The sequence below is a fragment of the Haloarchaeobius sp. HME9146 genome, from assembly GCF_025399835.1.
Taxonomy (GTDB): domain Archaea; phylum Halobacteriota; class Halobacteria; order Halobacteriales; family Natrialbaceae; genus Haloarchaeobius.
Genome location: NZ_JAODVR010000002.1, coordinates 513,819 through 627,931 on the forward strand (window position 1 = coordinate 513,819; position 114,113 = coordinate 627,931).

Annotated in this window: 103 protein-coding genes and 3 tRNA genes (1 of these 106 only partly in view); 67 read left to right on the top strand and 39 right to left on the bottom strand. The window is 64.7% G+C overall.

The window, feature by feature from the left end:
* Positions 1 to 43 precede the first annotated feature (43 nt).
* The 10 genes from N6C22_RS20180 (at position 44) to N6C22_RS20225 (ending at position 9,720) form a co-directional block, all read left to right on the top strand.
* Positions 44 to 547, top strand: coding sequence for a hypothetical protein (locus N6C22_RS20180; protein WP_261653012.1), 504 nt, complete (start codon positions 44 to 46; stop codon positions 545 to 547).
* A 428-nt stretch (positions 548 to 975) separates the two neighbouring features.
* On the top strand, positions 976 to 1,470 hold the full coding sequence (locus N6C22_RS20185; protein WP_261653013.1) for a hypothetical protein: 495 nt from the start codon (positions 976 to 978) through the stop codon (positions 1,468 to 1,470).
* 329 nt (positions 1,471 to 1,799) lie between these two features.
* The gene (locus N6C22_RS20190; RefSeq protein ID WP_261653014.1) at positions 1,800 to 2,360 is read left to right on the top strand and encodes a hypothetical protein; all 561 of its coding nucleotides are present in this window, start codon (positions 1,800 to 1,802) and stop codon (positions 2,358 to 2,360) included.
* A 287-nt stretch (positions 2,361 to 2,647) separates the two neighbouring features.
* Entirely contained in the window at positions 2,648 to 3,088 is a 441-nt protein-coding gene (locus N6C22_RS20195; RefSeq protein ID WP_261653015.1) for a hypothetical protein, read from the top strand.
* A gap of 229 nt (positions 3,089 to 3,317) precedes the next feature.
* Complete coding sequence (locus N6C22_RS20200; protein WP_261653016.1) at positions 3,318 to 3,725, top strand: hypothetical protein; 408 nt, start codon at positions 3,318 to 3,320, stop codon at positions 3,723 to 3,725.
* 337 nt (positions 3,726 to 4,062) lie between these two features.
* Positions 4,063 to 4,686, top strand: coding sequence for a hypothetical protein (locus tag N6C22_RS20205; protein ID WP_261653017.1), 624 nt, complete (start codon positions 4,063 to 4,065; stop codon positions 4,684 to 4,686).
* A 772-nt stretch (positions 4,687 to 5,458) separates the two neighbouring features.
* Positions 5,459 to 6,016 (top strand): hypothetical protein, encoded by a 558-nt coding sequence (locus N6C22_RS20210; RefSeq protein WP_261653018.1) that lies wholly within the window; start codon positions 5,459 to 5,461, stop codon positions 6,014 to 6,016.
* 190 nt (positions 6,017 to 6,206) lie between these two features.
* The gene (locus N6C22_RS20215) at positions 6,207 to 6,950 is read left to right on the top strand and encodes a DUF192 domain-containing protein (protein ID WP_261653019.1); all 744 of its coding nucleotides are present in this window, start codon (positions 6,207 to 6,209) and stop codon (positions 6,948 to 6,950) included.
* A 77-nt stretch (positions 6,951 to 7,027) separates the two neighbouring features.
* The gene (gene rdfA, locus N6C22_RS20220; protein ID WP_261653020.1) at positions 7,028 to 7,657 is read left to right on the top strand and encodes a rod-determining factor RdfA; all 630 of its coding nucleotides are present in this window, start codon (positions 7,028 to 7,030) and stop codon (positions 7,655 to 7,657) included.
* A 113-nt stretch (positions 7,658 to 7,770) separates the two neighbouring features.
* Positions 7,771 to 9,720 (top strand): archaea-specific SMC-related protein, encoded by a 1,950-nt coding sequence (locus N6C22_RS20225; protein ID WP_261653021.1) that lies wholly within the window; start codon positions 7,771 to 7,773, stop codon positions 9,718 to 9,720.
* Positions 9,721 to 9,760: 40 nt separating this feature from the next.
* On the opposite strand, the gene N6C22_RS20230 is transcribed toward N6C22_RS20225, so the two are convergent.
* Positions 9,761 to 9,946, bottom strand: a complete 186-nt coding sequence (locus tag N6C22_RS20230) for a hypothetical protein (RefSeq protein WP_261653022.1) — start codon at positions 9,944 to 9,946, stop codon at positions 9,761 to 9,763.
* Positions 9,947 to 10,343: 397 nt separating this feature from the next.
* Here N6C22_RS20230 and N6C22_RS20235 point away from each other — a divergent pair, with 397 nt between their 5' ends.
* Positions 10,344 to 11,303, top strand: coding sequence for a transcription initiation factor IIB family protein (locus N6C22_RS20235; protein WP_261653023.1), 960 nt, complete (start codon positions 10,344 to 10,346; stop codon positions 11,301 to 11,303).
* A gap of 639 nt (positions 11,304 to 11,942) precedes the next feature.
* On the opposite strand, the gene N6C22_RS20240 is transcribed toward N6C22_RS20235, so the two are convergent.
* A complete protein-coding gene (locus N6C22_RS20240) occupies positions 11,943 to 12,851 on the bottom strand; it encodes a DUF63 family protein (RefSeq protein ID WP_261653024.1) in 909 nt (302 codons plus the stop codon).
* 666 nt (positions 12,852 to 13,517) lie between these two features.
* On the opposite strand from N6C22_RS20240, the gene N6C22_RS20245 reads away from it, so the two are divergent.
* The 12 genes from N6C22_RS20245 (at position 13,518) to N6C22_RS20300 (ending at position 26,805) form a co-directional block, all read left to right on the top strand.
* Positions 13,518 to 13,796 carry a hypothetical protein gene (locus N6C22_RS20245; RefSeq protein WP_261653025.1) on the top strand — a complete coding sequence of 93 codons (279 nt, stop codon included), beginning with the start codon at positions 13,518 to 13,520 and terminating at the stop codon, positions 13,794 to 13,796.
* 170 nt (positions 13,797 to 13,966) lie between these two features.
* Positions 13,967 to 14,776, top strand: a complete 810-nt coding sequence (locus N6C22_RS20250; RefSeq protein WP_261653026.1) for a hypothetical protein — start codon at positions 13,967 to 13,969, stop codon at positions 14,774 to 14,776.
* Positions 14,777 to 15,030: 254 nt separating this feature from the next.
* Complete coding sequence (locus tag N6C22_RS20255) at positions 15,031 to 15,807, top strand: hypothetical protein (RefSeq protein ID WP_261653027.1); 777 nt, start codon at positions 15,031 to 15,033, stop codon at positions 15,805 to 15,807.
* A gap of 173 nt (positions 15,808 to 15,980) precedes the next feature.
* Positions 15,981 to 16,781, top strand: a complete 801-nt coding sequence (locus tag N6C22_RS20260; RefSeq protein WP_261653028.1) for a hypothetical protein — start codon at positions 15,981 to 15,983, stop codon at positions 16,779 to 16,781.
* A gap of 386 nt (positions 16,782 to 17,167) precedes the next feature.
* On the top strand, positions 17,168 to 17,947 hold the full coding sequence (locus N6C22_RS20265; protein ID WP_261653029.1) for a hypothetical protein: 780 nt from the start codon (positions 17,168 to 17,170) through the stop codon (positions 17,945 to 17,947).
* Positions 17,948 to 18,228: 281 nt separating this feature from the next.
* Entirely contained in the window at positions 18,229 to 19,008 is a 780-nt protein-coding gene (locus tag N6C22_RS20270; protein WP_261653030.1) for a hypothetical protein, read from the top strand.
* Positions 19,009 to 19,271: 263 nt separating this feature from the next.
* Entirely contained in the window at positions 19,272 to 20,024 is a 753-nt protein-coding gene (locus tag N6C22_RS20275; protein ID WP_261653031.1) for a hypothetical protein, read from the top strand.
* Positions 20,025 to 20,492: 468 nt separating this feature from the next.
* Positions 20,493 to 21,221 carry a hypothetical protein gene (locus tag N6C22_RS20280; protein ID WP_261653032.1) on the top strand — a complete coding sequence of 243 codons (729 nt, stop codon included), beginning with the start codon at positions 20,493 to 20,495 and terminating at the stop codon, positions 21,219 to 21,221.
* 136 nt (positions 21,222 to 21,357) lie between these two features.
* Entirely contained in the window at positions 21,358 to 22,065 is a 708-nt protein-coding gene (locus N6C22_RS20285; RefSeq protein WP_261653033.1) for a hypothetical protein, read from the top strand.
* A gap of 159 nt (positions 22,066 to 22,224) precedes the next feature.
* The gene (locus N6C22_RS20290) at positions 22,225 to 23,001 is read left to right on the top strand and encodes a hypothetical protein (RefSeq protein WP_261653034.1); all 777 of its coding nucleotides are present in this window, start codon (positions 22,225 to 22,227) and stop codon (positions 22,999 to 23,001) included.
* A gap of 154 nt (positions 23,002 to 23,155) precedes the next feature.
* Entirely contained in the window at positions 23,156 to 26,140 is a 2,985-nt protein-coding gene (locus N6C22_RS20295) for a PAS domain S-box protein (RefSeq protein WP_261653035.1), read from the top strand.
* A gap of 299 nt (positions 26,141 to 26,439) precedes the next feature.
* Positions 26,440 to 26,805, top strand: coding sequence for a helix-turn-helix domain-containing protein (locus tag N6C22_RS20300; protein ID WP_261653036.1), 366 nt, complete (start codon positions 26,440 to 26,442; stop codon positions 26,803 to 26,805).
* A 191-nt stretch (positions 26,806 to 26,996) separates the two neighbouring features.
* On the opposite strand, the gene N6C22_RS20305 is transcribed toward N6C22_RS20300, so the two are convergent.
* Positions 26,997 to 27,383, bottom strand: coding sequence for a helix-turn-helix domain-containing protein (locus N6C22_RS20305; RefSeq protein WP_261653037.1), 387 nt, complete (start codon positions 27,381 to 27,383; stop codon positions 26,997 to 26,999).
* Positions 27,384 to 27,620: 237 nt separating this feature from the next.
* Between N6C22_RS20305 and N6C22_RS20310 the strand changes: the two genes are divergently transcribed.
* The 3 genes from N6C22_RS20310 to N6C22_RS20320 are packed head-to-tail and all read left to right on the top strand — an operon-like array spanning position 27,621 to position 30,591.
* Positions 27,621 to 28,532 carry a hypothetical protein gene (locus N6C22_RS20310; protein ID WP_261653038.1) on the top strand — a complete coding sequence of 304 codons (912 nt, stop codon included), beginning with the start codon at positions 27,621 to 27,623 and terminating at the stop codon, positions 28,530 to 28,532.
* Positions 28,507 to 29,415: a hypothetical protein gene (locus N6C22_RS20315; RefSeq protein WP_261653039.1), complete on the top strand. Its 909-nt coding sequence runs from the start codon at positions 28,507 to 28,509 to the stop codon at positions 29,413 to 29,415. Before N6C22_RS20310 ends, N6C22_RS20315 begins: the two co-directional genes overlap by 26 nt.
* A gap of 48 nt (positions 29,416 to 29,463) precedes the next feature.
* The gene (locus tag N6C22_RS20320) at positions 29,464 to 30,591 is read left to right on the top strand and encodes a DUF63 family protein (RefSeq protein ID WP_261653040.1); all 1,128 of its coding nucleotides are present in this window, start codon (positions 29,464 to 29,466) and stop codon (positions 30,589 to 30,591) included.
* Between the two features lie 919 nt (positions 30,592 to 31,510).
* Here N6C22_RS20320 and N6C22_RS20325 read toward each other — a convergent pair.
* Positions 31,511 to 32,017: a hypothetical protein gene (locus N6C22_RS20325; protein WP_261653041.1), complete on the bottom strand. Its 507-nt coding sequence runs from the start codon at positions 32,015 to 32,017 to the stop codon at positions 31,511 to 31,513.
* A 505-nt stretch (positions 32,018 to 32,522) separates the two neighbouring features.
* Complete coding sequence (locus N6C22_RS20330) at positions 32,523 to 34,778, bottom strand: S8 family serine peptidase (protein WP_261653042.1); 2,256 nt, start codon at positions 34,776 to 34,778, stop codon at positions 32,523 to 32,525.
* A gap of 540 nt (positions 34,779 to 35,318) precedes the next feature.
* Here N6C22_RS20330 and N6C22_RS20335 point away from each other — a divergent pair.
* Together N6C22_RS20335 and N6C22_RS20340 are read left to right on the top strand one after the other, a co-directional pair.
* Entirely contained in the window at positions 35,319 to 35,630 is a 312-nt protein-coding gene (locus tag N6C22_RS20335) for a PadR family transcriptional regulator (RefSeq protein WP_261653043.1), read from the top strand.
* A gap of 667 nt (positions 35,631 to 36,297) precedes the next feature.
* Entirely contained in the window at positions 36,298 to 36,591 is a 294-nt protein-coding gene (locus N6C22_RS20340; RefSeq protein ID WP_261653044.1) for a PadR family transcriptional regulator, read from the top strand.
* A gap of 214 nt (positions 36,592 to 36,805) precedes the next feature.
* Here the strand turns inward: N6C22_RS20340 and N6C22_RS20345 are convergent, their stop codons facing one another.
* The 4 genes from N6C22_RS20345 to N6C22_RS20360 all read right to left on the bottom strand — a co-directional run bounded on the left by N6C22_RS20345 (position 36,806) and on the right by N6C22_RS20360 (position 42,490).
* The gene (locus N6C22_RS20345) at positions 36,806 to 39,265 is read right to left on the bottom strand and encodes a DEAD/DEAH box helicase (RefSeq protein ID WP_261653045.1); all 2,460 of its coding nucleotides are present in this window, start codon (positions 39,263 to 39,265) and stop codon (positions 36,806 to 36,808) included.
* 152 nt (positions 39,266 to 39,417) lie between these two features.
* Entirely contained in the window at positions 39,418 to 40,854 is a 1,437-nt protein-coding gene (locus tag N6C22_RS20350) for a ribonuclease H-like domain-containing protein (protein WP_261653046.1), read from the bottom strand.
* A gap of 12 nt (positions 40,855 to 40,866) precedes the next feature.
* Positions 40,867 to 41,583, bottom strand: coding sequence for a class I SAM-dependent methyltransferase (locus N6C22_RS20355; protein WP_261653047.1), 717 nt, complete (start codon positions 41,581 to 41,583; stop codon positions 40,867 to 40,869).
* A 97-nt stretch (positions 41,584 to 41,680) separates the two neighbouring features.
* A complete protein-coding gene (locus N6C22_RS20360) occupies positions 41,681 to 42,490 on the bottom strand; it encodes a DICT sensory domain-containing protein (RefSeq protein WP_261653048.1) in 810 nt (269 codons plus the stop codon).
* 1,555 nt (positions 42,491 to 44,045) lie between these two features.
* Here N6C22_RS20360 and N6C22_RS20365 point away from each other — a divergent pair.
* Positions 44,046 to 45,248: a Cdc6/Cdc18 family protein gene (locus N6C22_RS20365; protein ID WP_261653049.1), complete on the top strand. Its 1,203-nt coding sequence runs from the start codon at positions 44,046 to 44,048 to the stop codon at positions 45,246 to 45,248.
* A 605-nt stretch (positions 45,249 to 45,853) separates the two neighbouring features.
* A complete protein-coding gene (locus tag N6C22_RS20370; RefSeq protein WP_261653050.1) occupies positions 45,854 to 46,657 on the top strand; it encodes a hypothetical protein in 804 nt (267 codons plus the stop codon).
* 140 nt (positions 46,658 to 46,797) lie between these two features.
* Here the strand turns inward: N6C22_RS20370 and N6C22_RS20375 are convergent, their stop codons facing one another.
* Positions 46,798 to 47,736: a hypothetical protein gene (locus tag N6C22_RS20375; RefSeq protein WP_261653051.1), complete on the bottom strand. Its 939-nt coding sequence runs from the start codon at positions 47,734 to 47,736 to the stop codon at positions 46,798 to 46,800.
* A gap of 89 nt (positions 47,737 to 47,825) precedes the next feature.
* Here N6C22_RS20375 and N6C22_RS20380 point away from each other — a divergent pair, with 89 nt between their 5' ends.
* The gene (locus N6C22_RS20380; RefSeq protein WP_261653052.1) at positions 47,826 to 48,695 is read left to right on the top strand and encodes a universal stress protein; all 870 of its coding nucleotides are present in this window, start codon (positions 47,826 to 47,828) and stop codon (positions 48,693 to 48,695) included.
* Positions 48,696 to 48,766: 71 nt separating this feature from the next.
* Here N6C22_RS20380 and N6C22_RS20385 read toward each other — a convergent pair whose 3' ends face one another.
* Positions 48,767 to 50,599: a PINc/VapC family ATPase gene (locus tag N6C22_RS20385; RefSeq protein ID WP_261653053.1), complete on the bottom strand. Its 1,833-nt coding sequence runs from the start codon at positions 50,597 to 50,599 to the stop codon at positions 48,767 to 48,769.
* Between the two features lie 117 nt (positions 50,600 to 50,716).
* On the opposite strand from N6C22_RS20385, the gene N6C22_RS20390 reads away from it, so the two are divergent.
* Positions 50,717 to 51,004: a hypothetical protein gene (locus tag N6C22_RS20390; RefSeq protein WP_261653054.1), complete on the top strand. Its 288-nt coding sequence runs from the start codon at positions 50,717 to 50,719 to the stop codon at positions 51,002 to 51,004.
* Positions 51,005 to 51,187: 183 nt separating this feature from the next.
* Here the strand turns inward: N6C22_RS20390 and N6C22_RS20395 are convergent, their stop codons facing one another.
* Together N6C22_RS20395 and N6C22_RS20400 are read right to left on the bottom strand one after the other, a co-directional pair.
* On the bottom strand, positions 51,188 to 51,547 hold the full coding sequence (locus N6C22_RS20395; protein WP_261653055.1) for a helix-turn-helix domain-containing protein: 360 nt from the start codon (positions 51,545 to 51,547) through the stop codon (positions 51,188 to 51,190).
* A 32-nt stretch (positions 51,548 to 51,579) separates the two neighbouring features.
* Positions 51,580 to 52,101, bottom strand: a complete 522-nt coding sequence (locus N6C22_RS20400; protein WP_261653056.1) for a redoxin domain-containing protein — start codon at positions 52,099 to 52,101, stop codon at positions 51,580 to 51,582.
* A gap of 234 nt (positions 52,102 to 52,335) precedes the next feature.
* On the opposite strand from N6C22_RS20400, the gene N6C22_RS20405 reads away from it, so the two are divergent.
* Both N6C22_RS20405 and N6C22_RS20410 read left to right on the top strand, forming a co-directional pair.
* Positions 52,336 to 53,037, top strand: coding sequence for a DUF4013 domain-containing protein (locus N6C22_RS20405; protein ID WP_261653057.1), 702 nt, complete (start codon positions 52,336 to 52,338; stop codon positions 53,035 to 53,037).
* A 116-nt stretch (positions 53,038 to 53,153) separates the two neighbouring features.
* Positions 53,154 to 53,543 carry a hypothetical protein gene (locus N6C22_RS20410; protein ID WP_261653058.1) on the top strand — a complete coding sequence of 130 codons (390 nt, stop codon included), beginning with the start codon at positions 53,154 to 53,156 and terminating at the stop codon, positions 53,541 to 53,543.
* Between the two features lie 192 nt (positions 53,544 to 53,735).
* Here the strand turns inward: N6C22_RS20410 and N6C22_RS20415 are convergent, their stop codons facing one another.
* Complete coding sequence (locus N6C22_RS20415; RefSeq protein WP_261653059.1) at positions 53,736 to 54,395, bottom strand: cob(I)yrinic acid a,c-diamide adenosyltransferase; 660 nt, start codon at positions 54,393 to 54,395, stop codon at positions 53,736 to 53,738.
* A gap of 87 nt (positions 54,396 to 54,482) precedes the next feature.
* Between N6C22_RS20415 and N6C22_RS20420 the strand changes: the two genes are divergently transcribed.
* Together N6C22_RS20420 and N6C22_RS20425 are read left to right on the top strand one after the other, a co-directional pair.
* Positions 54,483 to 54,884, top strand: coding sequence for a hypothetical protein (locus tag N6C22_RS20420; protein ID WP_261653060.1), 402 nt, complete (start codon positions 54,483 to 54,485; stop codon positions 54,882 to 54,884).
* Positions 54,885 to 55,086: 202 nt separating this feature from the next.
* Positions 55,087 to 56,001: an EamA family transporter gene (locus N6C22_RS20425; RefSeq protein WP_261653061.1), complete on the top strand. Its 915-nt coding sequence runs from the start codon at positions 55,087 to 55,089 to the stop codon at positions 55,999 to 56,001.
* A 26-nt stretch (positions 56,002 to 56,027) separates the two neighbouring features.
* Here the strand turns inward: N6C22_RS20425 and N6C22_RS20430 are convergent, their stop codons facing one another.
* Positions 56,028 to 56,819, bottom strand: a complete 792-nt coding sequence (locus tag N6C22_RS20430; RefSeq protein ID WP_261653062.1) for an MOSC domain-containing protein — start codon at positions 56,817 to 56,819, stop codon at positions 56,028 to 56,030.
* Between the two features lie 139 nt (positions 56,820 to 56,958).
* Here N6C22_RS20430 and N6C22_RS20435 point away from each other — a divergent pair, with 139 nt between their 5' ends.
* Positions 56,959 to 57,804, top strand: coding sequence for an alpha/beta fold hydrolase (locus N6C22_RS20435; RefSeq protein ID WP_261653063.1), 846 nt, complete (start codon positions 56,959 to 56,961; stop codon positions 57,802 to 57,804).
* A 22-nt stretch (positions 57,805 to 57,826) separates the two neighbouring features.
* Here the strand turns inward: N6C22_RS20435 and N6C22_RS20440 are convergent, their stop codons facing one another.
* Positions 57,827 to 58,966: a PAS domain-containing sensor histidine kinase gene (locus N6C22_RS20440; RefSeq protein ID WP_261653064.1), complete on the bottom strand. Its 1,140-nt coding sequence runs from the start codon at positions 58,964 to 58,966 to the stop codon at positions 57,827 to 57,829.
* A gap of 220 nt (positions 58,967 to 59,186) precedes the next feature.
* Between N6C22_RS20440 and N6C22_RS20445 the strand changes: the two genes are divergently transcribed.
* Together N6C22_RS20445 and N6C22_RS20450 are read left to right on the top strand one after the other, a co-directional pair.
* The gene (locus N6C22_RS20445; protein ID WP_261653065.1) at positions 59,187 to 59,891 is read left to right on the top strand and encodes a YqjF family protein; all 705 of its coding nucleotides are present in this window, start codon (positions 59,187 to 59,189) and stop codon (positions 59,889 to 59,891) included.
* A 2-nt stretch (positions 59,892 to 59,893) separates the two neighbouring features.
* The gene (locus N6C22_RS20450) at positions 59,894 to 60,355 is read left to right on the top strand and encodes a thiol-disulfide oxidoreductase DCC family protein (protein WP_261653066.1); all 462 of its coding nucleotides are present in this window, start codon (positions 59,894 to 59,896) and stop codon (positions 60,353 to 60,355) included.
* Between the two features lie 12 nt (positions 60,356 to 60,367).
* On the opposite strand, the gene N6C22_RS20455 is transcribed toward N6C22_RS20450, so the two are convergent.
* Together N6C22_RS20455 and N6C22_RS20460 are read right to left on the bottom strand one after the other, a co-directional pair.
* A complete protein-coding gene (locus tag N6C22_RS20455; RefSeq protein ID WP_261653067.1) occupies positions 60,368 to 60,631 on the bottom strand; it encodes a hypothetical protein in 264 nt (87 codons plus the stop codon).
* Positions 60,632 to 60,737: 106 nt separating this feature from the next.
* Positions 60,738 to 61,280: a DUF1917 domain-containing protein gene (locus tag N6C22_RS20460; RefSeq protein WP_261653068.1), complete on the bottom strand. Its 543-nt coding sequence runs from the start codon at positions 61,278 to 61,280 to the stop codon at positions 60,738 to 60,740.
* Between the two features lie 259 nt (positions 61,281 to 61,539).
* Between N6C22_RS20460 and N6C22_RS20465 the strand changes: the two genes are divergently transcribed.
* The 6 genes from N6C22_RS20465 (at position 61,540) to N6C22_RS20490 (ending at position 66,601) form a co-directional block, all read left to right on the top strand.
* The gene (locus N6C22_RS20465; protein WP_261653069.1) at positions 61,540 to 62,355 is read left to right on the top strand and encodes a MarR family transcriptional regulator; all 816 of its coding nucleotides are present in this window, start codon (positions 61,540 to 61,542) and stop codon (positions 62,353 to 62,355) included.
* Positions 62,356 to 63,040: 685 nt separating this feature from the next.
* A tRNA-Asp gene (locus tag N6C22_RS20470) sits at positions 63,041 to 63,116 on the top strand.
* Between the two features lie 231 nt (positions 63,117 to 63,347).
* Positions 63,348 to 63,421 (top strand) — tRNA-Glu (locus N6C22_RS20475).
* Between the two features lie 3 nt (positions 63,422 to 63,424).
* Positions 63,425 to 63,742, top strand: a complete 318-nt coding sequence (locus N6C22_RS20480) for a hypothetical protein (protein WP_261653070.1) — start codon at positions 63,425 to 63,427, stop codon at positions 63,740 to 63,742.
* 890 nt (positions 63,743 to 64,632) lie between these two features.
* Positions 64,633 to 64,703: transfer RNA gene (locus N6C22_RS20485), tRNA-Val, on the top strand.
* A gap of 428 nt (positions 64,704 to 65,131) precedes the next feature.
* Positions 65,132 to 66,601 (top strand): TROVE domain-containing protein, encoded by a 1,470-nt coding sequence (locus tag N6C22_RS20490; RefSeq protein ID WP_261653071.1) that lies wholly within the window; start codon positions 65,132 to 65,134, stop codon positions 66,599 to 66,601.
* Positions 66,602 to 66,774: 173 nt separating this feature from the next.
* Here N6C22_RS20490 and N6C22_RS20495 read toward each other — a convergent pair whose 3' ends face one another.
* The 3 genes from N6C22_RS20495 to N6C22_RS20505 all read right to left on the bottom strand — a co-directional run bounded on the left by N6C22_RS20495 (position 66,775) and on the right by N6C22_RS20505 (position 69,938).
* A complete protein-coding gene (locus N6C22_RS20495) occupies positions 66,775 to 67,596 on the bottom strand; it encodes an IclR family transcriptional regulator (protein WP_261653072.1) in 822 nt (273 codons plus the stop codon).
* A gap of 248 nt (positions 67,597 to 67,844) precedes the next feature.
* Positions 67,845 to 69,092, bottom strand: a complete 1,248-nt coding sequence (locus N6C22_RS20500; protein ID WP_261653073.1) for a Zn-dependent hydrolase — start codon at positions 69,090 to 69,092, stop codon at positions 67,845 to 67,847.
* Between the two features lie 75 nt (positions 69,093 to 69,167).
* On the bottom strand, positions 69,168 to 69,938 hold the full coding sequence (locus N6C22_RS20505) for a type 1 glutamine amidotransferase (protein ID WP_261653074.1): 771 nt from the start codon (positions 69,936 to 69,938) through the stop codon (positions 69,168 to 69,170).
* A gap of 214 nt (positions 69,939 to 70,152) precedes the next feature.
* Between N6C22_RS20505 and N6C22_RS20510 the strand changes: the two genes are divergently transcribed.
* The 7 genes from N6C22_RS20510 (at position 70,153) to N6C22_RS20540 (ending at position 78,988) form a co-directional block, all read left to right on the top strand.
* Positions 70,153 to 71,820 carry an ABC transporter substrate-binding protein gene (locus N6C22_RS20510; RefSeq protein WP_261653075.1) on the top strand — a complete coding sequence of 556 codons (1,668 nt, stop codon included), beginning with the start codon at positions 70,153 to 70,155 and terminating at the stop codon, positions 71,818 to 71,820.
* Positions 71,821 to 71,826: 6 nt separating this feature from the next.
* On the top strand, positions 71,827 to 72,810 hold the full coding sequence (locus N6C22_RS20515) for an ABC transporter permease (protein WP_261653077.1): 984 nt from the start codon (positions 71,827 to 71,829) through the stop codon (positions 72,808 to 72,810).
* Positions 72,810 to 73,712 (top strand): ABC transporter permease, encoded by a 903-nt coding sequence (locus tag N6C22_RS20520; RefSeq protein WP_261653078.1) that lies wholly within the window; start codon positions 72,810 to 72,812, stop codon positions 73,710 to 73,712. Before N6C22_RS20515 ends, N6C22_RS20520 begins: the two co-directional genes overlap by 1 nt.
* 1 nt (position 73,713) lies before the next feature.
* Positions 73,714 to 75,819, top strand: coding sequence for a dipeptide ABC transporter ATP-binding protein (locus N6C22_RS20525; RefSeq protein WP_261653079.1), 2,106 nt, complete (start codon positions 73,714 to 73,716; stop codon positions 75,817 to 75,819).
* Positions 75,820 to 75,858: 39 nt separating this feature from the next.
* Positions 75,859 to 76,464: a rod-determining factor RdfA gene (gene rdfA / locus N6C22_RS20530; RefSeq protein ID WP_261653080.1), complete on the top strand. Its 606-nt coding sequence runs from the start codon at positions 75,859 to 75,861 to the stop codon at positions 76,462 to 76,464.
* A 48-nt stretch (positions 76,465 to 76,512) separates the two neighbouring features.
* Positions 76,513 to 78,459, top strand: coding sequence for an archaea-specific SMC-related protein (locus N6C22_RS20535; RefSeq protein ID WP_261653081.1), 1,947 nt, complete (start codon positions 76,513 to 76,515; stop codon positions 78,457 to 78,459).
* Between the two features lie 274 nt (positions 78,460 to 78,733).
* On the top strand, positions 78,734 to 78,988 hold the full coding sequence (locus N6C22_RS20540) for an MTH865 family protein (RefSeq protein WP_261653082.1): 255 nt from the start codon (positions 78,734 to 78,736) through the stop codon (positions 78,986 to 78,988).
* Positions 78,989 to 79,098: 110 nt separating this feature from the next.
* On the opposite strand, the gene N6C22_RS20545 is transcribed toward N6C22_RS20540, so the two are convergent.
* Positions 79,099 to 79,488, bottom strand: coding sequence for a nuclear transport factor 2 family protein (locus N6C22_RS20545; protein ID WP_261653083.1), 390 nt, complete (start codon positions 79,486 to 79,488; stop codon positions 79,099 to 79,101).
* 111 nt (positions 79,489 to 79,599) lie between these two features.
* The gene (locus N6C22_RS20550; protein WP_261653084.1) at positions 79,600 to 80,790 is read right to left on the bottom strand and encodes a CBS domain-containing protein; all 1,191 of its coding nucleotides are present in this window, start codon (positions 80,788 to 80,790) and stop codon (positions 79,600 to 79,602) included.
* A 65-nt stretch (positions 80,791 to 80,855) separates the two neighbouring features.
* Here N6C22_RS20550 and N6C22_RS20555 point away from each other — a divergent pair, with 65 nt between their 5' ends.
* The gene (locus N6C22_RS20555) at positions 80,856 to 81,083 is read left to right on the top strand and encodes a hypothetical protein (protein ID WP_261653085.1); all 228 of its coding nucleotides are present in this window, start codon (positions 80,856 to 80,858) and stop codon (positions 81,081 to 81,083) included.
* Between the two features lie 47 nt (positions 81,084 to 81,130).
* Here N6C22_RS20555 and N6C22_RS20560 read toward each other — a convergent pair whose 3' ends face one another.
* The gene (locus N6C22_RS20560; RefSeq protein ID WP_261653086.1) at positions 81,131 to 82,627 is read right to left on the bottom strand and encodes an amidohydrolase family protein; all 1,497 of its coding nucleotides are present in this window, start codon (positions 82,625 to 82,627) and stop codon (positions 81,131 to 81,133) included.
* 223 nt (positions 82,628 to 82,850) lie between these two features.
* The gene (locus N6C22_RS20565; protein WP_261653087.1) at positions 82,851 to 83,513 is read right to left on the bottom strand and encodes an RNA ligase partner protein; all 663 of its coding nucleotides are present in this window, start codon (positions 83,511 to 83,513) and stop codon (positions 82,851 to 82,853) included.
* A gap of 381 nt (positions 83,514 to 83,894) precedes the next feature.
* Here N6C22_RS20565 and N6C22_RS20570 point away from each other — a divergent pair, with 381 nt between their 5' ends.
* From N6C22_RS20570 to N6C22_RS20580, 3 genes are all read left to right on the top strand, one after another.
* Positions 83,895 to 85,718, top strand: coding sequence for an amidohydrolase family protein (locus N6C22_RS20570; RefSeq protein WP_261653088.1), 1,824 nt, complete (start codon positions 83,895 to 83,897; stop codon positions 85,716 to 85,718).
* Between the two features lie 224 nt (positions 85,719 to 85,942).
* Positions 85,943 to 87,052 (top strand): RNA ligase, encoded by a 1,110-nt coding sequence (locus N6C22_RS20575; protein ID WP_261653089.1) that lies wholly within the window; start codon positions 85,943 to 85,945, stop codon positions 87,050 to 87,052.
* 141 nt (positions 87,053 to 87,193) lie between these two features.
* On the top strand, positions 87,194 to 87,622 hold the full coding sequence (locus N6C22_RS20580) for a DoxX family membrane protein (protein WP_261653090.1): 429 nt from the start codon (positions 87,194 to 87,196) through the stop codon (positions 87,620 to 87,622).
* Between the two features lie 5 nt (positions 87,623 to 87,627).
* Here the strand turns inward: N6C22_RS20580 and N6C22_RS20585 are convergent, their stop codons facing one another.
* Together N6C22_RS20585 and N6C22_RS20590 are read right to left on the bottom strand one after the other, a co-directional pair.
* Complete coding sequence (locus tag N6C22_RS20585; RefSeq protein ID WP_261653091.1) at positions 87,628 to 88,680, bottom strand: CapA family protein; 1,053 nt, start codon at positions 88,678 to 88,680, stop codon at positions 87,628 to 87,630.
* Positions 88,677 to 88,988, bottom strand: a complete 312-nt coding sequence (locus tag N6C22_RS20590) for a DUF5802 family protein (protein WP_261653092.1) — start codon at positions 88,986 to 88,988, stop codon at positions 88,677 to 88,679. Before N6C22_RS20590 ends, N6C22_RS20585 begins: the two co-directional genes overlap by 4 nt.
* A gap of 91 nt (positions 88,989 to 89,079) precedes the next feature.
* On the opposite strand from N6C22_RS20590, the gene N6C22_RS20595 reads away from it, so the two are divergent.
* The 4 genes from N6C22_RS20595 (at position 89,080) to N6C22_RS20610 (ending at position 92,182) form a co-directional block, all read left to right on the top strand.
* A complete protein-coding gene (locus N6C22_RS20595; RefSeq protein ID WP_261653093.1) occupies positions 89,080 to 89,946 on the top strand; it encodes an MBL fold metallo-hydrolase in 867 nt (288 codons plus the stop codon).
* A gap of 314 nt (positions 89,947 to 90,260) precedes the next feature.
* Positions 90,261 to 91,208 carry a bifunctional oligoribonuclease/PAP phosphatase NrnA gene (locus tag N6C22_RS20600; protein ID WP_261653094.1) on the top strand — a complete coding sequence of 316 codons (948 nt, stop codon included), beginning with the start codon at positions 90,261 to 90,263 and terminating at the stop codon, positions 91,206 to 91,208.
* 81 nt (positions 91,209 to 91,289) lie between these two features.
* Positions 91,290 to 91,724: a universal stress protein gene (locus N6C22_RS20605; RefSeq protein ID WP_261653095.1), complete on the top strand. Its 435-nt coding sequence runs from the start codon at positions 91,290 to 91,292 to the stop codon at positions 91,722 to 91,724.
* Positions 91,724 to 92,182: a pyridoxamine 5'-phosphate oxidase family protein gene (locus tag N6C22_RS20610; RefSeq protein ID WP_261653096.1), complete on the top strand. Its 459-nt coding sequence runs from the start codon at positions 91,724 to 91,726 to the stop codon at positions 92,180 to 92,182. Before N6C22_RS20605 ends, N6C22_RS20610 begins: the two co-directional genes overlap by 1 nt.
* A gap of 489 nt (positions 92,183 to 92,671) precedes the next feature.
* On the opposite strand, the gene N6C22_RS20615 is transcribed toward N6C22_RS20610, so the two are convergent.
* The 5 genes from N6C22_RS20615 to N6C22_RS21250 all read right to left on the bottom strand — a co-directional run bounded on the left by N6C22_RS20615 (position 92,672) and on the right by N6C22_RS21250 (position 97,872).
* A complete protein-coding gene (locus tag N6C22_RS20615; protein ID WP_261653097.1) occupies positions 92,672 to 93,079 on the bottom strand; it encodes a universal stress protein in 408 nt (135 codons plus the stop codon).
* Positions 93,080 to 93,144: 65 nt separating this feature from the next.
* A complete protein-coding gene (locus N6C22_RS20620; RefSeq protein ID WP_261653098.1) occupies positions 93,145 to 94,674 on the bottom strand; it encodes a hypothetical protein in 1,530 nt (509 codons plus the stop codon).
* A complete protein-coding gene (locus N6C22_RS20625; protein WP_261653099.1) occupies positions 94,671 to 96,017 on the bottom strand; it encodes a DUF58 domain-containing protein in 1,347 nt (448 codons plus the stop codon). Before N6C22_RS20625 ends, N6C22_RS20620 begins: the two co-directional genes overlap by 4 nt.
* Positions 96,014 to 96,700, bottom strand: a complete 687-nt coding sequence (locus N6C22_RS20630) for a hypothetical protein (RefSeq protein WP_261653100.1) — start codon at positions 96,698 to 96,700, stop codon at positions 96,014 to 96,016. Before N6C22_RS20630 ends, N6C22_RS20625 begins: the two co-directional genes overlap by 4 nt.
* A complete protein-coding gene (locus N6C22_RS21250; RefSeq protein WP_261653101.1) occupies positions 96,697 to 97,872 on the bottom strand; it encodes a DUF4129 domain-containing protein in 1,176 nt (391 codons plus the stop codon). Before N6C22_RS21250 ends, N6C22_RS20630 begins: the two co-directional genes overlap by 4 nt.
* Before the next feature lie 269 nt (positions 97,873 to 98,141).
* Here N6C22_RS21250 and N6C22_RS20640 point away from each other — a divergent pair, with 269 nt between their 5' ends.
* Positions 98,142 to 99,185 carry a M48 family metalloprotease gene (locus N6C22_RS20640; protein WP_261653102.1) on the top strand — a complete coding sequence of 348 codons (1,044 nt, stop codon included), beginning with the start codon at positions 98,142 to 98,144 and terminating at the stop codon, positions 99,183 to 99,185.
* A gap of 99 nt (positions 99,186 to 99,284) precedes the next feature.
* Positions 99,285 to 99,536, top strand: coding sequence for a hypothetical protein (locus tag N6C22_RS20645; RefSeq protein WP_261653103.1), 252 nt, complete (start codon positions 99,285 to 99,287; stop codon positions 99,534 to 99,536).
* 52 nt (positions 99,537 to 99,588) lie between these two features.
* On the opposite strand, the gene N6C22_RS20650 is transcribed toward N6C22_RS20645, so the two are convergent.
* On the bottom strand, positions 99,589 to 102,258 hold the full coding sequence (locus N6C22_RS20650) for a PAS domain S-box protein (RefSeq protein ID WP_261653104.1): 2,670 nt from the start codon (positions 102,256 to 102,258) through the stop codon (positions 99,589 to 99,591).
* A gap of 235 nt (positions 102,259 to 102,493) precedes the next feature.
* On the opposite strand from N6C22_RS20650, the gene N6C22_RS20655 reads away from it, so the two are divergent.
* The gene (locus N6C22_RS20655) at positions 102,494 to 102,928 is read left to right on the top strand and encodes a MaoC/PaaZ C-terminal domain-containing protein (RefSeq protein ID WP_261653105.1); all 435 of its coding nucleotides are present in this window, start codon (positions 102,494 to 102,496) and stop codon (positions 102,926 to 102,928) included.
* Between the two features lie 18 nt (positions 102,929 to 102,946).
* On the opposite strand, the gene N6C22_RS20660 is transcribed toward N6C22_RS20655, so the two are convergent.
* From N6C22_RS20660 to N6C22_RS20680, 5 genes are all read right to left on the bottom strand, one after another.
* Positions 102,947 to 103,723 carry an SDR family NAD(P)-dependent oxidoreductase gene (locus tag N6C22_RS20660; RefSeq protein WP_261653106.1) on the bottom strand — a complete coding sequence of 259 codons (777 nt, stop codon included), beginning with the start codon at positions 103,721 to 103,723 and terminating at the stop codon, positions 102,947 to 102,949.
* 49 nt (positions 103,724 to 103,772) lie between these two features.
* Entirely contained in the window at positions 103,773 to 104,711 is a 939-nt protein-coding gene (locus N6C22_RS20665) for a helix-turn-helix domain-containing protein (RefSeq protein WP_261653107.1), read from the bottom strand.
* 130 nt (positions 104,712 to 104,841) lie between these two features.
* Positions 104,842 to 105,792 (bottom strand): helix-turn-helix domain-containing protein, encoded by a 951-nt coding sequence (locus tag N6C22_RS20670; protein ID WP_261653108.1) that lies wholly within the window; start codon positions 105,790 to 105,792, stop codon positions 104,842 to 104,844.
* 119 nt (positions 105,793 to 105,911) lie between these two features.
* Entirely contained in the window at positions 105,912 to 106,736 is an 825-nt protein-coding gene (locus tag N6C22_RS20675; RefSeq protein WP_261653109.1) for a cyclopropane-fatty-acyl-phospholipid synthase family protein, read from the bottom strand.
* 205 nt (positions 106,737 to 106,941) lie between these two features.
* The gene (locus N6C22_RS20680) at positions 106,942 to 109,119 is read right to left on the bottom strand and encodes a nuclease-related domain-containing DEAD/DEAH box helicase (protein ID WP_261653111.1); all 2,178 of its coding nucleotides are present in this window, start codon (positions 109,117 to 109,119) and stop codon (positions 106,942 to 106,944) included.
* A gap of 148 nt (positions 109,120 to 109,267) precedes the next feature.
* On the opposite strand from N6C22_RS20680, the gene N6C22_RS20685 reads away from it, so the two are divergent.
* From N6C22_RS20685 to N6C22_RS20695, 3 genes are all read left to right on the top strand, one after another.
* Entirely contained in the window at positions 109,268 to 109,858 is a 591-nt protein-coding gene (locus N6C22_RS20685) for a hypothetical protein (protein ID WP_261653112.1), read from the top strand.
* Between the two features lie 82 nt (positions 109,859 to 109,940).
* Positions 109,941 to 110,765, top strand: a complete 825-nt coding sequence (locus N6C22_RS20690) for an alpha/beta hydrolase (RefSeq protein WP_261653113.1) — start codon at positions 109,941 to 109,943, stop codon at positions 110,763 to 110,765.
* 2 nt (positions 110,766 to 110,767) lie between these two features.
* Positions 110,768 to 111,484: a 5-formyltetrahydrofolate cyclo-ligase gene (locus N6C22_RS20695; protein ID WP_261653166.1), complete on the top strand. Its 717-nt coding sequence runs from the start codon at positions 110,768 to 110,770 to the stop codon at positions 111,482 to 111,484.
* 205 nt (positions 111,485 to 111,689) lie between these two features.
* Here the strand turns inward: N6C22_RS20695 and hutH are convergent, their stop codons facing one another.
* The gene (gene hutH / locus N6C22_RS20700; protein ID WP_261653114.1) at positions 111,690 to 113,258 is read right to left on the bottom strand and encodes a histidine ammonia-lyase; all 1,569 of its coding nucleotides are present in this window, start codon (positions 113,256 to 113,258) and stop codon (positions 111,690 to 111,692) included.
* 151 nt (positions 113,259 to 113,409) lie between these two features.
* Here hutH and N6C22_RS20705 point away from each other — a divergent pair, with 151 nt between their 5' ends.
* On the top strand, positions 113,410 to 114,113 hold the 5' portion of the coding sequence (locus N6C22_RS20705) for an ArsR family transcriptional regulator (protein ID WP_261653115.1). The gene runs 223 nt beyond the window's last position; 704 of the gene's 927 nt are visible here — the first part of the coding sequence; the start codon lies at positions 113,410 to 113,412; its stop codon lies beyond the right edge, outside the window.

Consider the following 114,113-nt stretch of genomic DNA (forward strand, 5'->3'; position numbering starts at 1 on the left):
GCGGGGGTTGAACTCCAAAATGACTCAAGATAACACTCGAGGAATGTATCGACGAAAGCTGCTGAAGACCGTCGGTGTCGGCCTCGTTGCTGTCGGTGTCGGAAGCCAGGCTGTTTCTGCGAACCAGGGCGCATCGCCGAGCGTCAAGGGTGGCCTCGGTGAGGAACAGTGGTACGGCCGTCGCGGCTACTACGGTGGCCGCTTCCGGTTCCGCCGCCGTGGCTACTACGATCGCCGGTTCCGTGGCCGCCGCTTCTACGGCCGCCGCTTCGGCTACCGCGGCCGCATCGGCTACTACGGTGTCGACCCCTGTGGCGTCGACCCGTGTGCTGTTGACCCGTGTGCGGACATCGACCCGTGCGCAGACCCCTGCGCCGACGTCGACCCGTGTGCGGACGTCGACCCGTGTGCAGATCCCTGCGCCGACGTCGACCCGTGCGCTGACCCGTGCGCCGGCGGGCTTGGCGGGCTCTACACCCGCCCTGTCCCGTACCGCGGGCGCTTCCGCTACCGCCGCCGCCGGTACGGCCGGCGCACTCTCTACTGAAATCGCCGTGTAAACTGTCGAAATATCGACTAGAGCAACTCTAGTCGAGGGTGATTATTTTTCGCTCGTCTGAACTTGACCGCCACCGAGCGACTGCAACCACAGAACTCGTTGGACGGTAGTCGGAACCGCTCATCCTGGTGAGAGCGTCGATCTCTCGGAGCGTGCCGAGGGGCTCACCCACATCCTTCACGACCAACTCCCACCAGAACGGGCAGTTCGTTCGTCAGTTGCGTACCCGCCGGGACATTCCGAGCCGGTTCGGGCGTGACGCCGCCGAGATTCCGGGACGGAGAGATGATTCCCCGCTGGTCGTTTCGGCTGGTAGTATCGGTACGTTGTGCAACTTCGTGGTGTCCGGGTAACCAGATTGTCAGCTAACCAATATATCTCAAAAGCCCATCTGTGAGGGTGAGGTTCGAACAACAATGACCAACCAAGATTCTCACGGAATGTTCCGCCGCAAGCTCCTGAAGACCATCGGTGTCGGCCTCGTGGCCGTCGGTGTCGGTAGCCAGGCAGTCTCCGCGGCCCAGGGTGGAAAGAGCGACGGCTCCGAGATCCTCCGGCCGTACTGGAGCCGGCGCGGATACCGTGGCTACTACGGCGGCTACCGCGGCTACGGCTACCGCGGCCGCTTCGGCTACTACGGCGTGAACCCCTGTGGCGTCGATCCCTGTGCCGACCCGTGTGCGGACATCGACCCGTGCGCCGACCCGTGTGCGGACATCGATCCCTGTGCTGACCCGTGTGCAAACGTCGACCCGTGCGCCGATCCCTGCGCTGACGTCGACCCCTGTGCGGTCGACCCCTGTGCTGACCCGTGCGCCGGTGGCCTGTACCGCCGGGGCTTCTACGGTCGCGGTCTCTACGGTGGCCGCTTCCGCTACCGCCGCCGGTTCGCTCGCCCCGCACTCTACTAATCTCGTCGCCTGAACGAACGAGCGGCTGGCATCGCCCAGCCGTCGTCTCCGCGTATTTTTCGAGCGACCCGTCACCAGTACAGCGCCGCCGGTGAGCGCTAGCCAGGGAACCTCACGAGGACGTGAGTACCGGGCAGTAGTATCCTCTGGAAGGTCCAGATTCTCTAGTAACTTGGTAGTGTTCTGGTAACGAAAGTATCAGCTGGTGATTATCCCCGGATAGGGCCTAAGACTCGATGTAGATCCAATCATGACGTTACGTTCATCGCCGTCGGGACTTCGACGGCGACTCATCAAGACAGTCGGGTTCGGCCTGCTGAGCCTCGGCAGTGGGACCGCCGCGGCTGCCGGACCCCAGGGAACGCTGCAGCACCAACAGGAGCGAGACCGAGATCGCCGACGCCAGGACGGCGACGGTCGACGAGGTCGTCGCAGTGACGGCCGCCGTGGCCAGGGTGGCGACGACGGGCGACGGCGCAGACGCCGGCGTTACGACGATGGCGATGGCCGACGCCGGAGACGCCGCCGCGACGACAGTGACGACGGGAGACGCCGCAGACGAAGACGCCGCCGCGACGATGATGACGATGGCAGACGCCGTAGACGAAGACGCCGCCGCGACGACGATGACGACGGGAGACGCCGCAGACGCCGCCGCCGCGATGATGATGACTACCGCCGCCGCCGCAGACGACGCCGACGTGACGGCGACGACCGGCGGCGGAGACGCAGACACCGCAGACCCCGCTACGGTCACCGGTTCTACTACCGGCGGTACTACCCGCGTCGGCGGTTCACCTACACCTTCATCCCGATGTACGGGTACGACGTCTACTGGGACGACGACTACTTCGACGTGGTGTACGTCGACGGTCGTCCGTGCCGCGTGACGGGTGTCGACTACGACCAGGGCATCATCGAGCTCGAGTACGGCTACTGTGGCTACGTCGGGTTCGACGGCGTCTACTACCGGGTCTGACCGCCGACTCGGTCCTCTTTCTCGTCTGTCGCTGCAGCGAACACCGGTCGGTCTCCGTGCGGTTACGTCCCCGTGGTGAGGACGTTTCAGTGAGAGATTACGTGTGGTCGGACAACTCGGTGGTGTCCCGGTAACCAATTCATCACTTCAGAGATATATTCGAAGCTCGCATAGCTTCTGTTCGAGAGGCTTTCACCCATGAAACGAAATTTCATCGAGGGAACGTCCCGACGAACCGTCCTCAAGACCGTCGGCATCGGGCTGGTGTCGCTCGGTCTCGGAAGCGGCGTCGCCGCAGCGGCCGACCGGTCCGGGCCCAACCAACCGACCGTCCAGTCCGGCGAGCTGCCGACCCAGGCGTCACATCGTCGTCGCTACCGCCGACATGGTCGACGCCGCTATCGTCGCTACGGCCGACGGTACCGCCGGCACGGTCGCCGTCGCTACCGCCGCTACCGCCGCCACGGTTACGGGTGGGCCGGCTATTACCCCGGCTACTACGGTGACGACGTCGAGATCAGGGTGTACGGTGACCCGTACTACTCGGGCTACTACGGCGGCTACGGCCCGGTCTTCGTGGACGACGACGAGTACATCTACTTCGGCCCTGGCGGCTACGTCGAGGTAGACTTCGACTAACCTGGTCGTCTCGACTCCAATTAATCGGGGGACCGAACGCGGGGAGCGCCGACCGAACCGTCCACAGGACTACGTTTCTGGATGGAAACTTCGTGTCGTCGTGCAACTTGGTGGTAGCCGCGTAACCCCGTTACTACCGCGTTATTATCCGGCGATGCCTCCAATTTTTACCTGGAGGGAGTTGAAAATGTATCCCGAAAGCGATCAGGGAGTGTATCGACGAAAGTTGTTGAAGACCGTTGGAATCGGTCTGTTGACGGCCAGTGTCGGTAGCGGGGCCGTCTCCGCAGCCGAGGGTGGCCGACCGAAGAGCCCGGCCGTCGAGCCGGCCGCGGGCCACACCGAAGGTGACCAGTTCCAGCGCGGTGACGGTGGCCGTCGCGGTGGTCGCCGTCGCGGTCGCCGTCGTGGTCGTCGCCGCGGTCGCCGTCGTGGTCGCCGTCGCCGGTTCCGCCGCCGCCGTCGCCGGTTCCGCCGTCGCCGCCGCCGGTTCCGCCGTCGCCGCCGCCGGTTCCGCGATGACGACATCGACATCCGCATCTACGGTGGGTACTACCCGTACTACTACCCGTACTACTACCCATACTACAGCCGGTACTACTACTACGACCCGTACTACGGGTCCTACTGGTACTGAGCTGGGTAGCGGGTGACCGACCAGTCGGCTGGCGGCCACCCAGAACCGGTATCGAGCACGACCACCCGGGAACAGCCACGAGACCGATTTTTTGTTCGTCAGAGTGATGGAACTCGTAGCGCTGCGTTCACCGCCTGCACATCCCCCGTAGGCGTGACTGGACGGGAAGGAACCGTCTCCAGACTCGTGATGCAGCGGTTACGTCATCTCCGATTGCACCTTCCAGCTGGTAAGTCCATTCGGTCGGACAACTTCGTGGTACCCGTGTAACCAGTTTATTAGCTAACATTATATTCCCGGACACTGCCTAGGTACTGGCTGAGAGGGAACTACCACCATGAAACAACATTCCTCGACGCAAAGCACGCGACGTACCCTGCTCAAGACCATCGGCACGGGCCTCCTCACCATCGGGGTGGGTTCCCAGGCGGTCGCCGCGTCCGACGACGGCGGCTACCGTAGCCGCAACTTCCGGCGGAACCGCCGCAACTACAACACCCGCGGTGGCTACCGCCGCAGCAACAGTTACGGTGGCCGTGGCTACAACCGCAACAACAGTTACGGCCACCGCGGCTACGGCCGCAGCAACAGTTACGGCCACCGCAGCGCTCCCAGCCGGAGCTTCAGTTCGGGCCACGGTCCTGCCGGGAGCCAGAGCATCGGCGCATCGAGCCACAACGCCCCGGCCCCGTACTACGGCAGCAACTACGGTCCGTACTACGGCGGCTCGTTCGAGTTCGACCACGGTGAGGTCGAGGTCCGCGGCGACATCCTCGCCGGCGGGTTCGAGTACGAACGTGACGACTACACCGGTGACATCGAGTTCGAGAGCGCCGAGATCGACTTCGAGTACGACTACGCCTACGGCGACATGGAGTTCGAGACCTTCGGTCGCTGTGACGTGATCAAGTTCGAGGTCGAGGGCGACGACCTCGAGGCGGACTTCGGCGCCTGCTACTGAGAAGGGCTAACTGGGTCGACCGGACCCGGGGTACTCCTTGCTGTCTGAACCATAGCCGGTCGTCGATTTTTCTGTGCGTCTGTGTCCAGAGCGACCGCAGTCGGTGGGTCGGTCACTGAAGTAGTGTCTCCCGCGCGAGGACTTCCCTGACGAAACGAGCGTCAGGTGTCGACGTATCCATCCGGAAACTGAGCTATTCATTACCATGGCACACCTATGGGTAACTGAGACGGACGAAATCACACGATAGACAGCACCACCGACTCACGAACGCGGAGAACAGCCGATTCGAGACTGCCCATACGTGCCACACCTGGTCTGGTTGCCCGCGAATCGACCGTTACCGGTCGAGCGGGCGCGAGACGCTACCACCGGCCCAACCGTCGTCACCACCGACGCCGACCTGCCATTCAGTGCCTCGGTGACCGACGACGACCGCGGCCACACAGACCGCGTACGGTCTGCCTTTTCAGTACCCGGATTCCGTGAACCGGTGGTTCGGGACTGCAACACCGCTTCTTCGGCATCACCGCAGCGACCAGCCGAGCTCTCCTCACGATGTCCTGTTCCCCGTCGAGGCGCGGCTCCCCACCGCGCTGGAACCTGCCAAACCACCGGTTTGGCCCATCTGTGACCAGATGTATCGTCGTCTCGTCACTGCGGAACTTCCATTCCATCGGTAAACTTCGGCGTACTGTCGTAACTGGTTGGATAGTAGACGTGTTATCTGTGGAGCCCACCTATGAGTTAGTGAGAAGGAGGAAATCACCCAATGGACAGCACTACCAACTCAGGAACCTCGCGACGCACGCTACTCAAGACCCTCGGCACCGGCCTGCTCACTGCCGGCACCGTGGTGGGCTCCGCTTCAGCCGCCGTCGGTAACACGGCGACCCCGACCGCCGACGTCGGTGGGACGTTCGCCCGCAGCAACTACTATCGTGGTGGCTACTACGGACGTCGGTTCGCCCCGTACCGCAACGCCTTCCGCCTCCGCGTGAACGACTACTGCGGCACCGGGGCGACGTTCGACTTCGACTCGATCGACGCGTGGGCGTCCGGGGACACCGAGGTCGAGTTCGTCGGGCCGTACGGGTCCGCGTACTTCAAGCAGGACTACTACGGTGGCTTCGAGTTCGAGAGCCCCAGCGTCTACATCGACTGTGACTACAACGGCCTCGACGTGCAGCTGCTCGACGGCGGCCCGTGTGCGGTCGCGCACTTCGACATCGACGAGGCGGCCGGCGAACTCGACATCCGATACGTCGACGGCGGCTTCATCAAGGTCGACAGCGTCGACGGCTACTACGGCCGCCGCTACTGGTACTGAGCACAAGTGCGAGGTCATATCGCCGAACTCCCTGACGAGGCGGTCGTCCCGGTCACCCGACGGGCGTAGTCGCTGTAACACTGACCTGACATTCTCCACACCCGTCGGGGGCCCCGTTCGTATTTTCGACGTGATTCCGTGACTGCACAGTTATGGAGAACTTTTCCCCTTGCTGCGTCTCTGTACTGCCATGAACGTGCGAAGCGAGTCCCTGATACTCGTCGCTATCGTCGTCGTACTGGTCGCGGCCGTCGTGCTCCAGGGTGGCGGACAGGCTGCAGTGAACCCCGGAGACAGCCAGGACCCGGTGACAGATCCCGGCGCGAACAGCTCCGGTGACGACATCATCCTCCCACCCATCGGTGACGAGGGGAACGAATCACCCACCAGCTCGGACGACGACTTCGGGCCGGACGTGACACCGCCAGTGGACCCCGGCAGTGACGGCGCTCCGGACGACGGGACCACCGTGCCGCCGACGACGACCCCGCCGACGACGGCGCCGCCGACCACCACGCCGGACACGGGCGGTGAGAGCGAGTTCACCAACGAGGGAACCGCCATCTTCGTCGTGGACGGCTTCACCGTCGGGAGCGCGACCCTCGAGGTCGCCGACACCCCTGCCGAACAGGAAGCGGGCCTGAGCGGACGGACCGCACTGCCCGACCAGGCCGGGATGGCCTTCGTCTTCGACCAGGAGTACCTCGTCTCGATGTGGATGAAGGATACCACGATTCCGCTCGACCTCATCTTCGTGAACGCGGAGAACGTGGTGGTCAACGTCGAGCAGGCGAACCCACAGCCGGGCGTCAGTGACGACCAGCTCGCTCGCTACGAGAGCGACGCACCCGTACTGTACGTCATCGCCGTCAACCAGGGCTACGCGGACGAACTCGGCATCGGTGCCGGGACGACCGTCGAAATGGATATCTGACCACTTCTTCCCAACATATCACCGGTTCTTCACTTTTCGACGGTAGCTTTTAATCCCCAAACCGGATAGGTATCCCTGTGACTTCCCCCAGCGTTTCGTCCAGCGACCACGCTCGCAGCAAGGTTGGTCGCGTCATCGAGTCCTACGGGCTCGATACCCTCGGGGACGACCTCGAACGACTCTGGACCACCGACGGCGACGATCAGTACAGCCTCCGCGAGTTGGCGGACTACTTCAATCTCGAAGTGCTGCAGGCCGCGCTCGAGCGCGAAGGAATCTATCTCTCGGACCCCGAACTCGAGACAAAATACGAGCTGTTGACCGGCGACGAGGTGGGGCCGAGCGCCCGGACACAGGCCGCCCGCAATCTCGAACGCGAGGGCGTCGACGTCGATGGCGTGACGGGCGATTTCGTCTCGCATCAGGCCATCTACCGGTACCTGACGAACTTCCGGGGAGCCTCCCACGAGACGGAGGAACGCGACCCGGTCGAGTCCGCGACACAGGCGATCCAGCGACTCAAGAGCCGGACGACAGCGGTCGCCGATTCGAACCTGGAACGACTGGACGACGGCGGTCATCTGTCGGTCGCGGAGTTCGAGATACTGGTCGACGTGACCGTCCTCTGCACCAACTGCGGCCGGTCATCTGACTTCGGCGAGTTGCTCGAGCACGGTGGCTGTCCCTGCGTCGGTGAAGCCGACTGAACATTTCGTTACAGGCGTAACTCTGTAACGCCGAGGTGTGTGATACCACGCCACATTTCTGTTGGAGAGCGCCGACACCAGAGATATATCGGAGGCCCGTGAAACCTCTAAAAATGAGCGAACGAGACGATACAGCCACGGTCACCGTCCACGCCGAGAACGTCGGCGGTATCGACGAGACCGATGTCGAGTTCTCACCGGGGGTGACGGTACTCTCTGGGCGGAACGCGACGAACCGGACCTCGTTCTTACAGGCGCTGATGGCGGGCCTCGGGAGCGAACGGGCATCACTCAAGGCAGATGCATCAGCCGGGCGGGTAGACCTCACCATCGGAGACGAGACGTACACACGAGAGCTCAGACGGGAGGGAGAGGGAGTCTGGACCGGTGGCGAGCCGTACCTCGCCGATCCGACCCTCGCGGACCTCTATGCCTTCTTGCTGGAGTCGAACGAGGCCCGGCGCGCGGTCGCGCTCGGTGACGACCTCCGGGAACTCATCATGCGACCGGTCGACACAACCGAGATCAAGGCCGAGATTCAGCGTCTGGAGGCCCGGAAACGACAGCTCGACGAACGGCTCGCGGCGACCCAGGACCTGCAGGACGAACGAGCACAGCTCCGACAGCGCCAGGAGGAACTCGACGCCGAGATCGCCGAGAAGCGCGAGGACCTGCATGCGACCGAGGAGACCATCGAGGAGATGGACGCGAGCCTCGCGGAGGCAGGGGCCGAGACGGACGAACTCGATGCCAGGCTCAGCGAACTGAGGGACGCGCGAGGGGAGCTCGAAGACGTCCGCTTCCACCTCGAAACGGAGCGCGAGAGCCTCGCGTCGGTGACCGACCGGCTGGCCGAACTGGAGGCCGAAGAACGCGACGAGACGGCGGGCCTCGACGAGGACCCTGCCGACATCGAGCGCCGCGTCGACTCGTTGCACGACCGGATACAGTCCGTCAACAGCACGATAAACCGGCTGCAGGGCATCGTCGAATTCAACCGAGAGATGCTCGACGGCCAGAACGACGAGGTCGTCGCGGCGCTGGACGAGTACGACGGGACCGACGGCGGGACGCTGACCGACGCGCTGGTACCGGACGAGACCGTCGTCTGCTGGACGTGTGGAAACGAGGCGGACAGGAGCGCCATCTCGGAGACCGTCGAGCAGCTCGAATCGCTCTGTAAGGACAAACTCGAGGAGCGACAGGAACTGGACCGGGAGCGAGCAGAACTCCAGTCGACGCTCGACGAACTGGAGGCACAGCGAGAACAGCGCGAGCAACGGGCGCGAGAGCGGGCACAGCGACAGGCAGAGCAGGGCGAGCACGAGGAACGCATCGAGGACCTGGAGGCCCGGGAGACCGCTCTCCACGACCGTATCGAGGACCTCGAACAGGAGGTCGAAGCCCTCGAAGCGGAGGAGTACGAGGACATCCTCGAACAGCACCGGGAGGCGAACCGGCTCCAGTTCGACGTCGATCGGCTCGTGGACGAACAACAGGAGGTGGCCGACCGAATCGAGGAGATAGACCGCGAGCTCGGCGAACGAGAAGAGCTCGAATCGACGCGCGAGGAGGTCACGGCGGAGCTGACCGACCTCCGGACCCGCATCGACCGGCTCGAATCCCGCGCCGTCTCGGCGTTCAACGAGCATATGGAGACGGTGCTGGAGCTCCTCGGGTACGAGAACCTCGAACGCGTCTGGATAGAACGGGTGGAGCGGACGGAACGAGCGGGCAGACGGAACGTGGAAAAGACCGCCTTCGAGCTTCACGTGGTCCGGGAAACCGCGGACGGCGAGGTGTACGAGGACAGTGTCGAGCACCTGAGCGAATCCGAACGAGAGGTCATCGGACTCGTGTTCGCCCTCGCGGGCTACCTCGTCCACGAGGTCCACGAGACCGTCCCCTTCGTCCTCCTCGATTCCATCGAGGCGATAGACTCCGACCGGATCGCGGCGCTGGTCGAGTACTTCGAGTCCTACACCGACTACCTCGTGGTCGCGTTACTCCCCGAGGACGCCGCCGCGATGGACGAGTCGTACACTCGCGTGACGGAGATATAGCGTCTATCGAAAATCACTGCCGACCGCACCCTACGAGTATTTAAAGGGCGTCTTCAAGTCCGACCGCACACGTCGATTGTATCCACGCCTTGTGGTTCGTCGTGTCGTAGATGATGACCTCTCCCTGCGTCAGGAGCAATGCAGCGTACGGGGGAATCGTCGCCGGCAATCCCGCGTTCGCCTCGAGCTTCGGTGCGTCTTCTCTCTCCTTCTTTGAGTATCTCATGGTCCCCCCTGTGTGTCGCCGTGCGCGTGTCGCTTCGCGCGTATTACTGTATACGGCACGTAGCATGTTAACTGCTAGCTTACAACAATGTTAGCCAGACACCTCCGTCTCCCTTACCACGTTGAAACATACCCCACCGAACCGGAGTTATCCCGCTTCCCCCAGGTGACGAAGTCGAGGTGGGGTACTTCCGAACACGTTAGAAGAACGTTAAGATGCTCTGTCGCCAAAGGGTCGCAAGGGCGGAGAGGCCGTTCAGACGTCCGCCCGGTCGCCTATCGACGCTGCAGTAGCGACAGGTATGGTCGGCCGGTGGTTCGAACGAGCATCGACCGCGCGAGGGGGCAGCGACGTTCCAGTACGGAGCGTCGACCATCCCGATTAGAGCAGATATACTATGACACGAAAGGACAGCATCGGAAGCGACGTCCCGTCGGGTCGCGAGAACGCACCACTCCAGTGTCCGGAATGTGGTGGGTCGCTCCTGAACGACGATACGCATGGTGAGACGGTTTGTATAGACTGCGGTCTCGTGGTCGCGGAAGACGAGATCGACCGCGGCCCGGAGTGGCAGGCGTTCTCCTCTGACGAGGCCGACCAGCGCAGCCGCGTCGGTGCGCCCGTCTCTGTTCTCTGGCACGACAAGGGGTTGTCGACGACCATCGACTGGAAGAACGCAGACAGCAGCGGCGCGCCGCTGAGCCACAACCAGCGTCGACAGATGGAACGCCTCCGCGTGTGGAACCAGCGCTTCACCATGGAGAACTCGAAGAAGCGCAACCTCCGGCAGGCACTCGGTGAGATCGACCGGATGGCGAGCGCGCTCGGGCTCCCGACCGACGTTCGCGAGACCGCCTCTGTCATCTACCGGCGCGCGCTCAAGGAGGACCTGCTCCCGGGCCGGAGCATCGAGTCGATCGCGACGGCGTCGCTCTACATCGCCGCCAGACAGGTCGGCATCCCGCGAACCATCGACGAGGTCATCGAGGTCAGCCGCATCGAGGACAGCGACTTCCGCCGAGCCTACCGGACGCTCGTCCGGGAGCTGAACCTCGTCGTCCAGCTCGCCGACCCGAAGGACTACGTGCGCCGGTACGCGTCCCAGCTCGGCCTCTCCTCGGAGGGCGAACGTATCGCGTACCAGCTGCTCGACAACGCCCAGCAGAAGGGCCTCGACAGTGGCAAGAGCCCAGTGACACTCGCAGCAGCCGCCGTCTACGCCGCGTCCGTGGTGACCTCGGAGGACATCACCCAGCGGGACGTCTCGGAGGTCGCGAACATGAGCACCGTGACCATCAGAACCCGGTACAAAGAGCTCCTGAACGCGACCCCGGAGTATAGCGGCTTCACCCAGTAAGCACCCTCGCCCCCTTCCCCAGCTCTTTCTCGGTCCGTCTGTTTCAGACAGTGGCAACTCCCGTCTCTCCGTGACCCTGGTCGAGTCGTCGACCGCCGTTCGTAGCCGTCTTCGTGGTGAGCAACAAGCACCAACCCCTGGCTCGTCGAGCAGGAGGGGAGTCTCCGTACGTTCACCGTACGAACGCCCCAGTGCGGGTCCTCATCTACGGGAACCGCACTCGGCGGAACAGCCACCGACCAGTGCGGTCCTGACCCATCGCCCAGGAGCGTTCGTGTGTGCGGCGAGACGCTGCAGCAGGGGAAGACCAGCCTGCCATATCCCTCGAGGGTCGCGGAGGCTCACGGCGGCGGTGTGGCGGGCTCACACGGTGAAGGGCCCGAGCTCTGACCGTCGACGAGCAGCGAGGACGAGAGAATCGGGATCGCTGGGACCCTGCCAGAAGCGCTGGAACCGCGTCGGAACCGCCAGGACCGCCGGGACCGCATCAGAACCGACAGGACCGCTCGCGTACTCGCACGGCAGCGACTGGGAAGTTCTGGCGTACTCGCACGGCGAGGTATCGAAGGAATCGATTGGTGGACCGCTCGCAGAGAAACGAATCGAGAGCACCCAGGGAGGAACCGTCCGACGGCCGGCTCAGAGAATCGCGTACAGGAACAGGTTGTGGAGTGCAGGCCCGAAGCCAGCGGTGGCGGCCATCCCGAGGACGATACTCCGGTGTCTCGCGTCGGTGATGGCGTGGCTGAAGACGTAGACGATGCCGAGCGCGATGACGACCTTCACGACCAGGAACAGCCAGGCCATCCCGAGCACGTCGGCCGTTGGCAACGTGGCGGCGAACTTCATGATCTCCCAGGAGAGCGGCGTCTGCTCGGCAAGGCCGAAGATGTCGATACCGATGACGGTCGTGCTCGCGTCGAGCAGGTGGCCGAACACCACCGCGAAGCCGAGCAGGCCGGCGTTGCCGGTGACGCCGGGGTGGAACTGGTCCACGTAGGCCCAGATGATGACCGAGATCGACACCGCGACCAGCACCGCCACGAGCGACCAGAGCGGGTGGACCTCGCGGCCACTCAGGGCGATGGTCGCCCCGGTGATCGGTGCCAGACACAGGATGCCCGTGATGGCGACCGACTCTGCCTGTTCTCTGGGCGAGCGCTGCTCCGGGTTCGCGAGGTACAACCAGAGGTGGCCGCCGAGGACGAACGCCGTCAGGTAGACCAGCGGCGTGGAGAGGAACGGGAGGACCTGTTCGGGCAGGACGACGACCTGGCCGAAGACCGAGAGCGCCGCCGAGACGGCCACCCACGGGAAGAACCCGATAACGAGCTCCTCGGTCGCGTACAGCCCCTTCGCCCGCATGAGGACGAAGATACGTGCCACCGCCAGCACCAGCGCGAGCGTGTGGAACGGGTGCAACAGGACGGGGTCGAACGACCCCACGAGGACGTGGCTCCCCAGCCCGCTGGCGTCGAGGAGAGCGGTGCCTCCCGGTCCCATCGACCGCGGTACGCCCCCGAACGAGAACAGATAGCTTCCTGACATCGTGTGGTTCCTCGGGTCCGTGGCCAGCGTGCTGGAGCGACCTGTAGTCGGTCGACGGGTACGCCGCGCACGGCCACGCGTATTCAGACTATCCTACGTGTCTCAGCTATATGGCGTTCGCCTTACGTCGGCGTAGTCACCTCACCAGCAAGAGGTGTCTGGTTTCAGATAGTCTGTAGACCTCAGACGGTCGGAGCTTCCAATAGAGCGATTAACACGCCTGTAATCGATTGACCCACGGGTTCGCGCGCTTTTAAACACGGGCGTCGCCAACTACCACACGGGGACATCGCATGGAAGGAAACGCCGTCCGACGTCCCCCGGTCGCAAATCGCCTGTCGTCTCGGTGTCCGGTACGCCGTCGTGGCCAGTTCAGTCAGTCGTCAAATGCGTGACGGTCGTGCCGTTCGTACGAGGCAACCGTCCCCGGGAGTTCCGGGGACGTGCCACTCGTCCCACCGGTCGAACGGGTGACACCACCGCGATTCACTCCGATTCTTGCACGGTCTTCAGGCGTCCAGCGAATGCGGTGGTACAGCAGATTCTGCTCGGTTACCACCGCCTCAGTGGCACATAGGTAAGACGAACGTTATGTTCTCCGGACGCGAATATCTCTCTAGCAACGGCGTCGGGACGTGGAGAACCTGCCGCCGTGGGGGAAACAACATGCACGATACGAACAGCATCGCTATCACGGGGTTGAACGAGAAGCAACAGCGAATACTGACCTACCTGTCGACGCAGGCGGGCTACCAGACCTACTTCAAGTCGCGGCTCATCGGGGAAGCAGTCGGCCTGTCGGCGAAGGAGGTCGGCGCGAACCTGGCACAGATTCTGCGGAGTAACCGCGACGTCGGGCTCGACATCGAGAAGTGGGGGTACTCCTCGGGCACGACGTGGAAGGTCACGCCGACCGGTGCGGCGGACGTCCCACAGCGGGCCTGACCCGGTCGAACGTTCTCTCTTCTCTGGCAGTCCGTCCGTACACTGGATAGGCAGTGATATCGATAGACGGCGGACTGGAGGAAACCGAGTCACGTTCGGGAAACGTGATTTACTGACAGTAATTATTCATTATATGTCCGAAACCACCTTGGGTATAGAGTGGAGGAAACATGGCAGACCTTTCCAAGCGACAATATCTGAAGTACGCAGGCGCATCTCTTGCTGCTCTCTCCCTCGGCGTGGGCGGGAAACTCGCAGCTGACGGCACACTCCAGTCGAGTGTGAAGGAGACAACAGAAGTCGCCCCTGCGGCGAAGCCCGGAACCGAAGCCGCCCCTGAACCCATCCTGGGCCCGGCTGGCTACGGTGACATCCTCGACTACGAGCGCGACGACTACGGGAACATCGAGTTCGACTGGGCGTACCTCTCGTTCGAGACCGAGGACGGCGACGTCGACCTCGACGACGTCGGCGTCGACTTCGAGACCGACATCTACAGCGAGCACCTCGAGCTGACCGTCGAGGACAGCGAAGTGTACGTCGACCTCGAGATGAACGACAACGGCGACCAGCTCGAACTGGACATCGCGTTCCGCGACGAGTACATCTCGTTCGAGTTCGACTACGGTGAGGTCGAGTTCGAGTCCGACGGCGGTGGCTACCAGTTCGAGGACGACCGCCGCGACATCGAGTACCGCGGACGCTACCTTGACTTCGAGTACGACGAGGACAGCCAGGAACTCGAGATCAAGGGCGCGATCAAGCTCGAACTCGAGACCGACAACGGGCTGGACTTCGAGTACGCCGACGGCCGCATCGCCATCGACTTCGACACCACGGAGCTCGAGTACGCAGGCGAGGACGTCCTGATGGAGTGGGAATGGCGCGGTGGCAACCACGGCTACGGCAGCCGGCACTCCGAGGACGAGTTCGAGGCACGCCGCATCGGCCCCGGTGGAGCCTGCCACACGCTCTGCTAGAACACCCGCAGCACAGACTGCTGCTCTGACACTCTTTCGACCCCTTTCTTCGAGCACGATTCCAACCGCCGAGCGACGCGGAAACTCTGTACTACTGACGCGCCCGGTGCCGGTTCCATGACGTGGGACCGGGGAGGCTGTACCCCCGAGTAATCGACCTTCGTCCGCGTACCTCCGTCCGCGGAACGACCGTACTGTCCGGTAATTTGATAGTTCATTACCTTCCGGTTCTTCTGTTGCTCTGAGGAATCGATATGGCAGCCCTTTCCAAACGGCAGTATCTGAAGTACGCTGGTGCGTCCCTCGGCGTCGTCTCGCTCGGTGTCGGCGGGACACTCGCAGCAGGGAGCGCGTTCCAGCCGAGCGTGGAGCAACCGACCGCGAACGTCGAAGAGACCAACGAGGTAACGCCCGCGGCGAAACCCGACACCGAGGCGGTACCCGAACCGATCATCGGGCCCAGGGGTGTCGGCGAGATACTCGATTACGAGCGCGACGACTACGGGAACATCGAGTTCGACTGGGAGTTCGTGTCCTTCGAGACCGACGACGGTGACATCGACCTCGACGACGTCGGCGTCGACTTCGAGACAGACCTCGACAGCAGTTTCATCGAGTTGACCGTCGAGGACAGCGAAGTGTTCGTCGACCTGGAGTTCGACCGCGAGGACAACTACTGCGAGATAGAGATCGCGTTCCGCGAGGAGTACATCGATTTCGAGTTCGACGCCGGCGACACCGACTTCAAATCGAGCGGGACCGGCTACCAGTACGAGGAGGACAAGCGCGATATCGAGTACAAGGGCCGCTACCTCGACTTCGAGTACGACGAGGAGAAGGGTGAACTCGAGATAAAGGGTGCCATCAAGCTCGAACTCGAGATAGACAACGGACTGGACTTCGAGTACGCCGACGGCCGCATCTTCATCGACTTCGACACCACGGAGCTCGAGTACAGTGGCGAAGGCGTGGCATTCGAGTGGGAGTGGCGTGACGGTGGCGACGACGAGTTCGAAGCGCGTCGCTTCTGAGTGGCAGTACCTGTACGAGCGTCCGATTCGCGGTCCTGGGTTTTCGCAGTCGGTTCTATGTCACGGTGTGAACCACCGGTTCCAGACCCCGTATCCGACCGGTTACGGAACGACCAAACAGTTATTTGATACTTCATACCAGAAGATGGCTAGTCTCCACTCGAGGCACTGAAATGGCAGACCTTTCCAAACGGCAGTATCTGAAGTATGCAGGCGCGTCCCTCGCCGCCCTCTCGCTGGGCGTCGGTGGCAAGCTCGCCGCGGACGGCTCGTTCGCCCCCGCGGTCGGTGAGACCTCGCGCGTCGCAGCCGGTGCGAACCCGGAAGCGACGCCGATTCTCCGCAGCGCAGGCATCGGTGACATCCTCGACTACGAGCGCAAGGACGACGGAGCCATCGAGTTCGACTGGGGCCTGCTCTCGTTCGAAACCGAGAGCGACGGCTCGTTCGAGATAGAGGACCTCGGCGTCGACATCGAGGCACTCATCGACGGCGGTGACGACCTGGAAGCTCTCGATATGCGCGTCGAGGACACCGAACTGTACTTCGACCTCGAGATCCTCGAGGACCGCGGTATCGACTCCGTCGAGCTGGATTTCGCGTTCCGCGACGAGTGGGTGCAGTTCGAGTTCGACGCTGACGGGCCGAAAGTCGAGTTCGAGTCCGACGGCAGCGGCCACCAGTTCGAGGCCGAAGACGACAGCCGGGACATCGAGTACATGGGCCGCAACATCAAGTTCGAGTTCCAGGAGACCGACGGTGAGAACTGGGAGCTCGAGATCACGGGCGCGATTCGGGCCGACATCGAGTGGAACGAAGACGGCGAACTCGACGTCGACTACATCGACGGTCGCATCGCCGTCGACATCGACGTCGGGTCCCTCGACGTGGAGTACGCGGGCGAGGACGTCATGTTCGAATGGGAGTACGTCGACTACGGCACGGACGACGAGTTCGAAGCCCGTCGTATCTGAACACGTTTCCCGGGGTAGCGACTACCCCGTCCCAACGCAGACAGGCGAAGACCGACCATTCGGACGTAGATATTTTCTCACGCTGAACCGCAGAGCGACAGCAGTGGAGGCGGGGCTGGTCGCTGGTTCTTTCCGGCGCAACTGCACTGTTCTTCGCGACCCGCGAACCCCAGGCCCGACTACCGAGTGGGCCCGACTACCAACTGAGCCAGCCGCCCGGGGAGCCCGAGCTGTCGCCCGGTGACCGGGCTCGGGACGAGAACCACGAGCCGGGAATGCGACGTCGCTCGACTACGCCAGGGGAACTCCCGATGGTAACGAGGCAACGTTTTAGTAATTTGATACTTAATGTCTGAAGCCAGCCTTCGGTAATACGAGGCACTGAAATGGCAGACCTTTCCAAACGGCAGTATCTGAAGTACGCAGGCGCGTCCGCCGCCGCCCTCTCGCTGGGCGTCGGTGGCAAGCTCGCCGCAGACGGGACGCTCCAGTCGAGCGTCAAGGAGACGACTGAAGTCGCTCCTGCCGCAAAGCCCGGCACCGATGCCGCGCCCGAGCCGATCTTCGGCCCGGCCGGAGTCGGTGACATCCTCGACTACGAGCGTGACGACGACGGCAACATCGAGTTCGACTGGGTCTACCTCTCGTTCGAGACCGAGGACGGTGACATCGAACTCGATGACGTCGGTGTCGACCTGGAGACGGAGCTCGGCAAGGAACACCTCGAGTTCACCGTCGAGGACAGCGAGGTCTACGTCGACCTCGAGATGAACGACGACGGCGACCAGCTCGAACTGGACATCGCGTTCCGCAACGAGTACATCTCGTTCGAGTTCGACTACGGCGACGTCGAGTTCGAGTCCGACGGTGCCGGGTACCACTTCGAGGACGACCGCCGCGACGTCGAGTACCGCGGGCGCTTCCTCCGATTCGAGTTCGACGAGGACAGTGGCGAACTCGAGATCAAGGGTGCGATCAACCTCGAGCTGGAAGTCTCGAACGGCCTGGACTTCGAGTACGCAGACGGCCGCATCGCCGTCGACCTCGACGAGACCGAGCTGGAGTACGCCGGCGAAGACGTCCTGATGGAGTGGGAATGGCGCGGCGGCAACCACGGCTACGGCCGGCGGAGCTCGGAAGACGAGTTCGAAGCACGCCGTATCTAACTCCCTCGCACCGGGGCTCGTCCGAAGGGATGGGCCGACAGCGAGTGGTGGCAGCTGTCACCGACGATATTTTTCTGATGTAGCCCGCGAGCGACTGCATCAGTTCGAGACGACCACCGACGAGAGTGAGTCCAGTTCTCCGGGAGCTGCTCCAGCGACCGGTCCAGCCACCGTCCCTGACATGACTGATTCGGGGTGGTTCCCGAACCGTGACGTAAGGACCAGCCAGTAATTTTATGATTAATATTTGATACAGTCTTCTGTATGGTCGAGGCACTGAAATGGCAGACATCAACAAACGACAGTATCTGAAATACGCAGGCGCGTCCCTCGCCGCTCTCTCGCTGGGCGTCGGTGGGAAACTCGCCGCAGATGGCACACTCCAGTCGAGCGTGAAGGAGACGACAGAAGTCACCCCAGCCGCGAATCCCGGCACCGAAGCCGCGCCCGAGCCGATCCTCGGCCCGGCCGGCGTCGGTGACATCCTGGACTACGAGCGCGACGACTACGGCAATATCGAGTTCGACTGGGTCTACCTCTCGTTCGAGACCGAGGACGGTGACATCGACCTCGACGACGTCGGTGTAGACCTCGAGACCCACCTGGACGATGGGGACGCCGAGTTCACCGTCGAGGACAGCGAGGTCTACGTCGACCTCGAGGTGACCGACTTCGGTGAGATGGTGGAACTAGACATCGCGTTCCGTGACGAGTACATCTCCTTCGAGTTCGAGTACGGCGACGTGGAGTTCGAATCCGACGGCGGTGGCTACCACTTCGAGGACGACCGCCGCGACGTCGAGTACCGCGGGCGCTACCTCGACTTCGAGTTCGAAGAGGACAGCCTCGAACTCGAGATCAAGGGCGCGATCAGGCTCGAGCTCGAGATGGAGAACGGGCTGGACTTCGAGTACGCCGACGGCCGCATCGCCGTCGACCTCGACGAGACCGAACTCGAGTACGCCGGCGAAGACGTCCTCTTCGAGTGGGAATGGCGCGGTGGCAACCACGGCTACGGCCAGAAGCACTCGGAAGACGAGTTCGAAGCACGCCGTCTCTAGGCCCCCGGCCACACCAGCTACCTGGACGACCCACGAGACGTCTCCCAGGCACATCGTGACCGTCCAGTAGTCGGGTGTGACGACGAACACGCTCGTCCCACACGCGAGACAGCCAGAGAACGTCGGTACGGCCGGCGACGTGGCCCGGTTCGCAAGCAGTACGTTCCGTTCCTGCGAGGAATCTCCTCGAGGTTACGTGACGACCTTACAGTTATTTGATGCTTAATACCCGAAGCTGACTTTCGTTAGAACGAGGCACTGAAATGGCAGACCTTTCCAAGCGACAGTATCTGAAGTACGCGGGCGCATCTCTGGCAGCACTCTCCCTCGGCGTGGGTGGGAAGCTCGCCGCAGACGGCACGCTCCAGTCGAGCGTGAAGGAGACCACCGAGGTCGCACCCGCTGCGAAGCCCGGCACCGACGCCGCACCCGAACCGATTCTCGGGCCGGCTAGCTACGGTGACATCCTCGACTACGAGCGCGACGACTACGGGAACATCGAGTTCGACTGGGCGTACCTCTCGTTCGAGAGTGACGACGGTGACATCGACCTCGACGACGTCGGCGTCGACTTCGAGACCGACCTCGACAGCGACTTCCTCGAGCTGACCGTCGAGGACAGCGAGGTCTACGTCGACCTCGAGATGGACGACAACGGCCACCACGTCGAGCTGGACATCGCGTTCCGCAACGAGTACATCTCGTTCGAGTACGACGACGGTGACGTCGAGTTCGAATCCGACGGCCAGGGTCACCAGTTCGAGGACGACCGCCGCGACATCGAGTACCGCGGGCGCTTCCTCGACTTCGAATTCGACGAGGACAGTGAAGAACTCGAGATCAAGGGCGCGATCAAGCTCGAGCTCGAGATGGACAACGGCCTCGACTTCGAGTACGCCGACGGCCGCATCGCCATCGACTTCGACACCACGGAGCTCGAGTACGCGGGCGAGGACGTCCTGATGGAGTGGGAGTGGCACAACGGCGACGACGAGTTCGAGGCACGCCGCCTCTAACTCGGATTCCCGACCCCACACCCAACCAAGCCATATCGACTGCTGACACAGCAGACACCGGTTTTTTCGACGATTACCTCCAGAGTGACGACCACAGCCGGGACGTCGCATCGGGCCGACCACATTCCAGCGGTGTCCGACCCACGGCCACGTGAGTGAGCCGAACTCTCCTCACGGTGAGCGAGTAACCCCCTGTTACTGGCACTCCCTCCCGACGAACCCTGCCTCAGCCCCGTGAACGGTCAGCTCCAGTACCGGAGTAACGGCTCCATCCTTTTGAGTCTGCTCGCGGTGAACGCGGCGAACGACGGGACAACACGGGAGTCTGCCGGAAGCCGTCGCGTACCCATCTCGGGACTCGAGCGTACCTCGACCCCCGAGTCGTATCCGGGACGAAACGCACTCACCACCCAGTTATTTGATATTTTATCGCCGCTGCCTCCCTCGTTACGGGGGAGAGACTACGCCATGGGAGGCATCTCCAGACGGGAGTACCTGAAGTACACCGGCATCGGGCTCACCGCACTCACGGCCGTCGTCGGCGGAAAGCTCGCTTCCGACAGCGCGAGAAGCGGAGCCTCCGTGGGTGAAGCGACCCGGTCGGCAGACCTGGCGGAGAGGGCACCGGCGACCCCGTTGGAGAGAGGCGAGAAAGAGAGTGGTCCGGATGTTGTCGCGGTAGCGCAGGAGGACAGCGTGTCCGGGACGCCGCTGGTCACCGGCGGGGTACAACCCGGCACAGCTCTCGAATTCGACCGCGCGGATGACGGAGACGTGGATTTCTGGTGGGGTGGCGTCGAGTTCGAGAGCTCGGACGGCGACCGTGACGTCGAGTTCCTCGTCGACGACGGCGACCTCTACATCGACTTCGAGAGCACGGCGAGCGGGGACGACCTGGAGTTGACCATCCTCTTCGCCGGAGACGGTATCGACCTCGACGTGTACCAGGACGACGAGGTCGAGGTCGCGACCATCGGTGGCCCCCACTCCTTCGAACACGACCGGGGGCGAATCGAGTACGTCGGCCCGCTCCTCCGGGTCGAGTGGGACCCGCGGAGGCGCGAACTGGAGGTCCGTGGTGCCGTCCACCTGGACTGGGACGGCGACGAGTTCGAGTACCGGGGCCGGACCGTCAGGATCGACTGGGAGTCAACGACGCCCGAGCGAACCGGGACGTTCGAGGCTCGCGCGGTGTAGCGTCCCGGGTGTCCGGGGCGACGTACCGTTTCGGTATCTTCACCACCGGGTCGTCCTCTCACCCCTGTAACGAGAGGAGTATTCAGTTATTTGATGCTTAATGTAGAAACCGCGCTTCTCTACTGGCAGGAGGACTATGGCAGACATATCCAAGCGACAGTATCTGAAATACGCCGGGGCCTCGCTGGCGGCGGCGACGTTCACACTGGGTGGGAAACTCGCGAGCAACACACTGGCGGCTGACGCACCCGAGTCGACGGTCACGTCGGCGGCGTCGACCGACACCGGTGGTGACGCGGCCCCCGCAGCCGACCCCCAGCCAGCGAGCCAACCGCTGGTCGGTGCCGCGGCTGGCCCGTACCTCGACTACGAGCGTGAGGACAACGGAGACATCGAGTTCTGGTGGGACGGCATCGAGTTCGAGACCGAGAACAACGACCGCGACATCGAGTTCTCGGCCGCCGAACCCGGCATCTACATCGACTTCGAGACGAAAGACGGCGGCGACCACCTCGACCTGGAGATGGACATCGACGGTGACGTCATCGAGTTCGAGGTCCGTGGCAACCACGACGTGGACTTCACGGCGGTCGCCGACGGTCGGAAGTTCGAGGACGACGGTGACATCGAGTTCTTCGCCTCCCGACTCAAGTTCGAGTGGGAACCCGACAACCACCAGCTGGAGATCCGCGGTGCGGTCTACCTCGACTGGGACGGTGACGAGTTCGACTACCGTGGCCGGAACATCCTGCTCGAGTGGGACGCCAGTACCCACAACAACCCCGCGTTCGGCGAGTACGACGGGCGGAACGGTGAAGGAAAATTCGAAGCCCGGCGCGTGTAACGCCCGCTGACCAGCCTCCACACCTTTGTTTCGTGAACACTCTTGGTAATCGTAGTCGTACCGGGGTGGTAACGATATGACCCAACCTTACGTCCACACCAGACAGTAATTTGATACCTTATAGCCCATACCCGCCTGGTATACAGTGGAGGCAATTCAATGGCAGCTACTTCGAAGCGGCAGTATCTCAAGTACGCGGGCACAGCGCTCGCAGCACTCTCGATGGGCGTCGGCGGGAAACTCGCAGCCGATGGTGCGCTACAGTCGAACGTCGAGAACACGCGCGAGGTGTCCCCGGCCGCGAACCCGGGTGGACAGGCACCGGCCGCGAGCCCGGGTGGGAGTTCGGCTCCCGAGACACCGGCGGCAAGCCCCGGCCCTGCGGCGGCACCGGCGGACCCCGCCGTCGGCGCGGACGAGACGACAGACCCGTATCTCGGTCCGGCCGGAAGCGGCTATCTCCTCGATTACGAGCGTGACGACAACGGTGACGTCGAGTTCGAGTGGGGCGGGCTCATGTTCGAGACCCACGACGGCGACCTCGACGTGGAGTTCGAGGTCAACGACTACGGCATCTACATCGAGTTCGAGACCAAAGACGGCGGCGAGAGCGTCGAGTTGACCGCCGTCGCGGACGGTGACTACATCGACTTCGAGGTCGACCACCTGTACGACGTGGAGTTCGAGGCGGCCTCGGACCTCGGGACCAAGTTCGAGGACGACGGGAACGAGGTCGAGTACCGCGGCCGGCTCGTCGACTTCGAGTGGGACCCAGAGTCGCTGGAACTCGACCTCAAGATCGCCGGCGCACGCCTGGAGTGGAGCGCGAAGGACAACTCCACCCGAGAGCTGGAGTACCGCGGCATCGAGGTCCAGATCGAATGGGAGGGCCTCGGCTACCACAGCGACGGTGACTTCGAGGCTCGACGGCTGTAGGCACGACGCCCCCCTTTCGGTCTGATTCGCTCATTTCTGTGCACCCTTTTTGTCCCTCGGCGTTCTGTGTATTATATAAAAACACGTTGATAACTCAGAATACTACACTTAAGTATCTGAGGAGACTATTGTTACGGGAAGGGGGGGAAGGGGGTTGGAAGAGGAAATCAACAGCGACCGCCCGAGAGAGGAGACTGTTCGTGACACCGACAGGTCCGGGAGTGCCACCGCCTGGCAGGCGCTCACCGAAGCCGGGTTCGGTATCGTCGAAGTAGACGAATCCGGCACCATCGTCGGGGCCACACCATCGGTCGCGGACACCCTTGGCTACACACGCGAGCCGCTGGTCGGACAGTCGTCGACGAACCTGTTCACGGAACGGGACGAGGACGAGGTCCTCGCACTACTCGCGGACCTGGCCGACGACGACACGGTCCGACTGGTTCGTCACCGCCGAAAGAACGGGGAAGAAATCCCCCTACCGGTCACCGTCCACCGCGTCGAAACCGACGAACAGGTGTCGTACGTAGAGCTCGTCCGTGATTTCGAGTGGTTCGAGCCCGGCAACGCCACCCTCGCGCAGGAGGAACCTGCCGAGACCGAGGACGGCCGTGACCAGACCCACGTCGATGTCGAGACGACGACCCCCACGACCGACACCGACGCCACTTCTCCCACCGTCAGCCCCCCACACGCGGCGCGTCCCGGGAGGACGGAAACAGGGGCCGACGACCTGTATCACGAGCTATTCGAGCAGAGTCGCGACGGAATCGTCGTGGTCGACACGCGGTCGAACCGGATCATCGAGGCCAACGAGCGCGCCGCGACGTTGTTCGGCTGCTCCCGGGAGGACCTCGTCGGTGAGGCCGCAAGCCAGGCGTTCGAAACCGGACAGGGCGAGACGACGCTCGCGCGACTCGTCGCCGAGGACGCGAACCGGGACGAGACCGTGGTCTACCGACCGCCCGATGCTGAAGAACGAACCGTATCGATGGAGAGCCTTGAGCTGGACGACCACGACGGCCATGTCGTGGTGTTCCTTCGGGACGTCACCGACCACCGCCAGCACGAGAGCGAACGGGCCCGACGAATCGCCGCGATGGACGCCGCCCTGGAGGGAATCGCGGTCCTGGACGACGACAATTGCTTCACGTACGTGAACAGGGAGTTCGCCGCGCTGCACGGGACGACCGCGTCCTCCCTCGTCGGCAAAGCGTGGTGCGAGTGCTACTCCGAGGAGGAGTGGCGTCGAATCGCGTGGCAGGTACTCCCCGCCGTCGAGCACGAGGGGACCTGGCGCGGCGAAGCGACCGGCGTGCGGACCGACGGGGAGACCTTCCCCCAGTCTCTCTCGCTGAGCAAGGTCGATGGCCGGGGCCTCGTCTGCGTCGTCCACGACATCTCTGAACAGAAACATCACTCTCAGCGGCTCCGCGAGCTCAACGTCGTCACCCACGAACTGGTGACGGCCCACGACGAGGAGGAGATCGCGACCATCGGGTGCGACGCCGTCACCCGGGTCATCGGACTCCCACTGAACGCGATTCGCCTGTACGACCAGGAAGCCAACGGGCTCGTACTCGCCGAAGCCCCGGACACGGTGATGGAGGTCCTCGGGCCGCGCCCCGTGTACGACGTGGCGACGACTCCGGCCGGCCGGGCGTTCCGGACCGCAGAGACCGTCATCACGGTCGTCGACGAAGGCGACCAGTACGGCCGCTATCCCCTGTCGGAGGCCCTGTACGTTCCACTCGGTGACCACGGCGTGCTGAGCGTCGGTACCACCGCACGCCACGGGTTCGAACGGGAGCAGGTCGACCTCGCGGAGTTACTCGGCGCGAACCTGACCGTCGCGTTGACGCGGACGAAACGCGACCGACGGCTCCGGGAGATGCAGGCCGACCTCACCGAGAAACAGGACGTGATGGTCCGCCAGCACGACCAGCAGGAGATACTGCTGGGCATCAGCTCGCTCGTCCAGGAGATAACGGACGCGACCGTCAACTCCAGAAGCCGAGGTGAGATCGAACAGACCGTCTGTGAGAACATCGCCTCCTCGGAGTTGTACCACTTCGCGTGGATCGGCCACTACAGCTTGGGCCGGGGACGAATAGTCCCGCGCGCGGCCGCCGGCCTCGACGAGGGCGTCCTCGACGAGATCGCACAGATCACGCCGACAGAGGCCGAACGAGGTGCCATAGACAAGGCAATCGAGACCGGTGAGCCACAAGTCGTCCGGTCGGTCGACGGTGAACTCGCCCTGCACGAGCCGGTTCGGCGCGCCGCGTTCGAACGCGGGTTCGAGGCAGCCATCGCGGTTCCGCTCACCTACGCCGGTCGGAACTACGGCGGGCTGGTCGTCATCGCGAGCCATCCCGACGCGTTCGGCGAGTTCGAGACGCGGGCGTTCTCGGTCCTCGGCGAACTCGTCGCCTTCGCCATCCGCGCGACGACCGACCGTGAACTCCTGCTCAGTGACTCGATCATCGAGGTCGAGTTCGAGAGCTCCGACCGGACGGCGACACTGGTCGCACTCTCGAAGGAGATCGGCTGTCGGTTGACCCTGGCTGGCATCGTCGCCAGCAACACCAACGGCAGGCGGTACTACTACCTCGTCGAGGACGTGCCCGCATCCACCGCCGTCTCGGCACTGTGGCGATACCCCGGCGTCGAGGACGTCGAGGTCATCAGCGAGCGGGTGGACGAATCGCTCATCGCGGTCGAGCTGTCGAGCGGGTCGCTCGTCCAGTCGCTGGTCGAGTACGGCGTCCGCGTTCGCGAGCAGATGGTCGCCGACGGTCGGACCACGCTGACCGTGGAGGCACCGACCCAGGACGACGTTCGTGACGTGGTCGAACTCCTCGTCGGCGAGTTCCCCGAGACCGACGTCGTCTCCGTCCTCGAACGCGACCGGCCGGTCCGGACGACGAACGAGTGCCGGGACATGCTCCTGGGCGACCTCACCGACCGCCAGCACGCGACCCTGCAGACGGCCTACGTCGAGGGGTACTTCGACTGGCCGCGGCGGAGCACTGCGGAGGAGGTCGCGGCGCGACTCGATATCGCGTCCTCGACGTTCCACCAGCACGTCCGCATCGCCCTCCAGAAGGTACTCCTCTCACTTTTCGAGCAGGAATAGGCGGATTCCACGCGTCACGACCGTGGTCGTGCCGGAACGACCGGGTCGTGACCGTCACACCGGCCGATTATCTAATTCCCTGAGAGCTTCGGCTCGGATTCACCGTGAAAACCCGTTTCACATCGGTTTCCCTCGATTGCGTGAGGCCTCAATCCAAACTATCGGTTTCCACTACCGACTCTTCTAGGTAACACCGCAGGGATTTCTCAGGTTATCAGGAGTATTGTCACGACCGTACCGAGAGGTGTGGGTTCCTAATTCATAGGGATTCAGGGGTTATATGGTAACGAGAGATCGGCATGAACAGGTCATTTGGCGATTACAATTCGATTCGAGATCGTGCTGCCGCGGAGGCAGCTGCAAGAGAGTCCTTCGAGAACGCGAACCCGCTAACAGCGGTCGCGACGCTCCTCGGGCGGAAGTGGCACCTCGTCATCCTCGACGAGTTGCTGGAAGGGGGGCCCCAGGGGTTCAGTGCACTACAGCGACAGATCGGGGGGATCTCGAGCAAGGTGCTGTCCGAGAGCCTGAGCGACCTCGAAGAGAAAGAGCTCATCTCACGCGCGGTCGTCTGTGAGAAGCCGTTCCGGGTCGAGTACTCGCTCACCGAGCGGGGGGAGGCACTCCAGCCCGTCATCACGGCCGCCCGGGAGAGCTCCGTATAGCACCGAGACCGACGAGTCGAGTCAACCCTCGTAACGGGCGTGCGACCACTTTTTCGGAGACCAATGTCTGGCAGTGAGTACCGACTGTCTGTCGTAGGCCGTGTGTCAGGCGACGCTGACGCTGTCGTCGGAACTCCCGGTCAGACTGGCTGTGAAAGTCGAAAAGAAAGAAACCCGCGTGTGTTCGACGATCAGAACTCCGTCAAGTCCTGCTGTTCTTCGGGGAGCATCTCCGGGACGAGGTGTTTGTCTCCCCACTTGGCCATGCTGTCGATGACTGCTTCGAGGTCCTTCCCCCGCTCGGTCAGCGAGTACTCCACCCGGAACGGACGGTCGCTGATGATCCGGCGCTCGACGAGCCCGAGCCGTTCCATCTCGCTCAGGTTCTCCGAGAGCACCTTGCTGGAGACACCGTATATCTCCTCGCGCAAGGCCGAGAACCCCAGTGCTTCGTTCTTCAGCAGTCGGTGCACAATCGCTGGCACCCACTTCTTGCCGAGGACGTTACTGGCTGCGGTTATGGAGCACCAGTCGTCGCTCCGATACCAGAGTTCTGATTTTTTTGTCGTCTCCTCCATACACTAGAGGTCTAGTGCTGATTAGCTAAAAAGCGACCCCCGTGCGCGCGAGTCTTTAGTGATTACTTGACACTCATGGTGTCCTCGGTCGTCTGAGGGTTCGCCCGCATCGTAACCACCTCACTGTAAGCTCAGACCCCTTCGTGTGCGTAGGGACCGCACCGGGGACGCTGGTTATTACCTGCCAGGTAGTTGATTGTTTATTGCCGGCACTGGCCTATTTTCGGATGGTAGAGTATGGAGGAACTTGACCAACTTACGAAGCGTGATTACCTGAAGCTAGCAGGAGCTTCTCTCGGTGCGCTCGCGCTCGCGACTGGTGGCTTGCTCATCTCGAACAACAAGCCAGCTGCGACCGGCGACCCCGGGACGAATCCCGACGTGACCCCGCCCGTCCCGGGCGGTGGGTCCGGCGGTGTTGGCGGCGGCGGTGGCCCTGGCGGCGATGGGGGCTCCGGCGGCGTCGACGGCGGTGGCGGCGGCCCCGGCGGTGATGGGGGCTCCGGCGGCGTCGATGGTGGCGGCGGCGGCCCCGGCGGTGACGGGGGCTCCGGCGGCGTCGACGGTGGCAGCGGCGGCCCCGGTGGCGACGGTGGGTCCGGCGGCGTCGGTGACCCCGGCGACGGTGGGTCCGGCGGCGTCGGTGACCCAGGAGACGGTGGCTCGCCCGGTCACGGTGGCCCCGGCGGCTACGTCTCGGGCGACCTGCTCGACTACGAACGCGACGACAACGGTGACATCGACTTCACCTGGGACGGCCTGGAGTTCGAGACCTCGAACAACGACCGGGACCTCGAGTTCACGGTCGTGACGCCGGACTACTACGTCGACCTCGAAGTCGACGACGCCGGTGACGGCGTCGAACTCACCGTCGAGAGCCGGACCGACTACATGGACCTGGACGTCGACTACGACGACGTCGAGTTCGAGTCCGACGGTGGCGGCTACGAGTTCGAGGACGACCACGGCGAGATCGAGTACCGCGGCGTGTACACCCATCTCGAATGGGACCCGGACAAGCGCGAACTCGAAGTGAAGGGGCTGTTCAAGCTCGACTACGACGGCGACAACCTCGAACTCGAATTCCGTGGTGTCGGCGTCAAACTCGAATGGGAGAGTGAAGGTGACTTCGAAGCCCGGCTCCTCTGAGGAGCGCGGGGAGTCGTTCATCGAGCGGCTCCACCGCGGGCTGATCGGCGATGCGAGTGCCGCCTCGGAAGACCGAGACGAGACAGCGTCGCGGCCGCCCGCGGACGCGCCGGACTCGGACGAGACGGCGACCAGTGCCCCTGACATGGACGGGTCGTCGGACTCCGAGCCGAGCGATGAGAGCGAAGCCGACGGTATCAGCTTCGCCTTCGAGGACGACGCTGCGCCGGAACCGAGCCAGCGCCGGAAGGTCGGTGCGGACGAGGACGACGAGCCGGACGACCCGGACGAAGCCTCCGCTCCTGACGGCGACGACACGTGGCAGCAACTCGCGGAGGACGAGGCCGACCGTGACCACGCCCCCACCGACCCCGTCGGTGCGGTCAGCGACGGTCCGGTGACCGCGTCGACTCGCAGTGCTGTCGCGGCGACCGTCTCCGAGAGCGTCGCCGAGACGCTCGCGGCGGAGTTGACCGCGGGACGCGTCGACGACGGGACGAAGGAGGTGCTCGAATCGCACCTCGGTGTCGGCGTCGACACGGCCGTCAGCGCGCAGATAAAGCGGTTGAACGACCGCATCCTCGCGCTGGAGACGTACGCAGACGTGCTCGAGACGGAACTCGCAGGTTCCGTCGCCGACGAGCAGCTCGCGACCCGCGTCGCCGACATGGACGACCGCGTCGACCGCCTCGAACGCTCGATGCGCGAGGCGATGGTGACCGTCTCCGAGGGCGTCGACCGTGTGGACGGCGAGGTCCGGAGCGTTGACGCGAAAGTCGACGAGACGCGCCGTGCGGTGACCGAACTCCAGGGATGGCAGCGAAAGCTTGCCGACTCGATGGCGACAGCAGCGCGAGTCACACCCGACGAACCGTCGGAGTGACCATCCCATCCGTTCCTTCAGCTCTTTTCCAACCAGCCAGGTGACACTATGCAACAGCTACGACAGCGTATCGACCCGTTTGCGGCATGGATCGCGGCGGCCCTCCTGGGAGTGACAGCACTCTCGGCGACGGCCGTCTATCAGACGACCAGACCGGCGGTGATGGGGTTCCTGTGGCCGAACGTGGTCGGCCCCATCGTCGCCCGCGGCTCGAACTCGGAGTGCGTCGCACTCGTCGACGGGGCGGTGAAGGTCCCGACCGGCCAGTGCGTCGCGCCAGCCGGCGGCTTCGCCGCGGGGCCCGACCTGACGATACTCGGGGCAGCGATGCTCGCGGTCGTCCTCGGGTTCATCGTCGTGGGGGCACTGCTCCTGCTTGAGACACTCGACGCGCGCGAGACGCAGGCGTTCTTCTACGCCGTCGTGCCCTTCATGGCCCTGACCGGCGCGTTGCTGGCACTGGGCCAGGGGGCGAGTCGGCTCCCGAACGGCCCGCTCGACCTGCTCCCGTTCCCGTTCAACCTCGGGCTGGTCACGTCGGTGATCTACCTCTCGACGGTGCTCCTCGCGGTGGTCGCCATCGCGGTGGGGGTGTTCCTCGAACGTCACGGGTACGTCCCGAGCTTCCACCAGTTCGCGGCCAGCGTCGGCGCGGTGGCCCTGGGGGTCGCCCTCATACTCCTGACCGCCCTCGCCCTCGGAACCGACGCGGGGTCCCTCTCGCTCGGGTCGCTCGTCGGGATGGTGTTCGTCCTCGCCGTGACGACCGTCCTTGCGGCGGCCGTCTGGGCGGGACTGGCGCGGAGCATGCCCGACGTGGTGACCGGCATCGGTGCGATGGGGCTCGTCGTGTTCTGGGCGTTCCTGCTCAACGGGGTCGCGACGGTCGTCGCCCTCGACTGGAGCGGGCTGTTCGGCGTCGAGGCCATCGGGTTCACCCCGAACTTCGTGGGACAGATCGTCGTCGCGCTCACCGAGGCCCTGCTGCCGACCGCCCTCGGGACCGCGTGGCCGTACCTGCTCGTCCAGCTCGGCATCGGTATCGTCGTCGCGGCGAGCTTCGAGGAGTCCGAGGTGACGACCACTACGCCCGCCTTGCTCCTGTTGACCGCCGTGGTCGCGTTCGGCCTCGTGACGGGTGTGCAGGTGCTCGTCGCGATGACGTTCGGGCTCTGAACTCCGGGCTGTCGTATCTGGTTTTTCGAGTGCGCGTTCGATAGCTTCAGAGCCGCCGGCACGACGCTGTCGGCTGCGCCGCCGTCCTCGTCGAATGAGACACCGGAGACACCGGCGATTACCGTGTGGTCCCGTATTCCGATCGCCGAGTCGAAGAGTCGAAGCTGTCCCCGTCGGATTAGAGATGGACTCACCGGCACCAGTTTTGCCTGCTGGTAGGCCGGCGGGGACAGCGCCACCGACAGCCTCGTCATGCTGCTACTCTTCGGTGAGGAACCGGGTGGCTACACGGAGCAAGTCGGTCTCGTGATTGACGAGTGGGTATGTGACCCCGATTCAGCCCACGACATCGAATTCCCCTCGGGGCGACCTCGGTTCATCATGTCGCCGTGTGCACTCGCAGTGTGCAACAGTCGTTATCCAGAACTCGTCCCTGTTCTTGTCGATGGAGGGACCGGCGGGCTGGTGGTCCGGTGGACAGGCGAACTGGTAATCTGGTGGTCAGGCGAACTGGTGATCCGGAGGACCGGCGGACTGGAGGTCCGATGGTCAGGTGGACCGGCGTTAGCTGCACTCGACCGTAGAAGTTCGAGCCAGGGGTTCATCGGCCCCGCAGAGGCGATGTCTCCCTCCTCGTCGTCGACACCGGACGGGGTCTCTGTATCACAGCAGCCCTGTCGGTATCACAGCACCCCCGTCGTGAGGACGTCACAGTCGGGGTCAGTCGACACGACGGCGTCCTACCGGGGGTATCGATCGATTGCTTCAGGAACAGTCCGGTCGCGGTTCGTGCCGGTTGCGTGGCCGTAGCCTCCGCAGGGTACAAAAAGAGCTTCAGCGAACCGGCTGAAGCAACGTGGACGCACACGTCGCTGGGTGGAGCGACGCAATCGAGAACGAGGCAGCCAGCAGAAACAGCTCAGACGTCACCGATGAGCTTCGAGGACTCCTCCTCGCGGTTCATGGTGTAGACCAGCATGTACGTCCCGGCCATGACGAGGCCGTAGAGGACGTGGATGGTGAGCCCGGTCACGTCCAGGCTCGGGATGGCGGGGTCGGTGACCATGTTCATGGCGGAGAGCCAGGCGGGCATCGCGAAGCCGGCCGCCAGGAACCACAGCACGATGCCGTAGGTCATCCCGAGCAGGCCCATCGCGAGCGTCGAGACGAGGAATCGCCCCGCGGACGTGAACGTCAGCATGAGGCCGAAGACGACCCCGAACACGACGCTTATCATCAGGTGGACGGCCCACGCAGCCGCGAGCGAGTCCATCCCGACGAGTCCGGCGATGGTCGTCATCGTTCCGGTCGAATACTGCATCAACAGGCCCATCACGAACCCGCCGACCATGCCGGCGGCGACCGACTGTGCGATCGGCAGTTTCCTGTTGCGTAACTCCACCCATGCTGTGCGCTTGGAAGTCATAGATTCTCCTCGGTGGTACTAGTCGTCGCGGAAGTATAACCGGAGCAGTAACTCGCTCGAAAGGAGAGCGGGTTCTGCTTACTGAAGCCCGTGTCTGTGGCCGAGCAAGAGTGCAACGACGTTCGCAGAGAGCATGCCACAGAACAGGACGAAACTCGTCGTCGAGGCGATACCGACGACGATGATGAAGACTAGCACAAAGGGCAACAAGATTGCGAGCCAGAACGCGGCCCACACGAGAACACGCGAAGGCGATAGCCGGTGGTAGGCGCGTTGGCGAACCCCCGGCGAATCGCTTCCTGATACCATCAACGTCTCACCGTACTCGGTCTGAGGGACGCCCCCCAACAACCCCGTGGGACTACCCCTCACACTGAACTATGCGCGGGACTGATTTAACCCGAACCTGTGCTCGACGTATTCCGCTAACGTGTTCGTTACAGAAGTAATGCCGTAACGCGCCGAAACAGCACAAAAAGAGAGAAGGGACGGATTCAGTCGGTCGTTACGCCGACGTCGTGAACTCCATCCGGTTGCTGAAGACCTCGTTGCCGCTGCCGTCGAAGGCGCGGATGACCGACACGTAGGTCGTGCTGGCCTCGAGGCCCCAGATCATCTCGTCGACCTCGCCCGGGCTCGAGCGGGTGTCGGAGTCGTCGACCTCGAAGGTCCCAGCCTTGTCACCCTTGACCCAGAACTGGAACTCGGTGTAGACCTCGTCGACACCGCTGTCGATGCGGGTGACCTCACCGCTCAGTTTGGCCGCGTAGGAGGTCTTCCAGTCGGGCGTGTCGTTGATCGAGACCGCGAACGGTGCGTCGGGTTCCTCGGGTGCGTCACCCGTGGTGAAGGACGCTGCCGCGCCGGTGACCGAGGACGTGCCGTCGTCGGCGTAGGCCTCGAACTCGTAGCCGGTCGCGGCGTCGAGGCCGCTCACGTCGACCGAGAAGCTCCCGGTCGAGGACTTGCTGCCGGCGGAGGCGGACTGCTCGGTGCCCGAGCGGTCGCCCGAGACCCAGTAGTTCACGCCGACGTCGGCGGAGCCGCTCTCGCCGAGGCTCGTGACCTCGCCCGAGAGGGTCGCACCGGAGTCCGAGACGTTGCTCGCGGAGCCGGTCTTGACGCCGAGCGACGGGGAGGTGCCGGTCGTGAACGTGACCTGCGACCCGAAGTCCTTGGCGGTGTCCCAGTCGGGGTTACCGTACGCCTGGACGACGTACGTGGTGTCGGCGCGCAGGTCGCTGATGGAGAGCGAGAACTCGCCCGTCGAGGTCTTCTCGCCGACCTCGCGGCGCTCGAGCGTCGCGTCCTTCATGCCCTCTGCCCACCAGTGGAAGCCGACGTCGGCCTCACTGAACTCACCGAGGCTCTGCAGGTTCCCCGTGAGCGTCGCCGTGTTGTTCCCGATGTCGGAGACGGGTGCCGTGGTGACGCTCAGGGCTCCGGTCGTGGTGAACTCGCGGGCGGAGCCGGTGACCTCCTCGCCGCTGTCGTTGACCGCGTACGCGAGGAACTGGTAGGTGACCTCCTTGCTGAGGCCGGTGACCGTGCTACTGAACGTGCTGGCCGAGGACTTCGAGCCGACCTCGACGGTCTGCTCGGTGCCGCTGCGGTCGCCGGACTGCCAGTACTTGAAGCCGACAGTGGCGGAGTTCGAGCCGCCGAGACCGGTCAGCTCACCGTTAAGGGTCGCCTCGGTCGTACCGAGGTCCGTGACCGAGCTCGTCTCGACCGCGAAGGTCGCGGGCTCGTCGCCGCCACCGCCACCATCGCCGACGGCGGCCTCGACGTCGAGCAGGCCAGCGCCCTGCTCGTTGTCGGCGTGGCCGAGGTCCTCGGCGGTGTCGGTCAGGCGCTTTCGCGTCTCGGACGCGCTGAGGCCCTGGGCACGGAGGAGACCCGCGGCACCGGAGACGTGGGGGGTCGCCATCGACGTGCCGGAGTACTTCTGGTAGCCGCCGCCCTTGACACACGACAGGATGTCGCTGCCGGGCGCACACATCTCGACCTCGGGACCCGTCGAGGAGAAACTCGACATGGAGTCGTCGGAGGCCGTCGAGCCGATGGCCATCGACTCGGGGTAGGCACCGGGGTAGTGCACACAGTCCGTACACGGACCCTCGTTACCTGCGGCGGAGATGATGATGACGTCGCGGTCCTGGGCGTACTGGAGCGCGTCGCGGATGGTCGAGGAGCCGGAGGAGGCACCCAGACTCATCGAGATGACGCCGTAGCCCTGGTCGGCTGCCCACTTGATGCCCTCTGCGACACCACTGGCGGAGCCCGAACCGGAGCCGGACAGAACCTTCACCGCGTGCAGGGTCGCCTGCGTCGAGACACCGACGACACCCTCGCTGTTGTTCACCGCGTTCGCGATGCCGGCACAGTGCGTGCCGTGGCTGTGGTCGTCGTCCCAGTCCTCGACACAGTCGGTGCCGGAACAGTTCTCGACGGCGTAGCCTTTCCCGAGGTTGGGTTCGAGGTCGGGGTGGTCGGCGTCGATACCGGTGTCGAGGATGGCGATGTGCGCACCCTCACCGGTCTGGCCGTTGTTGTGGACGACGTCGGCGTCGACACGGTCGATGCCCCACGGCTTGGTCTGTGCCAGCGCGTGGACGGTGACGTCCTCCTCGACGTATCTGACGTCGTTGTTCCGCTGGAGGCTCTTGACCGCTTCGTCCGAGAAGTTTCCGACGAGGACGTTGCCCTTGTCGGCAAAATCGAGCTCCTTCTCGACCGAATCCGCCTTCTTCTTCGCCACTTCGATTCCGAATAGAGATTTAGTTCCTACAACACGGCGTTTCCGTGTTGTGTTCGCCTCTGCGGCGATAGCTGTACCAATACCTTCGGCGGCAACCACACCGCCGCCTATACTTTGCAGTATCCGTCGTCGCGAGATTCGCTTGCTGCTCATTTTGTGCTTGCACCGGTCACCCAGGGGGAGTCGGGGACCGAGGTGTTTTGTCTCAGCTTGTCACTGAGCTACTCTGGGGTTATCAACCCGGATGTCTTAAGTCTATTTCACAGAAAGTCACATTTTCTGAAATAAGTTGGCCAAAAATCATATGTTACTGGGGAAATCGTGTCGCTTCAGCTAGTGATTTATAGACACCCACACGCGCGCCTATACCATATCGATAGAAGGGGTGTGCATTGGTAACAAGCGACTATTTTCGATAGGTCGGTCGTAACCACGCGTTAGGAACCGGGTGGTCGGCAGGTAATGCGGGTACGATGCTGTTATTCGGTGGTCTGACACTGGGTAGGGTGCTAAATATACTTGTGACTAGTATCGAAGTGGATGCAAGATCTAAGTGGATTCCAGCGAGATCTCCTCTACGTTATCGCCAGTCTCGACCGGCCACACGGTTTGGCCATCAAGCGAGAGCTGGAGCGGTACTACGGCAAGCGCATCAACGAGGGTCGGTTGTATCCGAACCTCGATGTGCTCGTCGAAGAGGACCTCGTCCGGAAAGGACAGAAGGACCGCAGAACGAACTACTACGAGCTGACACGGACGGGAGTCGATGACCTGTTGGCGCGACACACCTGGGAGGAAACCAAACTAAAGAACGTGGCCGAGTTCGAAGGCAAGGAAGCAAAGACACAGTGAACGAGGACGTGTGGCGCGATACGTCGCCGCGCAGAGTCGCATCACCGCAATGAACGACGGAGTCCTGGCAGTGGGCGGCCCGACCACCACCCCTGCCCGGGCTCTATTTCCGCATCCACGGCGTCCCGGCTGTTCCTCGATTCGATAGTCTCGACGAGCGAGTGCCGACCACGAAGAGAGTACGGAACGGGTACTCCCGAGCCCAGGGTTCGTCAATCGTCGACCAAGCAGTTCGCGAGAACCTTCGTGGCGAACTAAATAGAGGACTAAATACCTCAGCATTGCACAGAATTGTTCAATAAACTACAGAGTTCGAAACGAAACTCGGTGTGTAGTTGATTTTGTAACGACGAATGTCGAAGAATCATGCGATTCCCCAGCGGTCCCGAACCGAGTTCTTTTAAACCCCTCGCCCATGACGGTTGTGTAACCGACCGCGCTGCGCCGCACGACGATTTCCCACGAATAGGTGGGGGAAACCGCTGCGGGCATCGATATCTTACCGATTCCCAGATATCCATCCGCGATTACCTCTCCACGGAACTATTCAACTCCAGACAGACAAGAGTTTCCTGAAACCGGTCAACGGAGATTATGATAAAAGCAATCTCTGGAAATTGGCTCAATAATCAAAACACTCATTTCCCCCCGATACTTTTCCCCATTCATGTACGACCTGACTGGATTCCAGCGGGATCTGTTGTACGTCATCGCAGGGCTCGACGAACCACACGGGCTCGCGATCAAGGATGAGCTCGAGAACTACTACGAATCAGAGATTCACCACGGGCGACTCTACCCCAACCTCGACACCCTCGTCGACAAGGGTCTCGTCGAGAAGGGTGAACTCGACCGTCGTACCAACTTCTACACGCTGACGCGCCGCGGTCGCCGCGAGATCGACGCGCGCCAGGAGTGGGAAGCACAGTACCTCGACGAACTCGCACAGGCTGAAGCATAACGTCGTACATCCGGTCCCGCTGCCGACAGACAGCACGAGGGACCCGGTAACTCGCTTCGACTGACGAAGTGCGGCGCGCACGCGTCGCAAGGCACCCCCGGCATTTTTCGGTGAAATCGCGCCCGAGCGCTGCGGCTGTGGAAGTGAGTAGTCGTCTGAGAACCCCACACAGCTCACACTGTGTACACAGTGTAGAATGTCTAGACTGTGCTTGTTAACTCTCTCCAGGCTCGGAGACACGACCGAGTCTGTCGAGAAGTTCGGAGAGTACATCCACCGCCGCGTCGGTGTGCAGGGGGTCGTTATCGCTCCCGCACTGGCTGTCCATCACGCAGGAGGGACAGCCGCGAGTCCCCTTGCAAGAACATCCGTCGATGCGGTTCCGGGTGGTCGTCGCGAGCGTCTCGACCACCTCGTAGATGGCCTTCGAGAATCCGAGCCCGCCGGAGACGCCGTCGTAGATGAACCACGTCGGTTTCCCCGTCTCGGGGTGCTGGCTGACCGAGAGCCCGCCGAGGTCGGACTTGTCCATCCGGAGTTCGAGCGGGGCGAGTTTTATCATCCCGTGCTCCGCGGCGTGAAGGCCACCCATGAATATCTGGTCGATTTCTGAACCGGGCAGGTCGTCGACGGTCTGTGCGTCGCGGTCGGCCTCGGCGTCGTCATCCTCGCCGTCCTCGCCGAAGACGACGCGCTCGACACACGCTTCGCGCATCCCCTGTGGAAGTTCGACCCACATGAGCTGGGTTCGCATCGACAACGGGCCGAGGCCCGTCGGCCGAAGTGGCTGGGTGATCTCCCCGGATTCGATGTCGCGGCGACGGAAGTGGCTGTAGTGGACGTCCACCAGCCCGGTTCCCCAGCAGACCCGCCAGCCGTTGCCGAGGTCGCGCGAGCGCTCTTCCTCGAGGTCGTGGATGTCGATATCCGAGAGCGTCTCCGAGTACTCGTTCGTGTGGACTGACTGGAGTTCGACGTAGGGGTTTGGACGGTCCTCCTCGAAGGCGACGACCTCGTACTCGACGCCCGAGTGGAGCACGAGTGCCCCTTTGTGGAACTCGCGGTAGGCGCGCTCCTTGTCGATTGGCTCCATGTCGATGTCGCCGTCGCGGCGGCGCACGTCGAACTGCGTCCCGCCGGTGTTGTACATCGAGATGTCCATCTGCGGGCGCGGCCCACCGTTGTAGGTGACGCCGTGGTCGAGGTCGCCGACGAGTTCGCCGGCGTCCTTGAACATCTCGACGGCGCGGTCGAGGCGCTCGCCGTCGAACCACTGGCGGTCCCCGGTCGTGAGCGGGAGTTCGTGGGCGGCACACCGGACGTGCTGGGCGTACACCGGGTTGTTCTCGAGGCCGACCACGGCGTCCTCGACGTTGTCGCCCAGCAGGTACGCAGGCTCGTCGAGGATGTACTGGTCGATGGCGTCGGCCCGGGCGACGAGCACGGAGAGTGCGTCGGAATCCCCCCGTCCGGAGCGCCCGAGCTGCTGCCAGAACGACTGCCTGGTTCCCGGGTAGCCGGTCAGAACCGTCGCGTCGACGCTCCCGATGTCGATGCCGAGTTCCAGCGCGTTCGTCGAGATGACCGCGTCGAGGTTCCCGGACTTGAGTTCGTACTCGGTTCCCCGACGGGTCTGCTTGCCGTGGCCGGCGTGGTACGGTTCGACCGAGAGGTAGCCCGACAGCGGATGCTTTCTGGCCGCGTCGACGGCCTGTTTCGCGCCGATTTCGGTCCCCTGGCGCGACCGGGTGAACGTCAGGGTCTGGATGCCGTGCAGGCCGAGGTGGGCCGTGAGCGAGGCAGCCTGATCGCCAGCGCTGGCCCGGGCCTGCTTGTACTCCTCGAGGTCGGCATCTTCTGGTAAGGCATCGGTGTCAAGCGGCGGGTTCCAGAACACGATGTCCCGGCGGCCGTGCGGGCTGCCGTCTTCCGCGACGACCGAGAAGGGCGCGCCGGTGAGTCGCTCTGAGTGCTCGGCCGGATTCCCGATGGTCGCGCTCGTGCAGACGAGTTGCGGGTCGCTGTCGTTGTGATCGAGCACGCGCCGGAGCCGCCTGATGGTCCATGCGACGTGCATCCCGTGGACGCCGGTGTAGGTGTGGGACTCGTCGACGACGAGGAGCGAGCAGTCGGCATAGAAGTCGTGCCAGCGCCGGTGGTGGCCGAGGTAGACGTTCACGCCGGCGAAGTTCGTGATTATCACGTCAGCGTTCTCGCGGATGTGCTTGCGCCGGTCCTGTGGCGTGTCCCCGTCGTACACCGCGACGGTCAGGTCGAGCCCGAGGTCGTCGAACAGGTCCGAGAGCTGCTGTTCCTGGTCGCGAGAGAGCGCCTTGGTCGGATAGACGAGCAGCGCCGTGGAGTCAGGGTCGTCGAGGTAGTTCCGCGCTATCTGCAGGGCGTACACCCACGTCTTCCCGGAAGAGGTCGAGGTCGCCACGCAGACGTTCTCCCCGTCGGCGAGGTGGTCCAGCGCCTCGGCCTGATGAGTGTACGGGTCGAAGGGGAGTTGCCGGGCGAGCTGTGGGCGGAGTACCTCGCCGGCGGAGACGCGCTGGGCCTCCCGGGCGTCCTGCGTCGCGACGTGGACGATCTGGTCGTCGTATCGAGGGAAAGAATCCGCCAGGGTTCGGCCGGTGATGGGCAGGTCGCGCTGTGGCGTGTCGGAGCTCATCGGGGGTGGTTGTCGGGTCTTGGCCGCGCTGTGTCTTCAACGCTCGCACGTCAGGCAGGCAGGACTGCACGCCAGGCAGGACCGCAGGGCAGGCAGGACCGCAGGGCAGGCAGGACTGCACGCCAGGCAATACCGTCGCAGAAACACGACACCTACCAGTCCGAGAGCGACCCCTGGGTCCCGGTGTCGCGCGATTCGGAGCGACCGGTTCCAGCGAGTCGGTTCGCGTCGGTGAGCGCGTCGTAGATGTGCGCGAGTGCCCGGACGTCGTCCTCGCAGTAGGCTTCGAACGAATCCCACTCGGGCGTGACTTCGTCCGGGGACGCGACCCACTCGCGGTAACGCCGGGCGACCGTCGCCCCGGTCAGCCCGGTTTCGTCCCCGGGCCAGTCGAGCGCCCCCGCCACGTCTTCCAGCCGGTTCGTGAGTCCCGGGAGGACCGCGTTCTCGTCTTTGACCGCCCACCGGTACGGGTCGAAGCGGTAGGTGGAGGTCCAGACGTCGCGGTAGCCCGAGCAGTGTTCGACGACCTGGTCGTGGATGGCCCCGAAGTCGAAGTTCCAGCCGTTGTACGCGACGACCGGCCGGCCCCGGGCATTCGCGGCCAGCCAGGACATGAACGCCTCGATGGGTTCGCCCGGAGCCTCGGGGTCGCGCTGGCGGAAGCTCATGTAGTTCCCCGTGGTCGGGTCGAGGACACCGATGAGCCAGATGACGCTCGGGGCGAGCCCGTCAGTCTCCACGTCGATGAACACCGGCTCACCGTCGGGGAGCGATGCGTCGCCGGTTCGCACAACGGAACCCTCGACCATCGCGGTGGCCGTGTCGACGATTTTCCCGGCGACCGAGTGCCCGAACCCATCGAGTTCCGCGAGGTCGTCCGGTGCTGCCGCCGCCACCTCATCGCGGGTTCGATAGCCAGCTCGACGCAGTGCATTGGCCCGGGTCTCCCCGACGCCGGACAGTGCGCGCAGCCCCAGCCGGCTGGTGGAGAGCGTCTTGACCGAGACGGTCCCGTCCGGGTACAGGTCGAGACACGCGACCGCGTCGTCGTCCGCGGTCCCTGCGCCGTGGACCGTCAGGTCCTCTCCTCCTGACCCCGCCCCATCCCACTCTCGTCGGTAGTCGCTAGGGAGTCCTCCAGAGATGTGGGTGTACGAGCCTGAGACTCCGGCCAGGGCGGCTTCGTACGCCTCGCGGCCGTCCAGGGCGGCCGAGAGGGTGGTCGTATCGACCGACACATCGAGCAGGTTGCTCACGACGAAGGTCTCCGTCGTGGGGTCGATGTCGCCTGCGCGTTCGCGCTCCGGAAGCGTCCGGAGCGTCTCGTGGTCGGGGGCGACGAAGAGGTCGACACCGCCGACCACGCAAGGACCCCCCTCGTGGGAGGGGTCACCTGGAATCAACAGCGGCCGGTCGTCAGCCGTGACGACCAGTGCCGCCTGTGCGCGCCGATCCGGCGACTCGCCGGTGAGGAACACCGCATCGGGGTCAAAGTGCTCGAAGGGGTCCCGCAGGGCGTCGTCGGGAGCGTCGGCGACGAATCGTGGCGGGAGTGCGAGCACCCGGGCCGGATCGGCACGCGGCATGTGGGTCAGTCGTCACGCCGTCGGCAAGAGGGTATCGACGGCGGTACGGAGTCGGCTGGAAAGCGAGGCGAATGCACTTTCCGGTTTCTCGCTGGTTGGTCTGCGTACGAACCGGCCACGGACGAACGGTGTTACCAACGGGAGCGAGGAGTCCAGCCGCTCGAACTCGACGGTCTCGAACCGGTCGTCCGCGAGCAGTCGGTCGCCGCTGTCGCGGTCGAGGTGACAGCCCGCGGCGACCCGTTTCCACACCGGCGTCGCGGCCGACTGCAGCGAGCCTTTCGCGCCCGACGCATGGACGTGCTCGAGGATGCGTAACTCACCACCGGGTTTCAGCACGCGCGCCAGTTCGTCGATGCTCGCTTCGAGGTCGCCGACCGTACACAGCACCAGCGAAACGACGGCCACGTCGATGGAGTCGTCCTCGAAGGGCAGCGATTCCGCGCCGGCATCGTAGATGGTCACGTCCAGCCCGCACTCCCTGGCGCGGGATGCGGCTCGCCGGCGCATGTGGCGATCTGGCTCGATGGCGGAGAAGTTCTGTGCAGTGCTCCCGTCGGTCTGTGCCGAGGCGTAGTACGGGAACATCGCTCCCGTCCCGGTTCCGACGTCGAGAACGTGGCCGCGGAGGTCACTCGCCAGCCACTCGCGGTGCGGGGCGAACGACGCCTCCGCTGGCTTCGTCAGTGGGTCGTAGACCGCTGCGAACAGTGGATGGTCGTCGCTCATCTCGGAGTCGAGTGGACCTACGGGCCCGGGGGATAAAACACACCAGCAACCACCAACAACGTCGGCGATGACCGTCGGAGAGTTCGCAATCCGGCTGTTATCCAGCTGATTGGGTATCGTACTGGAATCGCGTCGCGACGTAGTCGGACACGTCGGCCACGCGTTCGGAATCGAACGTCCAGAATCCCTCCCATTCGTTCCGACCCGTCTCGTAACAGACGAGGGCGGTGTTCTCGGTGGGGTCCGTCGGGTGTTCGTAGATGACGAACCACGAGCGGAGGAGTTCTTCGTCCCCCGCCGTACCGTGTGCGTGAATCGAAGACTCGGGCTCGGGCGACCAGTCCGGAACCCCGTAGATGTGGACGTCGAGGGCCGTCGAGGCGAGCTTGTCGTACACGTCACGGGTCCCGCGCTCGTCGTTGATGCGCGAGAGTTTCTGGAACCCGGAGTGGACGGTGCCGGCACCGGCGCGCCAGGCGCGTGCCTCGATGTACCGCGACATCTCGATGAGGAGGAACTTCTGCTTGCGGGTGTCGGGGTACCCGACCACGGAGAACGGGGTGTCGGCGAGCGCGACCAGCGCGTCGGGTGTCTCGATCTCGTCGATGGTCCGCGACCCGGAGATGTACGTATCCGAGTTAACGAACAACACCGCGTTTCCGATGGAATTCAGCGAGGAGAACCCAGTATCGCCGGATTCGACCTGTGCTCCATCGACCTGTTCACCGTCCACGAGGACTCTATCGGAGGTGGGGTCCGTTTCGTCGGTCGACTCCGTGACGCGCACCGGTTGGTCCTCGAAGAGGTCCTCGAGCATATCCTGAACCAGGTCGACCTCGGTCCGGTTCACGACGGTCAGCGTTCGGTCTGTCTCGCCAAGGTCGTGAATGAACTCGAGGAGACTCATGGAACATCCTCTGGAACCGGGGATAATAAGCATTCTCGCTAAGATGAATATCTTTCCAGACACGCAGTCCAAGAGTTCTGTCACGGGGGTACACCTCGTTTCCGGTGAAATCGACCCGAGGTTCGACGGTTGGTGGGCTGCAGGATGGTCGTGGACAGAGACACCACGTTTCCGGTGAATCTCGCGAGATCGAATCACTGGAGTGTAGGGATTATGTCTCGTTCCTGGGACGCTGGGTTCCATAGCACACAGGGTCTCGGTGCACACCGGGTTTCCGGTGAAACTACGGATGGCTCAGTCGCCGCGGCGCACACCGGGTTTCCGGTGAAATTTGCGGATGCTGTCGGGGCGAGACAGACGAATAGATCAAGGCTGACAGACCAGGACGTCGGTCGTCATCGTGTGGGGTGGGGTCGGGAGACATCTGGACTCGGAACCGGAGCTGGCCTCGGAGCTAAATCCGGAGCTGGTGACGAAGCTAAAATCGAAGCGAGGGTCGAAGATGGGGCTGTAGATGTCCTCAGCCCATAACCGGTGCTAGACACGGGAGACAGACACCACGTTTCCGGTGAAACGCGGTGCGAACGAGGCGGCTCGATTGCGATGGTGATACACACCTCGTTTCCGGTGAAACAGGTCACGGAGAAGCTGTCCAGTGGCCTTTTGGAGACGGTCGATTGGGTCGTCCCACAGTTCAATCCCAGTGATGCTGACGTCGGTGGTGGACGACTCGGAGAATGACTGAAAGAGTTGGTGAACGGACGGAGGTATTGACGGGGGTGTGGATGGGGTGGTTTGAATCGGGACACACACACCACGTTTCCGGTGAAACAGTGTTTGAGAGGGGGGTAGGGGCCCTAAGGACGGTTCTACAACTGTCGTTTTTCAGTTAATTTTCTAGGATAGATTTATATAGTATACTATCGAACAGTCCAGTGATTGACTCGCAAACTAGGTAGGTGAGCTATGCTCGCCGAGACGGAGGATGGCGACAATCGAAACGAGGGTTCTACTGCAGTCGGTTAGTCCAGTTGAGCAAGTTCAGTCAAGGAGTTGGAAAGCTAGTCGATCAGTCGGGAGTGTAGTCGACCAGCTGGAAGCTCGGCCGAGTAGCTGAATCGACTCGATGGAACAGTATGAAGCAGCCTTCTCCCGTCTCGTTTCAGGGCTATTCCTCCTACTAAATCTGTTCGCCCCCGTGTCGGACTGTCTCCCTTCTCCCCCGTTTCAGACCGTTCCCTGTTGTCAGAGCGCTCTCTGTTGGTCGACTCACTGGCGAGAGTTCTGTGACAAACGACCGACGACCCATACCCTTTCTCGGGATTTCACCGGAAACGTGGTGTGTGTCTCTGCGCACCGACCCCGACGCCACACCCGGGTAACATCACACAACCACCGTTTCAACTGCACCCCTCCCCACCCTCTCGACCCATTTCACCGGAAACCCGGTGTGTGTGTCTCACCACTCACCACCCACCCTCGACTGGCCCGAATCTCGCGACGGGCATTGGGAAACAGCCAAGTCGTTTCACCGGAAACGTGGTGTCCAAGCAAGATGACGAACGCGGATGACCTATTCGTCCGGGAGGACGCCATATTCGCCAACAAGGAACTCCTCGAGATCAATCACCTGCCGGACGAGGGTCGCATCGTCGGCAGGGACGAGGAGATCTCGAACCTCGCCAACGCGGTCAACCCGGCTATCTTCGGCCAGAGCCCGAGCAACGTGCTCATCTTCGGGAAGACCGGGACTGGGAAGTCGCTGTGTGCCAAGTACGTCTCGAACCGGCTCACCGAGACCGCAGGCGAGGAGGGAGTCAACGCGGAGTACGCCTACGTCGACTGTGCGCAGGATTCGACCGAGACCCAGGCGGTCCAGACTATCGCGAAGTCGCTGAACGACCCCGACGAGACCGACATCACCATCCCCGACAAGGGAATCAGCACCTCGACGTACTACAAGCGACTCTGGGTCATCCTGGACCAGCTCTACGACGTCTCGCTCGTCATCCTCGACGAGATAGACAAACTCGACAACGACGACATCCTCATGCAGCTCTCGCGCGCCGGTGAGGCGGGGAAGATAACCAACTGCAAGATCGGCGTTATCGGCATCAGTAACAAGATCAAGTACAAGGACCGGATGGACGAGCGCGTCAAGTCCAGCCTCTGTGAGCGAGAGTACGTGTTCCCACCGTACGACGCCTCCCAGCTTCGCGAGATAATGAACGCGCGTCGCGACGCGTTCAAGAAAGGCGTTCTCGCCGACGGGGTCATCCCCCGGGCAGCGGCCCTCGCGGCACGCGAACACGGTGACGCGCGCAAGGCCATCGACATGCTCCGGTACGCTGGCGAGATCGCCCAGTCGAAGGGTGCCGAGACCGTTCAGGAGGGGTATGTGACAGAGGCCCGCGAACGCGCGGAGACCGACCGGTTCCGTGAACTCATCCGGGGGTCGACGCCGCACTCGCGGTACACACTCCAGGCGCTGACCGTGCTCTCACTGAACGAACCCGACGAGGGTGGCTTCCGGACCACGCGTATCTACGACATGTACGAGCAGATCTGCCGACAGGCCGGGACTTCTGCACTCTCACTCCGGCGCGTTCGCGACCTGCTGAAGGAGCACGCATTCCTCGACATCATCGAGCAGTCCCGCCACAGCGGGGGTAGTGCGGAGGGCAGCTACACCGAGCATCAGCTACTCGAGGACCCGGAGGTCCTGCGGAAGGTGCTGACCGAGACGGAAGAGGAGTAGTCTCTCGCGAATCTGTTCGTCTTCCGCTCGTCATCGCGGACCTACTTTTCTTCGCCTCCCAGCCGACTTTCGGGGCGTTCTTCGACGGCACGGCAGCCGCCCGACAGTGGTCGTATCCGGCTCCCATCTGGGAGGTTGTTTCACCGGAAACGAGGTGTGCGTGCCGCGGGGGCCCTGGGGCGGACCAGAAGGATACGACTACACGACAAGACGTCCGGGTCGCGTTTCTGCGCGCGCATCTCGCTCTCTTGATTCGAACCGCCGCTCTGGGGTTTCCGTGGCCGTTTCACCGGAAACGAGGTGTGGTTGGGAGGTCTTGTCTTTTCGAGACAGTTTTCGCACAGGCCGCCCCGGATTCCACCGGAAACACGGTGTCTGCGGCCAGCGAGGCCGCAGTCCCGGTTCCACCGGAAACGCGGTGTCTACGAACCAGCGAGGCCACAGTCTCGGTTCCGCCGGAAAATGGTGTGTGCACCAGTCGGTACGGCTTCACACGACGGAATCTCCAGCCCCCCTGGAACCGGGTTCGATTCCACCGGAAACCCGGTGTCCCCCGGCCGCCGTCGACGGGTCTTTGTCGGTGGGTCGCGAGGGTTCCACCGAGCATGGATGCGTCCCAGGAGGTCGAGTGTCCGGTCGAAGCGTGCTCGTACAGCGATGCGCCGGCGCTGGTGGCGACGCACGTCTCCAGCACCCACGACGGGGACCACGACTGGGCGGTCCTCCCCTACGACGGCGCGAGGGAGTTCGTCGAGGCGGACAGGTCGGCGGAAGCCGAGACTGGCGAGGCAGCCGGGTCGAAACGTGAGGGAGTCGGCTCGAAACGTGAGGGAGTCGGCTCGGAACGTGAGGCAATTGATTCGGAAAGCGAGGCGGGCGGGCGAGGTGATGATAGCGGTCCAGCAGGCCACGGTCGTGACGAGGACCCCGTGGAGCTGGACGACGAATTCGTTGCGGTCGCCAGGGCACTGGCGGAACTCCTGGAGCGCCGGGACCTCACGACACTGGATGACGCGAGCGATCGTGACCTCGTCGACCTGTACACGCTCTTCTCGGAACTCGAAGGAGCTGCGGGAACTGCCAGAAAGCAGGTCCGCGATGCCCTCCTTCCGCAGGTCCCTGCGGACGGGACGCTCTCGAGTGAGTGTGGCGAGGTAGCCCGGTCGACCCGAGAACGCCGAACACTCCGGGACGAATCGACCGTGCTGACGGCGCTTGCGACCGCCGGCGTCTCGCCCCAGGAGGTCATGGGGGTCGATTCCGAGAAGGTCGAGGAGGTGGTCGAATCAGCCGACATCGACCCCTCCGAGGTGTTCGATGTGGAGCGGACGACCTACGTCAGGAAGGCCGGCGTGAACGAGGGGGCGCTGGCGCGATTGCTCGATGTCCAGGAAGACGAACGTGAGTAAGCTCCGACGATTCGAGACAGCGAGCACATGAGTGTCTGCGTGAACGAGGTCTCTAGGGGTGCGAAGTGTCTGTGCGAGCGAGAGTACTAGCGGCCGAACGTGTGAGGAAAAGGCGTGTGACAACGGTCCTTGTGCCGCCGTCAGCCGGCTGCGAGTAGTTCGTCGAGCCGGGACTCCAGTTCAGCGATCTCCTCACGGAGCGCGTCTGCCTCCTCGGACTGCAGGACGGCGATTCTATCTTCGATACCCTGTAACCGATTCTGTTTCTTCGCGGATTCCGTGGCGGTCTTCTGGACGTATTCGAGCGTCTCGATGTCGTAGACGTCCTCTTCCTCGACATCGGTCGCCGCGACGACGACGTCGAGCTTGTCAGGAACGACCCCGAGTACCCATTTCCGGGGCACGTCGTGTTTATCCAGTTGGGAGAGGATTCTGTCCTCTCTCTTGAGGGAGCGAGCGTTGCGGCGCACGCGTGTAACCGTCCCGAACGGTCCGTGGAGCCGGTCCTCCGGCCCGATGTGGCCGAGCAGGGTCTCTCCGACCGCCTTCCGGAGGTCGTTCGCCCCGTGTTGGACGTCCGAGAGGAGAACGTAGAGGTCGACGAGGTCGTTGTCCGGAATGGTCTGGAACTCTGCGTCCTCGAAGCGGTCGAGCATATCTGCGAGCAAGAGCGTGTCGTCGTGGACGCGTTCGATGGGGGTCCGGATCTCCCAGCGCGGGCGCAGGAACGGAGTGTCGGTGTGTTCGCCTTCCTCGGACTCGCGGAGGGCGTCGGCCTGCTCGTCGTACACGTATCTGGGGGAGAGGCTCAACACGGCGACGTAGGGTTCGACACCTCGCGGGAGGTCGGCCAATTTGATGGCCGCGTCCTTGGTTCCGAGTCGGTCGTAGAGCACCGAGAACTGGTCCCTGGTGAGGGATTGCCGTTCGTCGGAGTCGAGGAACGACACGAGGAGACGCGCCGATTGGGCGGACTCGACGGTGAACGGCCGCTCCGAGTTCGGTGTCACGAGGACGGTATCCGGGTCGAGGGACTTACAGGTCTCCGAGAGCCGTTGCCATACGTCTGCGAATACCATGAGGGACGTAGGGGGCGAGACGGAAAGAACGTGCTGCTGGTGGGGTTCGACCCGCCAGTTAAGTCGCCCGTCGGAGATGATATCTAGTGATGTTCGACAGTATCCTCATCGGGACTGATGGCGCTGACGGAACGCGGAGCGCGATCGCTCACGGACTGGGTCTGGCTGAAACGTACGGCGCGACCGTCCACGCCCTGTCCGTCGTCGACACCAGCGCCCTCGCGCTCGACGATGACGGATACGACGACGGCCCCGCGACCGACGTCCTTCGACAGCGAAGCAACCGTGCTGTCGAAGCAATCGAGCGGCAGGCGACGGACCGTGGTCTGACTGTCGTCCCCGCCGTAGCCTCGGGCAGGCCAGCCCGACAGATACTCCGGTACGCTGACGAGCACGACGTTGACCTCATCGTGATGGGGACCCGCGGGCGGAAAGGACTCGCGAGACACGTGGTAGGGAGTGTCGCCGAATCCGTCATCAGTCGGTCGACCCACCCCGTCCTGACCTCCAGGGCGACGGTGACGCCGGTCGACCCGGTGTACGACGACATCCTCCTCCCGACGGACGGCAGTACCCAAGCCGCCCGCGTGGCGGAGCACACCTTCGATATCGCGGCGCACTACGATGCCACGGTCCACGTATTCTCGGTCATCGACAGTTCACTCATCCAGTCACAGGAGTTGCTCGCGTCACTCGAATCAGAATCGGAGCACGCGGTCTCGGAGATGAAAGCACGGGCCAAACAGGCCGGTGCGGACGTGGTCACCCGGGTCTGGCGGGGCGAACCAGACCGCTGTATCACGACGTACGCTGAAGAGAAGGATATCGACCTCATCACGATGGGAACACACAACCGACGGGGGCTGGATCGGTTCCTCACGGCGACGGTAACCGAGCGCGTCCTGCGGCGGGCTCCCTGCCCGGTGTTCTCTCTCCGCAGTGAGTCGGACAGGCCCTGACAAGTTCTCACCGGTTCTCGTCCGGTTATTGACCGACTTCCGCCAGGCTCTCGCCGGTTATTGACGGACACTCACCACCGGACGCTGATGTGTCGGCCATCGTCGATGGCGTCCTCAAGGCGCTCCCCCACGTCGCTCCCGCGCGAGACTCGAATCTCGCCCTCACGACCGGGGGTCGCGGTCAGCAGGTAGGTGTCGTCGACGAAGACGCTGGCGGTCTCACCGGTGGGGACCGGCGTCGGGAGGATGACGTGGTGTGGGGTGAACTCGGGCGAGACGGCCGTCTGGCTCTCGCTCTCGTCGGCCTCGACGGCGTCTTTCGGGCCCGGCCACTCCTCGTGGGTCCGAACGTCGATGTCGATGCCGAGGCGGTCCTCGACCGCCCTGATCCGGTCTCCACCGGTACCGATGACGGCGGCGATGTCGCTCGAATCGACGTAGACGACGGCGCGGTCGTCGGACGAGAGGTCGACCACGACGTGGCCACGGGCCATCGACCGTATCTCGCGTTCTATCTCGCGCCTGGCGAGTCGGGAGACACCCGTCTCTGGCTCGGGTTCGCCGGCGACCGGGACCGTGACGACCTGGCGGCTGAACAGGTAGAGCTCGTACGCCAGTGCTTCGGTCTCGAAGTCACGGACCGTGATGACGGGACGGGTGAGGTCCGCCGAGGTCATGCCTTCGGGCAGTTTGACCTCGGTTTCGATGTCGTAGACGGTCTCGATGCGCCCGTCCTCGACGTAGACGACGGTATCGACTATCTGTGGAATCATCCCGAACTCGATTCGGCCGACGAGGCGCTGGAGGGCGTCGATGGCCCGGGAGGCGTGGACGACACCGACCATGCCGACGCCAGCGAGGCGCATGTCCGCGAACACCCGGAAGTCACTGGTCTTCCTGACCTCGTCGAAGACGGTGTAGTCCGGGCGGACCAACAGCAGGGAGTCGGCGGTCTTGTCCATGCGGCCGCCGAGGGCGGTGTACTGCGTGATTCCCGGGCCGACCTGGAGGTCGCGGGGCTTCTCCATCGTCTTCACCACGAAGTCGTTCTCCGCGAGGAACGTCGCGATGGCCTGTGCGAGCGTGGACTTCCCCGCCCCCGGCGAGCCAGCGACAAGGACTCCCCGCTGGCGCTCCAGCAGCCGGGCTTCCAGCTCCTCGGCGTGTTCGTACTCGTCGAGGGAGGTCTGGACCAGCGCGCGAACCGCGGTTATCTCCCAGTCGTCACTGAACGGCGGACGGGCGATGGCGATGCGGTACGGCCCGAACTGGACGATCTGCATCCCCGGCTCGTCAATCTCGACGAACGCGTCGTCGCTGCGGCGAGCGCCATCGAGGATGTCGTGGGCGTACTCTTTGACCGCCTCGACGGCCAGTTCGTCGTCGCCGATGGGGCCGTACTGCATCTCGCCGACGGTGCCGCGTTTGGCCATCGGGCGGACGCCGGCTTTGAGGTGGACGCTCATCGTCTGATCGTCGAAGAACTGGGTGATCGGGAGTGCGAACGTCGGGACGTACGGCTCGACGTACTCGACAGTGATTCCACGGGCCTCGGCGACCCTGGCCTGGACGCGGTCGCTGGTGAACAGGAGCGCGTCGTAGTCGGCCGCGACCTTCCTGATGATCGCGTCGTTCGTTCCGCTGTAACTGCTGCCACGACCGCTCTCAGCCGGTGGCGAATCGACGTACTGGAACTCGATGCGGCCCTGGTCGGCAAGTTCGGCCAGCCGGTCGAGCTCGTCGAGGCCGTCCCAGCCGGTGTCTTTCCCCCGGTTCGCTTGCGATTCGAGCTCGTCGACGACGATGCCGGGAACGAACACGGCGACGTCTGCGAAGGCACCAGTTTCGACGCGGTCTGAGGTTCGACCGTCGACGACCACGCTCGTGTCTGGAACGACGTTCATACTCGTAGATACGTCGTGCGTGAGGATATCCTGCGTGCTAGTGGTCCTATTGGGAGGATTCGACATGCCGGGACTGGCTCGGGACTTTTACCAAGGGGGGGTGTGTAGAGTCGCGGTATGACCGACGACGTTCCGGCCGAAGTCCAGAAGTTAGCCGCGAAGATGGCATCCGAGTACGTGCAGTCCGAGTACGAGATCGCCCGCGCCCTGGCGCAGGCGGGCTCGCCGCTCACGCTCGAGGAACTGGTCGAGGAGACCGGGTACACAGACCGGACCGTGGAGAAACGCCTCGGGACGCTCGAGGACCGACTCGGTGGCGAGCCGCTCATCACTCGTGACGAGGAGGGCAACCCGAAACTGCATCCGATTCTCGCCCAGGCGATCAAGAACGGGGCCGACGAGTAGCGCCGAACAGGGGCCAGGGAAGGCCAGGGAAGGCCACTGCTGGCTGTGGATGGGATAAGCCGTGACAGCGTGTGGCGGCCTCTGACGGGGTGGGCTATGCGACCTCTGCAGGGTGTGGCGGCATCATTCAGGATGAGCTACGCGGCCTCAGGTAACCGCTGACCACCACCGCGGGAGTCCCGGTCAGTCCTCGGGTTCGACCAGGTGTTCGTTCCCCCACTCCGCCATCTCCATGATGATGGCTTCCATCGAGTGGCCACGCTCCGTGAGGGAGTAGTGGACCCGGAACGGTTTCTCACTGATGACCTCGCGCGAGACGAGTGTCTTGTCTTCGAGGTCGTCGAGGCTGTCAGAGAGCACCTTGCTCGAGATACCGTCGACGTCCTCTTTCAGGGCGTTGAACCCGAGCGGGCCGTTGTTCAGGAGTCGGTGGATGATGACGGGATGCCACTTCTTGCCGATGAGCGAGGCCGTCGTCGTGACGGGACACCAGTCCTCGCCGGCACACCAGATCTCGAGTTTCCCTCCGTCGGATTCCTCCATAGCCTCCTATTCGAGTTCGTATCGTAAGTAGGTTACTGGCAGAAACCCGATTCGGCGGCCGGGTTCGAGATCATTCGAGCGCGTCGAGAAGGTCGTCCGGGGGTCGGGCGGTCGGCCGGCATCGACCCCTTGTGCGTGAACGTCGGCTCCAGGAAGTCACTGGTCGCGTCGAGAACCAGTGCGACGGGCATCCGGCCGATGAAGTCGTGCAGCGACCCGAGCGGGCCGAACCGGACGGACTGACCGAATCGGTCCCCGAGGCGTGCGTCTGGGTCGGCGAGAAGCGGATACGGGATGTCGTCGACAAGCCAGTCTTCGGTCCTGTCGGCCGGTTCGGGAAGGACGACCACTACCTCGGCGTTCGCGGCTTCGAACTCGCCGTAGCGGGCTGCAAGGTCTCGTGCCTGCTGGCGACACTTCGGACAGTGGTAGTCCCGCATCAAGATGACGACCAGGGAGTCGACGGCGGGCTGGTCGGCGATCGATTCGAGTGAGAGGCGGTCACCACCCTCACCGGCGTTATGCAGTTCGATGTCGTCCGTTTCGAGACTCATACGACAGGCGAGGAGGACGGGAGACTAACGGGTTCGGGGCTCTGGTGAGGGCAATACACGAATCGCGAAGCTTGAAGTACAACCGACCGGCCGATGCCTCAGAAACAGGTGACTGCGGGCCTGAAACCTCAATATATCGCCGTTGAGAGAGATATACACAGCCGACCTATACTACACGTTGGTCGTCGGTTTCGTGACGGTAACACCGCCACGACCTGGCCAGCGGAGCCCACCATGTTAACAGAGGCACTCACGTACATCCGTCGCACCGAAAACCCGACACGCACCGTCCTCATCGGGACCTTACTCACCATGCTCGGGTTCCTCATCGTCCCGTTGTTCATGGTCCTCGGATTCGCCGTCAGGGTCGTCCGGGCTGCCCAGACGGACGACGAACCACCCATCTGGGACGACTGGAAGGAACTGACCGTCGACGGGGTGAAGATGTTCGCGATAGCGATCGCGTACACGCTGATTCCGATACTGCTCTTACTGGTCGGTGTCGGAACCGCGTCGACCACCATCGACCCGGAGACGGGTGCGGCTACCATCCAGAGTTTCACCGCACTCTCCATCGCGATGCTGACGCTCTCCGCCATCATCTCGGTGGCCGTCGCGTACGTCTTGCCGATCGGAGTCGCCCACTTCGCCGAGACGGGCCGCATCGGTGATGCGTTCGCGTTCGGCCAGTTCAAGTCGGCCGCGACGAACTCGACGTACGCCATCGCGTGGCTGCTCGCCGTCGCGGTGAACATCGTCGGTGGTGCCGTCCTCGGCGCGGTCGCAATCGTTCCGCTGCTGGGCTTCTTCCTGGCCGCGGCGCTCGCGTTCTACCTGAACATTGTCACCTGGTACATCTACGGCCGCGGTATCGGTCTCTCGGAGGGGCTCCCGCAGCGCCCCGAACCAGAGGACATCTCCGGGCCGGCGGTCTGAACTCCCGGTAACCGACGATTTTTCGGAACGAGTGGGTTGCAGGGCTGAGACGGCGCACCGGTATCCGAAAGCGTAGTTACCCCACGATTGAAATACACTCGGCCCGTGGGGTAACTATGGCCGACGACCCGTCCGAACCGCCTGCCGACCGTCCCGAAGCACCGGAACTCCCGGCGTACGTGCTGGACCCACTGGAGAATCAGTCCCCGGAGCGCCTGGAGGCGATTGCGTCCTACGCGAGAGCCCTGGCTGGGTGGAAACGACAGGCGCAGGACAGCGATGCAGCAGAGCGGAGGGAGTCGGAGTCGGTCGACGAGGCGGACGTGGCTGCCCTGGCCGAGCGCGGCGTCTCGACCGACCCGGCCGACTACGACGAGGTCCCGACGCAGGGCGCGTACATCACGGTCAAGGAAACGAAGCCGGGCTACCGGTACTACTACTGGCAGTGGCGAGAGGGCGACAGCTGGAAGAATCGCTACATCTGTCCGGTCGAATCGTCCGAGTGAGCAGGTGAGAGCCAACCGGTCTCGGTTGGCCGTCGGGGACCAGTGTCCACTCGCTGCTCAGTGTCGTACCCGGGCGGAACCCTCCCCCTTCGTGGTGGGTCTGCACCGGGTGCCGGAGTGCCCGGAATCGGGGCACCAGTTGCTACAGCGAATACAGGGTTAATTACTATGCATGATTTCCAATGGTGTCTATCAGTACTCGGTCCCCTTCCGGGCGGACTGGCCGGCCTCGATGGGGTGTTTCACCTTGCGGACGTTGGTCACCAGGTCCGCAGCATCGACGAGCCAGTCGGGGTCCTCGTGGCCACCGGTGAGGACGAGTTCGAGTGAGTCGGGTGCCGAATCGAGGAGGTCGAGAATCGCGTCGGTGTCGATGAGCCCCCGGTTCCCCGCGTACACGATCTCGTCGAGGATGAGCATGTGGACGCCGGTCTCTGGTTCGGCGTCGAGTGGAATCGGCGCGGAGAGGTCGGCAGCTGCGCAGGCGTCGACGATGGTCCGGGCCCGGTCGAGGCCTGCCCGCGCCTGTGCAGCGTGGTCGTCGTCGTCGGAGCCGTCGCGAAAGCCGTGCCAGCCGTAGTGGCCGGTGTTCTCGTAGGAGAAGCCGGGGAGCGCGTCGATTGCGCGGTACTCGCCAGGCCTGTCGTCGATGCTGTCGGCACCGCCTTTCATGAACTGGAGCATGTGGACGCGAAAGCCACGGCCTGCGGCCCGGAGGCCCATCCCCATCGCGGCTGTCGTCTTTCCCTTGCCGTCGCCCCAGAACACCTGGATGAGCCCGAACTCGGTCGGTGCTGCTGGAACGATAGTGTCACCAGTCTCGGTGTCATCGGTGGGTTTCGTGTCGGTCATCTGTCCGGCTATAGGACCCCACCCCTATTCAATGGGCTTTATCAGCGCGGGCGGCAAGTTATATAGATGGGTGTGGTAGTGACTCCCATGCTCGTTCGGAGTGCAGTCGCACCCGGGGGATGGGAGAGCGACCATACGGAGACGGCGAACAGCATGGGAGTAAGATACACCTACGAGGTGGCGGAGGACGCGAAGGTGCAGGTCGAGGTGCTCCGCTGGGAGCACGACGGCACCGAGCGTCACGAGGTCCTCGTGATGACGGTCGAGCAGAACGGCCGGACCCACAAGAACGTGTTCGAGCCGCTCGCCTACGAGGACGGTGAGGAGGCGGCGAAGGCAGCCGAAGCCCTGATGCACGAGATAACCGATGAGGTCGCGGACTACGAGGAGTCCGACGCGTACCTCGGCGAGAAGCCCGACCTCGTCCAACGGATGTCCCAGCTGGTGGCAGACGCGAAACAGTCGAAGCGTCGGCTTCGACCGGCCTGACGGGAGAGCAGCCAGGACGCAGACTGGTCGGATGGTGGCAACGCTGTCTCCGTAACGGCGGCGATACGTGTCTTTTCACCGGGTTTTTGTGGGGCTGCTGGCTGAGTCAACAGTATGTCGTCCGCCCACCTGTTGGCCGCCATCGCCACTTCGAGCGGTAAGTCACCGACCTCCCCGACAGTTCCAGCGCCGGGGGTGGGGAGTGCGTAACGAGCGAAACGGCTTCCTGTTCGCCATCCTCGGGCTGCTCTGGGGGAGTTCGTTCGTCGCCATCGAAGTCGGCCTGCCGTACTTTCCGGCGCTCCACTTCGCGGGGCTGCGCTACGCGGTCGCCGGGCTCATCGTTCTCGGGTACGCCGTCTGGACGACCGACCACTGGTTCCCGCGCTCGCGTGACGACCTCGGTGTCGTCCTGACCGCAGGTGCCCTGATGATCGGTGGGCATCACGCGTTCCTCTACCTCGGCCAGGAGTACGTGCCGGGGGCAGTCGCGGCCGTCGTCATCAGCCTCGGACCCGTCCTGACCGCCCTGTTCGCGACGCTCTTGCTCGGCGACCGGCTCACCGCCCTGTCGGCGCTCGGGTTCGCCTTCGGGCTGGCAGGTGTCGCCCTCGTCGCCCAGCCGAACCCCGACCAGCTCCTGTCTGCGAACGTCGTCGGCGTCGGCATCGTCTTCGTCGCGTCGGCGTGTTTCGCCCTCGGCGCGGTGCTCACCCGCCCGTTCGACGCCCAGCTCCCGCCCCGAAGCCTGCAGGCGTGGGCGATGCTGTTCGGGTCGGGACTCTTGCTCCTGGCCGGTTCGCTCACCGGAGAGTCCCTGGCGGCCATCGAGTGGACGCCGACCGCGGTCTGGAGCCTGGTGTACCTCTCGGTCGTCACTGGCGCGGTCGCCTTCCTCATCTACTTCGAGCTACTGGACCGCCTCGGGCCCACGCAGATAAACCTCATCGGGTACGTCGAGCCCGTCTCGGCGACCACCATCAGCTGGGTGTTCCTCGGCCAGCTAATCGACGGTGTGACCGCTGTCGGCTTTCTCGCCATCTTCGGCGGTTTCGCGCTCATCAAGCGCCACGCGCTCGCCAGAATGCTCGCAGATCGGGTCACTCTCGGTCCCTGAGCGCAGAGAGTGGTTCCCGCGTCGAGTCAGACGGTGGTCACGTCGCCAAGGTCGAGTTCGTCACCGACCGCGACCGTCTCTCCCCACTCTGACTCCGGAATCGAGGTGTTGACCATCAGCCGGAAGAAGTGGTCGAACCACTCGCGGTTCGCCCAGTCGGGCAGGGTCTCCTCGCGCTTCGTGACGAACCGCTCGCGGAAGCCCTCGGTCTCGTCGCCGGTGTCGGGGTCTCGCGTCGGCACGACGCACCGCTGACAGGGGTTGTGCCCACGGAGGGACACCTCGCCGATGGTGAACTCGCGAACCCCGTCACGGTCCGCGTACAGCCGATCCTCCCAGAACGCTTCGCCTGCCTCGACGACGATATTGGGGCGAATCCGGCGGAGCAGTTCCTCCGGCCCAATCTCATCGAACCACTCGGACACGGCCTCGACGGTCTCCCAGGCGATGACGGTCGGGCCGTCGACCGTCGTATCGTCGGGCATCCCACCGCTGGCGTCTCTGACGACGCTGACGGGGTAGTCGAAGAAGTCCGAGAGCCACGCGTTCAGTTCTCCGCGGTCGGCGTCCATGCGGAACTCGGCCCACTCGTCGTCGCCATGCTCGCGGACCCGGAGCGTCCGCGTCTCGTGGTCGTACTCGCTCCGGATCCGATGAATCGCTGGCTCACGCTTCCCGTTGACGAACTCGCGGTCGCCGTCGACGATGGCGTACTCGCGGTCGTGGCGCAACGCGCCGTTGTTGATGTCGACTTCGTCGACCGGATGCGGGTCGAGCGACTTGACGGGGTGGACGAGGAGACGTGAGACGTGGGGCATGAATGGCGGTACGGGAGTGGGTGAATCAAGTGTTGTGGTCCGATTCGCAGCGTGGAGGCCGAATCGGCCTCGGATGCCGATGGCATGCTGCCCGAACCGCAACTCACGTTTATCCCGTCAGAGCACCGATTCATCAAGCATGCCAACAGTCTCCGTCGACGGGCACACCATCCAGTACGTCACCGCGGGGGACGGCCCGCCATTGCTCCTGCTCCACGGCGGAATCATCGACGCCGGCCCGGTGTCGTGGGGCGAGGTCATCGAGCCACTCGCCGACGATTTCACCGTCTACGCGCCGGATCTGCTCGGATACGGCGACAGCGACGTGCCCGACGTGGACTACACCATCGAGTGCCACGTCGAGACGATGGCCGGATTCGTCGACGAACTCGGGCTGGACACGGACGACGACGGAATTCACGTCTGCGGCCTCTCGATGGGCGGCGCGGTCGCGCTCGGCCTCGCGCTGGACACCGCGGTTCCGGTGAAACGGCTGGTACTCGTGGACTGCTTCGGCCTCGGGACGGAGCTGCCCCGCGGGAAGCTCTCGTACGTGCTCTCGCGACTGCCGATTCTGAACAAGATCGCGGTGGAGCTGTTCCGGCGGAGTAGGAAGTTCACCAAGGCCAGCCTCGCGGGGGTGGCCCGCGACCCCGACGCGCTCTCGGCCGAGGCGGTCGACCGGGTGTGGGAGTACGCGAAGAAACCGAACGCATGCGTTGCCTTCCGGGATTTCCGCAAGCACGAGATAACGAAGCAGGGCTATCGGACGAACTTCACGCCCAGACTCGGCGATTTGTCGGTACCAACCCTGTTCGTCCACGGCCAGCACGACGAGGTCGTTCCGGTCGAGTGGGCCCGTCGCGCCGCGGACGCGGCACCAGAGGCCAGACTGACGATACTCGACGAGTGTGCTCACTGGCCACCGAGAGAGGACCCGGAGACGATGGTCCGTCTGCTCCGGGAGTTCTGCCTGGATTCGTAGCGTGGCTCTGCCTCGGCGCTAGCTACCCTGCGGCGCCGACCCCACGGAACTCGAATCGCGCGCCGGGGCTTGCGTCTGCGACGTCGACCGTCCAGCCGTGAGCGTCGGCCACGTTCGAGACGATAGTCAGGCCCAGGCCGGTGTTGTCCGAACCACCCGTGGTGAACCCCGTCTCGAACACCTCCTCCCTCTGTGCTTCGGGGATGCCCGGGCCGTCGTCCTCGACGTAGAACCCGATTCCGTCCGGCAGTACACCGACGCGGATCGTCACGGTCTCGCTCGATTCGCACCCGCAGCCGGTCGCCGCCATGGCCGATTGGCTTCCGTGTTCGACCGCATCACCGGACCGCGCCCGGCTGTTCGTGGTCCCGTGTTCTACACTGTTGCGGAACAGGTTCTCGAACAGGCTGTCGAGGAGGCTCGGGTCGGCCATGAACTGCATCGAATCGTCCACTTCGAGGGTCGCGTCGTCGACCTCGACGTAGCGCCACGCTTTCATCGCCGAGACGTCCAGGTGGACCGGCTCGAGTTCGTCGATGCCGGCCTCCCTCGCGAGGAGGAGGGCGTCGTCGATGATGCGCTGCATGCGCTCCAGACAGGAGCGAAGCCCGGAGACGAATGTGGATGGGGAAGCCCGTCGGTCTTCGAGTTCGTCGAGGTAGCCCACCGCCACGCTGATTGGGTTGCGGAGGTCGTGCGAGAGCACACCCGCGACGGTCTTGAGGTGCGCGTTCGATTCCGATAGTTCGAGTTCGGTCAGTTTGCGGTCGGTCACGTCGAGGTGTTCGACCAGCGCGTACCGGTCCCCCTGTGCGTCCTGGCCCCCCTCGAACTCGTATGCGCGGGCATACAGCAGGAACCACCGCTTCTCGCTCTGCGAGTGGCAGGGGTATTCGAGCGAGAACTCCTCACGGTCGCCCGCGAGGAGCGAACGGAGACCAGCTGCGGTGCTCGCGGCGAACTCGTCGTCGTCCCCGCCGGCGTCACAGACGGCGATGTAGTTCTTCCCGATGGAGGTGGGGTCTTCGTCGATATCGTTCGCCACGCCGAACGAGCGCCAGCGCTCGTTGGTGTAGACGATGGTTCCCGCGGCGTCGAGGATGGCGAACTGTGCAGGAAGGCCCTCCAGAGCGCCTTCGAGCAGCGCTTTTGGAAGGTCCATAGGAGAGGCTACACGCGTCACCGTTATCAACAGTTGGGCGGGTTTATGGAGATGTCTTTCTCGATATGTATACCCGCTGCTCAAAGTCGCTATCTGTCCAAGAGTGCCGGAACGCCCTGGTCGTCGCGCTGGCCAGCGCGGGAGCCACAAGTCCGAGCCTGCTCGGGTGACGGTCGCCGTAATCTCCCTGTTTTTGACGGTGCGCTACCAAGATATTAGCATGGTGGTTCCCCTCGCGATGGGCTGGCGAAATCTCCTGTTCGAGAACTACCCGGTCGACCCGGCCATGCTCGACGCGCATCTCCCCGACGCCTTCGACGTGGACACCTACGACGGGAGGGGCTGGCTCTCCGTCGTCCCGTTCACGAACGTCGACGTCCGGCCGAAGGGGTTGCCCGCGCGATTCGGACTCGACCTCCCGGAACTCAATCTGCGGACCTACGTCACCTGCGACGGCGAACCCGGCGTGTACTTCTTCAGCCTCGACGCACAGGGCGTGCTCGGGGTCCTCGGTGCGCGGGTGTTCCAGCATCTCCCGTACTTCTATGCCCGAATCAGCCTGGAGGGCGAGGACGGCAGGGTCCGGTTCGACAGCCTCCGGCTCCACCCTGGCGACCGCCCGGCCCACTACGCGGCCACCTACGGTCCCAGTGGCGAGGCGTTCCAGTCGACCGAGGACCCACTGGCGCGGTTTCTCGTGGAACGATACCGGCTCTACACGCAGGGCAGGGATGGGTCGGTCAGGTACGCGAACGTCGACCACGAGCCCTGGACGCTCTACCCCGCAGAGGCGACGGTCGAACGCGACACACTGTTCGCGGCGAACGGGTTCGAGCATCCCGACACGGAGCCGGTCCTGTACTACAGCCCCGGCGTGGACGTGACCGCGACTAGGAGCAAGCACTGGGAGACGGGGAGGCCCTGACGATGCCCGATGAGTCGGCGACACCCGATGAGTCGCGCGAGCAGGCGACCACAGAACTGGAGGACATCGACGGGCCCGTACTCCTGTTCGATGGCGTCTGCAACCTCTGCAACGGCGTCGTCCAGTTCATCATCCCGCGTGACCCCGACGGGACCGTCCAGTTCGCACCGCTGCAGTCCGATGCCGGAGCACGGCTTCAGGAACGAGCTGGCCTCCCACCGGACCAGCTGGAGACCGTGGTGCTGGTCGAGGGCGACGAGTACTACACGAAGTCCGCGGCCGTGATTCGCGTGGCAGAACACCTCGGCGGGGTGTACCGGGTGGCCGCGGTCGGGAAACTGGTCCCGCGGTTCGTTCGGGACAGGCTGTACGACTTCGTGGCCGACCACCGGTACGGCTGGTTCGGGAAGAAGGACCAGTGTATGGTGCCGTCGGCGGACGTAAAAGAGCGGTTCCTCGACTGAGCAGCGACACGGTCACTCCCGTTCAAGATCGTCCCTGTCGATGCCGTGGGGCGCTTCGATGTTCTTCCACAGTTCGTCCTGTCGCACCCATGCCCACGCGAACAGCACCACGTTTTCGAGGAGGAAGAGGAGGTAGAGGCGGCCCGAGTTCCAGTTGACGGAGAAGTACCGTCCCAGATACCACTCCGAAATGACCGGGACGCCGAACGCGGGGTGAATCCCTGCGAGTGCTGGACCAAGCACGTACTCGGTGAAAAGGACGACCGAGACGAGCATGACGATGAGTTCGACGGTGTACCTGGCCCGCGTCGAATCGAAACCACGGCCGGATACAAGTTCTCGGCCGCCATCACGTCAGAACCGCCAGCACGAACACGGCCAGTTAGTCGATGTATCTGGCAGGGGCCGAGAGGCCGAACTCCTCGGCAGTGTCGGCCACGATGCCCTTCACCGTGTAGATGTCCGGTTTGTAGTACAGTTCGTGGTCGACACCGTACTCGTCTCGGAGGTGTTCGCGAACCCGGTTCACGTCGTCTCTCGCGAAGTAATTGGGCGTGTAGACGGTCAGGAGGTAGTCGTCGTACATCGGGAGATTCTGGTACCCGAACGTGGTCATGGCCTTGACCGCCCAGATGGTGCCGTCCTCGGCGTCGGCGACGAGTTGGGGCCACAATTCTTCGATTCGCTCTGGGGACCCCGTGACCTGCCACTTCCCGATGAACTTCGTTTCTGCCAGTGCCTCGCGGTCGATCTCCCGGACCGCGTCGTCGTCAGCCGGTGGAAGATCGTCGGCTGTCACTTCCTCTGGGCGAGGGATCTCGTGCTCTGTGAAGTACTGGTCGCCACCGACTCTCGGGTCGTCACTCACGTCCCGACTTCGGAGCCAGTACGTCTCTTCATCTCGGATTTCGAGCGGGGACTGCATATGTCAGGAGACCGGTTCGGGGGATACCAACGCTCGCCATACAGGGTGAAAGTGAAAGTAGTCCTCTTCCCCTTCTCGCGCTCTTCCCCTTCTTCCCCTTCTCGCGCTCTTCCCTTTCTTCCCCTTCTCGCGACCAACCCCCGCTGCCCCCGCGCCGCGCCCGCCCCCAGGAGTCCGGGGTCGCAACACGCGGTGGACTTTCCAACTGCAGACTACCTATGTGCAAAGCTACTTGTGTTCGACCTCCGAAGCCGAAACGATGCCCGAGGACGCCGCCGACACGGACGAACTGAGCGTGCTCCAGAGCAAGCGCAACGCGACACAGTACCAGATACTGTCCCAGATCGCCGAGCGTCAGCCGGCGGTGAGCCAGCAGGAGATCGCCGACGAGATCGGGGTGACGGCCCAGGCCGTCAGCGACTATCTGCAGAACCTCGTCGAGCGCGGGTTCGTGACCAAACACGGTCGCGGGCGCTACGAGGTGACGAAGGAGGGGGTGGACTGGCTCATCTCGCGGACCGAGGACCTGCGCCGGTACGTCGACCACGTCTCCGAGGAGGTCATCGGTCAGGTGGACATCGAGACGGCCATCGCGGCGGGGGACATCGCGGAGGGTGAGTCGGTGTCGCTGACCATGGAGAACGGGGTGATGCATGCATCGCCGGGGGACGATGGGTCGGCGACGGCGGTCGCGGTCACGAGTGCGACCGCGGACGAGGACGTGGGGGTCACCGACTTCGAGGGGGTGCTCGATTACGACCTCGGGACGGTGACCCTGGTCTCGATTCCGCGCATCCAGCGCGGTGGGAGCCGTGAGGTCCCGACCGAGACGCTCGTCGAGCAGGCAGGCGGGCACGATCTGCTGGCCGCAGCTGGGACGGAGGCGCTGGTGGCGTGTCGGCGCGCCGGACAGGAGCCCGACATCCGATTCGGGACTGCCGAGGCGGTGACCGAGGCAGCGACGAAGGGACTCGACGTGTTGCTCGTGGTCGTAACCGAAGAACTCTCACGGCATACCGACCGCCTGCGTGATGGCAACATCGGGTACGAGGTCGTCGACGCAGCCGACCACTGAGCTGTTCGATTCCCACACCTCGCTATCTGTACTCCGTCGTTCAGGTGAGTCCCGGTTCCGATGGCCTGGCCAGAACTCGTGCGTACACGCGGGAATCAATAATCAGGACGAGTGACCTGTCGATTCTGTATTACTCAAAGGAATCGGATAGCTTCAGATACGTAATGGTGGTTATACCGGCACATTTAAGTAATGGCTTCTGGTACTTGGTGATACCTCAATAGCACGGCTTTCCAACCCGTGCAGGGGTAATCGGCATGATTCAAACGAAGACCACCAATCCGGTGCTCGCCATGACTTCCAGTGGCGAGTCCGCCTATGCCAATGGGAAGGGCGATGCCCTCCCTGTCGGCCGCCAGTGCGACACTGGCAATATGGGCGAACGCACCGGGTACGTGGCCTTCTCCGGTCGCCCCGCCGTTCGGTCCGTCTCTGCCGGTGCCGCATAAGGCCGTTTCGTGGCCCTGGGCGTTCTCTCGACCTCAGCTGTCGAGGTGACGCCATGTGCGCCGGTGGGCGGGTTCTCTGGATCGAACGGAATTCGTTCCACGACTCACCATCGGCGGGTCACGACTCTGTTCTGATAGGTACTCGGTAGTGACGGTTCCGTGATGAGTGCCAACAGTCGCGAGTGCTGGCTCGCGTGGCCGCCCCTGTGCCACGCTACCGTCGCTCGTGCACGCTCGCCCAGCTGGTGTAGCCAGGCTGGATCATCGACCCCTGTCGCGGGTCGGACGAGGGTTCGAATCCCTCGCTGGGCGCTGCCCCCTGCGTGGGGGCGCGATGCTCGCTGCCGGGGCACACCGCCTCGTCGCAGAGAGGCATCGCTGTCAGCCGCTGGGGTTCCCCATCGACGATGGGCTCGCGCCCGAGGTGTGGGAATCCCGGGACCTGGTTGGGAGGTGGCTCCCGTCGCCCGGGTCTCGAAGCACGCCCTCACGCGCCCGTACCCTTTCGTCCTCGGTGGCAGCTGACGCTGCGCCGGGGGCGTCGCTCCCGTGGTGTAGCTGGACAATCACACGGCCCTTTCGAGGCCGGGACCCGAGTTCGAATCTCGGCGGGAGCACTTATGGCACAGACTCGTCTCAGCCACGAGACAGCCGTAACGGCACACCTGCGCGTCCGCGTTCCCGACGGCGCACCGGGCGACCTGATGTCCGGCGCTGCGACCGTCATCGCCCGCATCGACGAACTCGACGCGGTCGACGTCGAACGCATCACCGGCATCACGCCGAGCCTCAACGCCATCGAGGTGGACGTCGAGGTGACCGTTACGCTGCTGTCCGAACAACCCGACGACAGTACCGTCCGAGCCGACCTGGAGGAGGGCTTCGGTGTCGAAGCCGTCCACGAGGTCGCAATCGAATCCCAGGCCGTCCCGGCCTGAACCTGGCGTAGCGCGGCCATCCCATAGCCATAGTCATCCCAACTGCCGACGCTGCCATCCCTTGCTGACGCTGGCGTGTTCGCGAGGCGAACACGCCGCTCGCCCGAGTCTCTCGGGCCCCTCCACACGTTCGGGGCGATAGGATAGAACAATTCACTCCACACAGCTATTCACCGCTGTCGGTGCGAGTCGTGGAGTTCCTTCGGCACATTCCATCTGGTCGCTACCCAGAAGACGCAGGTTCGACCCCTGCTCGCCCCTTCGAAGTGTGCGAACGACAGTGAGCGCGATGCAGTGGTGCGAGGAGGTCGAATCAGGGAGCGGTCGAGCGACCGTGGTTCGACCCCTGCTCGCCCCTTCGACCTTGCTAACTACAGGACGCAGGCCAGAAGGCCTGAAACAACCGAACTTTCTACACGGTGTAGACTGTGTACACTGTGTAAAATTTGCACAGCGCCGATAACGCCGCGAGGCCGAGGTACCTGACACGGTCGCGCATCGATTTGCGCGACGGTTGTGGTGGGTTCGACTCCCACTCGTGTCCTCCGGAGTCGAGGCCTGCCCACTCGACTCCCGCCGCGGGCGGTCGTGACGAGACCGGTGCAGGGCTGGTAGCCGCGACATCCCTCCACACGTATTTTCACCGGCAGGCCGGTGCGAGTCGTGGAGTTACTTCGTTTCCAACGGACGTACCGGGTTCGATTCCTGGCGCATCGACGCTCGTCACGGGGGCCCGCGCGCCGGAGCGGTAGCGTCTCCGGACCGATATTCGCCACTGGCGCGAGGTCTGGAGCTACTTCAGTGGTCCAACGTAGGTTCAAATCCTACCCGCTCCGCTCTGCTGCTGGCAACTTTCACCGGAAACGCGGTGTCCGTTCGCCAGCTGCCGTGGGCGCATGGTCCAGCGGGACGACGGCACCCTCACGAGGTGCAGATCGAGGTTCGACTCCTCGTGTGCCTATGCTGGGGTCGTAGTTCGAATGGTAGAACGTCTCCGTGGCACGGAGATGGCTCGCTGTTCGATTCCGCGCGATTCCACTGTCGGGATAGCACGATTGGTCGTGCACTCGGTTGTTAGCCGAGCGGTTCCAGGTTCGAATCCTGGTCTCGACGTGCGACGACCGGCAGCCTCGTACTGTCGGTACCTCCGGCCCAGTCTTCTCGGCAGGTGGAACGTACTCACACACTGCCTGAAGGCTTATGACGAAACCGTCGCTCAGTCGAATTACGGGGCGAGTGGGAGCGATACTTCATCCTGACCCGGCCCGAATGGGCCACGCTCCCGCGGTTTTCCCCGCACTTCCACTTTCCGTACTGGGGTCGCAGTTTCCACCCCGAACGCGCTGGTGGGCGCAGGCCATTGAGGCCACCTTTCCCACCGTGATAGCGATGAAGTTCAACCGCACCAGATCGACCGATGCACAGCGTACGACCAACTTCGAGGGTGCGGAGGCGTACCAGCCGGAGAGCCCGGAACTGGGCCTGTACAAAGTCGTCGTGAACAACCTGCTCGAGGACAGCTTCTACGAGTCCGACGAGGACCGGCTGCGCAAGCTCGCGACCCGGTGTACCGCGGCGGCCGACGAGGACCCGGAGTTCGTGCTCAAGCTGGCGGCGTACGCCCGGACCGAGCTGTACCTGCGCGACGTGTCGAACCTGCTGCTCGTGCTCGCAGCACAGCACGAGGAAGCTAAGACGTACGTCCGTGAGTACGCGCCGCGGGTCATCCGGCGCGCCGACGAACTGACCACGGTCACGGCGATGCAGCTCGACCTCTTCGGGAAGCCGATTCCCAAGCCGCTCAAGAAGGGTCTCGCGGACTCGTTCCACGAGTTCGACCGTTACCAGTTCGCGAAGTACGACAACCGCAACCGCGAGGTGAAATTCCGAGACGTGATGAACCTCGTCCACCCGAAGCCCGAGACGCCGGAGGAGGACGAGGTCTTCGAGCGCCTCGTGCTGGGGGACCTCGACGACCACCCGGAGGTCCAGCCACTCGACCCGCCCGAGACGTGGGAGGTCGTCATCTCCGAGAAGGGGAACACGGCCGACGCGTGGCGGGAGGTCCTGCCGAAGATGGGGCTCTTCGCGACCATCCGGAACCTCCGGAACATGCTGGAAGCCGGCCTCGACGGGGAGGAGATTCTCACCGAGGAGGACCTGGCTTACGTCCGTGACTCGATGGTCTACCCCTTCAGGTTCTACCAGGCCTACGAGGCCGTGACCGCGGCGGGGGTCGCGGACGAGCACACCGAGCGTTGGCTCTCTCGCGCCGTCGACGCGACGGCGACGAACCTGCCCGACGACCTCGGGAACACGTTCGTGGCGGTCGACCTCTCGGGGTCGATGGACTCGCGGCTCTCGGGGCGCTCCGAGATGACCTACCTGGAGATCGCGTCGTTCTTCGGCGCGGTCCTGCAGGCACAGGGAGCCGACGTGGGTGTGTTCGCGAGCGACTTCGAGACGGTCTCGACGCACACCGACACCCCCACGCTGGAGCGCGCCCGGAAGATTCGCGACCGGCGCGTCGGTGGGTCGACGAACGCGTGGCTCGCCTTCCGACACCTCGTCGAGAACGCGGCCGAGTACGACCGCGTGGTCGTCCTGACGGACATGCAGGTCTGGGACTCCACGTGGGGCTCGGACGAGAGCGTTCGCGAGTGGTTCACCCGCTACCGCGACGTGGTCGCCCCGGACGCGACGCTCTACATGGTCGACCTGCAGGCGTACGGAGACCTCGCGACTCCGGAAGGGTACGACGGCGTCTACAACATCTCGGGCTGGACCGCGGACATCGTCGAGTTCGTCGGGTACGCCGAGCGCGAGGACGAGATACTCGAGGAGATTCGAGCGGTCTGAGCGCGTGAGGGCGTCTGAGCTCGACAGGCGGCTGTCCACCCGTTCTCGAAACGACAACTGTCGGCTCGTGGCGGTCGGCGACACCGCTGCTTTACAACTGTAGCGCTGTAAAACAGTTTAGCGACCCTGTGCTTTACAGGAGTAGGCCTGTAAAGTAAACTAGAACGGGTGAATCAGGTGAAATCCGGCAGGTCGGTGTCCGTGTCGGCCATATTGATGTTGACCTCGATGATGTTCGCCGTGCTCGTGACGGCGTCGACGATGCGGTCGTGGTAGGCCGGCTCCTGCATCCGATTGACAGGGCCGGAGACCGAGACGGACCCGAGGACCGTGTCGTCCTTGTCGAGGACCGGCGCACCGATGGCCTGCAGTCCCTTGATTTCCTCCTCTTCGTTCGTCGCGTAGCCCTGTTCGCGTATCTGTTCGAGTTCTGCGAACAGCTCGTCGCGGTCCGTGATGGTGTGCTCCGTCTTCGCCGAGAGGCCGTACTCGTCGACGATTCCCTCGACGCGTTCGTCGCCGAGGTGAGCCAGGATGGACTTGCCCGTCGCCGAGAAGTGGAGGTAGTCGGGCTTCTGGAGCTTGTTCGTCTGGTAGTCGCGGCCGACCGCCTTCTCGCCCTGTACCTTGTACAGGTTGACCCCGAGGCCGTGTTGCTCCGTCGCGAGGTGGGCGTACTCGCCGGTCTCCTCGGCCAGCTTCTCGATCTCCTCCTTGCCGTGATGGTAGAGGACGTGCTGGTTCCGGACGAATTCGCCCAACAGCAGGAACTGCAGTCCCAGTCTGTAGGTGTCCCCCTCCTTCACCACGAAGTGCTCCTCGCGGAGCGTCGAGAGGTGACTGTAGACTGCGCTCTTGGACATGTCGAGGTGCGTGGCGAGTTCTGTGACGCCTGCGCCGTCCAGTTCCTCCAGGACTCGGATGATGTCGCACGCACGCGAGACTGTCTTCAGGGTCCGTGACGGTTCGCCGCCGGTGTTCGCTCGCCCTGCCATAGCAGGAGGCAGAGCACGGATTCGCATAGGTGTTCCCGTTATGTGCATCGCCCATCGAACTGAACGCCCCGGCTGTGTCGCCGGTTTTCGAGGGACTCACCGACGATACCCTACTCACTTCCTGCGATTCTCGATGTTCTCATTTCGAGAACACTGAGAGTCGTTCTATGCGGTGGCTGAACTGGACACAGGCTGACCTACGCGGTGCTTGCGGCGGAAGACGGCGTTCGTTAGGAGAGAACAGGCGGTCAGTCGCTGGCGAGATGTGCGATGGCACCGGCGAGGACACGGGTGGCGGCCGCGCAGTCCTCCCAGTCGGTCCACTCGGCGGGGTTGTGAGAGATGCCGTTTCGCGACGGAGCGAACAGGAGGCCGGCGTCGGTCACCTGGGCCATGAACATCGTGTCGTGGGCAGCGCCAGAGTGCATCGCCGTCGCGGCGACGCCGGCCGACTCGCTCGCGGCAGAGAAGGCGTCCCGGGCTCGGTCACTCATCGGGACGGGGTCGCGGTGCCATGGGCGTTCGAAGCTGATCTCGACGTCGCGGTCCTCCTCGATGCGGGCCAGGCTGGCCCGGGCCCGGTCCACGATGCTCTCGATGGCGTCCGGGTTCACGTCGCGAACGTCCAGGCTGAGGTCGACGCTGCCGGGGATGACGTTCGGTGCGTTCGGCCCGACACCGACCTTGCCGACGGTCCCGACCGCCGACGACGACTCGACGGCGACCGTCTCGTTGGCGGCGTCCTCCACGTCGAGGACGAACTCGCTGGCGGCGGCGAGGGCGTCGGCGCGCTGGCCCATCGGGGTTGTCCCGGCGTGGTCGGCCTCGCCCGACACCTCGATGGCACATCGGGAGAGGCCAGTGATGCTGGTGACGATGCCGGCGGCGATGCCGGCGTCTTCGAGTCGGGTGCCCTGTTCGATGTGGAGTTCGAGCCAGGCATCCCACTCGCTGGCGTCGATGGCTCCCTCACCGAGGAACCCGATGTCGTCGAGTGCCTCGCGAAGGGTCTGGCCGTCGTCCGACAGCTCGTGGGCCTCCTCGACGGTCATGTCCCCCGCGGCGACCGCCGAGCCGACCAGTCCACCCCCGAAGCGCTGGCCCTCCTCCTCCGTGAGGGATACCACTTCGACGGGGCGAGCGAGTTCGATGTCCGCCTCCTGGATGGCCCGGACGGATTCGAGCGCGGCGAACACCCCGAGCGGCCCGTCGAAGATGCCCCCCTCCGGCACCGAGTCCAGGTGGCTGCCCGCGGCGACCGGGTCGGCGTCGGGGTCGGCGCTCTCCGGGACCCACCGGGCGACGATGTTCCCGACCGCGTCGACGCTGACGGTCATCCCGGCATCGCGACAGCGCTCGATGAAGAACTCCCGGGCCGCCCGGTTCGCGTCGGTCCCCGTGAGGACGGTTCGTGCGTGTCCGTCCTCGACCGGGACCGAGCCGAACTCGGCGTTCGATTCGATGTCTCTCCGCAGCCGTGCCTCGCTGACCTCCATGCTATCAGCTATCTATGGAACCCGTACTTCACTGTTTCTCTACGCACCAACAAAACAACATTTTGACACGTATCTTCACCGTCCGCCTGCCCGCACGCCCCCGGGCTTGCCCGACGCCCGCTCGCTCTGCCCGCGTGACTCGGCCGTCTCGTCGGTTGCCCCGGACTCGCTCCCGCGGTCAGTGGAAGCTCCGGCGGTGAGCCCGTCCGCGAGTGCGGTGGCGTACAGCGTCCGGCTCGCCGCGAGCCGGTCTTCGAGGGCAGGGACCGCTGTGCCGGCGTCGGTGCGGGCCGCCATCGCGGCCGTGAACTCGGGATGGAACTGGATGCCGAGGACGGGCCGGTCGGTCGCGGCGAAGGCCTGGATTCCCGAGTCGTCGCGGGCCAGGACAGTGGCTTTCGGGGGAGCAGACGCGACGTGGTCGCCGTGGTAAACGAAGGACTCGAACGACCGCGGAAGCCCGGCGAACATCGGGTGGGCGTCGCTCGCGGCGGTCCGTTCGATGGTCGAGACGCCGGTTCGCTGCCCCGGCAGCGGCTCGACAGTCCCACCCAGCAGGTCGGCGAGGAACTGATGGCCGAAGCAGACCCCGAGCAAGGGTGTCCCGGCGGCCAGTGTGCGCTCGACGTAGTCGGCGAGTGGGCCGAACCACGGTTCTGGATCGGTGACGTGCGCCTGTGACCCGGCGAGGATGACGAGGTCGTAGTCGGTCTGCGCTGGCAACACGCCCTGGTGTGGCGCGAACCGTTCCATCTCGGGCTGGTCTGAGAGCTGTGCATCGAGCACCCGTTGGATGGCGCTCGGGTAGTCGAACCGACTCGGGGGTGCGAGGCAGGCGAGTTGCATGTGAACGACGGCCGACGTGAGTCGGCTGTATGAATGTCCATTTTATCGAATCCATACAAAGTATTTTCGGACGTTCGTTTTATTCTAGAGGGCTGCCCCACACTCAGGGGGTGTATTAGGGTAATTTCAGAGGGGGGGATGTTAGAAGAGTATTAATATTGCCTTGTCTATAGCTCACCATAGCTTTATTATCTATTACTCAGACGGTGTTTGTATGTCACGGGATAGCAGTGGGTGCAGCAACAGTGACAATGCAGAATCGTACCGTAAATTCCGTCGTCGTGGCGTCCTCGGCGCGACCGCAACAGGAGCCCTCGGCCTCGCGGGCTGCCTCGGCGGTGGCTCCGGTGGAGACGACGGCGGCGACAGTGGCGGCGGTGGCGGTGGCAACGACGACGGCGGCTCCGGTGGCGACGGCGGTAACAGCGGGACTCCGCAGTCCGGCGGCACGCTCCAGTGGGGCGGCGCAGTCCCCGTCCAGGGCCTCGACCCGCACCTCGAGAGTGCAGCAGCGACGGCCCGCGTCCTCGAGAACATCGTCGAGGGCCTCGTCAAGCTGAACGACGACTACTCGTTCTCGCCGCACCTCGCGAAGTCGATGGAGACGTCCGAGGACAACACGAAGTTCACCTTCGAACTCGAGGAGGGCGTCACCTTCCACAACGGGAAGGAGATGACCTCCGCCGACGTGCTGGCGTCCTACAAGCGCGTCAAGAACAACGAGAAGTTCCTCGCGAACGGCTTCATGCAGAACGTCGACTCGATGGCGGCACCTGACGACTACACCTTCGAGCTCACGCTCAAGGAACCCCTCGCGCCGTTCATCGCGAAGATGTCCACCGAGGAACTCGCCATCCTGCCGAAGGAGCAGGCCGAGATGAGCGAGATCAAAGAACCCATCGGCACCGGGCCGTACAAGTTCGACAGCCGTGAGATCGAGACCTCGTTCACGATGGTCAAGAACGAGGACTACTGGGACGACTCGATCGACGGGCCGTACCTCGACAAGGTCGTCAAGTCCGAGGTCACCGACCCCAGCGTCCGCCTGCAGTCGTTCAAGGCCGGCGAATACGACTTCATCAACGGCATCCCGCCGAGCGACGTCGAGCGCGTCCAGAGCGACGACAGCGTCAACTTCCAGAAGAAGTTCCCGAAGGCGCTCGTCTACCTCGGCCTGAACTGCAACGAGGAACCGTTCGACAACAAGCACGCTCGGCTCGCCCTCGATTACGCCATCGACAAGGAGAAGGCGACCGAGGCAGCGCTGTACGGGACCGGCCAGGCGACGGCGTCCCCGGCGGCCCCCGGCAGCCCGTGGGTCAACGAGGACATCCAGCCTCGCGAGCGTGACATCGACAAGGCCAAAGAACACCTCGAGAAGGCGGGCATGCCCGACGGCTTCTCCGTCTCGTTCAAGATTCCGCAGTCCTACCCGGCACAGGTCCAGGCCGCACAGGTCATCGCCGACGACGCGAGCGAGGCCGGTATCGAGCTGAACATCCAGAAGATTACCTGGAGCACCTGGCTCTCGGACGTCTACTCCAAGCAGAACTTCCAGGCGACCACGTCGAGTTACCTCGCGCTGTACTACCCCGACGTGTCGTTCTACAAGTTCCTGCACCCGAACGGCGCGTTCTTCTTCACCGGCTGGGAGAACGAGGAGTACAACACCCTCGTCGAGGACGCCCGCCGGATGTACGACCAGGAAGCCCGCGCCGAGAAGTACCAGAAGGCCACCGAGATCCTCCACGAGGAGCGCGCAGGCCACCTGTTCCTGTTCTGGCAGGCGAACCTGTACGGTGCACAGCCCAACTACAAGGGCGACATGGGTACGGCCGACGGCTCCACGCTGTCGTTCGCTGACAACTACCTCGAACAGTAGGCACGAATGTCCCTGGCAAGTTACCTCGTGAGACGGGTCGGGTTCATGGCGGTGACCCTGCTGTTGGTCACCGTCATCACCTTCGCCGTCACCAACATCCTCCCCGGCGACGTGGCCCTGCTGATACTGGGGCCGAACGCCAGCGACGAGAAGGTGGCGGCGCTCCAGCAACAGCTCGGGTTGAACAAACCGCTGTACGCCCAGTACTTCGACTGGTTGACCGGGCTGTTGACCGGTGACCTCGGCACGTCGCTCAAGTTCCAGGGCGAGTCCGTGTCGGCGCTCATCGTCGAGAAGCTGCCGCGCTCGCTCATGCTCGCGGTGGCCGCCACCGGCGTCGCGGTCGTGCTCTCGATTCCGCTGGGCATCATCGCGGCGTACCGCCAGAACGACTGGCCGGACTTCCTGGCCTCGACGTTCGGATTCGTCGGTGTCTCCATCCCCATCTTCCTGTGGGGACTGGTGTTCATCCTGGTGTTCGCCATCTGGCCGGCCCAGTACTTCGGCATCGACTTCTTCCCGACCACGGGCTACGCCGCACCGTCGGAGGAGGGCTGGGGAATGACGCTCAGACACCTCACCCTTCCGGCGACCTCGATGGGCTTCGCGCTCACCGCGTACATCATGCGGATGACCCGTTCGTCGATGCTGGAAGTGCTCTCCGAAGAGTACGTCAAGCTCGCTCGGGCGAAGGGCATGTCCGAGTGGGTCGTCGTGCTTCGTCACGCGTTCCGTAACGCCGTCATCCCGGTCATCACGGTCGTCGCGTTCCAGTTCGCCTATGCCTTCGGTGGCGTGGTCGTCCTGGAGCAGGTGTTCTTCTGGCCGGGCATCGGCCGGCTCACCCTGACCGCGGTGAAAGCGCGCGACATCCCGCTGTTGCAGGGCTGCATCATCGTCATCGCACTGATGTATATGATATCGAACCTGGTCGCCGACGTGCTGTACGCCTACTTCGACCCGCGTATCCGCTACGGGGGTGAGAGCTGATGTCGACCGAGACGAGCCGCGGTGGCTTCCTGCCCGTCGAGAAGGCGAAGCTGGAGCGGATGCGTCGGTTCTGGCAGCAGTTCCGCGGCAACACGAAGGCGATGGTCGGGCTGGTGCTCGTGCTGTCACTGGTCGTCACCGCCGGCATCTCGACCGTGACCATCTCGCAGGAGGACATCGCCAAGACGAACCTCGAAGACCGCTCCGAGGCACCGTCTGCCGAACATCTCTTCGGCACCGACGAGCTCGGGCGAGACATCTTCCTGCGCGTCCTGAAGGGCAGCAGTATCTCGCTCTACGTCGGCTTCGGTGCCATCACCGGGGCCCTGTTCGTCGGCACGGCCATCGGGGTGTTCGCCGGCTACTACGGCGGCCTCGTCGACGAGGTGTTGATGCGGGTGATGGACGCCGCCATGGCGTTCCCACCCATCTTGCTCGCACTCGCCATCATGGTGGTGATCGGGCCACAGCTCAACAACGTCATCCTCGCGCTGGCGTTCGTCTACACGCCGTACATCGCCCGCGTCGGGCGGTCCGCGGCGATCTCCGAGCGCAACGAGGAGTACGTCGAGGCGGCCGTCGCCCGCGGCGAATCCGACACCCGAATCGTCTTCAGCGAGGTCTTGCCGAACTGTATGGCACCCTTGCTCGTGCAGGCATCCATCAACGTCGCGTTCGCCATGCTGGCGGAGGCGTCGCTGTCGTTCCTCGGCCTCGGCGCACAGCCGCCGACGCCGTCGTGGGGCCTGATGATAGCGAACGGCCGGAAGTTCATGCAGACCGAACCGTGGATGATCATCTTCCCCGGGCTGGCGATCGCCATCACCGTCTTCGGGTTCAACATGCTCGGTGACGGCCTGCGCGACGTGCTCGACCCGAAGGTCGATACGGAGGAGCGCTAAGATGCAAGAACCAGTACTGGAGGTCGAGAACCTCCGCACGGAGTTCAAGACCGGTGCGGAACCGGTCGTCGCGAGTAACGACGTCTCGTTCACGCTGCACGCTGGCGAGACGATGGGACTGGTCGGCGAGTCCGGGGCCGGGAAGTCGGTCACGGCGCGCTCGCTGCTCCAGCTCATCGACGAACCGGGACGCATCACCGGGGGAGAGATCCGCTACGACGGCGAGGACCTGCTGAACCGGTCGAAGAAGGAGATGCAGGACATCCGGGGCAAGGAGATCGCCCTCGTCCCGCAGGACCCGATGACCTCGCTGAACCCCGTCCTCACGGTCGGGAGCCAGATCGTCGAGACGGTCGAACGTCATCAGGACGTGACCGAGGAGGAGGCCAGGGAGATCGCCATCGACTCGATGCGCGAGACTGGGATTCCGGACGCCGCGGACCGCTTCTCGGACTACCCGCACGAGTTCTCCGGTGGGATGCGCCAGCGCGTGCTCATCGCCATCGCGCTCTCGTGCCAGCCGGACGTCATCATCGCGGACGAGCCGACGACCGCGCTCGACGTGACGACGCAGGCGAAGATCCTCGACCTTCTCAACGAACTGCAGGAAGAGAAGGGCGTGGCCATCCTGATGATCACGCACAACCTCGGCGTCGTCGCCCAGACCTGCGACACGGTCGGGGTGATGTACGCCGGGAACCTCGTCGAGAAGGCGGACATGAACGACCTGTTCGAGCGCCCGACCCACCCCTACACCAGGGGGCTCATCGACTCCATCCCGCAGACCGACCAGGCGTACGACGAGCTGCCGACGCTCGACGGCGCGATGCCGGACCTCACGGAGCTGCCGGAGGGCTGTAACTTCGCGCCGCGGTGTCCCCACGCGACGACCGACTGTCGCGAGGGCGGCGACCCCGAGCTCGAGCACGTCGACGGGACGAGCTCGACGGCTGCCTGTGTCCACGCGAACGACCTCGACCTCTCCGAGGGTGTCGAGGCCGACGGCCACGCCGCCGGTCGAGCCGACGTCGACCGGTCGGGCGAGCCGCTGCTCGAGGTGAACGACCTGAAGAAGCACTTCGACGCCGGGGACAGCTTCCTCGACGGCCTCACGCTGTCGACCGACGGCGGTCTACCGAGCATCGAGCGCCAGAAGGTCAAGGCGGTCGACGGGGTCGACTTCGAGATCTATCCCGGCGAGACCGTCGGGCTCGTGGGCGAGTCCGGCTGTGGGAAGTCCACGGTCGCACGGACCATCCTACAGCTGCTCGCCCCCACCGACGGCGAGGTGTACTTCGACGGTCACCCGCTGCACGAACTCGACGACAGCGACGTCCGCAGCCTGCGCGCCGAGTTCCAGATGATCTTCCAGGACCCCCAGAGTTCGCTGAACCCGCGCAAGACCGTGGGTCGCATCATCGGGCGGGCCATGGAGAAACACGACGTCGCGACCGGCCAGGAGAAGCAAGAACGGGTCGCGGAGTTGCTCGAACGCGTCGGGCTTTCGGCCGCGGCCGCGGACAAGTACCCACACGAGTTCTCGGGCGGGCAACAGCAGCGCATCGCCATCGCGCACGCGCTGGCGGTCGAGCCGAAGCTCATCGTCTGTGACGAGCCGGTGTCGGCGCTGGACGTCTCCGTGCAGGCCCAGATCCTGAACCTGCTCAACGAGGTGCAGGAGGACTACGGACTGTCGTACCTGTTCATCTCGCACAACATCGGGGTCGTCAAGCACATCTGTGACCGCCTCGCCGTGATGTACCTCGGCAAGATCGCCGAGTTCGGCACGGTCCAGGAGGTGTTCTCGCCGCCGTTCCACCCCTACACGGAGTCGCTGCTCTCGGCGGTGCCACACGCGGACCCGACGAAGCGCACCGACCGCATCCTGCTGGACGGGACCGTGCCGAGTCCAATCGACCCGCCGTCGGGCTGTCCGTTCCGGACGCGCTGTCCGAAGAAGATCGGCGAGGTCTGCGAGACCGACGAGCCCGAACTGGAGTCGGTTTCTGCGACCGGCCATCGCATCTCCTGTCACCTCTCGGAGGCGGAGATGAGCCAGCGAGACTCCTACGTCGCCGACGCGCCACAGAGCGCACAGGGCGACTAGCGAAACCCCTTTACTCACATGTCGTTCAGTTTCGAGCAGATGACCGACGGACGGGTCTGTGACTGCAAGGTCGGTCGCGTCGCCGACGAGTTCGATATCGCGGGCGTCCACGAGTCGCTCGCCGACCGCTGGGTCCGTGACCGGGACGACTACAGCCTCCGCGAACTCGCGCGCTACTTCGACGAGCGCGTGCTGACGGCGGCGATGCGGGCCGCGGGCGAGGACCCGCTCGGCCACGAGGTCGCCTCGACGTACGAGGCGCTGACCGACGACGCGGTCTCGAGCGGCGAGCGCGTGCAGGTCGAGAACCGACTCTCGCGTGCGGGAATCGACGTGGACACGCTTCGCGATGCCTTCGTGTCGCACCAGTCGGTTCACACGCATCTGCGCGAGTGCCTGGACGTGGAGAAGGAGACCGGCCCGGATGGCGACCAGACCGACCGCGCGAAGGACACGCTGTTCGCGCTCCAGAGCCGGACCGAGGCCGTCACAGAATCGACGGTCAGCTCGCTCGCGTCGTCGTCGCTCGCACTCGACGACTTCGACGTGCTGGTGTCCGTCTCGGTGACCTGCGGGGAGTGCGGACGGTCGTACCAGGTCGGCGACCTGCTCGACCGCGGCGGCTGCACGTGTAAGCAGTCCTGACACCGATTCGAGACAAGACTTTTTTGCCATACCACTCGAGGTTACGGCATGACTTCGCGGTTGCGTGAGACGCCCGTCAGCGTCGAGGCCGAGAACGTCGGCGGCATCGACGAGACGACGGTCGAACTCGACGCGGGGGTCACCGTCCTCGCCGGCCGGAACGCGACGAACCGGACCTCGTTCCTGCAGGCGCTGATGGCGGGCCTCGGCAGCGAGCGAGTCTCACTGAAAGGCGACGCAGAGGCGGGTCGGGTCGAACTCCAGACGCCAGACGGGACGTACACACGGACGCTCGAGCGCGGGCCAGAGGGGGTCAGATTCGGGGGGACCCCGTTGCTCGACGACCCGGAGGTGGCGGACCTGTTCGCCTTCCTGCTGGAGGACAACCCGGCCAGACAGGCCGTCGAGCGTGGCGACGACCTCTGGGAACTGGTGATGCGCCCCGTCGACACCGACGCCATCGAGGCTGAGGCCACCCGGCTGGAGGCACAGAAGGAGGAGCTCGACCGTCAGCTCGACGAACTCGGGGCGGCGAAAGAGCGACTCCCGGACCTCGAACAGCGACGGAACGCGGTCGACGCGGATATCGAGGAGACCGAAGCGGAGCTGGAATCGGTGGAGGCGGAGCTGGAATCGGCTGAGGGAAACCTGGCGGACGAGACCGTCGACGACGTGCTCGGCGACCTGAACGAGGTCCGTGGCGACCTCGAGGACGTCCGGTTCCAGCTCGACAGCGAGCGCGAGAGCGCGTCCTCGCTCGAAGCCGAACAGCAGGAGCTGCGTGAGGAGCTCGAATCGCTCCCCGAGCAGCCCGCGGCCCGACTCGACGAGCTCGAGGGCGACCTGGAACGCTACCGGGAGCGAAAGCGACGACTGGACTCGGTGACTAACACGCTCCAGAACCTCCTCTCGTTCAACCGTGAGATGCTCGACGGCGAGCACGCCGAGCTGTTCGAGCGGCTGGCGTCCGCCGAGAGCGGCGATGGCGGGGAGACAGACAGCGGTGCTGCGGGGACTTCGGTCCCTGACGCGCTCGCGCCCGACGAGGCGCTGTGCTGGACCTGCGGAACGACCGTCGAGACCGACCAGCTGGACGGGATGGTCGACCGGCTCCAGGCGGCGTACCAGGACGCGCGGGCCGAGCGCTCGACCGTCGTTTCCGAACTCGACGATGTGCAGTCCGAGAAACGGGCGGTCGAACGGAAGCAGGCCCGCCGCGAGGCGCTCCGCCAGGATATCGAAGCCATCGAGGCCGAACTGGTCGAGCGCCGACGGCGAATCGAGGACCTCGAGCGCCAGCGAGCGGAGCTAGAGGCCGAGGTCGAGTCGCTGGAGGCGGCGGTAGAGGAGCGGCGGGCGACCGACGAGGACGAACTCGTCGCGCTCCACGAGCGCGCGAACGACCTCGAGTTCGAACTCGGGCGACTGCACGAACGCCGTGCCGACCTGACCGACCAGATTGCAGAGCTCGAATCGGAACTCGAACGCGAGACGGATCTCCGCGAGCGCAGAGAGCAGGTTGCCGCCGACCTCGAAGCCCAGCGCACCCGAATCGACCGGCTGGAAGCCGATGTGGTCGAGTCGTTCAACGACCACATGGCCGAACTGCTCGACATCCTCGGCTACGAGAACGTCGAACGAATCTGGATCGAGCGGAAACGCGAAGACGGAACGGACGTGACCCGGAGCAGCTTCGACCTGCACGTCATCAGGAGCGACGAGACGGGCGCGAGCTACGAGGACAGCGTCATGCACCTGAGCGAGTCCGAGCGGACCGTGACCGGACTCACCTTCGCACTCGCGGGCTACCTCGCCCACGAGGTGTACGAGACGGTTCCGGTGGTCCTGCTGGACTCGCTGGAGGCCGTCGATGCCGAGCGCATCGCGGCCGTCGTGGAGTACTTCGAGAGCTATGCGGACTACCTCGTTGTTGCGCTCCTGCACGAGGATGCGGCTGCGCTCCCGGACGAGTACCGGCGTGTAACCGAAATCTGACACGGGCGGTGCTGTCGGGATTCGCAGGTTCCGAAAAAAGCCGGTGAGAGCGGCGATAGTTGGTCAGTTGCTGTGCAAGTACTGGTACGACACGAGACAGATATATCTATGCTGTGCCGGTTTCCCGTGAGTGGCCGGTTTCTCGTCGGTAACGACCCACTCGACGGTTCGAGACGAGTCGCGAACCGTTCACTGGTGATTCGCGCGCGTGCCGGGAGCCGCCGCTATCCCAACTACCCAAGGATTTATTATTTATCTGTGTGAAAGGGTGGGTATGGTCGACAAAGACGATCTCCGACAACAGATGATCGACGCCTTCGAGGGCGCGAACTACCCGATTTCCAGCCCGATGGACCTCGTCCCGGCACTCCCGAACGGCCCCGGCACCCGCTTCGAGTCCGGCGACTTCTCCATGACGGCGATGGAGCTCCAGACGAAGCTGCCCGGCGGCGACTTCCCGTACGACTCCGTCGACGCGTTCGTCGACGACGTCATGGACAACCTCGAAGACGGCGGCCACCTCGAATAAACGCTCACCGATTTTCGCCACGTCGTGTCCGTGGCTCCCATTCTTTCAGGACGACTGACTCAGTAGCGCTTGCGCTGCGGCGCGAACCGTCGTCGCCCTGGTCGTCAGACCTACGGCCAGAGCGCGGTGTCCGTGAAGTTCTCGAATCGAATGATTTCACCGTCCGCCACCTCGCTGACGTGGGCGAACGGACTCTCGATGTGCTCACCGTCTGGGGTCGTGGCGTGGAACGCCCCGAGAATGACGACCGTGTTCCCGTCCTCGAGGAACCGCTCGGGGTCGACGGTGAACGTCTCGAACTTCTCGGCACAGGGTTCCATGACTTCTGTTCGCACCGCGTCGGGACCGTTGAAGGTCCCGCCGATGAAGAACCCGGCTGGCTCGGTCCATTCGACGTCGTCGGCCAACGTGCCCACGACTGTGTCGAGGTCCCTGTCGTTGAACGCGGTGTAGATGCGCTGCACTATCTCGACGTTGGTCTGTCGCTGTGTCGATGCCATGCTCTCTCAGATGAACCTACGTCTGGATCACGTGTGAGGGCATCGCTTGGGTTTCGGAACCGGTCGTCTGGAAGAAAAATCGAACTGACGGGTTTCGGCTCGGCCTCGTGCTCACTCGGCGCCGGTCTCCCAGCCGCGCATCTTGGCCTTCTCCTCGGGGTCCATGTGCTTCTTCGACTTCGCGTAGGTCTTGTCGTCGATGAGCTGGCGGCGGACCGCGTCGCGAGCGTCCGCGATGGCCTGCGCCGCCCCGTAGCCCTCACCGGAGGCGATGAACCGGCCGTCGTCGGTGAACAGGCGCATTCGGGCGTACAGCAGCGGGGTCCCCCGCAGGGTCTCGTCGTGTTCGTGCAGGTGGACCTTCGCATCGAGCAGGCTCATCGGAGCGTCCTTGACCGTGCCCTCGATGAGGTCGACGACCTCCTCGTAGGAGATGTCGTCGAGCAGGTCCATCCCGTACACCTGGACGGCGCGGCGGCCGGGAGCTTCCCGGACGAGCGCGTCGAGCAGGTCGGAGGTCGTGGCGATGCCGACCACCGTGTCGCCTTCGACGACGACGACCGAGGACACGTCACGGTCGAGCATCAGGTCGACGGCGTGACCGAGCGAGTCGGTCGGCTCGGCCGTCACGACGGGCGTGCTCATGAAGTCCCTGACCGGGACGTCGAGCAGCCGGTCGGAGTCGCCTTCGCGGCTGCCGAAGCCGCCGTGGCCGGTCGCCGTGGACTCCATGCCCGAGGAACCGCCCTGGGTCCGCTTCATCTTGCGGGTCGTGAACGGCACCACGTCGACGAGGCTGAGCACGCCGACCGCCGAACCCTCCTCGACGATGGGCAGGTGCGAGATGTGCTCGGTGCGGAACCGGTTGAGCGCCGCACCGACCGTGTTCGTCGGGTCGAACGTGATGGGGTCGGCGGTCGTCACTGCGGAGACCTTGATGTCCTCCAGTGCCGGTCGGACCGCGCGGACGATGGCGTCGACCGTGACGACGCCGACGACCGTCCCGTCGTTCTCGACCGGGAGGAGTCCGGAGTCGGACTCACGCATAAGCCCGGCGACCTCCCGAACGTCGTCGTCGGGCGCGACCGTCGGGACGTGCCACACCAGCGACTTCGCTTTGGCGTTCGGGTTCCGGTGGGAAGAGAGGAATTGCCGCCGAGTGACGACACCCAGGATCTCTCCGTCGTCCTCGACGACGACCGCGCGTATCGAGGGATCCTCGAAGTGAGCGGTGAGTTTCGAGACACGAGTATCGGCGTCGGTCGTCGGGTAGTTCGTCGTGACGACGTTGTTGATGTCCATCGACGGTTTCACCGGTTCGAGATACGTGCCGTAAGGTGATAACCCATCACCTGAATTCCCAAACCATGGGAGCGTTCAAAACCTGCGACCGCGTACTCTCTGGTGAGATGCGAATCGTTCGCGCACCGGACACACAGCCCTGCTACGCCTGCGGCCAGCGAGCGGACGTGGCGGTCGCCCGGGGCTACCGGCTCGCATACGCCTGCTGGGAGCACGCCGAGGAGCTCCTGGAGATGGGTGGCGTGCTCGTCGGGCGGGACCTGGAGGACCGGCCGGCGCGTCCGGGTGGATAGCTGGTTCTCCGGTTGCTGCCGCAGGAATGACGAGCTGGACCGTTCGGTCAGTCCAGCGTGTTCTTGAAAATCGACCCATCCTTCATGATGAGGACGAACTTCTCCTCGGGGTTCGCAACGAGCTGGATGTCAGCCAGTGGGTTGCCGTCGACCAGCAACAGGTCCGCGAAGGCACCCTCCTCGACGACGCCGAGCGTGCCCGGGTAGGGGTTTCGGGGCCCGGAGAGCGAGAGCAACTGGGCGTTGTCGTGGGTCGCCATCTTCAGCGTCTCGAACGGCGAGTACCACCGGGTCAGCTTCGCCAGTTGCTTGCCCTGCTTCGTCGCGAGTTCCGGGTCGAACAGAGTGTCGGTCCCGAACGCCGTCTTCACGCCCGTCGATTTCGCCAGTTTGTACACCGTGTCGGTCCCCTTGGTCACTTCGACGAACTTCTTCCGGCTGTTGGGGTCGGGGAACGGAATCGCGTCCTCGTCGTCGAGAATCGGTTGCATACTCAGCCAGACGTCCTTCTCTGCCATCGTGGCGACGAGGCTTTCCTCCAGTAGGTGGCCGTGTTCGATGCACTTTACGCCCGCGTCGATAGCGTGCTGGACAGCTTTGTCGTTGAACGCGTGGACGGTGACGTAGGAGTTGTACGAGTCGGCGACCTGGACTGCCGCTTTCATTTCGTCGGACGTGTACTGCACCACGTCGATGGGGTCGTACCACGACGCCACACCACCGCCTGCCATCACCTTCAGCTGTGAGGCGCCCATGCGGAACGCCTCCCGAGACCGCTTGAGGACCGCGGGTACCCCGTCGGCGATGAGCATGAGGCCGGTGCGCTGGTAGTAGTCCAGGGGCTCGGCAGGGTCTTCAGGCACGTCGAGTGGCCCCCGGAAGTCGGCGTGACCGCCCGTCTGGGAGATCATCGGCCCTGACGGGAAGATGCGTGGCCCGTGGACGAGCCCTTCGTCTGTGGCCTGCTTGAGACTGAAGACGTTGCCGCCGGTGTCTCTGACAGTGGTGAAGCCACGCAACAGGGCGTCCTCGTTCGCCTGCGCGGCGACGATGTTCATGTAGCCAGCATCGGACTGCACGAGCTTCGCCTGGGGGACGGTGGCCAGCAGTGCATGCCAGTGGGCGTCGATGAGCCCCGGCATCAGGGTCCGTCCATCCGCATCGATGACCACGTCGGCGTCCGGCTGGCGGACGAACCGGCCGATGGTCTGTATCTTGTTGCCGACGATGACGACGTCCATCCCCTCGATGAGTGTCTCTGATTTCCCGTCGAAGATGTTCGCGCCGGTGATGAGGGTGGTCTTCTCCGTGCTCTGCGTGGCTTCTTCATCCGTTTCAGGTTGGACCCAGCCCGCCCCTGCCGTGCCGGCACGGGCTGTGCCGGTCCCGATACTACCCATCAGTGCAGCCGTCATTGTCCCGCCGGTCACGCCGAGCATGTGCCGACGGGTGAGTGATGGCGTCCTGATTCGAGTGTCTCCAGTCGGTGCTGTGTTCGTTCCCCCGTTCGACTCCGATTCGGACCGCGAGTTCTTGATTTCCATCTGGTCTCACCAGTGAGTAGTGGCTGACACATCGGTCTCACGTCAGGGGGAGAACGCGCCGACGTCGCTGGTCGGTACCGCTACTGCAGGTCACCATTTGGTGACGGGCAGATTAATAGATGGTCGCGGGTGCGCTGAACATACAATCGGGGAACGAAGAGCGGATTGCATCTTCCACCGACAGGTCGTGGCTTCCGGGGCCAGCCCAACAGATGGTTGCCAATCAGTCCATCCCGTCCACGGCGTCGAGATAGTCTTCCAGCAGCCGGGGGAAGTCCCGGCCCTGCAGGTACCGCAACCCGAAGTCGTCGGCCCAGTTGATGATGCCCTGGTCCTCCGTGACCACGCCGGCGTCGAGTTCCCGGGCCAGCACCAGCAGATCGAGGTCCTCGCGCGAATCCAGCACCCCTTGCCGGAGCGTCTTCCGGTACTCGTCGCGCAGGTCCGAGATGACGTAGTCTATCTCGGTCATCGTGTCGTCGGCGTCGTCTCCACGGTCGACGCGCGTCTCCTCGGCCTTCCGGACCGCCTTCTCCGACACCCGGAGGCCGCGGTTCACCCGGTCGGTCATCTCGCCGATGAAGCCATACACCAGGTCGGCGGGGATCATGACCTCCAGTCTGGCGGGCGCTTTCTTGATTATCCACGTGTTCAGACTGGCCAGCACGTCGTCGGAGGTGTCCCGGTTCTCCAGCATGGTCACCAGCTCCTGGTAGGTCGATGGTGGCATGTAACACGAGATGTTGAGTTCGAGCTTCGCCCGCGAGATGAGCGTCAACACCCGCACGAGAGTATCCTCGAGGTCCTCGCCGTCGCGGCGTATCTCCTGGGTGAGAAAGGTCGAGGTGTCCACGACGAACCGCTGCTTGAGGGGGTGTGGAGACATGGTAGAGATTGGTGCCCAGTGAAGATATAGCTCAAGGCCTCTGTTGAATATCTTCGCCACTGGTGTTTTTCGACGTGTGCTGAATACGGGGCACGACTCGGGGATGAAAACTGACGTGCCAGGGATTGGCTGGTTCGATTGATTCACAGGGCTGGGTCCATCGAACAGATCTCTGCCCGGATGACGCCTTTTTCTTGGCCAGTACTTCGACCTCGGCCTGGTAGAGGGACGACGGAACGAGAACTTTTCGTCTGTTTGTCGGGCACGCTCTCGTGGGCAACAGCGACAGCCCACAGCATCCCGATAGCTCTGGCAATCGGTACTGGGAATCTCAAGAGCCAGTCCATGCGTTTCTGGCCCGTAACTACCGCGGAGATACCGATGTCGAATCCAGCTTCTCACGAGGGGGGACCGAACCGGACCAACGGTGCGCCGACAGGGCTCGGGTCGTGGACTCGCCGAACCGTCCTGGCCGGCCTCGGCGCGACCGGCCTCGCCGCCGGGTTCGGTCGCGCCCGGGCCGCCTCGCACGACGACACCGCGACTACACAGACGTATGACCTCATCATCACGGGCGGGCGTGTCCTCGACCCGGAGTCGATGCTCGACGCGGTTCGCAACGTCGGTGTGAAAGACGGTCGCATCACCGCCATCACCAAGGCGGACATCGAGGGGGACCGTACCATCGACGCGACCGGTCTCGTGGTCGCACCGGGGTTCATCGATACGCACTTCCACGCGGTCGACCCGTTCGCGACCAAACTGGCACTCCGTGACGGGGTCACCACGGGAATGGACCTCGAACTCGGTATCCTCCATACCAGCGACTGGTACGACGAGAAAGCGACGACCGGCTGGCAGGTTAATTACGGCGCAACCGCTGGCCTGAGTCTCTGCCGGATGACCGTCCACGACCCAGAGGTGACGATAGACGAGCCGCTGGACTTCTCCAAACATCAGGAGTACGTCAACAAGGCTGCTGCAGATGGTGTGGCGGGCTGGTCGACGACCCGGAGCGACATCGACCAGATGAACCAGGTCATGCGGCAGCTGGACGAGGAACTTCGCCAGGGGGCGCTCGGTGTCGGCATTCTCGCCGCCTACATGGCTCGCGGACTGACGAGTTACGAGCTGTTCGAGGCCCAGCGAACTGCTGCCCGCTACGGCCGGCTCGCGTCCGTCCACACCCGCTTCCACGGGCAGGGGTTGACACCGACCGAGGCGACTCTCGGGACAAACGAGGTCCTGATGAACGCCACCCTGCTCGATGCCCCGCTCATCGTGGCCCACGACAACGATTACGGGTGGTGGGAGACCGAAGAGAAGTTGCAACTGGCCCGTGCGAAAGGCTACAACGTGTGGGGAGAGTACTACCCGTACATCGCTGGTTCGACGTTCGTTAGCGCCGAATTCCTCCGTCCAGAGATATTCGAGGACAAGCTCGGGTTCACGTACGAAGAATCCATCTATGACCCCCAGACTGACAGGTTCCTCGACAGGGAGGGCTACCAGGCGCTCGTCGAGAACGACCCCGGACAGGTCATCGTCTTGTTCAACCCACAGCGAAAGAAGTGGCTTCCGTACTGGCTGCGGATTCCACAGATGACCGTCGGCTCGGACGCGATGTTAGGGGTCGGTACGGATGGAAATCTGCTCTCGTGGGATGCTGACTACACCGAGTACGCAGGTCATCCCCGCACTGCAGGCTCGATGGCGAAGACGCTCCGGCTCGCCCGCGAAATGGAGGTGCCATTGCTGTTCACGCTCTCCCAGTTGAGTTACTGGTCGGCGAAACACCTCGGGGATGCCGGCCTGGAAGCGATGCAAGAACGGGGCCGCGTTCAGGTCGGAAAAATCGCGGACCTGACGCTGTTCGACCCGGAGACGGTGACCGACAACGCGACGTACAAGGCCGGTGAGAACGGTGTTCCGTCGACGGGTATCCCCTACGTCATCGTCGACGGGACCGTGGTCGTCGACGACTCCGAAGTCCTCGACGTGAAACCCGGTCAGCCGATCCGGTACCCGGTCGAGACCGCACCCCGCTTCGAGTCCCTGAGCGAGCGCAAGTGGATCCAGTCGCACACCATCATGGCGAAATCGATCCCGCACTTCGACGACACGGGCGCGGGAAGCGTGCTCGAGGACACTGACAGCCACACCACCGCAGACCCGTCCGACGAGGAGACAGATCGAGACCAGTAGGGTCCGGTTACTCGATCGGCAGACCGTGTTTTCGACCGAACCGGTCTGTGTCAGAGACGCCATGACCGACTCGCAGTCTCGGTCCGTCGGCGCACTCAGCGAACAGTCGCCGAGACGACCGAGCGTCGAGTGCTGACTGCACCCTCTATTCAGCACGTCATTCCCTCAACCGCTGAGGAACTCGACAGAGCCATCTCAAGCCGTTTCGGCCCCTACCCTAGCTGATGGAGTACGTCGCCGAACTCGGAATCTCTCGGGAGGACTTCGAGGCGGTCGCCGACCGGTTCACCCAGCGCACGTTCCGCTGTCGGGGATACCACCACCTGCGCCAGCGGACGAACGTGTTCCCGACCGGGACCGCCATCGTCGACGGGGCCGTCGTCCGCGGGTTCCCGAGCATTCCGCGGACCCTCCAGCTCGCCGAAGGGGTACACAAACACTTCGACGGCCGGTTCGTCGCCGAGGAGAAGCTGAACGGCTACAACGTCCGGGTGGTTCGACTGCCCGACGGCGAGATTCTCGGGTTCACCCGGAGTGGGGTCGTCTGCCCGTTCACGACCTCGGTCGTGCGCCGAGACCTCTCGCTCGATGATTTCTTCGACGCGAACCCGGAGACGATGCTCTGTGGCGAGATGGTCGGCCCGGAGAACCCCTACACGACGTGTGCCTACCCCGAGGTCGACTCTATCGGCTTCTTCGCGTTCGACGTGCGCGACCGGGCGACGGGCGCTCCGTTCCCCGTCGATGCCCGCAACCAGTGCTGTGACCGGTTCGACATCCCGCAGGTTCCGTCGTTCGGCCGGTTCGACCCCGACGACGTCTCCGACCTGCGGACCGTCATCGCGGACCTCGACGCGGAGGGACGCGAGGGTGTCGTCATGAAGTCGAGTGACGGCGAGCGACTGCTGAAGTACACCACCTCGGCGGCCAACCAGGGCAACCTCAGCTACGGCTTCCAGTACCCCTTCGACTACGGGAAGGAGTACGTTTTCCCCCGGGTGTTGCGCGAGGCCTTCATGGCGGTCGAGCAGGACGATGACGAAAAGACGCGCGGCGAGCGCGAGCACGCCGTCGGTGAAGCGATTCTGGGACCATTCATCGAGGCCATCCGGGCGGTCGAAGCCGGCGAGGTGCTCGCGGAAACCCACGTCGTCCGGGGCGACCCGATCGTCCTCGACGAACTGCTCGAACACCTCAGGAACCTCGGGCTCACCGTCACCATCGAGTCGGACCGGACCCGCGATGGGGAGCGACTCCTGGCGTTCTCGAAGCAGTACCGGTCGAGCACGGACTCGATTCTGGCGTACCTCGACGGGCAACCCTTCGGGGAGTGAGTTCCGGCGTTCGCTCAGTCGACGAGTTCCAGGAGGTTCCCGTCGAGGGCGGGGTTGCTGACACCCGATGTTCGGTTCGACCGCCGTGTCGGGTTCCGTGACGCACAACGCTTTCTGTGTCTGGACCTGACGACGAACTGAATGAACGACGCACTCGACCGTCTTCTCGCTCGCCTCAAGCGACCGCTGCTGTACGTCATGGGGGTCCTGTACGTCTTCGCGGGCGTGATGCACTTCGTCGTCCCGGATGTGTACGCCCAGATAGTGCCCCCGGTGCTCCCCGCCCCGCTGGCACTCGTCTACCTCTCGGGACTGGCCGAAATCGCACTCGGTGTCGGCGTCATGATTCCCAGAACGCGCCGGATGGCCGCCTGGGGGCTGGTGGCGCTGCTGGTCGCCATCTTCCCGGCGAACATCTACATGGCGACCAGCGACGTGGTCCTCGTGGGCGCACCAGCGGCGATCAGGGACCCGTCTACGTTTGGCCGGTGGGCGCGGCTTCCGTTCCAGGCGGTGCTCATCCTGTGGGCCTGGTGGTACACGCGCCCGATGCCCGACAGCCGTGACTGAACGGGTCAGTCGCCAGCCAGCTTCTTCCCCGCATCGGCCTCCACCGAGAGGTCGAGGACGAGGTCTTCCCCGTCGCGCCGGAAGTCCGTCCCGAAGCGGCTCGACAGCGTCTGCATCCGGTCGCGACTCCAGTTCGCGACCCGGGTGGGCGCGTGATTGACCGCGAACTCGCCGATCTGGGTCGGCACCAGCCGTAAGCCGGTGATTTCGCCGTCGTCGACCTCGACCACGAACAGGAACCCCCGGTCGTTGTGCAGCCCTGGGTCGACCGCGTAGTCGTCGACGAAGTCACCGGTGTCGTACAGGATGAGACCGTCCCGGTAGCGCTCGACGCCGTGGAAGACGTGGGCGCTGTGGCCGAAGACGAGGTCGACGCCCTCGTCGACCAGCCAGTGCGCGAAGTGCTGGAACTGTCGAGGCGGGGCGGTCCGCATGTTCGGCCCCCAGTGGAGCGAGACGACGAGCAGGTCCGGGTCGGCACGCCGGGCCGCGTGCAGCGCCTCGCTCACCACTTCCATGGTCTCAGACGGGACCTCCGGACCGTCGTCTATCTCGATGTAGGCGGTGCCGGGGTTGGCCTGGCTGGCGGCGAACTCGGGCGTGTTGTCGGTGAACGCGAGGAGGGCGACGGTACAATCGCCGGCGGTGACGACCGCCGGTGTCCGGGCCGAATCGACGGTTCGACCTGCGCCCGAGCAGGCGACGCCGATGGACGTGAGCGTGTCCAGCGTGTCGTAGAGGCCATCGACTCCGTAGTCGAGGACGTGGTTGTTGGCGAGGGATACCCAGTCCACCCCGGCGTGCCGGAGGGCCGGGGCAGCCCACTCCGGGTTCGCCCGGAAGTGGAACGGGTGGTAGGTCTCGGTCCAGGGCTCGCCGCCCGTCGAGAGACAACATTCGAGGTTGAGGAAGACGCCATCGCACGCCTGGAGCGTGGGGAGCATGTCGCCCCAGACCGCCGTCGCGTCGCGTGTCCACTGGTGTTCGTCTACGAGTCGACCGAGCATCGTGTCGCCGGCGAAGGCGAGGCGCTGTCCGTCCGGTCCCTCACCGTTCACCCCAACCACCTGTCGAGGCGTCGTGCCGTCCCGGCCCGGGCGAACAGGACCGGTATCGGCCCCTCGGTCAGGCCCCACTCGTCGACCGACTCGGCCGGAACGGCCAGTGTCTCGGCCGGTGTGGCCGTGTCTGCCCAGACCCGGAGGTAACACCCCGGCAGGTGTGCAACCAGGTACGATGCCCCCATGTCGCCGGTGCTATCGGCCGCAGCCGCGAACTCGGGCTCCCCGAGTGTGGGCCGTGACCCGACCGTCGGCAGGACCGACAGACGACCGACGACGAAACCAGAACTTAATTGTTCGAACATGTCCCCTTTGTCAGAGATACGGGGGCATCCGATTTAGGTCGCACCCGCACGCCTCAAGGGGGTTATAGGTTCCCACCTCCAAGAGCCTGCCATGACAGGGGTCCATCCGGTCGCACCGGAGACGTACGCGGTCGACGCGCAGATGCTCGGGATGCCGGGGTCGATGTCGGTCTACGTCATCGATGCGGCGGAGCCAGTGATACTCGACTCCGGGCCTGCCACGGGCGCAGAACACGTCCTCGACGGGCTCGAGGAGTGCGGTGTCGACCCGAATGAGGTCGCCTACCTCGTCCAGACACACGTCCATCTCGACCACGCGGGTGCTGCCGGGACGCTCGCAGACGCCTGCCCCGACGCCGAGGTCGTGGTTCACGAACGCGGTGTGGAGTACCTCACCGACGCCGAGAAGCTCTCGCGGCTGTACGAGAGTGCCCGGGAGGCGGTCGGAGACGACATCGCGTCCGGGTACGGCGAGCCGAGTCGTGTCCCGCGAGACCGCTGTCGCGTCGTCTCGGGCGGGGAATCGCTGGACCTTGGCGACCGCCAGCTGGATCTCGTCCACGCACCGGGCCACGCCCCACACCAGATTTGCGCCCTCGATTCACGGACGGCGACGCTGTTCTCGGCGGATGCCGCAGGGATGTTCCTGTTCGACCAGCTCCTGCCGACCACACCGGCACCCGATTTCGACCTCCAGCAGAGCCTCGACACCATCGAGCGCCTCCGGGCACTCGACCCGGAGACCATCTGTTACGGGCACTTCGGGGCCCGTGAGGACTCCGGAGCGGCCCTCGAGGCGTACGCCGACCTGTTGCCGAGATGGGTCGCGGCTGTCGAGGCTGCCGTGGCGTCGACCGGCAGCGACGACGTGGACGCGGTGGTCGACGAACTGTCGGCCGACTGGCCGAGTCCGACTATCGAGCGGGACGTGGTCGGGGTCCTGGCGACCGACCGGTAGGACATAGCGGTCGGCCGTCACGTCGGCCGACGAAGCTATCTTCCCTCGAAGACTAGGTCTACTGCCCTCGTTTTCTGGGGGTGCCGGGCGAGCGAAACTATGACCCCCCATGTTCCGGTCGTCCGGTTCTTACAGTATCTATCCCCCCACCGAGCGGCCGCCAGTCCGCCCTCCGGTCTCGCCCGCGGTCGCCGCTGTCGCCGGCGTAGACTTCTCGCCCGGACCGCCCTGTCGCTGTGAATCCTCGTGCCGACAGCACGGCGAAAGCGAGTGACGCCGGTTAGCCCAAGTACGTACACCGCTTTCTATTCGGTATGGGGGAGACGTTCGGCTCGCCTTCGGCACTGGTCCAGTTCCTGCCACCGGATGGCCCGACGCTCGTCGTCTGTCACCGACACGCAGACCTGGACGCGATCGGGTCCGCTCTGGCGCTCGCCGAGTTCCTCCCCGACGTGACCGTCTGCGCCCCGGGTGGCATCGGTATGCAGGCGAAGCCGCTCGCCCGGGGGACGGTCGAACGGGCCGACCCGGCTGAATTCGCGCTCACCATCGTCGTCGACGCGGCCGAATCTCGACGAGTGGAACCCATCGACCTCGACCGGGCGGGCACCCTCATCGTCATCGACCATCACGAACCCGGCGACCTGCTCGACCGTGCCGACGCGGCGCTGGTGGTCCCCGAGGCGGGAGCGACCGCGGAACTGGTCTACAAACTCGCCGGGGAGGCCGGCTGGGACGTCTCAGAGACCGCCGCGTACTACCTGCTCGCGGGTATCATGGGCGACACCAAGCGGCTCGCGTTCGCCGAACCGGCGACGTTCGACGTGGTGGTCGACCTCCTGCCACTGGCCGGCGACCGGGCCCACGAGTTGCCGGCGGTTCTGGGCCCGACCTGGCGCGAAGGCGAGCGTGTCGCCTGCCTCAGGGCGATGCAGCGACTCGACCTCTTTCGCAGTGACGACCTCGTCGCCGCCGTGACACACGTCGGGAGCTACGCCAGCACCGCCGCCTCGGCCATCGTCGACGCCGGTGCCGACCTCGCTGTGGTCCTCTCGGGCCGCGACTTCGGCACTCGCGTCGCCGTCAGGACGAACGGGTCGGTCCACGTCGATACGGTGCTCGACCCGCTGCTCGCCGTCTTCGACGGGTCGGGCGGCGGCCACGACGACGCTGGTGTCGCGAATCTCCATGCAGAACGCGACGTGATTCGTACCAGACTCGACGAGGTGCTCCGGGCGAGTCTCGGGTTCGAGCCGTACTGAGTGCTTGCTGGACCGGAGACGAGTCGCAGCACCCGGGAACGAGGGGTGGTATTTATCAGTTCAGTCAGTGTCATATCTAGTATGGCAGACACCATACTGGTTCCCTACGACGAGTCTCCGCAGTCCGTGGATGCCCTTCGTCACGCACTGGAGAAACACCCCGACGATGACCTCGTGCTCGTGCACGTCATCGACCTGATGGATGCCGGGTTCAGCACCCCCATCGACGGCACGCTCCCCGGCTTCTGGGAGGAGTGGTACGAGGGCCAACAACAGGCAAGTGAGCGACTGTTCGAGGACGCACAGGCCATCGCCGACGAGTTCGACGTTACCCTGTCGTCCGAGACGGTCGTCGGCCGCCCCTCGCGGACCATCAACGACTACGCAGAGGAACACGACGTGGACCACATCATCATGGGGAGCCACGGGCGAACCGGCGTCAGTCGGGTCCTCCTCGGGAGCGTGGCCGAGGCTGTCGTGCGACGAGCACCCTGCCCCGTCACCATCGTCCGCTGATGTTCGCGATTCGCGGCGACTGGGACCACGAGGCGGCTGCCGAGTTCCTCACGGAGACGACGGTCCCGGTTCGCCTATCCTGTCACACGCCGGGTGGCAACCTCTGGATGCTCTCGCTGTGGTACGAGTACGACCCCGCGACGGGTGCGTTCCGCTGTGCGACGGCAGCCTCGGCCGAGGTGGTCCGGTACCTCGAAGCCGACGACACGGTCGCGTTCGAGATATCGACCAACGACGTGCCGTACCGTGGTGTCCGCGGCCAGGGAACCGCCAGTATCGCTCCGGACGAGAACAAGGAGGTGCTTCGGCGCTTGCTGACGCGCTACCTCGGGGGAACCGACTCCGGACTCGCGAAGTCGCTCCTCTCGCCCGACCGCGAGGAGGTCTGCATCACCATCTCCATCGACCGCGCCTACACCTGGGACTTCAGCGACCGGATGGGCGACGGGTCGAAGTAACGCGAAAGGGGTCCTGACTGGTGGCCTGTTTCGAGTAGACCGACAGGAGGTACGCTATTCTCTCGGCTGATGGAGGCGCTATATCGAGGGCCAGCATGACCGATCCAGCGGTTGTCACCGGTGAGAGCCCCGCAAGACTCTCGCCACACCGCTCTCCAGCCCTGTTCGACCGATTCGAGGGCCTCGTCACCTGCGAACCGACCCATGAGGAAACGCGCGGCGTGGTCGCCCTGTTCACCGGAAACGTGGTGTCCGCGGTGCCCGGGTGTGGACCCGAGGCCGTGACCCGTGCGTCGAGCGCGAACCGACCTCGCCCAGTTCGAGAGCGGGAAGTCGAAAACTCACGCCTGCGGAGAGGTCGTTCCCTCCCTCCGGTGGAGAGGACACCCTGCCAGCGGCAGTTCCCTGACTACGAAAGGCAGAACTATATGTGGAATGTCTATTCTGTTCCGATACTCCTATCGAGAAGTAATTGTGTCGGAATATCGATTAGACGACGATCAGGTCGATGTCCGACCGCTGTTCGACGTGGTGGCGGACTCCACCGATGTGCTCGCCGTGGTCGCCGTGTTTGCCGAGGATGATAACTTCGGCCCCGATGTCCCGCGCGTAGTCGAGGATGACCTCATCGGGAACCCCGTGTCTGATGTCGATGACGACGGGGATACCCTTCGAGTCGGCGATCTCCTTGACTTCGGTTGCGCACTTGTGCCCGTGGTCTTCGGCGAGGACCATCGAGGCCTCGTCGGAACTGAGCGCCGGCTCACCGTACTTTCGCTCGTCGACGACACAGAGGCAGTGTAGCGTCGCGCCGCGCTCGCCGGCGACCTCGATGGCGTGTTCGGCCGCCTGGTGTGCGTAGTCGCTTCCGTCGACCGCGACGAGTACTTCAGTCATGCCTCATTATACGTACAGTTAGAACTTAACGTTTGAGTTCGAATATTGATGTTTCTTGACCCTGCTCAGGAGTCCGCGTCCCCGGTCTCCCGGTCGACCGACGCGAGCCGGGAGAAGGCGACGAGCGAGACGAGCAGCAGGGTCAACGCCCCGATGGCCCGCCAGCGTGGGATGTCGATGCTGGTGGTGCCGGGGACGGCGAACTGGATGGCCAGCAGCGAGATGACGATGGCAGCGATGCCGACCGTTATCGCGCCGGCGGCGTGGACGACCTCGCCACGTCTCGTCTCGGCGACCTGCCCGACCTCGTGGCCGACGAGCGTCGCGTTCAGGCCGAGGTCCCAGGTCAGGAGTGCGCCGGTCATGCCGACGAACACCGCGATGGGGAGCGCGTTCGACAGCCCGCTCGCGACCGTCGCAGCGAACAGCAGTACCGCGCCGAGCGCGAACCCACTGCTGTCCTCCGGGATGTGGTCGAACGACAGGACGAACATCGCGACCGGAACCACGACGAGCATGACGATGAGCGCGCCCGTGACGATGCCGAGGAACGTCGCGCCCATCCCGTAGGTGTCGAACGCGGTTGCGTACGGCGTCTCCGGCCCGAAGGCACCCGCCACGAGCGTCACGACCGGTGGAATCGCGGTGACCAGGCCGATGACGACGCTCGAGACCACGCCACCGCTGGCGTAGGCGAGCGTCTTCGGTGGCTTGCGGCCGACCAGCCCGACGAACAGCAGCTGTGCGAGGTGGACCGCCACGACGCTCGACAGCACGAGGATACCGGCCCCGAGGATGGCGTGGGGTACCCACGAGAGCAGGAAGCCCCGGACCAGTGCCCCGAACGTGTACGTGAGCGACAGCGCGGTGTCGAACAGCGCCCTGCCCGTCGGGGTCGCCGCGGCGAACACCTCGATGCCGAGGATGACCCAGACACCCCACGGAACGGTCCGGGGGTCGACCCCGAACTGGTCGATGCCGCTCGCTCTGGGGTCGTATCGCTGGTCGGGCAGCCATTCGTCGAGGATGGTGACCACCTTCGAGAGCAGGACCGCGAGCAAAACCGCCTCCAGCTGGAGCGCGACGAAGCTCACGAGTGGATTCGCCGTCACGATGGCCTCGAGCGCGACCACCAGGACCACGGCGAGGGTGGTGAAGAAGTGCGCGTGGACGGCGGCGGCGACGATGGTCGCCACGATGAGGACGAGGATGGACCGTGAGAGTGTCCCACCCATCGTCTCGATGGTCTCGTCGTCGATACCGACGACGGCTTCGATGGCGACGAGCGTCACCGCGACGACCGACGCCCCGACGACGACGGCGACGGCAAGTGACTGTTTGAACGTGAGGAGGGCGATGACGATCGCAACCGCCCCTGCGACGAACGCGACACTTCCCTCGGCGCGCGGGCGACTCTGGCCCGCGTCGAGCTTCTTGGCACCGTAGGCGACGCCGGCGGCTCCCGCGAGTCCGAGCAGCAGGCTGAGGGGATGGCCGACGAGCACGCCGAGGACGAGACTGGTGAACGCGGCGACCCCGATGGCGAGTCTTCCGCTGAAGCGAGCCGAGGCGTCGTCGAACTCGTAGTCGCTCACGACGACCACCTCCGCATCGCCACCTCGATGGCAGCGAACAGCGGCTGGTCCGGCGACCACTCGATGACCTTCGTCTTCCGGCCCCGGAGCGTTCTGAGGCGCGTATCGCGCTTGATCCGTTCCAACTTGGCCCCCGACGTCTCACCCGAGGTCACGTCCGGTGAGACGACGCGGACCTCGTGGCCAGCCGCCCGCAGGCGACGGAGCGTCTCGAACGGGCCGTCGTCCATCATCGGGGTGACGAAGACGACCTGTGCCTCGTTCGGGATGCGCCGCCGCAGCCAGTCGACGCGCCAGCCGCCGTCGGCGGTCGGTGTCGGTGCCGCGTCGTCGCTCTCGGATGGTTCGGGGTCACCCTGCCAGCTGTCGGCACCGCCGTCGTTCGCCGCGTCGTCCACGCCGTCGGCGACCGGGATGGTGGTCGAGGCGGCCAGGCTCAGGTTCTGGCGGATGCGCACGGCCTGCTCGTCACCGGTGCCCGGTTCGAGGTAGTCGAAGGTCCCGCCGTAGCGGGCGAGGCCGACGCGGTTGCCCTCTTTCAGCAGCGACCCGCAGAGGCGGCCGGCCGCGTACATCGAGAGTTCGACGCCGTCCGGTTCCTCGGGACGACGCGAGATGCGCGACTCGTACCGCGTGTCGACGACCACGACGATGCTCGCGGCCCGGCTCTGGCGGAACTCGACCGTCCGGAGTTCGCCGGTTCGCGCGAACCGCTTCCAGTCGATGCGGCTCATCGGGTCCGAGCGCTGGTACTTGCGCACCGAGTAGAACTCGATGCCCTCGCCCCCGGTGTCGGTCTCGATGCGCCCGGTGTAGGAGATGGTCCGGTCTCCCAGCGGCACGCCGTCGATGCCCGCCCGGCAGGAGACGCGCTCGGGGAGGTCGACCGTGGTGTGGGCCTTCGTCGCGCCACTGACGTTGCGCGTGACCAGGGTCGCGTGCTGGAACTCGTGGACGCCACGACGGGCCGTGACGGTGTACGTAAACTCGTCTTCCTCGCCCGGGAGCAGGCTGGTTAGGTAGCGGGGTGCACCTTCCTGGACCCCCAGTGTATCCGGCACGCCGTCGACGACCCGGACGTCTGCCATCGGCGAATCCGACTCGTTCCGGACCGTGACCGTCACCTCGATGTCCTCGCCCGGCATGGGGGAGGTGGTCGAGAGCGACCGTTCCAGCCCGACGTCGAGCGACGGGGGACGGGTCGCGTAGCCATAGGCCGCGTAGCTCAGGCCGATGGCGGCCGCGAGGAACAGCGTCGTGTTCTTGGTGAACAGCCCGAGCGCACCCGTCACGAGGGCGGCGGTCAGGCCGACGTTCCAGCGTCCAGTGTCTTCTATCGTCATCGGTCTTCCTCCAGAAGGCCGGCACGGTCTGCGAGTTCGTCGACGGTGTGGGTGACGTGGCGCTCGAAGGCCTCGCCGCTGAGCCAGTCGAAGAACTGCATCTTGAGGGGGAGCTCGGGAGCCTCGTTGCCCCCGAGGAATCTGGCCGCACGCGGGTTGTCCGTCCAGGTGCCCCGCTCGAGATGCGCTCTTGCTTCCGCTTCCGTCCAGTTCTCGCTCGACTGTAACACCTCGACTGCAACCGCCCGAACCTGTCGTTCGACCTCCAGGCGCTCCCGGCTGCGCCACCAGCTGCTCGAGTTCGAATCGGGGAGCTCACCGGTCAGGTTCCGGACGGAGCTGTCGAACGAGTCACCGGCGGATTCGCGTGCCTGGTAGCTCGCGCCCTCGGGGAACACCCCCGAGAGGACGTTCGTCGTCTCGTCGCGTTCCGTCCGGTAGAGGTGGACCGCGCCGATGATACCGCCGGTGAGGCCAAGGAACAGCACGGTCCCGCGGTTCGTGAGGATGCCCTCGACGTATGGGCGGCTCGGTTCCATGGGGTAGGGCAGGAACGCCAGCACGAGGGCGCCGACCAGCGCGCCGGTGCCGACGAGCAGGAGGGCGCTCTTCCGGTCGAAGAGCTTGCCGAAGGCGCGTCCACCCGCGTAACTCGCTTTCCGGAATGGGCCGCGACTGCTCATGAGTCGCCCTCCAGTCGCCTGGCTATCTGTCTGACCGCGTCACGGGCGGCCTGTGTTCGGGAATCGTCCGGCGGGTACTGGCCGTACCGGACGTCCTGGAACGCCCTTGTGAGTCGCCCGACCGCGTCGGCAGGAAGGCCGTGCTCGACGGCGGCGCGGGCGTACTCTGCAGGGGTTCGCGACGGGCTCCGGCCCGTCGGAAGCTGGTCGACCATGTACTCCCACGCCTCCTCGATGCTGAGGGGCGAGGGCTGGTGTGCGCCGGGGTCGGTGAACTCGTCCGCAGACGCGGCTGCCCGGTTGCGGGGGTCGTCCGGGGTCTTCTCGCCGCGGCTCAGCCAGTTCCGCGAGCCGATGCCGCTCGACAGGGTCGAGAAGCCACCGGTCAGGGCACCGAGGCCGCCACCGATGCCGCGGGGGATGGCAAGCAGGCCCTTCCCCAGGGCCGCGGGGACGCCGACGAAGAGGCTCGCGCTGAGAGAGCCGAGGCCCTTGCCGACGGCTCCGAGCCCGCGAGCGAAGTCGTTCGCGGCGCTACCGATGGCGTCGAGCACTTCCGGGGCGGACGCGGAGGTGCCGACGAGGAACGCCATCGTGGTCTGCGGGATGGTGAGGAACGAGGCGCGGATGTGCAGCGGGGGGAGGCCGGGGATATCGAGCACCCAGCCGTCGAAGTCGGGGCGTGAGGTCCGTTCGACCTGCCCGACGGTCAGGACGAGGACGACCCCGATGCCGGTGAGTGTGAGGAGTCCCATGAACGTCGTCACCACGGTTCCGAGGTCGATGCCGCCGCGGTCGTTGCCGGCACCGCCGGCGGCTGCTCGCTCGGTCGTCGTGGTCGCCGTCCGCGTCGGTGTCGGGGTTGCGGTCCCGCCGTCGGACCCGGAGCCCGAGCCGGTCCCGCCGTCGGACCCGGAGCCCGAGCCGGTCCCGCCGTCGGTTCCCTCCGTCGCCGTCTCCGTCGCGGAATCCGCCGTGGAGGGCGGCTGCTCGCTGGTCGGTCCGTCGGTCCCGGGGGCCGTGGGGTCGCCGGACCCGGCGGTATCGCCCGCGCCGCCCCCGACACCGGCCGGGTACGTCCCGAAGCCGGAGGCGGGGAGGAGGGAGGCGGCGAGGATGACCGTCAGGACGGCGACGACTGCGACGGCCGCGCGACTCAGGTCGTATGCCACAACAGTTGTACTTGTCCAGTGGGTTAAATATATTCTCATCATCTGATGACTTCGGGCGGGGAATTATCCCTGGTTGATGTAACGACGTGTTGGCCTGTTGGAACGAATGGCTCCCAGAACGGCGCGAGTAGGCTTGCAAACGCAGTATTCGGAATCCACGTGTCGCGGCTACGTGACGATGCCGAGACTGGGCGAATGACAGGTGGCGCGAGTCGCGAACCAGAACCAGTCGGAAATGTTTTAGTTTCTTGGAATAAACCGTCGGTCGAATGGAACGCGATTCAGACCTCACCGCGCGCATCCTCCTGACGCTCGCGCTCATCCTCGTCGCGGACCTCGCCCTGGTCTCCGCCGTCGCGTACCTCCTCAGTCCGTGGCTGGCGTACCCGCAGGCCGCGCTCGCCAGCGCACTCGGCATCGAGGGGGCGTCCTCGCTCGCGTGGGGTGCCGTGGTCGTCCTCCCCGTCCTGGTCGCCTTCGTCTGGGCCCAGTTCCGGTACAGCCGCCGTGAACTCCTCGCGGAGGCCGACGCCAGACCGGTCTCGGCCGACGAGTACCCCGACCTCCACGCCCGCCTCCAGCGCCTCGCGACCCAGGCCGACATGCAGCCACCCAGTCTCGCGGTCGCGGACACGTCGGTCCCCAACAGCTTCGCTATCGGCGGGTTCCGGAACGCCACCATCGTCGTCAGCACCGGCCTGCTCGACGCGCTCGACGACGACCAGCTCGACGCGGTCCTCGGGCACGAACTCGCCCACGTTCGGAACCGGGACGCCACCGTGATGACGCTCGCCTCGTTCGTCCCGGCGCTCGTCAGCGACGACTTCAGCCTGTTCGGCACTCGCTCGCTCGGCTACCTGTTCTGGGGCGCCGTCTTCGTCGTCCTGTACGGCCTGAGTTCGGCGTTCATCGACGCCCCGATTCTCTCCGCCGAGTACACCATCTCGTTCGTGATGATGCTCGTCCTCTCGGCCGTGCTCGGGGGTATCGTCCTCGGCGTGGTCGGGGCGATGGTGCTCGGCCTCAGCCGGAACCTCTCGCAGTACCGCGAGTACGTCGCGGACCGGTCCGGAGCGTTGCTCGCTGGCAACCCGGCTGCACTCGCGACGGCGCTGCAGACGCTCGACGAGAGCGTCGCCACGCCGACGACGGACCGCCGGCAGTACGCCGGCGTCGAGGGGCTCTGCCTGCTCCCCTATGGCTTCACCGACGGGGACCCGGCGTCGGACGGCGAGTTCACGGTCGAGACCCGCTCGCACCCGCCGACCGAGAAACGAATCGAGCGGTTGCAGGCGCTCCAGCGCGAACTCTGAGGCGGCACTCGTCGACGGGCCGGCCATCGCGCCGGTATAGTCACGATATCGTGTAGTTTGGCTGTCCCATTGAAGTGCCTCGAGGCGCTGGTGGCTTCCATGGCCAATCAGGAGGCGAATCGGAGCGGGCGGGCCAAGGCCGCGTCTGCCGATGTCGAGGGGTCCGGAGGGAGAGACAGCGAACCGAAGTCGGTCACGACCCGTTGTATCCACTGCGAGAGCACGAACGCGACCGTGTTGATTCCGCGAGACAGCAACCTCTCCGAGTGTCACGAGGAGGCCGATGGGAAGGTGTGGGGGAACTGCAGGTCCTGCGGTGAGCGTTTCGACGTGTACTTCAGGAAGAACTGAGGAACTGAACGCCCGCCCGAACACGTTTTGGCTGTTTCGTCACCGGAGGTTGTCAGGCCGTTGTACTGTCGGCGCTGTCCAGCCTGGGAACCCTGACGGTCAAGATCGTCCCGGTCGAATCAGCGCGTTCGATGAGTATCGTTCCGCCGCTGGCCTTGACCAGCCAGGTTGCGATCCAGAGGCCGATACCGCTGCTGTGTGCGAGTGGCTGCTCGGTCTGCTGTTCGATGACGCGCCGCTCCGCCTCGGGGAGTCCCGGTCCGGAATCTGCGACCCGGAACTCGAGCCAACCGTCGTCGTCGCTCACCCTCACGCTCACCTGCGGTGGGGAGTCTCCCTTGCCGTGCTCCAGGGCGTTCTCGAGTAGTTCCACGAGAGCCGACTGGACGATGGCAAGGACGGCGGTGCCATCGCTCTCGTCGACGAGTTCGACGTCTCCGTCTTCGCGTTCTACCGCCGTCGCTTCTAGCACGTCGAGGACCGAACGGACCGTCCTGACTTCGTGTCTGTTCTTCTTCAGCAGGTCCTGTATCCTCCGTGCCTTCATGCTCTCCTCGAGGAGGCGGTTGCAGGTGGCGAGGATCGTCTGGAGGTGGCGCTCCCCGTCCGGGTCGTCGACCACTTCGGCGACAAGTTCGGCGCTCCCCTGGATGATGTTCACGCTCGTCCGGATGTCGTGGCGCAGCACGCGGTTCAGGACCTCGAGGCGCTGCTGGTCGAGCCGGCGCTCGGACACGTCGTTCTGGATCGCGACGTAGCCCGTCACCTCCCCATCGTCGAGGATGGGCGCGACGGTCTGGATGGCGGTGTACTGCTCGCCGGACTTCCGCCGGTTGACGACCTCGTCCTCCCACACCTCGCCGCGCCCGACGGTCTCCCAGAGTCCCTCGAAGTAGGCGTCGTCGTGCTCGCCGGACATGAGTATGCTCGGGTCAGCGCCGACCGCCTCAGAAGCACCGTACCCGGTTATCTCCTCGAACGCCGGGTTGACGTACTCTATCGTCCCGTCTGCGTCCGTGATGTAGACCCCCGTCCCTGCCTGTTCGACCGCGGCACGGAGCCGGCGAAGTGCCGCCTCGCGCTCGTGCTGGTCGGTCACGTCCTGCTGGAACCCCACGAAGTTCGTCACCGCGCCGTCCGCGTCGGTGACCGGCGCGATGCTCACCCGGTTCCAGAACGGGGTCCCGTCGGCCCGGTAGTTCAGGAGTTCGACGGTGATCGGGCTGCCCGCGGCGATAGCCGACCGCATCTCCGCGACGGGTGCGGGGTCGGTGTCCTCGCCCTGCAGCAGGCGGCAGTTCCGGCCGAAGAGCTGGTCGTGGTCGTACCCGGTCAACTCGGTGAACCGCTGGTTCGTGTAGACGAGGGCGTTGTCCGGCAGCGACGTGTCACTGATGGTGATTCCGAAGGGCGCCTCGGTCATGGCGCGTTCTTTCAGTTCGAGTTCGTGTTCGCGGCGTTTCCGGTCGCTGACGTCGCGGACGACGCCCTGGATGAAGACGTTGCCATCGCTGTCCCGGACCTGGCTGGCACTCACCTCGACCGGGACGCGCTCCCCATCGACGTCGAGCAGGGTCAATTCGACGTTCTTTTCGACGCCACCGTCACGGACACGCAGGAAGTTCTCGCGCGCCGATTCTTGACTCTCCGCGGCGACGAACCGGTGAAACGGCAGTTGCAACATCGACTCGGGTTCGTACCCGAGTAACGCTTCGACTGCGTTGGAGAGGTAGACGAAGGTCCCTGCTTCGGTTGCCCGGAAGATGGTGTCGGGACTGACCGTCGCGATCTCGCGGAACCGTTGCTCGCTCTCGCGGAGTTCCTCGACGGTCTGGCGGTTCTCGATGGTAGCCGCGAGGACGTTCGCGACGTTCTGGACGAACGTGATGTCTTTCTCTGAGAACGTCCGGGGGGCCGTCGAGTGCGCGCCGAGGACGCCCCAGAACCCTTCTACCGGCCCGATACCGACGCTGATGCCGGAGACGATGTGATGGTCCACGAGCAGTGCGGGGCGCTGGAATCGGTCCTCTGTCGCGAGGTCCTCGACGACGACAGGGCCGGCCACCGAGAGGGTGTACCCTGCCTGCGAGGTGTCTTTCACGCCGACGGTGGCGGTGCCGAGGAGGTGCTGGTCGAAGCCCTTCCCCGCGACCAGCTCCAGGTGGGTCCCGTCGTCCGTCAGTGCCAGTACCTTCGCATACTCGGTCCCGAGACAGTCGACGAGCGAGTCGCAGGCCTGGTCGAACAGGGCCGCGAGGTCGAGGCGTCCCAGCGCTGCCCGGCCGAGTTTCGCGACGGCTTCGTGCTGTCGACTCCATAGCTCGAGGTTCCTGTTGGCACGGTAGCCCTCGACCGCGTTGCGGATACGGTTCGTGAGGATTGTGTACTGCTCGATACCGGTGCCCTTCTGCAGGTAGTCCGTCACCCCCGCGGAGATGGCGGCGCTGGCGATCTCCTCTGACCCTTTCCCTGTGAAGAGGATGAACGGCAGGTCACTGTCGTACTCGCGAACGAGTTTCAGGAACTCCAGCCCGTCGACTTCGGGCATATCGTAGTCGCTGACCACGCAGTGAATCTCGCCGTTCTGGAGCACGTCTATCGCAGCAGTGACGTTCGTCTCGGTAAGTATCTCGAAATCGGTGTCCTCACGTCCGAGTAGTTCGGCCGTTACCTCCCCGAAACTGGTATCGTCTTCGACGTGGAGGACGCGGACAGCAGGCATGTCGGAGATAGGCTCTCTGAGGTGGTCTCGTTTTTGTCGCGAAACCGGTCATGTCAGGCGATTCCCGCCCAGAAATGATAGAACGCTGTCTCTGTGGTGAGGAAGGAAACCCCTCCCGACAGTGGGGGTTCAACCGAACAGTCTGGAGAACTGAAGCCACTATGGCAGGTCTCGCCGTTTCGTTCCCTCACTGGCACCACCCGGGTTTACGTCCCGGCCCGCCGCAGGTCCCGGCATGCACTTCGAGGACATCGAGTTGGGCGACACGCTCACCACGGCCGGCCGGACCATCACCGAAGCCGACCTGGTGAACTTCGCGGGCGTCAGCGGCGATTTCAACCACCTCCACATGGACGCGGCCGAGATGACGGACTCAGACTTCGGCGAACGAATAGCACACGGCGCGCTCGTCTTCTCCGTGATGACGGGGCTGCTCTGGCAGTCGCGTGACGCCGATAGCGGCCTCGTCGCCCTCTATGGTGTCGACGAGGTGCGGTTCCGCAATCCGACGTTCGTCGGTGACACGGTGCGCGTCGAGACGGAGGTCGTCGACAAGGAGCGCCGTGAGCACCCGACCGCGACCGGCGTGGTCCGGTACCGGGCCGAGGTCGTCACTGCCGAGGAGGAGAAGACGGTGCTCTCGTGTGTGTTGCTGGCGCTGGTGAAGTAGGGCTGTTTTGAGAGCTGGTCAGGTCGACAGCAGGTCCGCACCGCCCGTGATACCGATGACCTGTCCGGTCATGTAATCGGCGTGCTCGCTGGCGAGGTAGCACACCATCGGGGCCACGTCGGATTCGCGGCCGAGTTTCTTCATCGGGGTGGCCTGGCGGATGCGCTCGAACTGCGGGTTCACCTGTTCGAGTTGTTCCGGCGGGAGGTCAGCGAGGTCGTCGACGACGATGCTCGGCGCGAGCACGTTCGAGGTGACGCCGTCTTTCGCGCCCTCGAGGGCGAGCGCCCGCCCGAAGCCGACGAGCCCCATCTTCGTCGTCGAGTACGACACCTGGCCGAAGCTGCCGTGGGTGCCCGCGATGGAGGCCATGGTGATGACCCGACCCCAGCCACGCTCACGCATGTGGGGGAACACCTCTTTGGTGATGTTGTACGCGCCGGTGAGGTTGAGTTCGAGGTCGCGGTCCCAGAGGTCGTCGTCGAAGTCACCGACGCGGGAGACCGCATCCACGAATCCCGCGTTGTTCACGAGGATGTCGATGCCGCCGGTCGCTTCGCGAACGTCGGCGACCGTCTCGCGCACGTCGGCGCGGTCGGTCAGGTCGCAGACAACCGCCAGCGCGTCGCCCCCTTCGTCTTCGATGTCGCTCACGACGCGTTCTGCACCGGCTTCGTCCACGTCGAGTACGACGACTTCGACGCCCTCGCGTGCGAGGTGTCGGGCGTCTTCGCTACCGAGGCGACCCGCCCCGCCTGTCACGAGTGCGGTTCTGTCGGAGATTCCGAGGTCCATGCCGTGTGCGTCTCGGGGACCCTACAAGAGTGTGCGGGTTGCGGGCATCTCACAGGGGCTCTGGATCGATGTCGACCACCGCCATCGACTCGTCGTAGGTGAGCTGGAGGCCGTCATCCCCGTACCGGACGGTGATGGCGATACGAATCGGGTCCTCGGAGACGAGTTCCTGGTCGAACTCGCGACCACGGACGAAGTACTCCCAGGACAGTGGATCGATGTCGGGCTTGCGCTGGTAGAAGAACGAGATGACCGCCGGGTGCCACATCACGGTCGCCCAGGTGGGGAACCGCCAGGTGAGCTTGCACCGCGGGCAGCCGTAGTAGGCGATGGCCCACATCGTGTCCTCGAACTCTGCAGGCTCGTCGTGGTCCATATGCTCGTCGTACAGCTTGACGTCGATGGTCGGCTCCATCGAGCAGGTCGGACAGATGCCTTCTATCATCGACTGCGTCTTCAGCGCGACGCGGGCGATACCGACCTCGAAGATCTCTCGTGGTGTCCGGTCGGTGAGGCCCGCGGGGGGAATCTGGAAGGCGGCGAGCTTTCCAGGGGGCGTGGGGTAAGAGCCCGGGCACTCCGTGCACCGGAGTGTCAGTATCTCGTCGTCGTACTGGACGGTCGTCTCGGTTCCGCCACAGACCGCGCAGACCACGCCCACGTGCTGCTCTTCCATCGAGGGGTGCTCGACGCCGGTTCCGGCGACGACGGTCTGGACGATCTGTTCGCCCGCGGCCGTGAGTTCGTATCCGTCGTCCAGCGACCGGACGAAGTGCCCCTCGAGCTTGCCGAGGTGGTAGTTGAAGTTCCCAGAATCCCTGACACCGACCTCGTCCATCAGGTTCGAGTAACTGACCGGCTTGGAGGCGAGCGGTTCGGATATCTCCCAGAGTGCCTTGAGAATCCCGAACCGCGTCTCGTTGCCAAGCAGCGAGAACGCCGTCTCGGGTCGTACCGCACTCCCTTCCTTCGCCCCCGTCTTCGACATACAGGTGTCTTCTCAGAGTAGGATAATAAATCGACCTGCCATTACGTGTTCGCTCAGCGGTAGTTCGAGCCAGGCAATCGAAGGAGAGAGGGTCATCCCTACGTGACCGGTCTCCGCAAGATTCAGGCGGTCAGGTGTCTGGGCCGTCCCGCTCGACCGAGAGGATGGTCATGGATTCGTCGAACGTGAACCGGAGCGTCGCGTCGTCTGCCCGCACCGTGATGGCGAGCCGCGGTGGGTCCTCCGAGAGGAGTTCCTGGTCGAACTCGCGCCCACGGAGGTAGTAGTTCCACGAGAGGGGCTCGATATCGATGTCGTGGTTGTCGAAGAACGCGATGGTCGCGGGGTGCCAGAGCACGTTGCACCATATCGGGAACCGCCAGATGTGCTTACACGTCTGACAGAGGTACATCGCTATCGACTGCATGGTCGTGTCGCACTGGTCACACAGCCCTGAATCTCCGCTCTCGTGCTCACGACACCAGTCCACCTCGACGGTGGGCTCGCTGGCACATCGAGGACAGACACCCGCGATCATCGAGCGAGTCTCGAGCGTGACTCGGGTGATGGCCGATTCGAACACCGACACCGGGTCGCGTCCGGCGAGCCCAGCTGGTGGGAGGTGGAACTCCGCAAGCTTGCCGGGCCGAGATGGATAGATTCCGTCGCACTCGGTGCACTGGACTGTCAGGGTCTCGTCGTCGTATCTGATGGTGGTCCCAGTCCCGTCGCAGACGGGGCAGATGACACCGATGTGCACCGGGTCCATGGAGGTCTGTTCGACGGCGGTCCCGGCGACGACGGTCTGGACGATCTGTTCGCCGGCGTCGGACAGGACGTACCCGTCGTCCGTCGACTCGACGAAGTGGCCCTCGAGTTTCCCGAGGTGGTAGTTGAAGTTCCCCGAGTCGCGGACGCCGACGTAGTCCATCAGGTTCGAGTAACTGACCGGGCTGGACTCCGGCGGGTCGAACAGTTCCCAGAGCGCTCGCAGGATGTTGAACCGCGTCTCGTTGCCGAGTAACGAGAACGCCTCCTCGGGCAGCAACGACGACGATGGCCCAGTCCCCTCTTCCGACATCTATTCGGAATTTTCTCGAAGCAGGATAATAAATCGCAATACCATCGTGGCCTCTGTGTGTCAATGTCTCTCACACGATTTCAGGACGTGTTCGAGTCCATTATCCTAGACGCCTGACCTTACTTTTCGAACAGCCCCAGGTACGCCCTCGCCCGGTCCTCGTCGAGGTTCCGATGCATGGACCGGCAGAGCGGCACGATATCGTCTCGAACGACCACCTCGAAGCCAGGGGGGAGGCCGTCGGTCTCGGCGCGGTGTATCATCGACTGATACCACTCTGCTGCCTCGATGGAGACGTCGAGCCAGTCGAGGGCTTCGAAGCCAGCCCGGGTCATCGTCTCGTGGAACTCGTCGGGGTGGACCAGCGAGCCGACCGGCCCTTCCGCGGTCAGCGCCATGGGCGTCAGCAGGGGCTCGACGGGCCCTGCGACGACCTCGTGGACGGCGACCCGGCCACCGGGGGCGAGGACTCGATGGAGTTCCGCGGCCAGCCCGGCCTTGTACTCGATGTCGCTGGCCAGATCCTGCAGGAACACGACGTCGAACGTGTCGTCCTCGTACGGGAGGTCGAGGGCGTGCTCGTTGCGGATGGTCACCTGGTCGTCGAGGCCGACGCGCCGGGTGAGTTCGGTTGCAGCGTGGCAGAACGCAGGCGTCAGGTCGACGCCGACGACCTGGCAGCCGAACTCGTCCGCCAGGGCACGGGCGGGACCACCCAGCCCGGCAGCCACGTCGAGGACCAGACTCTCCTCGCCGACGCCCGCGAGCGTGGCCAGTTCGAGGGTCGCCTCGAAGCCCTGTACGTGCAGGTCTTCGAAGACGGTGATGTCGGCGGGTGTGAGGTCGTCGAGGTCACGTCCGGCGGCCGCCAGACTGTCTAACAGTCTCTCGGTGAAAGCTGCGGTTCGCCCGTCCGTCGAGAGTAACTCGTCGTCTCGAATCATTCGGCACACCGCCCCATCGGAGGTGACAGGTATCGCGTCAAAGAGAACAGTCGGCTCGTCTGCGAAGGGTCGTGCTTGGTGGGTCTGAGGCTGCTGGACATTGCGAACTCCTCGGATTTCCGTTACCGGTTCAGTCGCTTGGGGGACATAAACAGATTCTGCGTAGCTGAGTACGGTTGGATATCCAACTATTCTAGAAACGGTCTCAGAACACGTCGAGCGTCGCGTCCAGCATCGTCCGCGCCAGGGCGCTCTGTTCGGGTGCTGGAAACGTCACGACGGGGTCCTTGCCGGAGACCTGCGTCGCGACGCTGGTCAGCTCCTCGAACGGGCGCTCCTCGTCACCGCTTCCGGTCACGGTCACCCAGGCGGTGGTCCGCGTCATGGCGACGAACGCCTCGTTCCGGCGCTGGACGAGCGAGGCGCGTCGGGTCGAGTCGGAGACAGTGTCGACCCCGACGACGTAGACCTGCGGGGCCTGGTTCCCCTTCGCGCGGTTGACCCGTGAGATGGTGACGGCACCAGCCTCGGTGAACACGTCGGGGTCACCGTCCCAGACCAGGTTCGCGTCGATGCCGCGGCGACCCAGGCGGTCGGCGAGTCTGCTCCCGGCAGTTCGGGACTCCCCGACACCGCCCAGGGTGACGACCATGACCTGTGCCGGGTCGAGCTCGCCCTGCCGGAGGTCGCGGGCGATGGCATCGGCGACGAAGTCGAGTTCAGCCCCGCGGTCGGGGAACCGCTCGACCCGGACGAACGGGCGCGCGGCTGGAACCCCTGCGAGTGGATGCGGGCTGTGTTCGGGTGGCCGGCGAAGCGTCACCGGCTCCCCGTACCGCCGGAAGTCACCCTCGATCTCGTAGCCGAGGTCTTCCCAGCCGGACTGGGTCGTCAGCGCCTGGACGGCCCCGGCGTCCCGACAGAGCCCCATCCCGAAGACGTGGGCAAGCAACAGGGCGGGCCGCGGGGTCCGGTAGGCCTTCCGGAGGATGCGGCTCTTCTGGACCCCGCCCTCGTAGGCCCCGCTGAGTTCGACCCTGGGTCGTCCCCGCGAGTCGGTGCCGAATATCTCGGTCGGGCTCGGAGCCGACAGCGACTGCAGGCTCTGTGCCTCGTCGTAGGCCCAGACGAGCCGTTTCGGCGGCCGCAACACCGCGTGACAGAGCCGGAAGAACGCCGGGTCGAAGTCCTGTGCTTCGTCCACGAGAATCGCTTCGTAGCGCTCCTGCGGGTCGCCTTTGTCGAGGACTTCGGCACAGCAGTGATGCAGGAGGTCGCGGTCCGGGTCCCCATCAGTGCCCGAAGGCTCCCCGAACACGTCGTCCTCGTCGCCGGAATCCTCGAACTCGGCACGGGCCTCGCTGTAGGTTCGCGGGTCGACACCGGCAGCCTGTGCGGCCTCGGAGTAGAGCCCGCGGCGGGTCTTGCCGCCCCAGCCGTGCATCACCTGCAACCGGGTCCAGTCCGGGTCGCCGCTGGCGAAGTGCCGGTAGTACCGCCGGATGGTCTCGACGACCGTCTCGTAGAGGCTCCGCGTCTGGAAGGTGACCACGATACGCCAGTCCGGGTGCCGGGCGTGCAACTGGGCTGCCTTGCCCGCCAGCAACACGGTCTTGCCCGAGCCAGCGATGCCCCGAATCTGCTGTGGGCCGTCGGGCACCTGCAGGGTCATCTCCTCCTGCTCGCGGTCGAGTCGCTTCAGCCCCTGTTCGACGTGAGCGGCGAGTTCGGCCTTGGTCTCGCCGTCCGGTTCGTCGCCCGACGCCGGCCCCTCGCGGTCGCCCGAGATGGGCTGTCCGCCGGAGAGTACCGCCCTTGCGGCCCGGAACTCCTCGCCGGTCAGTCCGTCGCCCGGTGTTCGTTCGAGTCGGTCGCGAAGCCCTCCGGGCGTGAGTTCGTCACTGGTGACGACCGGCGGGGCCGATGGGAGGCCACCGAAGCGGTCGTCCCACTCCTCGCGACCGATGTTCGGGAGCGCGACGAAGAAGTGCAGCGGGACGGTGCAGTTCCCCCGGTCGTCGACCAGGCCGGGCTCCTTGCGAAGGTGGCGGACCAGCCGGAAGCCCTGGTCACGGGCCTGTGTGTAGGGTGTCGCACTCGACTGTCGGGTGCCCTGCAGTCGCCAGCGGTCGCCCTCGATGGCCGCGATGTGGTCTGCCTGGTAGCCCTTGCATTCGACGACCACGAGACCGATGTCGCGGTGCAGGAGGAGGAAGTCGACCTCGCGATCGAACGACTCGCCGTTCGGGTCGATGATGGGGTAGCGCCAGTACGCCACGCCCTCATCACCGGGACCGAAGGCTCTCGTGATGGCCTGCCAGACCGACTGCTCGGCATCCGCCCCCGCGTGTCCTGCGGTTTCGCCCGACGCGATGAACTCCACGTCCGCCGACTGGACTCGCAGCCGGGTTATAGTTTCGGGGCTTCGGCCGGGTTCGGGCAGTTCCACGGTGAAGTCATACTCAGCGACTTTCTGATACCTCACCTCGGTGCTTATCTTGAACGGCCCCTAGACCACAGGCAGAGAGACAGTGAACCCACTCGCCGACGCCCGCGGCAACCTTGCCCTCAATGGCGGCATCCTCGTCTTCGCGAGCGTGATGGTCGCGCTGCAGGGCGGGACCAACACCTGGCTGACGCTGGCGATCCTCGTCTCGGGCGTCGGTGCGGTCGCGGCGGCGCTCACGGTCGCGACCGGGCCACTGCCGGCCGCCGCCGCGAAGCCCATCAGCCTCTACGGCGACCGGGGCGAACCGGTCGGCGTGACACCCGGCGGCCCGTCGTACGTCGCGGTCTTCTACTCGCTGTTCACGCTGCCAGCCTCGGTCGCCCACGAACTCGCCCACGCGGTGGGCGTCGTCATCTGCCGGGGTCGCGTCGAGTCGCTGGTCGTGGTCCTCGGCGGCGACGCCTACCTGTCGTTCGAGCCGGGAGTCCACTGGGGTCGGTGGGAACTCGCGCTCGTCAAGGCTGCGCCGGTGCTCCTCGGCGTGGTCGTGTTCCCGGCGGCCAAACTCGCGCTGGCGAGTTCGGGACTCGTGCAGCTGTTCTGGCTCTACGTCGCGGTGACGTTCTGGTTCTCGTCGTTCCCCGACCAGGTGTACGACCTCTGGGATCGGTAGGCTGGAGACAGCTCCGACCAGGCAGCCGGAATCCGTGACCGGACACAAAGTTTTAGCACCGGGCCGTGGGAACCCAGTTCCGATGACGACCACGAGCACGACACTCGACTGGCGTCCCTACGAGGGCGACCCCGAGGCGACGGTCGTCGGTGACCTGCGCGTCTCGTCGACGGTCTCGGACCCGCGCCTCGCCGCCGACCGGGAACTGCTGGTTCACCTCCCGCCGGGCTACGAGGATTCCGGGAAAGCGTATCCCGTCGTCTACATGCACGACGGGCACAACCTGTTCGACGAGGTGGCCAGCTACTCCGGCGAGTGGGAAGTCGACGAGACGATGACGGACCTCCACGAGGAGGGCATCGACGCCATCGTCGTCGGTATCCCGAACGCGGACGACGATCGCCAAATCGAGTACACGCCCTACGCCCATGAGGAGTTAGGTGGTGGCGGCGCAGACGATTACCTCGAAGTCTTGGTCGAGCGGATCAAACCGATGGTCGACGAGGCGTTCCGGACCCGAGAAGAGCCCGAGGCGACCGGCCTGGCCGGCTCCTCGCTCGGCGGGCTGGTGAGCCTGTACGGGTTCTTCGAGTACCCCGATACCTTCGGCTTCGCCGGCGTGTTCAGCCCCGCGTTCTGGTGGACCGAGGGGCAGATATTCGACTACATGGCCGACCAGACCCGGGATTCGGGTCGCATCTACATGGACGTGGGAACGGCCGAAGGTGGCGACGACGAGGACCTGCAGGAGGCCTACGTGACCGACGCGAAACGGATGCGCGACGTGCTCCGGGAACAGGGGTACGACGACTCACAGCTTGAATTCGTCCTCGACGAGGATGCCATCCACCACGAGTCCGCGTGGGCGAAGCGATTCCCCGACGCCATGCGGTTCCTGCTCGGATGACGATGGACAAACAGGCCCTCCGCGAGCAGGTGTGGGACGCACTCGAGGAGCAGAACCAGGCCCGGTTCCCGTTCCCGCCCCACGGTCGCATCCCGAATTTCAAGGGCTGTGACGAGGCGGCCGAGCGCGTCACCGAAACCGAGGAGTGGCAGGCCGCCACGACGATCAAGGCGAACCCGGACTCGCCACAGAAGCCACTCCGGCGGGCCGCGCTCGAAGCCGGCAAGACGGTGTACATGGCGGTGCCGCGACTGCGCGACGAGAAGCCGTTCCTCGAAATCGACCCGGCACGAATCGACGACATCGACCGGGCGGTCACCATCGCTGGCTCGTCCGAACTCGGCGTGCAGGTCGCACCCGAGGAGGTGCCGGTCATCGACCTCGTCGTCTCCGGCAGCGTCGCGGTCACCCCTGCTGGGGACCGCGTCGGCAAGGGCGAGGGTTATTCTGACATGGAATTCGCGGTCCTGCGCGAACTCGGGCTGGTCTCCGACGACACGCCGGTCGTGACCACGGTCCACGACCTCCAGGTCGTCGACGAGGAGATTCCGGTCGGCGAGCACGACGTGCCGATGGATATCATCGCGACGCCGACCGAGACCTACCGGCCGGACCCGCGACCGAAGCCGACCGGTCTCGACTGGGACCTGCTCGACGCCGAGCGACTGGACGAGATTCCGGTACTCGCGCGGATACAGGAAAATTGCACGCAAGAATAAACACTAGATTTATGATTGTCTGGTAAGAAGTCTCACATGCGACGGGGCAGTTGCGGTCAGAGGCACCCAATCCCCCACATCGTCTCTGATCGCTTCTCAGACGACCATTCTCGCGAGCGACTGGCTTCTGTAGAACTGCGGCTCTTACGCGAGGCGGTCGATGCCGGAAACCAGTCCTCCGACGAGTGGTGTGACCGTCACTCGCTCACTGCAGCGGTTCCGACAGCGCCGCATCGACCTGCTCGACCAGCATCCCGCTTCTGGCGAGGGTGGCGGCCCGGTCTAATTCCGGGGCGAGCACCCGGTCCTCGTCGAGCGTCGGGACGACCTCTCGGACCGCATCGGCCACCGCCTGCGTCCCGGCGGCCGGTTCGAGGTCGTCGTCGACGAAGTCGAGCGACTGGGCGGCACAGAGCAACTCCACGCCGACGACGGTCGCAGCGTGCTCGACCGCGGTGTCGGCGTGATGGGCGGCCTGGGCCGACATGCTGACGTGGTCCTCCTGCCCGCCGGAGACCGGCGTGTTGTCGGTGGCGGCCCGACCCAGGGACCGGCATTCGTTGACCAGCGCCGCCGCGGTGTACTGGGCGATCATGTAGCCCGAGCGCAGGCCACTCTCGGCGGTGAGGAACGGCGGGAGATGTGGCTCCTGCAGGTTCGGGTTCACCATCCGGTCGACCCGACGCTCGCAGATGGCCGCGAGGTCGGTCATCGCCGCGGTCAGGTAGTCAAGGCGGTGGGCCAGTGGCGCGCCGTGGAAGTTCCCACCCGAGATAATCGCGCCCTTCTCGGTCCCCGATGCACGCGAGTTCACGTCCGCGGCGTCGAACACGAGCGGGTTGTCGGTCGCGCTGTTGAGTTCGGTCTCGACGGCGTCTCTGGTGTGCGCGATGGCGTCGCGGACCGCGCCGTGGACCTGCGGCATACAGCGAATCGCGTAGGCGTCCTGCACCCGGTCGCAGTTGCGGTGGGACTCGACGATACCAGAGTCGGCACATAGCCGCCGGATGTTGTCGGCGCTCGCCTGCTGGCCCTCGTGGGGCCGCACGTCGTGGATGGCCGGGTCACAGCTCGCGGTGGTCCCCATCGTGACCTCGGTGGTGAGGGCGCCGGCGGCGTCGGCGGCCCGGACGATGTGTTCTGCGTCGACCACGGCGAGTGCGGCTTTGCCGACGGTCAGTTGGGTCCCGTTGATGAGCGCGAGGCCCTCCTTGGGTGCGAGGGTGACCGGTTCCAGGCCGACTGCATCCAGCGCCTCGGCCCCGGAGACGCGCTCGCCGTCGTGGTCGGCTTCGCCCTCGCCGAGCAGGACCAGCGCGAGGTGGGCCAGGGGAGCCAGGTCGCCACTCGCGCCGAGGCTGCCACGGGAGCGGACGACCGGGTGGACGCCCTCGTTGAGGAACGTCACGAGGTGGTCCACGACGTGTTCGCGGATGCCCGAATACCCCTTCACCAGGGCGTTGACGCGGGTGACCAGCATCGCCCGGACCTCCTCACGGGTGCACTCGCGGCCCGAGCCGGCCGAGTGGCTCCGGATGAGGTTGGTCTGGAGCGTCTCTATCTTCTCACGTGGAATGCGCTCGTTGACGAGTTCGCCGAAGCCGGTGTTGAGTCCGTAGACGGCCTCACCGGCGTCGACGACGTGCTCGACGCGCTCTCGTGCTTCGCGGACGCGTTCGCGTGCCGGGTCCGGAATCGCGACCGGCTCGTCGTGGCGAGCGACCGCGACAACGTCCTCGGGGGTCAGCGACTGCCCATCGAGTTCGACGGTCATCGGTGGCGCACCTCGTGGCTGTCGTGGAGGGTCCGACAATCGTTCATGACAGAACGTCGTCGGAGGTCGGGCTTTGACCTTTCGTTGTCACTCCCGGCGACACGACGCCCCGGAACGTTTTCTCTCTCCGCCTCGTACCGCCACCGACCGAATGCCTCTAAGCGACGACCCGTCGACCGAGACCGCGTTCGAGGTCCTGAGCAGCGAGTTGCGGCTGTCCATCCTCGACGAACTCGCCAGGGCCGACGCCGACGGCGAGCCCGTCATCAGCTTCTCCGCTCTCTACGACCGCGTCGACGCCGACAACACGCCCAGTTTCTCCTATCACCTCTCGCGGCTCGCGCCCCACTTCGTCAGCAAGACCGATGAGGGCTACCGACTCACCACAGCGGGCGACCGGGTCGTCCGCGCGGTCAGGGCCGGTTCGTACGAGTCGAATCCCGAATTCGAGCCGACGAGCGTCGACGGCCACTGCCCGAACTGCGGCTGGAACGTCCTCGACGCTGCACTGGATGGATTGCTCGTCGTCATCTCCTGTCCCGACTGTGCCACCAGCGTCGTCAGGTTCGACCTGCCCCCGGGCCAGTCGGACGCTGACGGCTCGGACGCGATTCTCCACGCCTGCGACCGCCGAGTCCGACACGAGTACGAGATGGCACTCGACGGTATCTGCAACAGCTGCGGGGGTGCGATGGCGCTTGACATCGAACAGGTCGAAGACGACTGCGGCACCTACGAGATGGCCATCTCCCGGTGTGGGACCTGCGACCTGCAGGTGTTCGCGCCGGTCAAGATGCGGCTGCTGTACCACCCGGCCGTGCTCGCGCTCTACTGGCGTCACGGTGTCGACGCGAC

Bases quoted from the DNA above. Each gene is read 5' to 3' on its own strand.
- N6C22_RS20590 (WP_261653092.1), bottom strand. From the start codon at position 88,988: ATGTTCGAACAATTAAGTTCTGGTTTCGTCGTCGGTCGTCTGTCGGTC.
- N6C22_RS20340 (WP_261653044.1), top strand. From the start codon at position 36,298: ATGTACGACCTGACTGGATTCCAGCGGGATCTGTTGTACGTCATCGCA.
- N6C22_RS20365 (WP_261653049.1), top strand. From the start codon at position 44,046: ATGACGAACGCGGATGACCTATTCGTCCGGGAGGACGCCATATTCGCC.
- N6C22_RS20240 (WP_261653024.1), bottom strand. From the start codon at position 12,851: ATGTCAGGAAGCTATCTGTTCTCGTTCGGGGGCGTACCGCGGTCGATG.
- N6C22_RS20395 (WP_261653055.1), bottom strand. From the start codon at position 51,547: ATGGAGGAATCCGACGGAGGGAAACTCGAGATCTGGTGTGCCGGCGAG.
- N6C22_RS20690 (WP_261653113.1), top strand. From the start codon at position 109,941: ATGACGACCACGAGCACGACACTCGACTGGCGTCCCTACGAGGGCGAC.
- N6C22_RS20615 (WP_261653097.1), bottom strand. From the start codon at position 93,079: ATGACTGAAGTACTCGTCGCGGTCGACGGAAGCGACTACGCACACCAG.
- N6C22_RS20245 (WP_261653025.1), top strand. From the start codon at position 13,518: ATGCACGATACGAACAGCATCGCTATCACGGGGTTGAACGAGAAGCAA.
- N6C22_RS20545 (WP_261653083.1), bottom strand. From the start codon at position 79,488: ATGGCATCGACACAGCGACAGACCAACGTCGAGATAGTGCAGCGCATC.
- N6C22_RS20225 (WP_261653021.1), top strand. From the start codon at position 7,771: ATGAGCGAACGAGACGATACAGCCACGGTCACCGTCCACGCCGAGAAC.
- N6C22_RS20400 (WP_261653056.1), bottom strand. From the start codon at position 52,101: ATGAGTCTCGAAACGGACGACATCGAACTGCATAACGCCGGTGAGGGT.
- N6C22_RS20515 (WP_261653077.1), top strand. From the start codon at position 71,827: ATGTCCCTGGCAAGTTACCTCGTGAGACGGGTCGGGTTCATGGCGGTG.
- N6C22_RS20290 (WP_261653034.1), top strand. From the start codon at position 22,225: ATGGCAGCTACTTCGAAGCGGCAGTATCTCAAGTACGCGGGCACAGCG.
- N6C22_RS20320 (WP_261653040.1), top strand. From the start codon at position 29,464: ATGCAACAGCTACGACAGCGTATCGACCCGTTTGCGGCATGGATCGCG.
- N6C22_RS20235 (WP_261653023.1), top strand. From the start codon at position 10,344: ATGACACGAAAGGACAGCATCGGAAGCGACGTCCCGTCGGGTCGCGAG.
- N6C22_RS20625 (WP_261653099.1), bottom strand. From the start codon at position 96,017: ATGACGATAGAAGACACTGGACGCTGGAACGTCGGCCTGACCGCCGCC.
- N6C22_RS20210 (WP_261653018.1), top strand. From the start codon at position 5,459: ATGGACAGCACTACCAACTCAGGAACCTCGCGACGCACGCTACTCAAG.
- N6C22_RS20610 (WP_261653096.1), top strand. From the start codon at position 91,724: ATGTTCGCGATTCGCGGCGACTGGGACCACGAGGCGGCTGCCGAGTTC.
- N6C22_RS20605 (WP_261653095.1), top strand. From the start codon at position 91,290: ATGGCAGACACCATACTGGTTCCCTACGACGAGTCTCCGCAGTCCGTG.
- N6C22_RS20280 (WP_261653032.1), top strand. From the start codon at position 20,493: ATGGGAGGCATCTCCAGACGGGAGTACCTGAAGTACACCGGCATCGGG.
- N6C22_RS20335 (WP_261653043.1), top strand. From the start codon at position 35,319: ATGCAAGATCTAAGTGGATTCCAGCGAGATCTCCTCTACGTTATCGCC.
- N6C22_RS20560 (WP_261653086.1), bottom strand. From the start codon at position 82,627: ATGGAAATCAAGAACTCGCGGTCCGAATCGGAGTCGAACGGGGGAACG.
- N6C22_RS20510 (WP_261653075.1), top strand. From the start codon at position 70,153: ATGTCACGGGATAGCAGTGGGTGCAGCAACAGTGACAATGCAGAATCG.
- N6C22_RS20215 (WP_261653019.1), top strand. From the start codon at position 6,207: ATGAACGTGCGAAGCGAGTCCCTGATACTCGTCGCTATCGTCGTCGTA.
- N6C22_RS20650 (WP_261653104.1), bottom strand. From the start codon at position 102,258: ATGCCTGCTGTCCGCGTCCTCCACGTCGAAGACGATACCAGTTTCGGG.
- N6C22_RS20460 (WP_261653068.1), bottom strand. From the start codon at position 61,280: ATGCAGTCCCCGCTCGAAATCCGAGATGAAGAGACGTACTGGCTCCGA.
- N6C22_RS20580 (WP_261653090.1), top strand. From the start codon at position 87,194: ATGAACGACGCACTCGACCGTCTTCTCGCTCGCCTCAAGCGACCGCTG.
- N6C22_RS20405 (WP_261653057.1), top strand. From the start codon at position 52,336: ATGTTAACAGAGGCACTCACGTACATCCGTCGCACCGAAAACCCGACA.
- N6C22_RS20345 (WP_261653045.1), bottom strand. From the start codon at position 39,265: ATGAGCTCCGACACGCCACAGCGCGACCTGCCCATCACCGGCCGAACC.
- N6C22_RS20370 (WP_261653050.1), top strand. From the start codon at position 45,854: ATGGATGCGTCCCAGGAGGTCGAGTGTCCGGTCGAAGCGTGCTCGTAC.
- N6C22_RS20230 (WP_261653022.1), bottom strand. From the start codon at position 9,946: ATGAGATACTCAAAGAAGGAGAGAGAAGACGCACCGAAGCTCGAGGCG.
- N6C22_RS20410 (WP_261653058.1), top strand. From the start codon at position 53,154: ATGGCCGACGACCCGTCCGAACCGCCTGCCGACCGTCCCGAAGCACCG.
- N6C22_RS20565 (WP_261653087.1), bottom strand. From the start codon at position 83,513: ATGTCTCCACACCCCCTCAAGCAGCGGTTCGTCGTGGACACCTCGACC.
- N6C22_RS20430 (WP_261653062.1), bottom strand. From the start codon at position 56,819: ATGCCCCACGTCTCACGTCTCCTCGTCCACCCCGTCAAGTCGCTCGAC.
- N6C22_RS20300 (WP_261653036.1), top strand. From the start codon at position 26,440: ATGAACAGGTCATTTGGCGATTACAATTCGATTCGAGATCGTGCTGCC.
- N6C22_RS20555 (WP_261653085.1), top strand. From the start codon at position 80,856: ATGGGAGCGTTCAAAACCTGCGACCGCGTACTCTCTGGTGAGATGCGA.
- N6C22_RS20575 (WP_261653089.1), top strand. From the start codon at position 85,943: ATGGAGTACGTCGCCGAACTCGGAATCTCTCGGGAGGACTTCGAGGCG.
- N6C22_RS20270 (WP_261653030.1), top strand. From the start codon at position 18,229: ATGGCAGACATCAACAAACGACAGTATCTGAAATACGCAGGCGCGTCC.
- N6C22_RS20525 (WP_261653079.1), top strand. From the start codon at position 73,714: ATGCAAGAACCAGTACTGGAGGTCGAGAACCTCCGCACGGAGTTCAAG.
- N6C22_RS20535 (WP_261653081.1), top strand. From the start codon at position 76,513: ATGACTTCGCGGTTGCGTGAGACGCCCGTCAGCGTCGAGGCCGAGAAC.
- N6C22_RS20265 (WP_261653029.1), top strand. From the start codon at position 17,168: ATGGCAGACCTTTCCAAACGGCAGTATCTGAAGTACGCAGGCGCGTCC.
- N6C22_RS20275 (WP_261653031.1), top strand. From the start codon at position 19,272: ATGGCAGACCTTTCCAAGCGACAGTATCTGAAGTACGCGGGCGCATCT.
- N6C22_RS20255 (WP_261653027.1), top strand. From the start codon at position 15,031: ATGGCAGCCCTTTCCAAACGGCAGTATCTGAAGTACGCTGGTGCGTCC.
- N6C22_RS20440 (WP_261653064.1), bottom strand. From the start codon at position 58,966: ATGGACCTTCCAAAAGCGCTGCTCGAAGGCGCTCTGGAGGGCCTTCCT.
- N6C22_RS20500 (WP_261653073.1), bottom strand. From the start codon at position 69,092: ATGGAGGTCAGCGAGGCACGGCTGCGGAGAGACATCGAATCGAACGCC.
- N6C22_RS20655 (WP_261653105.1), top strand. From the start codon at position 102,494: ATGCACTTCGAGGACATCGAGTTGGGCGACACGCTCACCACGGCCGGC.
- N6C22_RS20480 (WP_261653070.1), top strand. From the start codon at position 63,425: ATGGCACAGACTCGTCTCAGCCACGAGACAGCCGTAACGGCACACCTG.
- N6C22_RS20645 (WP_261653103.1), top strand. From the start codon at position 99,285: ATGGCCAATCAGGAGGCGAATCGGAGCGGGCGGGCCAAGGCCGCGTCT.
- N6C22_RS20380 (WP_261653052.1), top strand. From the start codon at position 47,826: ATGTTCGACAGTATCCTCATCGGGACTGATGGCGCTGACGGAACGCGG.
- N6C22_RS20205 (WP_261653017.1), top strand. From the start codon at position 4,063: ATGAAACAACATTCCTCGACGCAAAGCACGCGACGTACCCTGCTCAAG.
- N6C22_RS20360 (WP_261653048.1), bottom strand. From the start codon at position 42,490: ATGAGTCTCCTCGAGTTCATTCACGACCTTGGCGAGACAGACCGAACG.
- N6C22_RS20385 (WP_261653053.1), bottom strand. From the start codon at position 50,599: ATGAACGTCGTTCCAGACACGAGCGTGGTCGTCGACGGTCGAACCTCA.
- N6C22_RS20540 (WP_261653082.1), top strand. From the start codon at position 78,734: ATGGTCGACAAAGACGATCTCCGACAACAGATGATCGACGCCTTCGAG.
- N6C22_RS20420 (WP_261653060.1), top strand. From the start codon at position 54,483: ATGCTCGTTCGGAGTGCAGTCGCACCCGGGGGATGGGAGAGCGACCAT.
- N6C22_RS20250 (WP_261653026.1), top strand. From the start codon at position 13,967: ATGGCAGACCTTTCCAAGCGACAATATCTGAAGTACGCAGGCGCATCT.
- N6C22_RS20310 (WP_261653038.1), top strand. From the start codon at position 27,621: ATGGAGGAACTTGACCAACTTACGAAGCGTGATTACCTGAAGCTAGCA.
- N6C22_RS20415 (WP_261653059.1), bottom strand. From the start codon at position 54,395: ATGACCGACACGAAACCCACCGATGACACCGAGACTGGTGACACTATC.
- N6C22_RS20195 (WP_261653015.1), top strand. From the start codon at position 2,648: ATGAAACGAAATTTCATCGAGGGAACGTCCCGACGAACCGTCCTCAAG.
- N6C22_RS20660 (WP_261653106.1), bottom strand. From the start codon at position 103,723: ATGGACCTCGGAATCTCCGACAGAACCGCACTCGTGACAGGCGGGGCG.
- N6C22_RS20665 (WP_261653107.1), bottom strand. From the start codon at position 104,711: ATGTCGAAGACGGGGGCGAAGGAAGGGAGTGCGGTACGACCCGAGACG.
- N6C22_RS20325 (WP_261653041.1), bottom strand. From the start codon at position 32,017: ATGACTTCCAAGCGCACAGCATGGGTGGAGTTACGCAACAGGAAACTG.
- hutH (WP_261653114.1), bottom strand. From the start codon at position 113,258: ATGACCGTCGAACTCGATGGGCAGTCGCTGACCCCCGAGGACGTTGTC.
- N6C22_RS20350 (WP_261653046.1), bottom strand. From the start codon at position 40,854: ATGCCGCGTGCCGATCCGGCCCGGGTGCTCGCACTCCCGCCACGATTC.
- N6C22_RS20285 (WP_261653033.1), top strand. From the start codon at position 21,358: ATGGCAGACATATCCAAGCGACAGTATCTGAAATACGCCGGGGCCTCG.
- N6C22_RS20520 (WP_261653078.1), top strand. From the start codon at position 72,810: ATGTCGACCGAGACGAGCCGCGGTGGCTTCCTGCCCGTCGAGAAGGCG.
- N6C22_RS20435 (WP_261653063.1), top strand. From the start codon at position 56,959: ATGCCAACAGTCTCCGTCGACGGGCACACCATCCAGTACGTCACCGCG.
- N6C22_RS20455 (WP_261653067.1), bottom strand. From the start codon at position 60,631: ATGCTCGTCTCGGTCGTCCTTTTCACCGAGTACGTGCTTGGTCCAGCA.
- N6C22_RS20695 (WP_261653166.1), top strand. From the start codon at position 110,768: ATGGACAAACAGGCCCTCCGCGAGCAGGTGTGGGACGCACTCGAGGAG.
- N6C22_RS20570 (WP_261653088.1), top strand. From the start codon at position 83,895: ATGTCGAATCCAGCTTCTCACGAGGGGGGACCGAACCGGACCAACGGT.
- N6C22_RS20445 (WP_261653065.1), top strand. From the start codon at position 59,187: ATGGTGGTTCCCCTCGCGATGGGCTGGCGAAATCTCCTGTTCGAGAAC.
- rdfA (WP_261653080.1), top strand. From the start codon at position 75,859: ATGACCGACGGACGGGTCTGTGACTGCAAGGTCGGTCGCGTCGCCGAC.
- N6C22_RS20355 (WP_261653047.1), bottom strand. From the start codon at position 41,583: ATGAGCGACGACCATCCACTGTTCGCAGCGGTCTACGACCCACTGACG.
- N6C22_RS20450 (WP_261653066.1), top strand. From the start codon at position 59,894: ATGCCCGATGAGTCGGCGACACCCGATGAGTCGCGCGAGCAGGCGACC.
- N6C22_RS20495 (WP_261653072.1), bottom strand. From the start codon at position 67,596: ATGGCAGGGCGAGCGAACACCGGCGGCGAACCGTCACGGACCCTGAAG.
- N6C22_RS20670 (WP_261653108.1), bottom strand. From the start codon at position 105,792: ATGTCGGAAGAGGGGACTGGGCCATCGTCGTCGTTGCTGCCCGAGGAG.
- N6C22_RS20305 (WP_261653037.1), bottom strand. From the start codon at position 27,383: ATGGAGGAGACGACAAAAAAATCAGAACTCTGGTATCGGAGCGACGAC.
- N6C22_RS20260 (WP_261653028.1), top strand. From the start codon at position 15,981: ATGGCAGACCTTTCCAAACGGCAGTATCTGAAGTATGCAGGCGCGTCC.
- N6C22_RS20185 (WP_261653013.1), top strand. From the start codon at position 976: ATGACCAACCAAGATTCTCACGGAATGTTCCGCCGCAAGCTCCTGAAG.
- N6C22_RS20390 (WP_261653054.1), top strand. From the start codon at position 50,717: ATGACCGACGACGTTCCGGCCGAAGTCCAGAAGTTAGCCGCGAAGATG.
- N6C22_RS20675 (WP_261653109.1), bottom strand. From the start codon at position 106,736: ATGATTCGAGACGACGAGTTACTCTCGACGGACGGGCGAACCGCAGCT.
- N6C22_RS20505 (WP_261653074.1), bottom strand. From the start codon at position 69,938: ATGCAACTCGCCTGCCTCGCACCCCCGAGTCGGTTCGACTACCCGAGC.
- N6C22_RS20600 (WP_261653094.1), top strand. From the start codon at position 90,261: ATGGGGGAGACGTTCGGCTCGCCTTCGGCACTGGTCCAGTTCCTGCCA.
- N6C22_RS20640 (WP_261653102.1), top strand. From the start codon at position 98,142: ATGGAACGCGATTCAGACCTCACCGCGCGCATCCTCCTGACGCTCGCG.
- N6C22_RS20550 (WP_261653084.1), bottom strand. From the start codon at position 80,790: ATGGACATCAACAACGTCGTCACGACGAACTACCCGACGACCGACGCC.
- N6C22_RS20465 (WP_261653069.1), top strand. From the start codon at position 61,540: ATGCCCGAGGACGCCGCCGACACGGACGAACTGAGCGTGCTCCAGAGC.
- N6C22_RS20630 (WP_261653100.1), bottom strand. From the start codon at position 96,700: ATGAGCAGTCGCGGCCCATTCCGGAAAGCGAGTTACGCGGGTGGACGC.
- N6C22_RS20595 (WP_261653093.1), top strand. From the start codon at position 89,080: ATGACAGGGGTCCATCCGGTCGCACCGGAGACGTACGCGGTCGACGCG.
- N6C22_RS20490 (WP_261653071.1), top strand. From the start codon at position 65,132: ATGAAGTTCAACCGCACCAGATCGACCGATGCACAGCGTACGACCAAC.
- N6C22_RS20375 (WP_261653051.1), bottom strand. From the start codon at position 47,736: ATGGTATTCGCAGACGTATGGCAACGGCTCTCGGAGACCTGTAAGTCC.
- N6C22_RS20180 (WP_261653012.1), top strand. From the start codon at position 44: ATGTATCGACGAAAGCTGCTGAAGACCGTCGGTGTCGGCCTCGTTGCT.